Annotated in this window: 94 protein-coding genes and 4 pseudogenes (1 of these 98 cut by a window edge); 48 read left to right on the top strand and 50 right to left on the bottom strand. The window is 59.8% G+C overall.

Going from position 1 to position 104,152, the window contains the following annotated elements; translation table 11 throughout:
- Positions 1-433: 433 nt before the first annotated feature.
- The 4 genes from MEB48_RS12870 to MEB48_RS12855 all read right to left on the bottom strand — a co-directional run bounded on the left by MEB48_RS12870 (position 434) and on the right by MEB48_RS12855 (position 4,354).
- Entirely contained in the window at positions 434-1,051 is a 618-nt protein-coding gene (locus tag MEB48_RS12870) for a GGDEF domain-containing protein (protein WP_237884602.1), read from the bottom strand.
- A gap of 75 nt (positions 1,052-1,126) precedes the next feature.
- Positions 1,127-1,705 (bottom strand): hypothetical protein, encoded by a 579-nt coding sequence (locus MEB48_RS12865; protein WP_237884601.1) that lies wholly within the window; start codon positions 1,703-1,705, stop codon positions 1,127-1,129.
- 1 nt (position 1,706) lies between these two features.
- Positions 1,707-3,875 (bottom strand): xanthine dehydrogenase family protein molybdopterin-binding subunit, encoded by a 2,169-nt coding sequence (locus MEB48_RS12860; RefSeq protein WP_237884600.1) that lies wholly within the window; start codon positions 3,873-3,875, stop codon positions 1,707-1,709.
- 23 nt (positions 3,876-3,898) lie between these two features.
- Entirely contained in the window at positions 3,899-4,354 is a 456-nt protein-coding gene (locus MEB48_RS12855) for a (2Fe-2S)-binding protein (RefSeq protein ID WP_237884599.1), read from the bottom strand.
- Positions 4,355-4,734: 380 nt separating this feature from the next.
- Here MEB48_RS12855 and MEB48_RS12850 point away from each other — a divergent pair, with 380 nt between their 5' ends.
- Both MEB48_RS12850 and MEB48_RS12845 read left to right on the top strand, forming a co-directional pair.
- The gene (locus MEB48_RS12850) at positions 4,735-5,238 is read left to right on the top strand and encodes a VOC family protein (protein WP_237884598.1); all 504 of its coding nucleotides are present in this window, start codon (positions 4,735-4,737) and stop codon (positions 5,236-5,238) included.
- A gap of 34 nt (positions 5,239-5,272) precedes the next feature.
- On the top strand, positions 5,273-6,106 hold the full coding sequence (locus tag MEB48_RS12845) for a helix-turn-helix transcriptional regulator (protein WP_237884597.1): 834 nt from the start codon (positions 5,273-5,275) through the stop codon (positions 6,104-6,106).
- Positions 6,107-6,232: 126 nt separating this feature from the next.
- Here MEB48_RS12845 and MEB48_RS12840 read toward each other — a convergent pair whose 3' ends face one another.
- Positions 6,233-6,820: a LysE family translocator gene (locus MEB48_RS12840; protein ID WP_237884596.1), complete on the bottom strand. Its 588-nt coding sequence runs from the start codon at positions 6,818-6,820 to the stop codon at positions 6,233-6,235.
- A 237-nt stretch (positions 6,821-7,057) separates the two neighbouring features.
- Between MEB48_RS12840 and MEB48_RS12835 the strand changes: the two genes are divergently transcribed.
- Positions 7,058-7,270, top strand: coding sequence for a DUF1059 domain-containing protein (locus MEB48_RS12835; RefSeq protein WP_095054839.1), 213 nt, complete (start codon positions 7,058-7,060; stop codon positions 7,268-7,270).
- Positions 7,271-7,331: 61 nt separating this feature from the next.
- On the opposite strand, the gene MEB48_RS12830 is transcribed toward MEB48_RS12835, so the two are convergent.
- Positions 7,332-8,363, bottom strand: a complete 1,032-nt coding sequence (locus tag MEB48_RS12830; RefSeq protein WP_237884595.1) for an aldo/keto reductase — start codon at positions 8,361-8,363, stop codon at positions 7,332-7,334.
- A gap of 92 nt (positions 8,364-8,455) precedes the next feature.
- Here MEB48_RS12830 and MEB48_RS12825 point away from each other — a divergent pair, with 92 nt between their 5' ends.
- Both MEB48_RS12825 and MEB48_RS12820 read left to right on the top strand, forming a co-directional pair.
- On the top strand, positions 8,456-9,394 hold the full coding sequence (locus MEB48_RS12825) for a LysR family transcriptional regulator (protein WP_237884594.1): 939 nt from the start codon (positions 8,456-8,458) through the stop codon (positions 9,392-9,394).
- 103 nt (positions 9,395-9,497) lie between these two features.
- Positions 9,498-10,118: a LysE family translocator gene (locus MEB48_RS12820; protein WP_237884593.1), complete on the top strand. Its 621-nt coding sequence runs from the start codon at positions 9,498-9,500 to the stop codon at positions 10,116-10,118.
- A 3-nt stretch (positions 10,119-10,121) separates the two neighbouring features.
- On the opposite strand, the gene MEB48_RS12815 is transcribed toward MEB48_RS12820, so the two are convergent.
- Positions 10,122-10,535, bottom strand: a complete 414-nt coding sequence (locus MEB48_RS12815; RefSeq protein ID WP_237884592.1) for a VOC family protein — start codon at positions 10,533-10,535, stop codon at positions 10,122-10,124.
- A 127-nt stretch (positions 10,536-10,662) separates the two neighbouring features.
- Between MEB48_RS12815 and MEB48_RS12810 the strand changes: the two genes are divergently transcribed.
- The 4 genes from MEB48_RS12810 to MEB48_RS12795 all read left to right on the top strand — a co-directional run bounded on the left by MEB48_RS12810 (position 10,663) and on the right by MEB48_RS12795 (position 13,980).
- Positions 10,663-11,745 carry a bifunctional transcriptional activator/DNA repair enzyme AdaA gene (locus MEB48_RS12810; RefSeq protein WP_237884591.1) on the top strand — a complete coding sequence of 361 codons (1,083 nt, stop codon included), beginning with the start codon at positions 10,663-10,665 and terminating at the stop codon, positions 11,743-11,745.
- Between the two features lie 45 nt (positions 11,746-11,790).
- The gene (locus MEB48_RS12805; RefSeq protein ID WP_237884590.1) at positions 11,791-12,603 is read left to right on the top strand and encodes an isocitrate lyase/PEP mutase family protein; all 813 of its coding nucleotides are present in this window, start codon (positions 11,791-11,793) and stop codon (positions 12,601-12,603) included.
- Positions 12,604-12,677: 74 nt separating this feature from the next.
- Positions 12,678-13,295, top strand: a complete 618-nt coding sequence (locus MEB48_RS12800) for a DNA-3-methyladenine glycosylase family protein (RefSeq protein ID WP_237884589.1) — start codon at positions 12,678-12,680, stop codon at positions 13,293-13,295.
- Positions 13,296-13,491: 196 nt separating this feature from the next.
- The gene (locus MEB48_RS12795; protein ID WP_237884588.1) at positions 13,492-13,980 is read left to right on the top strand and encodes a GFA family protein; all 489 of its coding nucleotides are present in this window, start codon (positions 13,492-13,494) and stop codon (positions 13,978-13,980) included.
- On the opposite strand, the gene MEB48_RS12790 is transcribed toward MEB48_RS12795, so the two are convergent.
- Complete coding sequence (locus MEB48_RS12790; protein ID WP_237884587.1) at positions 13,977-14,585, bottom strand: tRNA-(ms[2]io[6]A)-hydroxylase; 609 nt, start codon at positions 14,583-14,585, stop codon at positions 13,977-13,979. The two genes, MEB48_RS12795 and MEB48_RS12790, sit on opposite strands and share 4 nt — an antisense overlap.
- Before the next feature lie 161 nt (positions 14,586-14,746).
- On the opposite strand from MEB48_RS12790, the gene MEB48_RS12785 reads away from it, so the two are divergent.
- Positions 14,747-15,610: a universal stress protein gene (locus tag MEB48_RS12785; protein ID WP_237884586.1), complete on the top strand. Its 864-nt coding sequence runs from the start codon at positions 14,747-14,749 to the stop codon at positions 15,608-15,610.
- Between the two features lie 119 nt (positions 15,611-15,729).
- Here MEB48_RS12785 and MEB48_RS12780 read toward each other — a convergent pair whose 3' ends face one another.
- Complete coding sequence (locus tag MEB48_RS12780; protein ID WP_052964219.1) at positions 15,730-16,200, bottom strand: DUF1289 domain-containing protein; 471 nt, start codon at positions 16,198-16,200, stop codon at positions 15,730-15,732.
- 406 nt (positions 16,201-16,606) lie between these two features.
- Between MEB48_RS12780 and acnB the strand changes: the two genes are divergently transcribed.
- Entirely contained in the window at positions 16,607-19,207 is a 2,601-nt protein-coding gene (acnB, locus tag MEB48_RS12775) for a bifunctional aconitate hydratase 2/2-methylisocitrate dehydratase (protein ID WP_237884606.1), read from the top strand.
- A 197-nt stretch (positions 19,208-19,404) separates the two neighbouring features.
- Here acnB and MEB48_RS12770 read toward each other — a convergent pair whose 3' ends face one another.
- Positions 19,405-20,685, bottom strand: a complete 1,281-nt coding sequence (locus MEB48_RS12770) for a serine/threonine transporter (protein ID WP_237884585.1) — start codon at positions 20,683-20,685, stop codon at positions 19,405-19,407.
- A 471-nt stretch (positions 20,686-21,156) separates the two neighbouring features.
- Here MEB48_RS12770 and MEB48_RS12765 point away from each other — a divergent pair, with 471 nt between their 5' ends.
- Positions 21,157-22,128 carry a 2-hydroxyacid dehydrogenase gene (locus MEB48_RS12765; RefSeq protein ID WP_237884584.1) on the top strand — a complete coding sequence of 324 codons (972 nt, stop codon included), beginning with the start codon at positions 21,157-21,159 and terminating at the stop codon, positions 22,126-22,128.
- On the opposite strand, the pseudogene MEB48_RS12760 reads toward MEB48_RS12765, so the two are convergent.
- Positions 22,125-22,232, bottom strand: a pseudogene (locus MEB48_RS12760) (hypothetical protein); the annotation flags it as partial. The gene MEB48_RS12765 and the pseudogene MEB48_RS12760 sit on opposite strands and share 4 nt — an antisense overlap.
- A 1,200-nt stretch (positions 22,233-23,432) precedes the next feature.
- Between MEB48_RS12760 and MEB48_RS12755 the strand changes: the two are divergent.
- Together MEB48_RS12755 and MEB48_RS12750 are read left to right on the top strand one after the other, a co-directional pair.
- Positions 23,433-24,500, top strand: a complete 1,068-nt coding sequence (locus MEB48_RS12755) for a phosphotransferase family protein (protein WP_237884583.1) — start codon at positions 23,433-23,435, stop codon at positions 24,498-24,500.
- A 26-nt stretch (positions 24,501-24,526) separates the two neighbouring features.
- Positions 24,527-25,294: an SDR family oxidoreductase gene (locus tag MEB48_RS12750; protein ID WP_030130434.1), complete on the top strand. Its 768-nt coding sequence runs from the start codon at positions 24,527-24,529 to the stop codon at positions 25,292-25,294.
- 153 nt (positions 25,295-25,447) lie between these two features.
- Here MEB48_RS12750 and MEB48_RS12745 read toward each other — a convergent pair whose 3' ends face one another.
- The gene (locus tag MEB48_RS12745) at positions 25,448-26,044 is read right to left on the bottom strand and encodes a hypothetical protein (protein WP_237884582.1); all 597 of its coding nucleotides are present in this window, start codon (positions 26,042-26,044) and stop codon (positions 25,448-25,450) included.
- The gene (locus MEB48_RS12740) at positions 26,044-26,478 is read right to left on the bottom strand and encodes a hypothetical protein (protein WP_237884581.1); all 435 of its coding nucleotides are present in this window, start codon (positions 26,476-26,478) and stop codon (positions 26,044-26,046) included. Before MEB48_RS12740 ends, MEB48_RS12745 begins: the two co-directional genes overlap by 1 nt.
- A gap of 228 nt (positions 26,479-26,706) precedes the next feature.
- On the opposite strand from MEB48_RS12740, the pseudogene MEB48_RS12735 reads away from it, so the two are divergent.
- Positions 26,707-27,090: pseudogene (locus tag MEB48_RS12735) on the top strand (Gfo/Idh/MocA family protein); the annotation flags it as partial.
- 489 nt (positions 27,091-27,579) lie between these two features.
- On the opposite strand, the gene MEB48_RS12730 reads toward MEB48_RS12735, so the two are convergent.
- The 6 genes and pseudogenes from MEB48_RS12730 to MEB48_RS12705 form a co-directional block, all read right to left on the bottom strand.
- Complete coding sequence (locus MEB48_RS12730) at positions 27,580-27,828, bottom strand: DUF1652 domain-containing protein (RefSeq protein ID WP_237884580.1); 249 nt, start codon at positions 27,826-27,828, stop codon at positions 27,580-27,582.
- A 199-nt stretch (positions 27,829-28,027) separates the two neighbouring features.
- Complete coding sequence (locus tag MEB48_RS12725) at positions 28,028-29,518, bottom strand: helix-turn-helix transcriptional regulator (protein WP_237884579.1); 1,491 nt, start codon at positions 29,516-29,518, stop codon at positions 28,028-28,030.
- Between the two features lie 142 nt (positions 29,519-29,660).
- Positions 29,661-30,215, bottom strand: coding sequence for a hypothetical protein (locus MEB48_RS12720; RefSeq protein ID WP_237884578.1), 555 nt, complete (start codon positions 30,213-30,215; stop codon positions 29,661-29,663).
- Between the two features lie 67 nt (positions 30,216-30,282).
- Positions 30,283-30,396 (bottom strand): annotated as a pseudogene (locus tag MEB48_RS12715) (D-glutamate cyclase family protein); the annotation flags it as partial.
- 297 nt (positions 30,397-30,693) lie between these two features.
- Positions 30,694-31,977 carry a Zn-dependent hydrolase gene (locus MEB48_RS12710; RefSeq protein WP_237884577.1) on the bottom strand — a complete coding sequence of 428 codons (1,284 nt, stop codon included), beginning with the start codon at positions 31,975-31,977 and terminating at the stop codon, positions 30,694-30,696.
- Between the two features lie 137 nt (positions 31,978-32,114).
- The gene (locus MEB48_RS12705; protein ID WP_237884576.1) at positions 32,115-33,599 is read right to left on the bottom strand and encodes an NCS1 family nucleobase:cation symporter-1; all 1,485 of its coding nucleotides are present in this window, start codon (positions 33,597-33,599) and stop codon (positions 32,115-32,117) included.
- Between the two features lie 620 nt (positions 33,600-34,219).
- On the opposite strand from MEB48_RS12705, the gene hydA reads away from it, so the two are divergent.
- The 3 genes from hydA (at position 34,220) to preA (ending at position 38,566) form a co-directional block, all read left to right on the top strand.
- A complete protein-coding gene (gene hydA / locus MEB48_RS12700) occupies positions 34,220-35,659 on the top strand; it encodes a dihydropyrimidinase (protein WP_237884575.1) in 1,440 nt (479 codons plus the stop codon).
- Positions 35,660-35,923: 264 nt separating this feature from the next.
- Positions 35,924-37,291 (top strand): NAD(P)-dependent oxidoreductase, encoded by a 1,368-nt coding sequence (locus MEB48_RS12695; protein WP_237884574.1) that lies wholly within the window; start codon positions 35,924-35,926, stop codon positions 37,289-37,291.
- Entirely contained in the window at positions 37,292-38,566 is a 1,275-nt protein-coding gene (gene preA, locus MEB48_RS12690) for an NAD-dependent dihydropyrimidine dehydrogenase subunit PreA (protein ID WP_237884573.1), read from the top strand. It begins immediately after the preceding gene.
- Positions 38,567-38,709: 143 nt separating this feature from the next.
- Here the strand turns inward: preA and MEB48_RS12685 are convergent, their stop codons facing one another.
- The 14 genes from MEB48_RS12685 to MEB48_RS29135 all read right to left on the bottom strand — a co-directional run bounded on the left by MEB48_RS12685 (position 38,710) and on the right by MEB48_RS29135 (position 53,402).
- The gene (locus MEB48_RS12685) at positions 38,710-39,330 is read right to left on the bottom strand and encodes a TetR/AcrR family transcriptional regulator (protein ID WP_030129353.1); all 621 of its coding nucleotides are present in this window, start codon (positions 39,328-39,330) and stop codon (positions 38,710-38,712) included.
- A 278-nt stretch (positions 39,331-39,608) separates the two neighbouring features.
- Positions 39,609-41,336 (bottom strand): PAS domain-containing hybrid sensor histidine kinase/response regulator, encoded by a 1,728-nt coding sequence (locus tag MEB48_RS12680; protein WP_237884572.1) that lies wholly within the window; start codon positions 41,334-41,336, stop codon positions 39,609-39,611.
- A complete protein-coding gene (gene ercA / locus MEB48_RS12675) occupies positions 41,320-42,483 on the bottom strand; it encodes an alcohol dehydrogenase-like regulatory protein ErcA (protein WP_237884571.1) in 1,164 nt (387 codons plus the stop codon). The genes MEB48_RS12680 and ercA overlap by 17 nt, the downstream gene beginning before the upstream one ends.
- A gap of 239 nt (positions 42,484-42,722) precedes the next feature.
- Positions 42,723-43,856 (bottom strand): pyrroloquinoline quinone biosynthesis protein PqqE, encoded by a 1,134-nt coding sequence (gene pqqE, locus MEB48_RS12670; protein WP_237884570.1) that lies wholly within the window; start codon positions 43,854-43,856, stop codon positions 42,723-42,725.
- Positions 43,853-44,605, bottom strand: coding sequence for a pyrroloquinoline-quinone synthase PqqC (gene pqqC / locus MEB48_RS12665; RefSeq protein WP_237884569.1), 753 nt, complete (start codon positions 44,603-44,605; stop codon positions 43,853-43,855). The genes pqqE and pqqC overlap by 4 nt, the downstream gene beginning before the upstream one ends.
- 142 nt (positions 44,606-44,747) lie before the next feature.
- Entirely contained in the window at positions 44,748-45,662 is a 915-nt protein-coding gene (gene pqqB / locus MEB48_RS12660; RefSeq protein ID WP_237884568.1) for a pyrroloquinoline quinone biosynthesis protein PqqB, read from the bottom strand.
- A gap of 54 nt (positions 45,663-45,716) precedes the next feature.
- Positions 45,717-45,788 (bottom strand): pyrroloquinoline quinone precursor peptide PqqA, encoded by a 72-nt coding sequence (gene pqqA / locus MEB48_RS12655; RefSeq protein WP_010455123.1) that lies wholly within the window; start codon positions 45,786-45,788, stop codon positions 45,717-45,719.
- Positions 45,789-46,105: 317 nt separating this feature from the next.
- Positions 46,106-47,626: an acetaldehyde dehydrogenase ExaC gene (gene exaC / locus MEB48_RS12650; RefSeq protein WP_237884567.1), complete on the bottom strand. Its 1,521-nt coding sequence runs from the start codon at positions 47,624-47,626 to the stop codon at positions 46,106-46,108.
- A gap of 272 nt (positions 47,627-47,898) precedes the next feature.
- Entirely contained in the window at positions 47,899-49,674 is a 1,776-nt protein-coding gene (locus MEB48_RS12645; protein WP_237884566.1) for a PQQ-dependent methanol/ethanol family dehydrogenase, read from the bottom strand.
- Between the two features lie 288 nt (positions 49,675-49,962).
- On the bottom strand, positions 49,963-50,901 hold the full coding sequence (locus MEB48_RS12640) for a quinoprotein relay system zinc metallohydrolase 1 (RefSeq protein WP_237884565.1): 939 nt from the start codon (positions 50,899-50,901) through the stop codon (positions 49,963-49,965).
- Positions 50,902-50,916: 15 nt separating this feature from the next.
- Positions 50,917-51,666, bottom strand: coding sequence for a quinoprotein dehydrogenase-associated SoxYZ-like carrier (locus tag MEB48_RS12635; protein ID WP_237884564.1), 750 nt, complete (start codon positions 51,664-51,666; stop codon positions 50,917-50,919).
- Complete coding sequence (locus tag MEB48_RS12630; RefSeq protein WP_237884563.1) at positions 51,663-52,541, bottom strand: substrate-binding periplasmic protein; 879 nt, start codon at positions 52,539-52,541, stop codon at positions 51,663-51,665. The genes MEB48_RS12635 and MEB48_RS12630 overlap by 4 nt, the downstream gene beginning before the upstream one ends.
- Positions 52,542-52,544: 3 nt before the next feature.
- A complete protein-coding gene (gene pedF / locus MEB48_RS12625; protein WP_048394661.1) occupies positions 52,545-53,006 on the bottom strand; it encodes a cytochrome c-550 PedF in 462 nt (153 codons plus the stop codon).
- 273 nt (positions 53,007-53,279) lie between these two features.
- Positions 53,280-53,402: a hypothetical protein gene (locus MEB48_RS29135; RefSeq protein ID WP_269137477.1), complete on the bottom strand. Its 123-nt coding sequence runs from the start codon at positions 53,400-53,402 to the stop codon at positions 53,280-53,282.
- Positions 53,403-53,561: 159 nt separating this feature from the next.
- Between MEB48_RS29135 and MEB48_RS12620 the strand changes: the two genes are divergently transcribed.
- From MEB48_RS12620 to MEB48_RS12595, 6 genes are all read left to right on the top strand, one after another.
- Positions 53,562-54,746: an ABC transporter substrate-binding protein gene (locus tag MEB48_RS12620; RefSeq protein ID WP_237884562.1), complete on the top strand. Its 1,185-nt coding sequence runs from the start codon at positions 53,562-53,564 to the stop codon at positions 54,744-54,746.
- Positions 54,747-54,783: 37 nt separating this feature from the next.
- A complete protein-coding gene (locus tag MEB48_RS12615) occupies positions 54,784-55,743 on the top strand; it encodes a YVTN family beta-propeller repeat protein (protein WP_237884561.1) in 960 nt (319 codons plus the stop codon).
- Positions 55,740-56,477, top strand: a complete 738-nt coding sequence (locus tag MEB48_RS12610; protein ID WP_237884560.1) for an ABC transporter ATP-binding protein — start codon at positions 55,740-55,742, stop codon at positions 56,475-56,477. Before MEB48_RS12615 ends, MEB48_RS12610 begins: the two co-directional genes overlap by 4 nt.
- Complete coding sequence (locus MEB48_RS12605; RefSeq protein ID WP_237884559.1) at positions 56,474-57,265, top strand: ABC transporter permease; 792 nt, start codon at positions 56,474-56,476, stop codon at positions 57,263-57,265. Before MEB48_RS12610 ends, MEB48_RS12605 begins: the two co-directional genes overlap by 4 nt.
- Before the next feature lie 257 nt (positions 57,266-57,522).
- Complete coding sequence (locus tag MEB48_RS12600) at positions 57,523-58,080, top strand: PQQ-dependent catabolism-associated CXXCW motif protein (protein ID WP_237884558.1); 558 nt, start codon at positions 57,523-57,525, stop codon at positions 58,078-58,080.
- A gap of 57 nt (positions 58,081-58,137) precedes the next feature.
- Positions 58,138-58,803 (top strand): response regulator transcription factor, encoded by a 666-nt coding sequence (locus MEB48_RS12595; protein WP_095055052.1) that lies wholly within the window; start codon positions 58,138-58,140, stop codon positions 58,801-58,803.
- Between the two features lie 115 nt (positions 58,804-58,918).
- Here MEB48_RS12595 and nahK read toward each other — a convergent pair whose 3' ends face one another.
- From nahK to MEB48_RS12575, 4 genes are all read right to left on the bottom strand, one after another.
- On the bottom strand, positions 58,919-61,552 hold the full coding sequence (gene nahK / locus MEB48_RS12590) for a hybrid sensor histidine kinase/response regulator NahK/ErcS' (protein ID WP_237884557.1): 2,634 nt from the start codon (positions 61,550-61,552) through the stop codon (positions 58,919-58,921).
- Positions 61,482-62,645 (bottom strand): nitric oxide-sensing protein NosP, encoded by a 1,164-nt coding sequence (gene nosP, locus MEB48_RS12585; RefSeq protein ID WP_237884604.1) that lies wholly within the window; start codon positions 62,643-62,645, stop codon positions 61,482-61,484. Before nosP ends, nahK begins: the two co-directional genes overlap by 71 nt.
- A gap of 255 nt (positions 62,646-62,900) precedes the next feature.
- Positions 62,901-64,085: a porin gene (locus MEB48_RS12580; protein WP_008005357.1), complete on the bottom strand. Its 1,185-nt coding sequence runs from the start codon at positions 64,083-64,085 to the stop codon at positions 62,901-62,903.
- 209 nt (positions 64,086-64,294) lie between these two features.
- Complete coding sequence (locus MEB48_RS12575) at positions 64,295-65,101, bottom strand: sulfite exporter TauE/SafE family protein (protein ID WP_237884556.1); 807 nt, start codon at positions 65,099-65,101, stop codon at positions 64,295-64,297.
- 159 nt (positions 65,102-65,260) lie between these two features.
- Between MEB48_RS12575 and MEB48_RS12570 the strand changes: the two genes are divergently transcribed.
- Positions 65,261-66,124 (top strand): MBL fold metallo-hydrolase, encoded by an 864-nt coding sequence (locus MEB48_RS12570; RefSeq protein WP_237884555.1) that lies wholly within the window; start codon positions 65,261-65,263, stop codon positions 66,122-66,124.
- A gap of 121 nt (positions 66,125-66,245) precedes the next feature.
- Here MEB48_RS12570 and bkdR read toward each other — a convergent pair whose 3' ends face one another.
- Positions 66,246-66,734, bottom strand: a complete 489-nt coding sequence (gene bkdR, locus MEB48_RS12565) for a Bkd operon transcriptional regulator BkdR (protein WP_017339472.1) — start codon at positions 66,732-66,734, stop codon at positions 66,246-66,248.
- A gap of 185 nt (positions 66,735-66,919) precedes the next feature.
- On the opposite strand from bkdR, the gene MEB48_RS12560 reads away from it, so the two are divergent.
- The 6 genes from MEB48_RS12560 to MEB48_RS12535 all read left to right on the top strand — a co-directional run bounded on the left by MEB48_RS12560 (position 66,920) and on the right by MEB48_RS12535 (position 73,616).
- Complete coding sequence (locus MEB48_RS12560) at positions 66,920-68,155, top strand: 3-methyl-2-oxobutanoate dehydrogenase (2-methylpropanoyl-transferring) subunit alpha (RefSeq protein ID WP_237884554.1); 1,236 nt, start codon at positions 66,920-66,922, stop codon at positions 68,153-68,155.
- A 1-nt stretch (position 68,156) separates the two neighbouring features.
- Positions 68,157-69,215 carry an alpha-ketoacid dehydrogenase subunit beta gene (locus MEB48_RS12555; RefSeq protein ID WP_237884553.1) on the top strand — a complete coding sequence of 353 codons (1,059 nt, stop codon included), beginning with the start codon at positions 68,157-68,159 and terminating at the stop codon, positions 69,213-69,215.
- Positions 69,216-70,490: a dihydrolipoamide acetyltransferase family protein gene (locus MEB48_RS12550; protein ID WP_237884552.1), complete on the top strand. Its 1,275-nt coding sequence runs from the start codon at positions 69,216-69,218 to the stop codon at positions 70,488-70,490. It abuts the gene before it with no gap.
- Positions 70,491-70,493: 3 nt separating this feature from the next.
- On the top strand, positions 70,494-71,876 hold the full coding sequence (lpdA, locus tag MEB48_RS12545; RefSeq protein WP_237884551.1) for a dihydrolipoyl dehydrogenase: 1,383 nt from the start codon (positions 70,494-70,496) through the stop codon (positions 71,874-71,876).
- Between the two features lie 244 nt (positions 71,877-72,120).
- A complete protein-coding gene (locus MEB48_RS12540) occupies positions 72,121-73,140 on the top strand; it encodes a branched-chain amino acid aminotransferase (RefSeq protein WP_237884550.1) in 1,020 nt (339 codons plus the stop codon).
- Between the two features lie 134 nt (positions 73,141-73,274).
- On the top strand, positions 73,275-73,616 hold the full coding sequence (locus MEB48_RS12535) for a hypothetical protein (RefSeq protein WP_237884549.1): 342 nt from the start codon (positions 73,275-73,277) through the stop codon (positions 73,614-73,616).
- On the opposite strand, the gene MEB48_RS12530 is transcribed toward MEB48_RS12535, so the two are convergent.
- Positions 73,606-74,532, bottom strand: a complete 927-nt coding sequence (locus MEB48_RS12530) for a LysR substrate-binding domain-containing protein (RefSeq protein ID WP_237884548.1) — start codon at positions 74,530-74,532, stop codon at positions 73,606-73,608. The two genes, MEB48_RS12535 and MEB48_RS12530, sit on opposite strands and share 11 nt — an antisense overlap.
- Positions 74,533-74,639: 107 nt before the next feature.
- Between MEB48_RS12530 and MEB48_RS12525 the strand changes: the two genes are divergently transcribed.
- Positions 74,640-75,248: a LysE family translocator gene (locus MEB48_RS12525; RefSeq protein WP_237884547.1), complete on the top strand. Its 609-nt coding sequence runs from the start codon at positions 74,640-74,642 to the stop codon at positions 75,246-75,248.
- On the opposite strand, the gene MEB48_RS12520 is transcribed toward MEB48_RS12525, so the two are convergent.
- A complete protein-coding gene (locus MEB48_RS12520) occupies positions 75,245-76,009 on the bottom strand; it encodes an ArsR/SmtB family transcription factor (RefSeq protein ID WP_237884546.1) in 765 nt (254 codons plus the stop codon). The two genes, MEB48_RS12525 and MEB48_RS12520, sit on opposite strands and share 4 nt — an antisense overlap.
- 79 nt (positions 76,010-76,088) lie before the next feature.
- Here MEB48_RS12520 and MEB48_RS12515 point away from each other — a divergent pair, with 79 nt between their 5' ends.
- Positions 76,089-77,195 carry a cytochrome P450 gene (locus tag MEB48_RS12515; RefSeq protein WP_237884545.1) on the top strand — a complete coding sequence of 369 codons (1,107 nt, stop codon included), beginning with the start codon at positions 76,089-76,091 and terminating at the stop codon, positions 77,193-77,195.
- A gap of 8 nt (positions 77,196-77,203) precedes the next feature.
- On the opposite strand, the gene dmeF is transcribed toward MEB48_RS12515, so the two are convergent.
- The gene (gene dmeF, locus MEB48_RS12510; RefSeq protein WP_237884544.1) at positions 77,204-78,133 is read right to left on the bottom strand and encodes a CDF family Co(II)/Ni(II) efflux transporter DmeF; all 930 of its coding nucleotides are present in this window, start codon (positions 78,131-78,133) and stop codon (positions 77,204-77,206) included.
- Between the two features lie 11 nt (positions 78,134-78,144).
- Positions 78,145-78,420, bottom strand: coding sequence for a metal/formaldehyde-sensitive transcriptional repressor (locus MEB48_RS12505; protein ID WP_019648873.1), 276 nt, complete (start codon positions 78,418-78,420; stop codon positions 78,145-78,147).
- A 108-nt stretch (positions 78,421-78,528) separates the two neighbouring features.
- Here MEB48_RS12505 and MEB48_RS12500 point away from each other — a divergent pair.
- Both MEB48_RS12500 and MEB48_RS12495 read left to right on the top strand, forming a co-directional pair.
- A pseudogene (locus MEB48_RS12500) lies at positions 78,529-78,803 on the top strand (S-type pyocin domain-containing protein); the annotation flags it as partial.
- A gap of 265 nt (positions 78,804-79,068) precedes the next feature.
- Positions 79,069-80,346 carry a sugar MFS transporter gene (locus MEB48_RS12495; protein ID WP_237884543.1) on the top strand — a complete coding sequence of 426 codons (1,278 nt, stop codon included), beginning with the start codon at positions 79,069-79,071 and terminating at the stop codon, positions 80,344-80,346.
- A gap of 210 nt (positions 80,347-80,556) precedes the next feature.
- Here the strand turns inward: MEB48_RS12495 and MEB48_RS12490 are convergent, their stop codons facing one another.
- The 4 genes from MEB48_RS12490 to MEB48_RS12475 form a co-directional block, all read right to left on the bottom strand.
- The gene (locus tag MEB48_RS12490; RefSeq protein ID WP_237884542.1) at positions 80,557-80,895 is read right to left on the bottom strand and encodes an FKBP-type peptidyl-prolyl cis-trans isomerase; all 339 of its coding nucleotides are present in this window, start codon (positions 80,893-80,895) and stop codon (positions 80,557-80,559) included.
- 106 nt (positions 80,896-81,001) lie between these two features.
- A complete protein-coding gene (locus tag MEB48_RS12485) occupies positions 81,002-82,255 on the bottom strand; it encodes an OprD family porin (RefSeq protein ID WP_237884541.1) in 1,254 nt (417 codons plus the stop codon).
- Between the two features lie 95 nt (positions 82,256-82,350).
- On the bottom strand, positions 82,351-83,655 hold the full coding sequence (locus MEB48_RS12480; RefSeq protein WP_237884540.1) for a CitMHS family transporter: 1,305 nt from the start codon (positions 83,653-83,655) through the stop codon (positions 82,351-82,353).
- A gap of 99 nt (positions 83,656-83,754) precedes the next feature.
- Positions 83,755-84,837, bottom strand: coding sequence for a 4-oxalomesaconate tautomerase (locus tag MEB48_RS12475; RefSeq protein ID WP_237884539.1), 1,083 nt, complete (start codon positions 84,835-84,837; stop codon positions 83,755-83,757).
- Between the two features lie 159 nt (positions 84,838-84,996).
- On the opposite strand from MEB48_RS12475, the gene MEB48_RS12470 reads away from it, so the two are divergent.
- The 3 genes from MEB48_RS12470 (at position 84,997) to MEB48_RS12460 (ending at position 89,054) form a co-directional block, all read left to right on the top strand.
- Complete coding sequence (locus MEB48_RS12470; protein ID WP_237884538.1) at positions 84,997-85,887, top strand: LysR family transcriptional regulator; 891 nt, start codon at positions 84,997-84,999, stop codon at positions 85,885-85,887.
- A 117-nt stretch (positions 85,888-86,004) separates the two neighbouring features.
- On the top strand, positions 86,005-87,813 hold the full coding sequence (locus tag MEB48_RS12465) for a monovalent cation:proton antiporter-2 (CPA2) family protein (RefSeq protein WP_237884537.1): 1,809 nt from the start codon (positions 86,005-86,007) through the stop codon (positions 87,811-87,813).
- 134 nt (positions 87,814-87,947) lie between these two features.
- Positions 87,948-89,054, top strand: a complete 1,107-nt coding sequence (locus tag MEB48_RS12460) for a DNA alkylation repair protein (protein WP_237884536.1) — start codon at positions 87,948-87,950, stop codon at positions 89,052-89,054.
- Here MEB48_RS12460 and MEB48_RS12455 read toward each other — a convergent pair.
- Positions 89,035-89,607, bottom strand: coding sequence for a cytochrome b (locus MEB48_RS12455; RefSeq protein WP_237884535.1), 573 nt, complete (start codon positions 89,605-89,607; stop codon positions 89,035-89,037). The genes MEB48_RS12460 and MEB48_RS12455 overlap by 20 nt on opposite strands.
- Positions 89,608-89,793: 186 nt before the next feature.
- Between MEB48_RS12455 and MEB48_RS12450 the strand changes: the two genes are divergently transcribed.
- Genes MEB48_RS12450 through MEB48_RS12420 form a run of 7 tightly spaced genes read left to right on the top strand, consistent with a single transcriptional unit; the run spans position 89,794 to position 96,139 of the window.
- Positions 89,794-90,471, top strand: a complete 678-nt coding sequence (locus MEB48_RS12450; protein ID WP_237884603.1) for a thermostable hemolysin — start codon at positions 89,794-89,796, stop codon at positions 90,469-90,471.
- Positions 90,461-91,942 carry an AMP-binding protein gene (locus tag MEB48_RS12445; protein ID WP_237884534.1) on the top strand — a complete coding sequence of 494 codons (1,482 nt, stop codon included), beginning with the start codon at positions 90,461-90,463 and terminating at the stop codon, positions 91,940-91,942. Before MEB48_RS12450 ends, MEB48_RS12445 begins: the two co-directional genes overlap by 11 nt.
- A complete protein-coding gene (locus MEB48_RS12440; protein WP_237884533.1) occupies positions 91,939-92,613 on the top strand; it encodes a TenA family transcriptional regulator in 675 nt (224 codons plus the stop codon). Before MEB48_RS12445 ends, MEB48_RS12440 begins: the two co-directional genes overlap by 4 nt.
- Complete coding sequence (locus MEB48_RS12435; RefSeq protein ID WP_237884532.1) at positions 92,600-93,409, top strand: SDR family oxidoreductase; 810 nt, start codon at positions 92,600-92,602, stop codon at positions 93,407-93,409. Before MEB48_RS12440 ends, MEB48_RS12435 begins: the two co-directional genes overlap by 14 nt.
- Positions 93,406-94,050 carry a tetratricopeptide repeat protein gene (locus MEB48_RS12430; RefSeq protein ID WP_237884531.1) on the top strand — a complete coding sequence of 215 codons (645 nt, stop codon included), beginning with the start codon at positions 93,406-93,408 and terminating at the stop codon, positions 94,048-94,050. Before MEB48_RS12435 ends, MEB48_RS12430 begins: the two co-directional genes overlap by 4 nt.
- Positions 94,051-94,061: 11 nt before the next feature.
- Positions 94,062-94,724, top strand: a complete 663-nt coding sequence (locus tag MEB48_RS12425; protein WP_237884530.1) for a response regulator — start codon at positions 94,062-94,064, stop codon at positions 94,722-94,724.
- Positions 94,721-96,139, top strand: a complete 1,419-nt coding sequence (locus tag MEB48_RS12420) for a sensor histidine kinase (protein WP_237884529.1) — start codon at positions 94,721-94,723, stop codon at positions 96,137-96,139. Before MEB48_RS12425 ends, MEB48_RS12420 begins: the two co-directional genes overlap by 4 nt.
- Before the next feature lie 133 nt (positions 96,140-96,272).
- On the opposite strand, the gene MEB48_RS12415 is transcribed toward MEB48_RS12420, so the two are convergent.
- Positions 96,273-96,629, bottom strand: a complete 357-nt coding sequence (locus MEB48_RS12415; protein WP_237884528.1) for a DUF6124 family protein — start codon at positions 96,627-96,629, stop codon at positions 96,273-96,275.
- Positions 96,630-97,076: 447 nt separating this feature from the next.
- A complete protein-coding gene (locus MEB48_RS12410) occupies positions 97,077-97,976 on the bottom strand; it encodes a LysR family transcriptional regulator (RefSeq protein WP_237884527.1) in 900 nt (299 codons plus the stop codon).
- A 135-nt stretch (positions 97,977-98,111) separates the two neighbouring features.
- On the opposite strand from MEB48_RS12410, the gene MEB48_RS12405 reads away from it, so the two are divergent.
- Together MEB48_RS12405 and MEB48_RS12400 are read left to right on the top strand one after the other, a co-directional pair.
- Positions 98,112-99,776 carry a GMC family oxidoreductase gene (locus tag MEB48_RS12405; protein ID WP_237884526.1) on the top strand — a complete coding sequence of 555 codons (1,665 nt, stop codon included), beginning with the start codon at positions 98,112-98,114 and terminating at the stop codon, positions 99,774-99,776.
- Positions 99,777-99,891: 115 nt separating this feature from the next.
- A complete protein-coding gene (locus tag MEB48_RS12400) occupies positions 99,892-101,514 on the top strand; it encodes an MFS transporter (RefSeq protein WP_237884525.1) in 1,623 nt (540 codons plus the stop codon).
- Between the two features lie 166 nt (positions 101,515-101,680).
- On the opposite strand, the gene MEB48_RS12395 is transcribed toward MEB48_RS12400, so the two are convergent.
- A complete protein-coding gene (locus tag MEB48_RS12395) occupies positions 101,681-102,043 on the bottom strand; it encodes a DUF427 domain-containing protein (protein WP_237884524.1) in 363 nt (120 codons plus the stop codon).
- A gap of 261 nt (positions 102,044-102,304) precedes the next feature.
- On the opposite strand from MEB48_RS12395, the gene MEB48_RS12390 reads away from it, so the two are divergent.
- On the top strand, positions 102,305-104,152 hold the 5' portion of the coding sequence (locus tag MEB48_RS12390; RefSeq protein WP_237884523.1) for a DNA topoisomerase III. 102 nt of this gene lie beyond the right edge of the window; 1,848 of the gene's 1,950 nt are visible here — the first part of the coding sequence; its start codon is at positions 102,305-102,307; its stop codon lies beyond the right edge, outside the window.

The following is a 104,152-nucleotide window of genomic DNA, read 5'->3' as shown; positions in this document are numbered from 1 at the left end:
TGCCTTCGGCTAACACTTCCCCTTGCCGGGTGTGTAGAGGACTTCCACCTCCAAGTCATCCAACTCATCACCATAATGAGCTGAACAGCGCCAGTCACGGCGCTACGCGCCATGCCTGGCGCACCATGAAGAAACCCGCCATTTCTGGCGGGTTTTTTTATGCTCGGAATTCAAGGCCAGACATAATCCCCTGTAGGAGCGGGCTTGCCCGCGAAGGCGGCGACACAGTCAACATGGGTGTCGCCAGATATACCGCTTTCGCGAGCAAGCTCGCTCCTACAGGGGGGCCGTGTCTGGCATTGGGACCAGGCACCGCGCAAACAACTGCTGAATCGGCTGTGTACGCTGGCTATAGCTTCCAGCTCATCCAGTTCCAGAGCCACCTGAGGCGCTCAAGAATATCGATCAGTTGTTCGCCAAATGATCCGCACTTTCAACAATGACGGGCGTCAAACTGTCGGTCGCGCATCGCCTTATCGACCAAGGCCAACAAACCTTCCGCTGTCAGGTGTAGCAGAGGATCAAACTCGATCTGCCCGACACTGAAGCGAATGTCATAGCCACGATGCACCGTGGCATTGCGCTCATCGAGAATTTCTTCGAGCCGTGCTCTGACCGCGCCAACCTCGACCGCGCTGGCGCCGGTCAACAAAGCGGCGAACTCATCACTGCCCAGCCGACCGATCACATCGCTTTCACGAAAGGCGATGCGCAGTACATCGGCAAAGGTTTTCAGGGCATTGTCACCTTCGGCGCGGCCATACAGTTGGTTGATGTGTTTGAAATAATCAAGGTCGAAAAACAGCAGCGTCGCGGGTTTGTCCAACTGTTGACAGGCCTCCAGCCCCAACCGGGCCAAAGCCTCGAAACCATGACGATTGGGGAGCAGCGTCAGTTCATCCATGCTCGCCATCTGCACGCCCATCAGTTCTTGCTCGGCCTTTTGCGCCAGGTCGCGCAATACGTCGCGATCCTGCACTGCGCTGTCGAGGACGTTCGGCGCAATATCTGCGCCAGCGCCGGGTTTGAACGGTTTGCCTGGGGTTAACATCACTCACTCCTTTGATTGGGTATGTACGTTAGAGTCGCTCACACCCGCTATGACTCCCTATAAACGCGCCGCTGGTCAGCTACCTGCCACCGGACACGGCCCTCCAGCGTCTGCCCAGCGTTTGAACTGGGTGACGAAGATATCGTGGGGCACCGGCACCGGCGTCCGTCCCTCACCCGGATTCCAGCCCCAAAGCACCAGCTTATCGTCGCTGACGTGCTTGATCAGCGCCGTAAAATCACGATCGCCATTACTGGAGCGATCCTTGATCATCGCGCACAGCTTGTCGGGAGGCAGACCGATCCAGGCCATTTTGTGCGCGGCCGGCGGCAGGCTCCAATGCGGCGCTCCAGGTGGAGAGTTGGGGCCATAACTGGCCGGTGGATTGCGTTCGGCATGGCAACTGGCACACGGCAAACCGGCAGCCCCTTTGCCATCCAGCCCACGCACCACATTCATCGCGTGAGAAATGCCCGCATCGAACTGCAACGGCGAATCGCCAGGGATATGACAGTTCTGACAACGCGGGCTCTGGAACACTTTCTGCACCGTGTCGAACGCTTTCACCGCCTCTTTATCATCAGCGAACAGGTCCGAGGCATAGCCACCGAGGCCGATCAGCATCACCGCGCCCAGAAACAGATGTCGTCTCATCTCACACCCCCGACAGTTGCAGCGGCAGTTCCCGCAGACGCTGCCCGGTCAGGGCAAACACCGCGTTCGCCACGGCTGGCGCCACGGGCGGTACACCGACCTCGCCGATGCCGCCGGGTTTGTCGCTGCTGGGGACGATATGCACCTCGACCACCGGCATCTCGTTCAGGCGCAGGACCTGATAGTCGTGATAATTGGATTGCTGCACCTGACCGTCCTTGAAGGTCAGCTTGCTGTGCAAGGTAAATCCGAGACCGAAGGTGATGCCCGATTCCATCTGCGCGGCGATGCCCTGCGGGTTGACCGCAATGCCGCAATCCACCGCACACACCACCCGATGCACGCGAATCGCCAGGTTGTCCTGCGACACCTCGGCCACCTGGGCGACGTAACTGCCGAAGGACTCATGCACCGCCACGCCCAAGGCATGGCCCTCGGGCAATGGTGCTTTCCAGTTGGCTTTCTCTACTGCCAGATTCAGCACACCCAGATGCCGCGGATGCGCCTTGAGCAAGGCGCGTCGGTACTCCACTGGATCCTTGCCGGCGGCGTCTGCCAATTCATCGATCAACGACTCCATGACGAATGCGGTGTGGGTGTGCCCCACCGAACGCAACCACAGCACGCTGATGCCGGTTTGCGGTGAATGCAGATCAACCTGATGATTGGCAAGGCCCTCAAGGTAAGGACTGTCGGCCACGCCTTCGACGGAGGTTTTGTCGATGCCATCCTTGACCATGGTCGCCGCGAACGACGTGCCCGTCAGAATCGACTGCCCGACCAGCACATGCTTCCAGGCCATCGGCATGCCGTCGGCCCCCAACCCGATGCGCGCCTGATGCAAAAACGCCGAGCGGTAGTAACCGCCGCGAATGTCATCCTCTCGGGCCCAGACGGTTTTCACCGGCCCACCCGCTGCCTTGGCGACGTACACGGCTTCGCTGACAAAATCCGAGGTCGGATTGGCTCGACGCCCGAAACCGCCACCGAGGAATTGGGTGTGGATCTCGACCTGTTCGGGTTTGAGCCCGGTGATCTTCCCCGCGATCATCTGATCCAGCGTCTGAAACTGCGTGCCGGTCCAGATTTCGCATTTGTCCTTGGATATTTTCACCGTGCAATTGAGCGGTTCCATCGGCGCGTGGGCCAGGTACGGCACGCTGTATTCGGCCTCAATCGTCTTCGCCGCTTTGCCCAGCGTCGCCGTCGCATCCCCGGCCTGACTGGCGGAAATGCCGGGGGTGGCAGCCAGTTTACGGAAGCTCTCCAAGAGTTTTTCACTATCAAGCCCGGCATTCGGCCCCAGATCCCATTCGACCTTCAGCGCATCACGCCCCAGCTTCGCCGCCCAATAATGATCGGCAATCACCGCGACACCCGTGGGCACCTGCACCACTTTGTGCACGCCCGGTACCGCCAGAGCCTCAGCGCCTTCAAAGGATTTGACGCTGCCACCGAACACCGGTGGGCGAGCGACCATCGCCGTCATGAGCCCGTCGAATTGCACGTCTATGCCGAACTTGGCCTGCCCGGTGATTTTCTCCGGAGTGTCGAGGCGCTTGGTGGGTTTGCCGATGACTTTCCAGTCCTTGGCTTCCTTGAACTTGATCGACGCTGGATCCGGCACCGGTAACTTGGCGGCGTCATCCGCCAGTTCACCGTAAGTGGCGCGTTTGTCGCCGGCAATGACCACGCCCGACTCAGTGCGAATCTGCGAAGGTGCCACGTCGAATCGCTTGGCCGCCGCCTCGATCAGCATCAAGCGCGCCGCCGCCCCGGCCTGGCGATAACGGTCGAACTCCATCCAGGTCGACGTCGAACCGCCGGTGATCTGCATCCCGCCAAACGCCGGCAGGCCATAATCGGCGGCCGAGGCCGGCGCATGTTCGACGCGGATTTTCGACCAGTCGGCGTCCAGCTCTTCGGCGATCAACATGGTCAGGCCGGTCCAGATGCCCTGGCCCATTTCCGAATGACCGAGCAGCACGGTGATGCTGTTGTCGTTGCCAATGCGTAAAAAGGCATTGGGCGCGAAGGCGTTTCCTTGATTCTCGGCCCCTTGGGCAAAGCGATGGGCGCCGGGGATGACAAACGCCACCACCAGACCGCCGCCCAACACTGCGCTGCCCTTGAGAAAGCCGCGACGAGAGACAGGGTTGATTCTGTTCATGGGTCAGCTCCCTTCGACGTGTATCAACCGATCTCGGCGGCGCGTTTAACCGCGGCACGGATTCTTGGGTAGGTGCCGCAGCGGCAAATATTGCCGGACAGCGCCTGGTCGATATCGCTGTCGGTGGGCTTGGGGATCTTCGCCAGCAACGCGGCCGCCGACATGATCTGCCCCGATTGGCAATAACCGCACTGAACCACGTCGAGTTCGGCCCAGGCTTTCTGGACCGGGTGCGAGCCATCGGCGGACAAGCCTTCGATAGTGAGAATTTTCTGCCCGTGGGCCACTGCCGTGGCGGGCGTAATGCAGGAGCGCAGCGGCGCGCCATCGACGTGAACGGTGCAAGCGCCGCATTGGGCCATGCCGCAACCGAATTTGGTACCCGTCAGGTGCGCGACATCGCGCAGCACCCAGAGCAACGGCATGTCCGCGGGGACATCCAGTTCCTGGTCTTTGCCATTAATGTTCAGGGTCAGCATGCGGTTTTCCTCAGACTCACGGTGTTCTGAAGGGGCGCCTCTGCCGCGACGCCATCATTATTGTGTAGGAACGAGCGGTGCGGCGATCCGACTTGCCCGCGAAGAACGATAACGCGGTGTGACAGCAATGACGCCTTCGCGAGCAAGCTTCGCTCCTACAAGGTCGGCGGTTACGCGCGCCTTGGGTTATCCCTACAGCTAAGCGCAATTTGACCCACAAGCCATGTTCATCGACCACCGGTCGCTGCCGACCCGCTCTACGTAGCAGCTGCCAGGTTGAGGGGGAATTCTCGCGACTTGTCGATCTATGGCACAAACGGACCATCACAGGCTGACTACGCTGATAATCCACAGTGATAAACCTGCAGAGGAGCATTGCCATGCATCGCGTTCAAAAACTCACGCCCTGCCTTTGGTTCGACGATCAGGCCGAGGAAGCCGCAAAGTTTTACTGCGCGATCTTCGATCATTCAAAAATCGCCGGCATTACCCATTACGGCAGGGCCGGTCAGGAAATCCATGGCCGGCCGGAAGGTTCGGTGATGACCGTCAGTTTCGAGCTCGATGGGCAGAGCTTCACGGGCCTTAACGGTGGCCCGGTTTTCAAGTTCAATGAGGCAATTTCGTTCCAGGTCAATTGCCACACTCAGGAAGAGGTCGACCACTTTTGGGGGCGCCTGTCTGCGGGCGGTCCCGCTGAGGCACAGCAATGCGGCTGGCTTAAAGACAAATTCGGCGTGTCGTGGCAGATCGTGCCAGTCGTTCTGATGGACATGATGAAAGACCCCGACACAGCCAAATCCCAGCGCGCCATGGCGGCAATGCTGCAGATGAAAAAACTCGACATCGCCACGCTGCAACGAGCCTTTGACGGCGAGAGCTAATACACTCCAACGCTGAACCGCCGAGGACCCCGAAATGAAGCCCACTGTCGCCAAAGATGCAGACAAGGCCCCGCGCTTCTGGCGCGACGACGCCCTGCCCTTCATCGAAGCCCGTTCCATCGCCGACGGTCGCGAGGTCTGCTACAGCCGGCATTCCCATGCGCACTTTTCCATCGGTGCGATTACCGCCGGGCGCAGCACTTATATCCACGAGCAATCGGAATTTCAGGTCAGCGCCGGCACCGTGGTGCTGATGAACCCCGGCGATGTGCATGCCTGCAATCCGATCGACGACCAGCCGTGGTCGTATTTGATGCTATACATCGAAACGCCGTGGCTGACCGATTTGCAGCATCAGCTCGGCTTCAGCCAGGACTCGGCGTTTCGCCGGTTTTCCATCACTCACAATCGTGACATCGAGCTGTTTGTCGGCCTGAAGAATTTGTACGAGGTCTTGGTCGATCCGCAACAAGACGTGCTGCACAAGCACAGCGCGGCGGTGGAGTTTTTTACCGAGGCGCAACAGCGGCTCAACCCCGTCGATCAACCGCTACGCGAGCCCAATTTCAAGCTGGAACGGGCCGCCGACTATATCTGCGACAATTGCACGCATCTGCTCAAACTCGAGGACATTTGCGAGGCGGCGCAACTGTCACCGTCCTACCTGATCCGCGCGTTCAAGCAGCATTACGGCATGACGCCTCATGCGTTTCTCGTCAACCGGCGCATCCAGTTCGCTCGGGAGCGACTGCGCAATGGCAAGTTGATCGCCGATGTGGCGCTGGAAGCCGGGTTTGCCGATCAAGCGCATTTTCAGCGCGTATTCAAACAGCATCTGGCGGCGACACCCGGGCAGTACCGCGGCTGACTCAAGCGACCCAAACGCCTGTGGGAACAGGCGAACCCTAATGCCAGTCAGTTAAGCGCAATCCATGTAGGAGCGAGCTTGCTCGCGAAAGCGGTCTATCTGGCGACATCAACCACCATTGCAAACCTACGGCAACAGCAAATACACCGCACTCACCGCCAGCAACAACGCCATGATCCGATTGAACAGCCGCATCCCCGCCGGATTGCTCAGATAACCGCGCAAAAACGTCCCGGCATACGCCCAACAACCCACCGACAAATAGCAAATCACCAGATACACCGCCGCAAACTGCCAAACCAGCCGCGCCTCACCGTCGGCGACAAACGCCCCCATCCCCGCCACACAGGCCAGCCAGGCTTTCGGGTTGAGCCATTGCATCACAGCGCCGTACAGCATCGACGGCGCCCGGCCTGACTCCTTGGCATCGAGATGACCGTTATCAGTGGCCAATCTGAAAGCCATGTACAGCAGAAAAGCCACCCCGGCCAATTGCACCACTCGAGTCATGAAGGGCCACAGTTTCAGCAGTTCTTGCAACCCCAGCCCCATCAGCACCAGCAGCAACACAAACCCCAGCGTTGCCCCGGCCACGTGCCGCTGACTGGCACGAAAGCCGAACTGAGCCCCGGAACTCAGCGCCACAATATTCACCGGTCCCGGGGTTATGGAGGCGACCAGCGCAAACGCGGCCATGGAAAGAATCAGACTCATCGCATACCTTCTTCAATTCAATTGAACCAGGCCTCAAGGTAAGGAACCGCCTGAACGCTGTATTGAAGAAAACACCCCTGTCCGGTGCCGCGAGGCAGTGGTGTTGGATGTCACGATGCACCTCACAGCGGGCCTATACTCTAAGAGTCGTGCCATCGTGTTTGGTGTATGGGATGGCACCTCGAGTGATCATTCACGCAGGCCCCGGCCTGCCTTCGTCGTAGGGAGGAGAAGATCATGGCGCGTAAATACATCGACTGCCGCGAGTTTCCAAGCGATTCCAAATGCTCGGTCGCACTGTCCGCAGACTCTGAAAACGAACTGCTCGAGGCCGCCGCACAGCATGCGGTCAGCGTTCACAAGCACACCGACTCACCGGAGTTGCGTGCTCAACTGAAGACGATGTTTCACGACGGCACACCGCCTGTTGAAGCACCGCGTCCCGGGTAGGCTGGGGCCATGTTTGGGCGATCTTTGATCTTGATTTCACCAGGACTGTCGACATTCAAGATCAAGAGATCGCTGCCTCGGTCTGAGCAACGGCGCCAGGGACATTTGTTCCCATGCCCAATGGCAGATAAGGTCGAATTTCGTCGATTTCCGCAACGCTAAGGCGCAACTCCGCAGCGGCGATCACCCCATCCACCTGTGTGGGACGGCGGGCACCGACAATGGCGCCGGTCACCACCGGCTTGCGAAGCACCCAAGCAATGGCCACCGCAGCAGCGCTCACACCGTGCCTTTCTCCAATACGTGCCATGACGTCAACCAATGCCAGATTTGCACTGAGCCGGGGCTCCTGGAAATCAGCACTTCGGGTTTTGCGCCAATCGTCTTCAGGCAGTCGCAAGATACGTTCGCGGGTCATGCCACCGGAAAGCAGCCCTGATTGAAGGGTGGAATAGGCGAGCACACCCATCCCGGCCCGCTCACAGAACGGCAGGACGTCGTTCTCGATATCTCGCATCAAGGCGGAGTATGGCGGCTGGAGCGAAACGATTTCTGTCACCGCTTGCGCCCGTGTGAGCTGAGCGACATCAAAATTCGAAACACCGATAGCACGAATCTTTCCTTGATCGCGCGCAGCTGCCAACGTCGAAAGTGCCATTTCAATACCCTCGCTGTTTGCATCGGCAGGAAAAGCAGGCCAGTGAATCTGATAGAGATCGATAGTCTCGACATGAAGCCGGCGCAAGCTTGCGTCGATCTCGGCGAGCAGGGATTGAGGGGCCAGCGAGTGGGTAATTTCCTTCGTTACAGGATCCCAGACCAAACTGCCTTTGGTAAACACCAAAGGACGTCGCGAGACCGGCACCCGACGCAGCAATTGCCCCACTAATTGCTCCGCATGGCCCAAGCCATAAACCGCAGCGGTATCAATCCAGTTCACACCGCGCTCGACGGCATATTCAAGTGCGGCCAGACTGTCCTTGTCATCCTGCGCTCCCCAGCTGTACTCCCAACCGGCACCGGCGATTGCCCATGTCCCGAGTCCAATAGGAGAAATCAGGAAATCCGACGTTCCAAGACGATTCTTTTGCATGGTGACCTCTCGACAAATGATGTGAGAAGTATCCGGGAGGTGGTTAGTGTCGATAAGATGGGTAATCGTATTTGTACTACTGAACTGTATTCATGAGTAATAATCCCGACCTCTCCGAACTAGATGCTTTCGCCGCCGTGGCCCGCCATCGCAGCTTTCGTAAGGCCGCCGACGAGCGTGGCGTATCGGCTTCTGCGTTGAGTCACGCGATGCGCACGCTGGAGGCGCGCCTGGGCATCAGGCTGCTACACCGAACCACGCGTAGCGTGACCCCGACCGAGGCCGGCCAGCAGCTATTGGCGACGCTGGTTCCGGCCCTGCATCAGGTTGCCGATGCACTGGCACAACTGACCTCGATGCAGGAAGTACCCGCAGGCAAACTTCGCCTGAACGTGGCGCGTCCGGCGGCTCGCATTGTGTTTGCGCAATTGCTCGCTACCTTCGTGGCCAGGTATCCACGTATTCAGTTGGACCTGGTCGCCGATGATGGTTTAACCGATATTGTGAGCGGCGGGTTTGACGCTGGCGTTCGTTTTGGTGAAAGCCTGGCCGGAGACATGATCGCAGTCCCTGTCGGCGCACCTCAATCGTTCGTAACCGTTGCGGCGGATGCCTATCTGAGCGCGAGGGGAATGGCGCACGCACCCCGCGACTTACTTGACCATACGTGCATTGCCAGGCGTTTCCCCAGTGGTAAATTTTACGCTTGGGAGTATCAGGCAGACGGGCAACCGATACGCTTGGCTGTCAATGGCCCGCTCATTCTGGAAGACGACGCGCTGATGATCCAGGCGGCCAAAGATGGCGCGGGTATCGCCTATGTCTACGAGGAACTGGCTCGCGACGATATACGGAACGGGCATCTCACAGAAATACTCGAGGAATGGAAAGCACCACCTGACCGATTCTTTCTTTACTACTCCAGCCGGCGTCACGTGCCACCGGCCTTGAAGGCGCTTATCGAATTCATCAGCGTTGGACAATATCGATCCGCAGAATTAGTCACTTCGCCTGTTGAAAAGCAGCCTTAACCAAGCCGGAACAAGTGTACGGCGATTTGCGTCCATCGCTGTATGGGCCGAGCCATTCGTCACTCATGATAAAAATACAGCTCTCGTTACTGGAGCCGTCGTCATGGACCTCGCCACCCTCTCCCTGTTTCTCCCGGCCTGCTTTGCTCTGAACATGGCCCCCGGCCCGAACAATCTGCTGTCGGTCAGCAACGCCACCCGTTATGGCTATCGCCGCGCCTGTGTGGCCGGCGTCGGTCGTTTGCTGGCGTTTGCCGGGATGATCGCCCTGGCCGCCGCCGGCTTGTCAGTGGTGCTGCAAACCTCGGAATGGCTGTTTTATGCGATCAAGATCGTCGGCGCCGCTTACTTGTTGTACCTGGCGTGGCAATTGTGGCACGCCAATCCTGAGGCCGAGCAGGTTGTGACCGGCGCGCCAATTGGCATTGTCGCTCTGGCGCGGCAGGAGTTTCTGGTGGCAGCGGGCAATCCCAAGGCTATTTTGCTGTTCACCGCATTCCTGCCGCAGTTCGTCGACCCGACTCGACCGATTGCCGCGCAATTCGTCGTGCTCGGCGCGTTATTCCTGATGCTGGAATGGATCGCCATCAGCGCCTACGCCTACATGGGCCTGCACATGCGCCGCTGGTTCGCCGAACCACGAGGCAAGCGGATTTTCAACCGTTGCTGCGCGGGATTGTTATCGGCGGCGGCTTCGGTGTTGTTGATGGCGAAACGGGCGTGACCTTCACCCTTGAGACGGCCCTTTCAGTTCGATCTGGTTGCCGTCCGGATCGAAGCAATAGATCGACAGCCCTTTACCTTCGGCGCCGAAACGCACGGCGGCTTTCTCGGGTGTCAGGCCGAAGGACTGCAAGTGCCTGACCAGCACGTCCTCGTCGAACGGTTCGATGCGCAGGCAGAAGTGATCGACGTTGCGCCGTTCGCGGCCAGCGGCAGCACCGCCCTTGCGGCCGAGTTCGCCCTGGATGTCGACGAGGTCGATCATCGAGGTGCCCGCACGCAAATGCACCAGGCCCAGATCGTCGCGGCGCTTGACCAGTTCGGCGCCTAATACCTCGCGGTAAAAAGTGATGTTTCGTTCGAGATCCTTGACGCGCAGGACAATGTGATCGATATGTTTAATCGTGAACGCTTGCATTGGGATGGATTCCTGAAAATATCGTTTTCAGCAGTACCAGTGACCCGATGACTGTAGCTCAGGGCCACAAAAATTCACTGTCGATTTTCCGGTGGAGGCGCCGGGCGACGCGGCCTATGCTCAGCCCATGAACCTACAAAACGCTGTACTTCCGCCCCATGCCGAGATGGTTCGCGCCATGCTCGAACGCGACACCGCCTACGAGGGGGTGTTCTTTACCGCGGTCAAAACCACTGGCATTTTTTGCCGCCCCGGCTGCACGGCGCGCAAACCGAAACCGGAAAACGTCGAGTTTTTCGCCCATGCCGATGAGGCGATGTCGGCAGGCTATCGCGCCTGCCTGCGTTGCAAGCCGCTGGACGCCGCAGCCATCGCGCCGGACTGGGTGCAACGGCTGCTCAAATCCGTCGACGCCGATCCCGACCTGCGCTGGACCGATGCCCAGTTGCTGGCCGAGGGCATCGAGCCGCTGAAACTGCGCCGCTGGTTCAAGCAGCATTTCGGCATGACCTTTCACGCCTGGCTGCGCAGCCGACGCCTGGGTATCGCCCTCGGTGGCATCAAACAGGGCGAATCCATCGACAACGCCGCGTTCGACTCCGGCTACGAATCCCTGAGCGGTTTTCGCGATGCGTTTCAAAAATCGTTCCATATCACGCCCGGCCGCGCCGCCCACAGCGAACCACTGCTGTTCACTCGATTGACCACGCCGTTGGGGCCGATGATCGCCATGGCCGAACAGCGTGGGCTGGTGCTGCTGGAGTTTCTCGACCGACCGGCACTGACCAAGGAAATCGAAGAACTGCAGAACCGTTATGGCTACGCCGTGGCCCCCGGTCACAACGGGCATTTGCAGCAGATCGAAGAAGAACTCGCGCAATACTTCGCAGGTAAACGAACCGGATTCAACGTGCCAATGCACCTGCCCGGCAGCGTTTTCGCCCGGCAGGTATGGTCCGAACTGATGAAGATCCCGTATGGCCAGACCACGACTTATGGCGCCATCGCCGCGCAACTGGACAAACCTGGCGCCAGTCGCGCCGTGGGCCTGGCCAATGGACAAAACCGCCTGGCGATTGTGCTGCCCTGTCATCGGGTGATCGGCGCGGACGGCTCATTGACCGGCTATGGTGGTGGACAACCGCGCAAGGCGTTTCTGCTCAGGCTGGAAAGCGCCGCGGTGCAAATCACCCAACAACTCGCATTTTGATCAATCCGCCGTTTCATTTCAGAAAGTCATAAGGAAGGACATTCGATGGACACACTCGACAACCAATTCCACCAATTGCACCAGAGCGGCCTGCTGATTCTGACCAACGTTGCCGATGCCACCGGGGCGCGACTGGTGGAACAGCTGGGCAGCAAGGCTATCGCCACCAGCAGCGCGGCGGTGGCTTGGGTTCATGGTTACCCGGATGGCAACACCTTGCCGCTTGAACGGCTGATTTCTACCGTCGAATCCATCGCCCGAGTCATCACGGTGCCCTTGACCGTGGACATTGAGGCGGGTTACTCCGATGACTTGGGGCGGGTCGCGCAAGTGATCGACGCAGTCATCGCCGCCGGTGCCGTGGGGATCAATATCGAGGACGGCGCTTCGCCGCCCGAGTTGCTGGCCCGCAAGATCGAAATCGCTCGCCAGGTCGCCAACCGCCGTGATGTGAAGTTGTTCATCAACGCTCGTACCGACGTGTACCTCAGAGGCCTGGTGCCAGCCGAAGATCGCGTGGCAGAGACACTTGAACGGGCCGCGTTGTATCAGGCAGCCGGGGCCGACGGGCTGTTCGCGGCGGGCGTCACGGCGGCGTATGAGATTGAAGCGCTGTGCCGTGGCACGACGCTGCCGGTGAACGTGCTAAGTTTCTCGGGCTTGCCTTCGCCTGAGGAACTGAAAACCCTCGGCGTACGCCGTTTGAGCGCCGGCTCGAGCATCGCCGAATTCCTCTACGGCGCCATGGCGTCGGTGGCGAAAAGCTTTCTGGAAACCGGAAAGCTCGATAGCAGCGACCTCAAGGCCTTCACTTATGGCCAAGTGAACGCCCTGCTGGCCCCCTCCGGCAAAATTTGACCGCAAGCAATGGAGTGCGGCGCTGCGGGGGGACGACTAATCTTCCCGCAGTCACCCGCACTTCAGGATGCTTCATGCCCGACACCTATCAACTGGCCAGCGAATTTCTCTCGGCCCTCGATACCGATTGGCAACGCCACATCAGCACCATCGGCCCCTGCCTGCATCAGCCCCACGCGGCTCGCGATCCTTATGAGTCACTGGTGCGGGCGATTGCCTATCAGCAACTGCATGCAAAGGCTGGCGATGCGATTGTCGGCCGATTGCTGGCGTTGTTTCCTGCGAGCACCTTCCCCAGACCCGAGCAGATTCTGGCGACAGACTTCGATCAAATGCGCAGTTGCGGGTTTTCCGCCAGCAAGATCGCGACTATCCAGGGTATCGCTCAGGCGGCTCTGGAAGGTGTGGTGCCGGACTACGCCACGGCATTGTCCATGGACGATGAAGCGTTGATCGAGCGGTTGGTGACCTTGCGCGGCGTGGGTCGCTGGACGGTTGAAATGCTGTTGATTTACAGCCTGGAGCGACCGGACATTTTGCCCGCCGATGACTTTGGCGTGCGCGAGGGTTATCGGCGGTTGAAGGGGTTGGAGTTACAGCCGACTCGTAAGCAGATGATTGAAATCGGGCTGGCCTGGCGGCCATATCGGACGGTGGCGGCGTGGTATTTGTGGCGGGTGCCTAACCGGTAGACCGCGTTATCGTTCATCGCGAGCAAGCCCGCTCCCACATTAGATCTTCAGTGAACACGGATTTTGTGTACGTCAACGATCAAGTGTGGGAGCGGGCTTGCTCGCGAAGAGGCCTGCACATCCAGCACAAATTCAACTGCCCAGGAACACTGACGGTCTAGTCTATCTTGAGTCATCCCCCCCGTCGGAGGTTCCCATGCAGCTCGAAGGCTCCTGCCATTGCGGCGCAGTGTCGTTCAGCCTGACCAGCGCCCACCCCTACCCTTATCAACGCTGCTATTGCTCGATCTGTCGCAAGACCCAGGGCGGTGGCGGTTATGCGATCAACATCGCTGGCGATGCCGAAAGCCTTAAGGTGCGCGGGCGCAAACACATCTCGATTTATCATGCGCGGCTCAAGGAGGAAGGTGACAAACGCGCCCGCCGCAGCACCGCCGAGCGGCATTTCTGTTCCCTTTGCGGCTCGGGATTATGGGTGTTCAGTCCTGAATGGCCGGCCCTTGTTCACCCATTCGCCTCGGTCATCGACACGGCGCTGCCGGTGCCACCCGAGTACACGCACGTGATGCTCGGTTCGAAAGCACCATGGGTGGAAGTCCAGACGCAGCCCGCTGATCGACAGTGCGATGTGTGGCCCGAAGAGTCTATCGCCCAGTGGCATGAGCGCCTGGGTTTGAGCCGTTAGGCCGCTACCGGCACGCCACTGTGAAAACGAAATTCCACATCCGGCGACTCGATCAGTTCCTGCTCCGCGTTACGAACCCTGTCGATCACCTGGGCAATGTCCTTGGCGTCACCGTACTGATAAGCCAGTTTCAGGTAACCCTGGAAATGCCGGGCCTCGCTTTTCAGCAGACCGAAGTAGAACTTGCCCAGTTCTTCATCCAGATGCGGCACCAATGCCTCGAAACGCTCGCAGCTGCGGGCTTCGATGAAGGCGCCGACCACCAAGGTATCCACCAGTTTCACCGGTTCGTGGCTGCGCACTACTTTGCGCAGGCCCGAGGCGTAGCGCCCGGCGGACAGCTGACGCAGCTCGATCTTGCGTTTTTTCATCAGGCGCATGACCTGTTCGTGGTGCACCAATTCTTCCCGGGCCAGACGCGACATCAGGTTGATCAGATCGACGTGGGAGTGGTATTTGGCAATCAGGCTCAACGCCGTGCTGGCCGCCTTGAATTCGCAGTTTTTGTGGTCGATCAGCAGGGTTTCCTGATCGGCCAGCGCGGCCTGGACCCAGCCATCGGGCGTGCGGCAGCCGAGGAATTCGTGGATTTCGGGAAGGATCATGGGGCTCACGGATAAAAGGTACAGAACGAAGGGCGCCGATTATACCGGCCTGCCGACAGACCACCAGCCGCGACCGTTGATATGCATCAAGTCGCCGAATACCGGCCAGCAACTATAGTTGTCCAACGCAGTGTTTTTTACCTTCCAGGGAGATTCCGATCATGCAAGCCATTCGCAGCATTCTGGTGGTCATCGAACCCGAACATTCGGAAAGCCTGGCGCTCAAACGGGCCAAATTGATCGCTGGCGTGACCCAGGCCCATCTGCACCTGCTGGTCTGCGATAAAAAGCACGACCACGCTGGCATGCTGAGTGTGCTCAAGGCAGCGCTGTTGGAGGACGGCTACAGCGTCACCACCGAACAGGCCTGGAACGAAAGCCTGCACGAAACCATCGTCGATGTTCAGCAAGCCGAAGGCTGTGGACTGGTGATCAAGCAGCATTTTCCCGACAGTGCGTTGAAAAAGGCCCTGTTGACCCCGGCGGACTGGAAACTGCTGCGCTCCTGCCCGACTCCGGTGCTGCTGGTAAAAACCGCCAAACCCTGGACCGGCGGCGTGATCCTGGCGGCCGTCGATGTCGGCAATATCGATGGGGAACACCGCACCTTGCATGCCAGCATCATTGATCATGGCTATGACATCGCCAGCCTGGCCAAAGCCCATTTACATGTGATCAGCGCCCATCCGTCGCCGATGCTCTCGGCGGCCGACCCGACGTTTCAGCTCAGCGAAACCATTGAGGCCCGCTATCGCGAGCAATGCAAAGCCTTTCAGGCCGAGTTCGACATTGACGACGACCACTTGCATATCGCGGAAGGTCCGGCGGATGTGTTGATTCCGTATACGGCCCATAAGCTGGGGGCCTCCGTGACAGTGATTGGCACTGTGGCGCGGACCGGGTTGTCAGGGGCGCTGATCGGTAATACGGCGGAAGTGGTGCTGGATGCGCTGGAAAGCGATGTGCTGGTGCTCAAGCCGGATACGATCATGGATCATCTGGAAGAGATCGTGACCCAGCATTGAGATGTGTGGTGTCAGGTAGATCGCCTTCGCGGGCAAGCCTCGCTCCTACGGGTCATGTGTCGATTGCACATGCGAAACAAATCCGTAGGAGCGAGGCTTGCCCGCGAAGCTTTTAAGATTTAACCGCCGAACGCGTCCTTGAGAAACCCCGGCGCAATGTAGCGTTGATAATGCGCCTCAGACAGCAGAAAAAATTCCCGATCAATGGCATCGCGCAGTTCCGGCAGGTTCCAGTCGCGAAACTCCGGCAGCAGCACCATCCCGTAGGCTTCCAGATTGTTGATGACCCGCGCGCCCCGAGCGATCAATTGGTATGCCCAGCAATATTCCGACTGATGGGGCACAAAGCGGATCTTGCGCTGCTCCAGCTGCAGACGCAGCAACGCGGGATCGAAAATTTCCAGTTTGCTGGCCATCACCTGTGACAACAGTTGCTCAAGACGCAGCCACACCGCACGTTTTTCTTCCTCGTTGTAACCATTCCAGTGAATTACTTCATGGTGGAAACGCTTGCAGCCACGGCACACCAGGTCACCGTAAACAGTGGAGCAGAGGCCGACGCAGGGAGTTTTGATGGTCTGATTGGGCATAGTAGGCAAAACACGGGAAAGCAGAACAGGTCGGCATGTTAGCCCTTTGTCTAACATTCATCACCCTTCAAAATTCTGAGGCTAACTTACCTTTAAATTTTTTTTGCCGTAGAATCAGCCAGCCTTTTAAGGCGCCAATGTCCGTTAGAAGCTGTTTTCAAAGCGTCACGAGCACAGTCGTTCCTTCAGAGCGGTGTTGGCGAAGGGTTTTTCAGCGGTGAAAAACCTGACGCCAACCCTCATCAGCTCCCCGTTCTGCAGGCGTAAAACTTTGAAAGCAGCTTCTGTAAGGAATTGCCGGTAATTCTGGCTAAGCGGCCCAAAACGCCACGCAGCGCATGAGTACGGTAATTTCGGGATGAGCGTCCCGGACACCCATTTGGGACCACTGATGAGGGTAATAACTGTGCTTGAAGCCTACCGCAAACATATCGAAGAGCGCGCAGCACTGGGTATCGTTCCCCAGCCGCTTAACGCCGAACAAACTGCAGGCCTGGTCGAGCTGCTGAAGAATCCCCCGGCTGGCGAAGAAGCTTTCCTCGTTGACCTGATCACCAATCGCGTTCCGCCTGGCGTGGACGAAGCTGCCTATGTCAAGGCCGGTTTCCTCTCTGCCCTCGCCAAAGGCGAAGCCAAATCCCCTCTGATCGACAAGAAACGTGCTGTTGAACTGCTCGGCACCATGCAGGGCGGCTACAACATCGTGACGCTGGTCAATCTGCTGGACGACGCCGAACTGGCACCAGTAGCCGCCGAAGAACTCAAGCACACCCTGCTGATGTTCGATGCCTTCCACGACGTCGCTGAACGCGCCAAGAACGGCAACGTTCACGCCAAAGGCGTGCTGCAATCCTGGGCCGACGGCGAGTGGTTCAAGAACCGCCCTGTGCTGGCCGACAAGATCAGCCTGCGCGTGTTCAAGGTGACTGGCGAAACCAACACCGACGACCTGTCCCCTGCTCCTGATGCCTGGTCCCGTCCGGACATCCCGCTGCACGCCCTGGCCATGCTGAAAATGGCTCGCGATGGCATCGTGCCGGATCAGCAAGGCGCCATCGGCCCGATGAAGCAGATCGAAGAAATGCGCGGTCAAGGCTTCCCGATCGCCTACGTCGGCGACGTGGTCGGTACTGGTTCGTCGCGTAAGTCGGCGACCAACTCGGTGCTGTGGTTCTTCGGCGACGACGTTCCTTACGTGCCGAACAAGCGTGCCGGCGGCTTCTGCTTCGGCAGCAAGATCGCTCCGATCTTCTACAACACCATGGAAGATGCCGGCGCACTGCCGATCGAGTTCGACGTTACCAACATGAACATGGGCGACGTGATCGACCTGTACCCGCATGCTGGCAAAGTCTGCAAGCACGGTACCGACGAAGTCCTGACCACCTTCGAAATGAAGACCCCGGTTCTGTTGGACGAAGTTCGCGCCGGCGGCCGTATTCCGCTGATCATCGGCCGTGGCCTGACCGAGAAGGCTCGCGCCGAACTGGGTCTGCCACCGTTCGACCTGTTCAAGAAACCGGATGCCCCGATCGAAAGCACCAAGGGTTTCACCCTGGCGCAGAAAATGGTCGGCAAGGCGTGCGGCGTAGCCGGTGTGCGTCCTGGCACCTACTGCGAACCGAAGATGACCACCGTCGGTTCTCAGGACACCACTGGTCCAATGACCCGTGACGAACTGAAAGACCTGGCGTGCCTGGGCTTCTCGGCCGATCTGGTGATGCAGTCGTTCTGCCACACCGCGGCTTATCCAAAGCCGATCGACGTGACCACCCACCACACCCTGCCTGACTTCATCATGACCCGCGGCGGCGTTTCCCTGCGTCCGGGCGATGGCATCATCCACAGCTGGCTGAACCGCATGCTGTTGCCGGACACCGTCGGCACCGGTGGTGACTCCCACACCCGTTTCCCGATGGGCATTTCGTTCCCGGCCGGTTCCGGTCTGGTCGCATTCGCCGCTGCCACCGGCGTCATGCCACTGGACATGCCGGAATCGATCCTGGTGCGTTTCAAAGGCAAGATGCAGCCGGGCGTCACCCTGCGTGACCTGGTTCACGCCATTCCTTACTTCGCGATTCAGGCTGGCTTGCTGACCGTCGAGAAGAAAGGCAAGAAAAACGCCTTCTCCGGCCGCATCCTGGAAATCGAAGGCCTGGATAACCTGAGCATCGAACAGGCTTTCGAGCTGTCCGACGCCTCGGCCGAACGTTCGGCTGCCGGTTGCACCATCAAGCTGTCGAAAGAGTCGATCACCGAGTACCTGCAATCGAACATCACCCTGCTGCGCTGGATGATCGGTGAAGGCTACGGCGATGTGCGCACCCTGGAACGTCGTGCTCAAGCGATGGAAGCCTGGATCGCCAACCCTGAGCTGATGGTTGCCGATGCTGACGCCGAATACGCCGAAGTCATCGAAATCGACCTGGCCGACATCAAAGAGCCTGTGCTCTGCGCGCCAAACGATCCGGACGACGCCCGTCTGCTGTCCAGCGTTGCTGGCGAGAAGATCGACGAAGTGTTCATCGGTTCGTGCATGACCAACATCGGTCACTTCCGCGCTGCCGGTAAACTGCTGGATCAGGTCAAGGGTCAGCTGCCAACCCGTCTGTGGCTGTCGCCACCGACCAAAATGGACGCTCACCAGCTGACCGAGGAAGGCTACTACGGTATCTACGGCAAGGCCGGCGCACGCATGGAAATGCCAGGCTGCTCGCTGTGCATGGGTAACCAGGCACGTGTAGAGCCGAACTCCACCGTGGTGTCGACATCGACCCGTAACTTCCCGAACCGTCTGGGTGACGGCGCGAACGTCTACCTGGCTTCGGCCGAGCTGGCGTCCGTTGCATCGATCCTGGGTCGCCTGCCGACCGTCGAGGAGTACATGGAGTACGCTGGCAAGATCGACAGCATGGCGGCCGATGTTTACCGCTACCTGTCCTTCGACCAGATCGCCGAGTTCCGTGAAGCTGCTGCGAACGCCAATATCCCGGTCGTTCAAGCCTAACGTTACAAAGCAATAAAAAACGCCGCCCATCGTGAGATGAGCGGCGTTTTTTTATGCCTGCAAGAAGACCGCATGATCGTTCTCACGCTCCGCGTGGGAATGCAGCCCGGGACGCTCTGCGTCCCTTTCGAGAGCTGGAACGCGGAGCGTCCCTTGAGGCATTCCCACGCGGAGCGTGGGAACGATCAGCATGGTGGTCAGGCTGTCAGGGAATAGATCAACGCCGAAATTGCCACCAGGCCTACCGCCGTCACGAAGACGTTAGAGGCTTGGCCACGAAAGCGCGCCATCGCCGGAACTTTGCGGATCGCGTACATCGGCATCAGGAACAGGATCGCCGCGATGATCGGGCCGCCGAGGGTTTCGATCATGCCGAGAATGCTCGGGTTCAGCGTGGCAACGATCCAGCAGACCACCAGCATGAACGCCGCAGTCATGCGGTCCAGCGTTTTCGGTGCCGGGCGCTTGCCGCTCTTGACGATCAGGCCCTTCAAGCCTTCACTGGCGCCGATGTAATGGCCCAGGAACGACTTGGAAATGGCCACGAAAGCAATCAACGGCGCCGCAAAGGCGATGGTCGGGTTGCTGAAGTGGTTGGCCAGGTACGACAGGATCGACAGGTTCTGCGCCTTGGCTTCGGCCAGTTGCGCCGGCGACAGGGTCAACACGCAGCTGAAGACGAAGAACAGCACCATCACCACCATCAAGATGTGGGCACGGGACAGGATCTGCGAGCTGCGCTCTTCGGCATGCGTGCCGTAGCGGCGCTTCTGGTCCACCGCGAACGCCGAGATGATCGGCGAATGGTTGAACGAGAACACCATCACCGGAATCGCCAGCCACAAGGTGTGCAACAGCGCCGACGACTCGGGCAGCGTGGCCGCGGTGCTGAGGATGCCGCCATTCCAGTGCGGAATCAGAAACACCGCCAAGAACAACAGCGCGACGATGAACGGATACACCATCAGGCTCATGGCCTTGACGATCACTTGCTCTCCGCAACGCACCACCGCCAGCAGGCCGAGAATCAGCACGAACGACAGCACGACGCGCGGTGGCGGCATGATGTGCAATTGATGCTCGAGAAAACTGCCCACGGTGTTGGTCAGGGCCACGCTGTAGATCAGCAGGATCGGGAAGATCGCAAAGAAATACAGCAACGTGATCAGCGCACCGGCCTTGATGCCGAAGTGTTCTTCCACCACTTCAGTGATGTCGGCGCCTTCGCGGCCGGACAACACAAAGCGCGTCAGGCCACGGTGTGCGTAAAACGTCATGGGAAATGCCAGCAATGCCAGGATCAGCAGCGGCCAGAAGCCGCCCAACCCCGCGTTGATCGGCAAAAACAGGGTGCCGGCCCCGATGGCCGTGCCAAACAGGCCCAGCATCCAGGTGGTGTCATGGCGATTCCAGCTTTCGAGGCTCGCTGGTGTCGCCGCTACATAGCGTTCGTCGACGCTATTGGCCTGATCATTCATCCGGTCGGATCTCCGCTTTCCGGTCATTTGCACCCGGTCAGGACGAGTCGGAAAAAACCGACAGGCAGCGCCCTGGCCGAAACAGGGGCGCGATTGTCCGGGATTAATCAACAGAAGCAAAGACTTAGCTGAGCAATGGTTGTGCGGATCAGATGCAGCTGGCGCCTGCGTTCTCCTGTAGGAGCGAGGCTTGCCCGCGAAGAACGATAACGCGGTACTCCTGATGGACCGAGGCGACTGGTTCGCGGGCAAGCCTCGCTCCTACTGCATTACTGTTGCGCAGCGTTGTCATCTCGGACAAATCCTCTCCATCTGCCTCGCTCTGATCTAGTGTTGTCACTAGAAGGATCGCAGGCTTCGCCAGCTCCGACACGGGGAGCCAAAAAACCTGGCCATTGCCAAACCGCTCTGGTGTCAGCAATCTGATACGACGTTCGAGCCCCGATATTCCGCTGCCCACAGGAGCCCAGCATGCCTGTCACCGTTCTGGTACTGGTTGAAACCATCAATGAATACCTGCCGATTCTCGAACATCAGGGGTTTCATCTGATCCTGGCCCCGACTCCAGCCGAGCGCGCCGCCGCCATTGCCCGACAGGGCGATCATATCGATGCGGTGCTGACGCGCGGTCCATTGGGCCTGTACGCCAATGAAATTGCCGCCCTGCCCAACCTCAAGATCATCTGCGTGATTGGCGCTGGCTATGAGCATGTCGACCTGCAAGCCGCCGCCGACCGTGGCATCACCGTCACCAATGGGGCCGGCGTCAATGCCTCTTCCGTCGCCGACCATGCCATGGCGTTGCTGCTGGCACTGGTGCGCGATATCCCTCGAGCCGATGCTGCCGTGCGTCGGGGCGAGTGGCCGAAAATCATGCGCCCGTCCCTGGCTGGCAAACGCCTGGGCATCCTCGGCCTTGGGGCCGTCGGCATCGCTATCGCCAAACGTGCGGCCAACGGCTTCGACATGAGCGTGAGTTACCACAACCGCCAGCATCGCAGCGATGTGCCCTATAGCTTCTGCTCGACGCCGACCGAACTGGCACGCCACTCGGATTTTCTGATCATTGCCGCACCCGGCGGGCTCGGAACCCAGCACTTGATCAACAGGCAGGTACTCGACGCTCTAGGGCCCAACGGATTCATAGTCAACATCGCGCGAGCCAGCGTGATCGTCACGGCAGACCTTATCAGCGCACTGGAGCAGCGACGGATCGCCGGTGCCGCGCTGGATGTCTTCGATAACGAACCCCAAGTGCCGGACGCGCTGAAGGGGTTGGCCAACGTGATTCTGACCCCGCATGTCGCCGGATTGTCCCCGGAGGCCACCCAAGGCACCGTGGAACTGGTCGGCAAAAACCTGACGGCGTTTTTTTCCGGTCAACCGGTACTGACCCCCATTGCTTTGCCATTGCCGTCGGCAGCCGCGGGGAACGCTCATTAAAGGACGCCCAACAGCGTCCAGAGTCGCTGGGATTCGGCATCGGCGCTGATCAGTTCTCCAAGCAGCTCGCTCAAGGGTTTGTTGCCCCACTCCACGCCCCGTTTGAATACTGCATTCACAGACGATCCCCTATGGGAGCGGGCTAGCCCGCGATGAGCATAGGTATCTACACATTTTTGGGGCTACAGAGATTCTGCCGAGGCTTGGTGCTTGGTGCTTGGTGTTGGGAGTACATATCCATTTCTGCGGTAACGGCCGCTTAGGGTTCCGCCCTGACGGCGGGTCACTTTCGAAAAGCGCGAAAGTAACCAAAGCGCTTTTGCCCCGCCATTCGGTGCCTCGCTTAGGCTCGGCATGCCCTCACTCCGGCATTGCTCCGGGGGCCCGCCGCCATCGGCCATCCATGGCCGGGGGCGGCTACCGCGGCATCCCTGCCGCGGTGCCCCCTGCGCAACGCCTGCGTTCGGCCTCTGGGAAAGGGGCAAGCAGATCAGGATCAAAAGCCAAAGCAACGGCAACGGCAACGGCAACGGCAACGGCAATATCTACAGCTTCGCGAGCAAGCCCGCTCCCACAGTTGACCGGGTACAGCCGGTGAAGATGGGTCGGCTGACAGGCCGCCATCGCAGCGATGCGGCGACCCGATAAGTCAGCTCCCACAAAAAATCAGCGCACATCCAGATTCAGCGCCCATCCGCTCTGCCTTTCACCACTCAACAGGCCGAGCGTTAGCTCGCCTGCAGCTGTTGATCTTGATGCACCGCTCCCTCGAGAGGCCGAGTGGAGGTTCTGCGCAGTGGGCAACCCGGCATGGATGCCGGGTTAGCCGCGCACGGCCATGGATGGCCGATCGCGGCGGGCCCACGGAGCAGGACCGGAGCGAGGGCATGCCGAGCCTAAGCGAGGCACCGAACGAAAGGGGCAAAAGCCCTTGGTTACTTGGGGCTTTTCCAAGTGACTCGCTGTAAAAGCGAAACCGCCAGCGGCCGTTACCGCAGAAACGGATATGTACACCATCAAACTCAGGAAGATGTGTAGATACCCATGCCGCGATGAGGCCGGCACATTCAACATCGATATCGCCTGAGACCCGCGAAACTGCATTGCAGGGTCGCGGTGGCGCACACTTGCGGATAGGCCAAGTCGAATCTCCTTTCTCCGCCAAGCCTGTTCGCGCACATCAGGAACGCTGATTATCCGGCAACACGCTAGCCTATAAGACCGTACCGCGCTTGTGGCGACCCCGGCGCACCATTAGATTAGCCAATGATGTCTGGCCTCCAAAATAAGCAGAAGGGATAAGCATGGCGCTTACTGACCAGTCCACCCGTATCCGCTCCGGCGAAGAACTCGATGCCAGCCTGATCGATCCGTACCTCAAGGCGCACATTCCGGGCCTGAGTGGCTTGCCTGTGATCAGCCAGTTTCCGGGCGGCGCATCGAACCTGACTTACCTGCTGGAATACCCCGAACAGGAATTCGTCCTGCGTCGGCCACCGTTCGGCCACAAGGCCAAGTCCGCTCACGACATGGGCCGCGAATTCCGCATCCTCAATCAGCTGCGGGACGGCTTCCCCTATTGCCCCAAAGCCTATGTGCACTGCACCGACGAATCGGTGATCGGCGCCGAGTTCTATGTGATGGAACGGGTCAAGGGCATCATCCTGCGCGCCGAACTGCCGCCGGAACTGGGCCTTGATTCAGCCAAGACCGAAGCCCTATGCAAAAGCTTCATCGATAAGTTCGTGGAACTGCACCAAGTCGACTACAAGGCCTATGGTCTGGGCGACCTTGGCAAACCCGAAGGTTATGTCGCGCGGCAAATCAAAGGCTGGAGCGAGCGCTACGAAAAAGCCCTGACCCCGGACGCGCCAAAGTGGGAAGCGGTGAAGGCCTGGCTCAACGACAAGATGCCGGCCGATCACCCGACGTCGAGCATCGTCCACAATGACTACCGCTTCGACAACGTGATCCTCGACCCCGAGAACCCGATGCAGATCATCGGCGTGCTGGACTGGGAGTTGACTACCCTCGGCGACCCGCTGATGGACCTGGGCAACACCCTCGCCTACTGGATCGAGGCCGACGACCCGGCGCCGGTGCAATTGATGCGCCGCCAGCCAAGTCATGCCCCCGGCATGCTGACCCGTCGTGAGTTCGTCGATTATTACGCCGAGCGCGCGGGCATCCAGATCGACAATTTCGACTTCTACTACACCTACGGCCTGTTCCGTCTGGCTGGCATCGTGCAGCAGATTTACTACCGCTTCTTCCATGGTCAGACCCAGGACAAACGCTTCGCGCAGTTCATTCACATGAACAAACTGCTGGAGCAGATGAGCCTGCAAGTCATCCAGAAATCCACCCTCTGATCGCGGCTCCATAACCAGGAAAAATCATGTCCAAGACTCAGTTATTCGACCTCGACGGCAAGATCGCTTTCGTCTCCGGCGCCAGCCGTGGCATCGGTGAAGCCATCGCCAAACTGCTGGCGCAACAAGGCGCCCACGTCATCGTTTCGAGCCGCAAACTCGATGGCTGCCAGCACGTCGCCGACGCAATCATCGCCGCTGGGGGCAAGGCCACCGCCATTGCCTGCCACATCGGCGAAATGGAGCAGATCACCCAAGTCTTCGCCGGCATCCGCGAACAATTCGGGCGCCTGGATATTCTGGTCAACAACGCGGCGACCAACCCGCAGTTCTGCAATGTACTGGACACCGACCTCAGCGCCTTCCAGAAAACCGTCGACGTGAATATTCGCGGCTATTTCTTCATGTCGGTGGAAGCCGGCAAACTGATGCGCGAACACGGTGGCGGCAGCATCATCAACGTTGCCTCGATCAACGGCATCTCGCCGGGGATCTTCCAGGGCATCTACTCGGTGACCAAGGCAGCGGTGATCAACATGACCAAAGTCTTTGCCAAGGAATGCGCGCAATTCGGCATCCGCTGCAACGCCCTGCTGCCAGGTCTGACCGACACCAAATTCGCTTCGGCACTGGTGAAAAACGACGCCATTCTAAAAACCGCGTTGCAGCAAATTCCGCTCAAGCGTGTGGCGGATCCAAGTGAAATGGCTGGTGCGGTGTTGTATCTGGCGAGTGATGCGTCGAGCTACACGACTGGGGTTTCGTTGAACGTGGATGGCGGATTTCTGTCCTGATCTGTTCTTCCAGATAAGAAAAGGCAGCCCCAAGGATACCCCAGGGCTGCCTTTTTGTTTGATCGGAGAACTTGAGTAAGACTCTTACCTCTTTCTGAAATGCATCGGGGGTCAGGAAATGGTCTGACAGATAGGGCTGGGCTGGAAACAACACTATTCAGCCCGCACAAACTCAACCGGCTTTCCAGTCAAATCCAGAACTCTAAAATAGCCCTTGATACTCTTTACGTTACGAATCGCCAGCTGAACATGCGTTTCATGCATAAAGTCCGTGCCTGGATAAAGACATTCCCCCTCCCAGAATGGTGAACGAACAGAATCGTACGCAGGTGCCTCTGTAAACTCTCGGAAGGTATGTAGGGCATCAATGACCTGACAATCCAAACGACGTAGGTAGGGATTATTTTGCTTGAGAGGTTGACCGCCTTCTTCTTTTGAGGCGGCTTCAAGCCAAAAGTAGGTCTGACGAATTTCACGCAACGCACTCTCAGTTGTGAAATCCAGACAACGACCCAAGTCAATCACTGCCCCGATCACAAATGGATTTTTGATAGAGCTCCGCTTTTGTGCATTAGTCGCAAAGCTCAGCGCGCGCTGTGGGTTGTTTTCCCAAAAATAGGCGCCACGACCAAGCCAGTCATAGTCATTAGTGCTATCGAGGAGCGTTGTTTCGCCAGCTAGTACATGCTCGCCAATTTCTCGCTCGCACCCATGGAAACCAAGAACAAACGAAGGAGAAATGCAATACATCAGCGAGTCTTGCCTTCCCCATTCACTCGTTTGAAAAACTCCCGAACCTTGTCCGGATCCTTGAGCATTTCAGTAACGTACTCATCAATACGCACTGAAGTGCAAGTGGCGGCAGATATCTTGGTGCCGTTGGAACCGACCATGACCCAGCCAGTCTCAGTCGATGTTTTGTGTCCTTCGCTATGCATACTGAGCATCACTCCTGATCCACTTTTTGCAACCGCTGCTGCGATAAGTCCGTATGTCTTCTCGGAATTTACAGTATTGGCACGACCACTAACGATTTTGCCGTTCGTTAGCCGGACGATGCCGCCATGCTGGAATCCTGCAGAATCGCGCACAGCCTTAGCTTCATGACGATCACCACCAATGAAAACATAGGTCGTTTTTTCGAGATCCTCCGACATAGCCACCTCTATTTGAGCTTGTTGCATTGCTCAAATTTGATTAGTTAATGGCCAATATAGTCTGCGGTGTACATCCCGTCATCAAAGCCCGCGATTTGTCGTTGATCTGCGCACATGGAAACGATAGAGGCCGATAGCAAGATGCACAAGCCAGCAAATTCCGGCGTAGATGTAGGCAACGTCGCAAGGCGTTGTAGCCATTCCTTGTGCTTTCTGACATTCACAACAAGAGAATATTTATTCCATTCAATTGCCTTGATTCAAAACGGAGCACTGGGGCAGATCATCAGTTTCCAGGGCGAATTCAGCGAAGACTTCATGGCCGACCCCATTTCACCCTGGCCCTGGCGCTGTGACGCAGATTACGCCGGCGGTGCCTTGGCGGACCTGGGCAGTCACTTGCTGGCCATGGCTCGTTATCTGATGGGCAATATCCAGGCTGTATGCGCAGACACCCAGACCGTACACGCGCAACGTCCAGTTACATTGGGTGGTCAGGAACGACGCGAGGTCGCGGTGGACGATCAGGTGAATGCACTGCTGCGCTTCGCCAATGACGCCCGGGGCACATTCAGCAGTAGCTGGCTCAAGCATGGCTACAAGAATCACCTGAGTTTCGAAATCAGTGGCACCCGCGGCATGGGCGATTCGCCTGGCGACCATGGAGTCGCGCTGGGCCGGAATCGAAGAAGTCTGAACCGGCCATATCCGCCAGTGGCACAAGGGCCACTGGCGGAGCACCGAAACGCCATTACGTCGCAGCCTTGTCAGGCCTACTGAGTCACGCAACGGGTCAGGGTCGTGGTCCGGGTCACCTGCCCTTCCGCCCTCATATCGCCCAGCACATCGGTGTTTTCGGAGGTCTGACAAGTACGAACCGGTGGCGGTGGCGGCTCAGCGGGTGGTGGTGGCGGCGGACTGGCGCAACCACCGAGAATCGCTGCACAGAATGCGAGCGACAGTGGCGAAAAAACGCGTTTCCCAAGAGTGTTCATAGGCTGACCCGCGATAAGTGATCGACACCTATGTGTGACAACAAAACATCCGCACAAAATCCATGGAGCGGTCCTGGAAAAATTACGTTCGTATCCTTTTTAACCCATAAACGCTGGCGCTTGCATACACCGCCTACAAAGCATTGGCCCGATGCAGGCCACTACTCTCAAGCTCATACCGCAACTCTTCAATCAACGCCGACACCGCTTCTGGTGTCCTGAGTTTCACCACGTTCAACCCACTGACCACCAGATCCACCTGCCCCGTCGCCGGGTGATAAAGCTTCACCGTCAACGAATTTTCCCCCGTGAGCACACATTCACAGGCCAGCGGCGAAAAACTCCGCTCCAGCTGCATACGCAATTGCGCCAGGTAAATCATCTCGATTCCCCTTGGCGACGACGCAAAATCGACCCCACGCTTGATTTGTTCGCACTCATCTGGCGGTTCCTTTAGCTGCATCGAAGAGGACGCGATAACGACCAGAAGCCATGTATCGCACCTCGACAGCCTAGAAAAACCAGTACCCGAGCAAAACACCAAATTGCACCACTCCATTTAGTGCATTTGCACCTTAACATCACCCCCGGGGCCGACTCTCGCTGGAGAACAGACCCCGCTCCCGAGCCCAGACAATCGCCTCACTGCGACTGTGCACGTCGAGTTTGGAATACACCGTCGAGACATGATTGCGTACAGTATTGGGCGCCAGTTTCAGGCGCGCGGCGATTTCCTTGTCGGCCAGGCCTTCACAGATCAGGCCGAGCACATCGCGCTCCCGGGCGGTCAGTTCGGTGAACGACACACTGGGTAACTTTGGCGAATTGACGTTCTTCACGTTGGCGAGTTTTTCGATCAGCGTGCGGCTGAACCAGGAGGCGTCTTTCATCACCTCTTCGATCGCCGACACCAGTTCCAGCTCGGTGCGTTTGCGCTCCGTGATGTCCATCAACACCAGCAGGTAACAAATACCCCCCTGAATGTTCACGGTGTCCGCCGAAACCGCGCAATCGATCAACGCGGCATCCTTCCTGCGCACTCTGACATCGACGCGATCCACGCGCCCGGTTTTCTCCAGGGCCGCAAACAGTCGCGTGCGAGCACCCGCGTCATCGATGAAATCGAGTTGCGCCACGGTCTTGCCGAGTACCTCTTCACCGGAGCACGCGAGGGTATCGAGAAAGGCTTCGTTGACGTCCATCACCACTTGATCGTCGGCGCGGCACACCAGGATTGGCACCGGGGTGAGGCGAAAAGCTTTGGCGAACCGTTCCTCGCTCTGGCGCAGGGCGATTTCGGCCTTGTGCCGCAGCTCCATATCGACGAAGGAAAACAACATGCAATCTTCGTCATTGAGCTCAAGCGGTTGCCCGGCAACGATCACCTGTTTGCTGGTTCCGTCGGGCAATTGCAGCTCGGCCTGCATCTGCGGAATGGTTGCTCCGTCACGCAAACGCTGCTTGGCCAGGTCCTTGTTTTCAGCGCGCTCCAGCACATCCAGCTCATAGGTCGAAACGCCTATCACCTGATCACGGGTATAACCGGTCATTTCCAGAAAGCCCTGATTGACTTTGATGTAGCGTAAATCGCTGAGGCGACAGATCACCGCCGGGGCCGGGTTGGCATTGAAGGTCTTTTCGAAACGCTGCTCGGCGCTGGCCCAGTCGGTGACGTCGTTCATGATCAGCACCAACGACTCCGGCTCGCCGGCGCGGTCGGCCAGCACCATGCTGCGCACGCTGTGGACCCAGGTGCGCTCGTCGTTTCCGACCGGCGTCAATTCAACCAGCACATCACTGAACATCTCGCCGCGGGCAACGCGGCTGATTGGATAATTCTGCGTCGCTACCGGGTGATTGTTGCGATAACGCAAGGCAAACCGCTTCGCGTACTCCCTGGCATTGGCGCCCAGCTCACCGATCCGACTGACACCATGCATGGCTAGCGCAGCGTCGTTGGCCCAGAGGATGGTCTGGTCAAGTTCCAGCAGAATCACCCCATCGGACAGACCAGCGATGATCTGCTGCAACTGTCGGCGATTGGTTTCAGTGGTCAGGACGTCCTGGCTCATTGGAACTCCACGATTGCGGCAGCACCTTTGTGCGCTGCCCCGTGAAGATTACGACCGCAAGGGGTTGGGATAGTGCAGATAGCGTTTAGGGGCCGCCGCCCAAGGCGCCTCCTCAACGTGACCAAGGGCATTTGCGACCGGACTAACCAGCCGGGCAGGTTGGAATAGTGGCCGTAACGTACTGGATCACCTCTTCAAGCGTGTCGATGTCTGGAGCATTGCTCGCCAACGCTTCCGGGCGGCACCATGGGTAATCCTGATGCGATACCCACTGCATGATGCAGTGCAGGTCAGTCGCTGGCAGCGTTTTCATGTGCTCGATAGTGATAGTGAGCCTCTCGACAAGTCCCGACTCGGCGCTGAACTGCCATTCATATAGACCGCAACCGACTCGGGCTTCGCCAGAGTTCTTGTCGGACATGCCGACCAGCCATTTGCACTGAAATGTTTTGGCCTCCGGTTCAGGTGGACGTCCCAGGCAGAACGTATACACGTTTTCGAAGGTCTGGCCGAACCGCCTGACCAACACATCGCCGATAGGGCCAAGGCCTTCAACGTGGGGTGGAAACGAGATGGATCCGGTGTGCACGACCATGTCCAGCAGTGCGTCTGGCGCAAAGGCCTGGCCCAACAAATGTGGGCGGTTGCCGTCCTTGGCTTGTATGTACTGTCGAATCGATTGCTGAGCAGTGTTCATTGTTTGTCCGTCGCATCCCTGCCAGTTGAGAACCGCCTCATCCGAGGTTCACATGACGTTTACACGTTTATAAAGCACTATTCCATAAATCCGTTACCAGCATGCAGCCGGGGGCATGGGTGATGCACAGCGGCGGACGTGAAGCCTGAACCACCGATTGAGGCGTTTCCGTGGGCAGCCATTCGTACGTTTGCCAGTAGGTTCAAGACGGTATCTACCGTGAATGACACCGAACCCTGTAGGGGCCGGCTTGCCGGCGAAGGCGTTTTCATCGGCGTTGCATGCCGTGAGGCCGTCTTCGCTGGCAAGCCAGCTCCTACAACAGACATCGTGAACGCCGCCGACCCCGTAGGAGCCCGGCTTGCCGGCGAAGGCGTTTTCATCGGCGCTGCATGCCGTGAGGCCGTCTTCGCTGGCAAGCCAGCTCCTACATAGGGCCAGGCATATGACCCGAAAGCAGCCTGTGATCTTTTGATCTTCAGGCCGCAAGTTCACCACTGGCAATCGCAGCCGAAGCCGCCAGCATCGCCCGCAACAACACCGCACACCCGGCAGCCAGATCATCCGGCGCGGCGTTTTCGATTTCGTTGTGGCTGATGCCGCCTTCGCAGGGCACGAAAATCATCCCGGCCGGGCCGAGTTCGGCGAGGAAGATCGCGTCGTGCCCTGCCCCGCTGACGATGTCCATGTGCGACAAACCCAACCCTTGGGCCGCACCACGTACCGCTTCGACGCAACCCTTGTCGAAATACAGCGGCGGGAAGTCGGCGGTGGGTGTCAGTTCGAAAGTCAGGCCGTGTTCCTCGCAAGTGGTTTCGATAACCTCGCGAACTTCGGCGATCATCGAGTCAAGACGCGCCAGCTCCAGATGACGGAAGTCCAGGGTCATGCGCACTTCGCCGGGAATCACGTTACGTGAGCCAGGATAGGCTTGCAGGCAGCCGACGGTGCCGCAGGCATGGGGTTGATGGCCGAGGGCAGCACGATTGACCGCGCCGACGATCACTGAGGCGCCGACCAGAGCGTCCTTGCGCAGGTGCATCGGCGTCGGGCCGGCGTGGGCTTCGACGCCGCGCAGTTTCAGGTCGAACCATTTCTGCCCGAGGGCGCCCATGACCACGCCGATAGTTTTGTGTTCGTCCTCAAGAATCGGGCCTTGTTCGATGTGGGCTTCAAAATAGGCGCCCACGGCGTGGCCGCTGACCGTGCGCGGCCCGGCATAGCCAATGGCGTTCAGGGCTTCGCCGACTGTCACGCCCTCGGCATCGACCTTGGCCAGGGTTTCTTCGAGGGTGAATTTTTCTGCAAACACGCCGGAGCCCATCATGCACGGGGCAAAGCGCGAACCTTCTTCGTTGGTCCAGACCACCACTTCCAGCGGCGCCTCGGTTTCCACGCCCAGGTCATTGAGGGTGCGCAGCACTTCGACCCCGGCCAGCACGCCGAAGCAACCGTCGAACTTGCCGCCGGTGGGTTGGGTGTCGATGTGGCTGCCGGTCATTACCGGCGGCAGGTTCGGATTGCGCCCCGGACGCCGGGCGAAGATGTTGCCGACGGCGTCGATGCTGACGGTGCAGCCGGCCTCCTCGCACCAGTTCACAAAAATGTCCCGGGCCTGGCGATCGAGATCGGTCAGGGCCAGCCGACAGACGCCGCCCTTGACCGTGGCGCCGAGTTTGGCCAGGTCCATGAGCGACTGCCACAGACGGTCGCGATTGATGTGCTGATGGGTGGACTGCAGAACGTCTATGGCAGCGCTCATGGTGATCTCCTCAGTTTTTCTTCTGATAGTTCCCACGCTCTGCGTGGGAATTCATCCATGGACGCTCTGCGTCCGCTTCTGGGACGCGGAGCGTCCCGGGCTACATTCCCACGCAGAGCGTGGGAACGATCAATTCCTCACACCGCCGATTTCACAGCAGTAGGGCTCGGCCGCATCACACTCAACCCGTAATAAATCAGCCCACCAAGGGCCGAGCCGGTGAACCAGCCGTAGTTGTAGAACCAACTGAACGCATCGCTGCCCAGCGACAGCAGCGTCAACGCCACCGGCACACCGAACGCGATAAAACCGAACCAGTTCCACGCCGGGTAAACGTCATCGCGGTAGAGACCGGCCAGGTCCAGTTGCTGTTTCTTGATCAGAAAATAGTCCACCACCATGATCCCGGCGATCGGGCCCAACAGGCTCGAATAGCCCAGCAACCAGTTGGAATACACCGTCTCCAGGCTTAAATCCGAGACGATCAGCCCGAGCTTTTTCAGCAGTTCATGGGCCATCAGCGCCAAGCCGACCAGCCCCGTGAGGATCACCGCTTTGGTGCGGTTGATGACCTTGGGCGCAACGTTCTGGAAGTCGTTGGTCGGCGAAACAATGTTGGCCGCGGTGTTGGTGGACAACGTGGCAATGATGATCAGCGCCATGGCCAGGGCAACCCAGACCGGGCTCTGGATATGGCCGATCAATGTGACCGGATCAGAGACAGTGACGCCCACCAGTTTTACCGAAGCGGCCGTCATCACCACACCAAGGGAGGCGAACAGGAACATGGTCAGGGGCAAGCCGATAATCTGCCCGACGATCTGATCCTTCTGGCTTTTCGCATAGCGGCTGAAGTCCGGAATGTTCAGCGACAAGGTGGCCCAGAACCCGACCATCGCAGTCAGCCCGGCGGCAAAGTAACTGACCACGCTGGCGCCTTCCGGACGCTTGGCCGGGATCGCCATCAATTCGCTCATCGACACGTTCGGCATCGCCCACACCAGCAGCCCCACGCCGACCAGAACCAGTAACGGTGCGGATAATGTTTCCAGCCATTTGATCGAGTCCGCGCCGCGAATCACCACCCACAGGTTCAAGGCCCAGAACACCATGAAGCCGATCACTTCACCGGTTCCGCCGAGGGCTTTCCAGTCATCGAACACCGAGCCGAGAAACAGGTGAATCGCCAGCCCGCCGAACAGGGTCTGGATGCCAAACCAGCCGCACGCCACCAGGGCGCGGATCAGGCACGGAATGTTGGAGCCGAGGATGCCGAAGGATGAGCGCAACAACACCGGAAACGGGATGCCGTATTTGGTGCCGGGGAAGGCATTCAGGGTCAGCGGGATCAGTACGATGATGTTGGCGAACAGAATCGCCAGCAGTGCTTCGCCCACGCTCAGGCCGAAATAGGCGGTGAGTACGCCGCCGAGGGTGTAAGTCGGCACGCAGATCGCCATGCCGACCCATAAGGCGGTGATGTGCCATTTATTCCAGGTTCGTTCATGCACCTTGGTCGGTGCCATGTCGTGGTTGTAACGGGGACTGTCGAGGACGTCGCTGCCGGCTTCGAGCTCAAACAAGCCGTCGCGCTCGGTCACTTGCGATCTGATCTGTTGCATGGCCGCTCCACTGTTCTTTTGATTATTTTTGCTCATCAGCGGCTGGCGCAAAGCACGCGAGCCGGACGATGGCCGGAGAAACTGACAACGTTCATGGACCGGCCAAGGTGCCAGCGGCGGCATCAATAAACGTGCCGGGTGCCCCGCTGGCGTATTGGGCAATGCCATAAAACCCTGCTAACCAACTGATGTTATTCAGTTTTATTTATAAAGCCATTGAGTCCCCGGTGAGTTGCCATGCCATTCAGGCCGATGTCAGGCAACTTGTCCGCACAGTCAGGACTCAATCTGGTGCGTTGATCTTTTTTTTAAGGTCGAGCATCAACCATAGACCATCCTCAAGCGGCTGATTTCATATAGAAAATCTTGACCATATTTCGAACCTGTCAAGTGCGTCAAAATGGTGAGAGCCCTCACCATTTTGGTGATTTTCAGTTTTTATCCTTATTTTTCAATACGTTAAGGCAGTAATAAGCTTATAAAAAATATTCTTGCTCAATCGGTAAACTGCAGCTAGCGTCTATTCTTGACAGCGCTGACAGGAATACACCGATTGGCGTCTGCTTCCTATAAAACATCTAGAACCGGCATCAGTCGGTCATGCCTGCGAGGAACTCGGAATGTCTCTGTTGATCCGTGGCGCCACCGTTATTACCCATGATGAAAGTTATCGCGCCGACGTCTATTGCGCCGACGGCGTGATCAAAGCCATCGGTGAAAACCTCGATGTTCCCGCCGATGCCGAAGTGCTCGACGGCAGCGGCCAATACCTGATGCCTGGCGGCATCGACCCGCACACTCATATGCAACTGCCCTTCATGGGCACGGTGGCCAGCGAAGACTTCTTCAGCGGCACCGCAGCGGGGCTGGCCGGCGGTACCACCTCGATCATCGACTTCGTGATTCCCAATCCGCAGCAATCGTTGATGGAGGCATTTCATCAATGGCGCGGCTGGGCGCAGAAGTCGGCGTCGGACTACGGTTTCCACGTCGCCATCACTTGGTGGAGCGAGCAGGTCCGCGAAGAAATGGCCGAGTTGGTCAGCCATCACGGGGTCAACAGTTTCAAGCATTTCATGGCCTACAAGAACGCGATCATGGCCGCCGACGACACACTCGTGGCGAGTTTCGAGCGTTGTCTGGAATTGGGCGCGGTGCCGACCGTGCACGCGGAAAACGGCGAGCTGGTCTATCACCTGCAACGCAAGTTGATGGCCCAAGGCATGACCGGGCCGGAAGCGCACCCGCTGTCGCGGCCTTCGCAGGTGGAAGGTGAAGCCGCTAGCCGGGCGATCCGCATTGCCGAAACCCTCGGCACGCCACTGTATCTGGTCCACGTCTCGACCAAGGAAGCCCTCGACGAAATCACCTACGCCCGCAGCAAGGGCCAACCGGTTTACGGCGAAGTGCTGGCCGGACACCTGCTACTGGACGACAGCGTCTACCAACACCCGGACTGGCAGACCGCCGCCGGTTACGTGATGAGCCCGCCCTTCCGTCCTCGCGGCCATCAGGAAGCCCTTTGGCATGGTCTGCAAGCGGGCAATCTGCACACCACCGCCACCGACCACTGCTGCTTCTGCGCCGAGCAAAAAGCCGCCGGTCGTGACGACTTCAGCAAGATCCCCAACGGCACTGCCGGTATCGAAGACCGCATGGCAGTGCTCTGGGATGAGGGGGTGAACACCGGGCGCTTGTCGATGCAGCACTTCGTTGCCCTCACCTCCACCAACACCGCGAAGATATTCAACCTCTATCCGCGCAAGGGTGCGATCCGTGTGGGCGCTGATGCGGATCTGGTGCTGTGGGATCCGGAAGGTACGCGGACGATTTCAGCCAAGACCCATCACCAGCAAGTCGACTTCAACATCTTCGAAGGCAAGACCGTGCGCGGCGTGCCGAGCCACACCGTCAGCCAGGGCCGAGTGGTGTGGGCCGACGGTGATTTGCGCGCCGAGCGTGGTGCCGGGCGGTATGTCGAACGGCCGGCGTATCCGGCGGTGTTTGATTTGCTGAGCAAGCGGGCTGAGCTGCATAGGCCGGTTGCTGTGAAACGCTGAGATCGAGGCCTTCGGCCTTCGCGAGCAAGCCCGCTCCCACAAGGGAACGCATTCCAAATGTGGGAGCGGGCTTGCTCGCGAAGGCGGCAGTCCTGACAACACAAAAAACCAATCCGATCGTTCCCACGCTCTGCGTGGGAATGCAGCCCGGGACGCTCTGCGTCCCATTGGAACGCGGAGCGTCCCTTGAGGCATTCCCACGCAGAGCGTGGGAACGATCAGCCCACCAGAGGCAGTACCTCAAATAACCGTGAGGCCAACACCGTGATCAAGACCTTGAACCACCTCCCGCATCCCCATGAGGACGCGGCCGCCCTCGCCGGCCATTTCACCGATCTGGCGCCGCCGCTCAACGACCGTCAGGCGCATCTGGAAGCCTCGCGCTGCCTGTACTGCTATGACGCGCCGTGCGTGAATGCCTGTCCGAGCGACATCGATATTCCGTCATTCATCCGCAATATCCATCAGGAAAACATTCAGGGCGCGGCTCAGAAAATCCTCTCGGCGAACATCCTCGGCGGCAGTTGCGCCCGGGTCTGTCCGACGGAGATCCTGTGCCAGCAAGCCTGCGTGCGCAACAACGCCCAGGAATGCGCGCCGGTGCTGATCGGCCTGTTGCAACGCTATGCCGTGGACAACGCGCACTTCAGCGAACACCCGTTCCAGCGCGCCGCCGCAACCGGCAAGCGCATCGCTGTGGTGGGTGCTGGCCCGGCCGGTTTGTCCTGCGCGCACCGCAGCGCCATGCACGGCCATGACGTGGTGATTTTCGAGGCGCGGGAAAAAGCTGGCGGCCTTAACGAATACGGGATCGCCAAGTACAAACTGGTGGACGATTACGCGCAGAAGGAGCTTGAATTCCTGATGGGGATTGGCGGGATCGAGATTCGCCACGGGCAGAAACTCGGCGACAACCTGACCCTCAGCGAACTGCATCAGCAATTCGACGCGGTGTTCCTCGGTCTCGGCCTGGCCGCCAGCAAACAGTTGGGACTGGCCCACGAGGATGCCCCCGGCCTGCTCGCCGCCACCGACTACATCCGCGAACTGCGCCAGGCTGATGACCTGACGCAACTGCCGCTGGCCGAACACTGCATTGTCCTCGGTGCCGGCAACACCGCCATCGACATGGCCGTGCAAATGGCTCGCCTCGGTGCCCGCGACGTGAATCTGGTGTACCGCCGCGGCGCCCCGGACATGGGCGCCACCGGTCACGAACAAGACATCGCCAAGGCCAATCAGGTGCGGCTGCTGACCTGGGCGCAACCGCAAGAAGTGCTGCTCGACGATAAGGGCAAGGTGCGCGGCATGCGCTTCGCTCGCACCCGGTTGGTAGACGGTCGCCTGCAAACCACTGGCGAAACCTTTGAACTGGCTGCTGACGCGATCTTCAAAGCCATCGGCCAGGCTTTCGATAACAGCGCCCTCGCCGATCCGCTGGCCCGTGAACTCAAGCGTCAGGGCGACCGCATCCTGGTCGACGAACAGCTGCGTACCAGCATTCCCGGCGTATATGCCGGCGGCGACTGCACCAGCCTCGATCAGGACCTCACCGTGCAAGCCGTGCAGCACGGCAAGCTGGCCGCCGAGGCCATCAACGCTCAACTCATGCTCAACGTGGAGGCTGCGTAAATGGCCGATCTCTCGATTGTTTTCGCCGGCATCAAAGCGCCCAATCCGTTCTGGCTGGCTTCCGCGCCGCCGACCGACAAAGCCTACAACGTGGTTCGCGCGTTCGAGGCCGGTTGGGGCGGCGTGGTCTGGAAAACCCTCGGTGAAGACCCAGCGGCGGTCAACGTATCGTCGCGTTACTCGGCGCACTTCGGGGCTAATCGGGAGGTGCTTGGTTTTAACAACATCGAGCTGATCACCGACCGCTCACTGGAAATCAACCTGAGGGAAATCACCCAGGTCAAAAAGGACTGGCCGGACCGCGCGCTGATCGTGTCGCTGATGGTGCCCTGTGTCGAAGAGTCGTGGAAAAACATCCTGCCGCTGGTGGAGGCCACCGGTGCCGATGGCATCGAACTGAACTTCGGCTGCCCCCACGGCATGCCGGAACGGGGCATGGGCGCGGCGGTCGGCCAGGTGCCGGAATACGTCGAACAGGTCACCCGCTGGTGCAAGACCTATTGCTCACTGCCGGTGATCGTCAAGCTCACGCCGAACATCACCGACATCCGCGTTGCCGCCCGTGCCGCGCACCGTGGTGGTGCCGATGCAGTGTCGTTGATCAACACCATCAACTCGATCACCAGCGTCAATCTGGAACGCATGGTCGCCAATCCTGCCGTCGGCAACCAAAGCACCCATGGCGGTTATTGCGGCTCGGCGGTGAAGCCGATTGCGTTGAACATGGTCGCCGAAATCGCCCGCGATCCGCAGACCCAAGGCCTGCCGATCTCGGGCATTGGCGGCATCGGCAGTTGGCGCGATGCGGCGGAATTCATTGCCTTGGGCAGCGGCTCGGTGCAAGTGTGCACGGCGGCGATGTTGCATGGTTTCCGGATTGTCGAGGAGATGAAGGACGGTTTGTCACGCTGGATGGACAGTCAGGGTTACGCCAGCGTGTCGGAATTTTCCGGGCGTGCGGTGGGCAATACCACGGACTGGAAGTACCTGGACATCAACTATCAGGTGATTGCGAAGATCGATCCGGAGGCGTGCATTGGCTGCGGTCGCTGCCACATCGCTTGTGAAGATACCTCGCACCAGGCGATTGCCAGCCTCAAACAGGCGGACGGGACGCATAAATATGAAGTGATCGATGATGAGTGCGTGGGCTGCAACCTGTGCCAGATCACCTGTCCGGTGCAGGATTGTATTGAGATGGTGCCGATGGATACGGGCAAGCCGTTTCTGGATTGGAATCATGATCCGAGGAATCCGTACCATGTCGCGGTTTGAGGGTTGCGTTGCTTGAACTGACACCTTCGCGAGCAAGCCCGCTCCCACAGTGGATCAACTTCGCGCACAAATCCTGTGTTCGCTAAAGATCTAATGTGGGAGCGGGCTTGCTCGCGAAGAGGCCAGCTGCAGCGCCGCAAACCTCAAGGCTCCAACCCGATCCCACGCAATATCACACTGGTCACCGTCTGCACCGCCCGCTCGAACTGCATGTCCGACAGCGGCTGATGATCATTCAGAATATTCACCTGGTGATCGAAGTCAGCGTAGTGCTGGGTCGAGGCCCAGATCATGTACAGCAAGCTGGAAGGCTCCACCGGTAGGATGCGTTTATCTTCCACCCACTGGCGAATTTTCGCTTCTTTCATCTTGGCCCAGTCGTACAGGCTGGCGTCCAGCTTCTCACCCAGTGTCGGCGCACCGTGGATGATTTCGTTGGCCCAGACTTTCGAGCCATACGGCCGACTGCGGGAATGGTTCATCTTGGCGCGGATGTAGCTGCTGAGCACCACTCGCGGATCGTCGAACATCTCGAAGCACAGGGCGTCCTGCTTCCAGACCTCCAGCAAACCCAGGAGCACCGCGCTGTATAGCTCGCTCTTGGTGCTGAAGTAGTAATGCAGGTTGGAACGCGGCAGTTGCACTTCGGCGGCGATGTCGGCCATGGCGGTGCTGCCAAAACCTTTTTCGGCGAAGACTTTTTCGGCCCCCAGCAGAATCTTGTCAACGTTACTGCGACGAATTTCGATCTTGTGATTGCCCATGAGGGCTCCCTGACAACAGCGTTGGTCAAGACTAGCATCCGCTCTGGATTGGGCGACAGGGAAAACGTACGGTGGTCTTGTGGCTTGATGGTTACTGCCTGGAACACATAACCCCTGTAGGAGCGAGGCTTGCCCGCGAAGAATGCACCGCGGTTTTTCAGGGATTACGCGTCATCGTTCTTCGCGGGCAAGCCTCGCTCCTACAGAAATTTCGCTTAACTGACTGGCATTGAGGCTTGCCCCCGTTCGCTGCGCAGCAGTCGCAGCCTGCACGATCGCTACGCCAACAGCTGAGTCAGCACCGCACGCAACTTGCCAGGCTTCACCGGTTTGTTCAGCAAGGGCGCGTCGAGTCGCTGCAATGAGCGCCGACACTGGTCAGTGCGGTCGGCGGTGATGATCACCGCCGCAATTGCCTGGCCAAAATGCTCGCGCAAATGCCGGACCACTTCACAGCCCACCACCCCGTGATCCAGGTGATAGTCCGCCAGAATCAGCTCCGGCGCCTGTCCCTGCAAAGCCACCAACGCGGTGGCCTCGTCGGTAGCGGTAACCACCTCGCAGCCCCACTGCCCGAGCAGCGCGCTCATGCTTTCAAGAATGCTGACTTCGTTGTCCAGCACCAACAGACGCCGGCCCGGCAACGGGTTGCCGGTAGTCGGCTGCGGCGCGACCTGACTGATCGGCAGTGGAATCTCATGGGAAATCGGCACTTCGATGCTGAACATCGAACCGCGCCCCGGCCGCGAATGAACCTGAATCCTGTAGTCGAGAATCTTCGCGATGCGTTCGACGATCGCCAGCCCCAGACCCACACCCTTGCGATCGGCGGCGCGGCCGACGTCCAGTTGGTTGAACTCGAGGAAGATCGAGTCAAGACGATCCGCAGGAATCCCGCGCCCGGTATCCCAGACTTCGATACGCAGCGCATCGCCCCGGCGTCGTGCCCCCAGCAGAATGCAGCCTGCATCGGTGTAACGGCAGGCATTGCTGAGGAAGTTGCGCAAAATCCGCGTCATCAGGCGCAAGTCGGTATGAAGGGCGTAATCGCCCATATGCACCCGCAGGTTCAACCCGGCTGCCGCAGCCACTGACTGAAACTCCGAGACCAGTGGCGCGAATAACTCGTCGAGGCGGTACAGGGCAATGTCCGGCTTCACTGCAGCCTGATCGAGGCGGGAAATATCCAGTAAATCGGTGAGCAAATCTTCAGCCCCTTCCAGCGCCTGATGCGTGCGCTCCACCAGCACTTGCTCGACGTCGGGCAGTTTGCGTTCGCGCAAGGTCGAGATCAGCAAACGCGCGGCGTTGAGCGGTTGCAGCAGGTCGTGACTGGCGGCGGCGAGGTATTTGTCCTTGCTGCGATTGGCCGCCTCGGCGGCATCACGGGCATCGCGCAAGGCTTCTGCGATCTGTTTGCGCTGGGCGATCTGCTGTTGCAGGTTGCGGTTGGCGTCCAGCAACTCATTGGTGCGCGCGGTGACCCGCTGCTCCAGTTCGTCATTGAGTTGTTGCAGGCGCTGCTGGGCCAGTTTTCGTTCGGTGATGTCGGCGACAAAACCCTCTACCAGGCCTTCCTGATCCGGTTTGAGCAGCAGGTTCATCAACACGTCGAGGACGCTGCCGTCCTTGCGCCGCAGCTGAGTTTCATAGCCCAGCAGGCTGCGCTCGCGCTGGAGGATTTCGCCGATGCTTTCCAGCTCCTGCGCCCCGCCGACGAACAGCGTGCCCGCCAAGTCCGTCAGGGAAAACAGCACCTCCTGCGGGTTTTGATAGCCGAGCATCCGCGCCAGCGCCGGGTTGGCGGCGCGCATGCCCTCCAGCAGGCTGGCCTGGAAGATCCCGTGTACCGCGTTTTCGAACAGCCATTTGTAGCGGTTGCGTTCAGCTTCCAGCTCATCCAGGCGCGCGGCCAGTTCCGGGTAATGACTCTTGCGCGCCGAGTGGTTGCCTAAGCCGAGCAACCCGGCCAGCGCCCGTTGTTGCTCGTCAGAGGGCTTCGCCATAGACGACCTCGACGTCGCGCTGACTGGATTCGCGCGGATTGGTAAGGATGCACGGGTCATCCATGGCGTGTTGCGACAGGAACGGAATGTCCGCCGTACTCACCCCGTGCAGGCCCAGGGTTTCGTGAAAGCCGATGGCGTGTTTGAGGGCGATCAGGTGTTCGACCAGCCGCGCGCAAATCTGCCGGTGATTGAGGCCACGGCAATCGATGCCGAAGGTCTCGGCGATCACCTTGAAGCGCTCCGGCGCCGAGCTGTAGTTGAACGCCACCACGTGTTCCACCAGCACCGCATTGCACAGGCCATGGGGCAGATCGAGGAAGCCGCCGAGGCTGTGGGACATCGCGTGTACCGCGCCAAGAATCGCGTTGGAAAACGCCAGCCCGGCCTGCATGCTGCCGAGCATGATTTTTTCCCGCAGGGCGATGTCGCTGGGGTTGGCGATCATTTGCACCAGATTGCCGTTGATCAGCCGCATCGCCTCCAGCGCATGGGGATCGGTGAGTGGCCCATGACCGGTGGAAACGAAAGCTTCGATGGCATGGACCAATGCGTCGATGCCGGTACAGGCTGACAGGAACGGGTCCATGCTCAAGGTGGTTTCCGGATCGATCAGCGACACGTCCGGCACCGCAGCCTTGCTGACGATGGAGAACTTCATGCGTTCTTGCTGATTGGAGATGATCACGAACTGCGACACATCGGCCGAAGTGCCGGCGGTGGTCGGGATCAGGATCAGCGGTGGGCTGGCGATGCGCAGGGTGTCCACGCCCTCGAATTCGAGGATGTTGCGCCCATGGGCGACGACAATACCGATGCCCTTGCCGCAATCCATCGGGCTGCCGCCGCCGATTGCCACGATCACATCGCAGTGATTCTCCCGGTACAGCTCGGCACCGAGCATGACCTCTTCAATCCGTGGGTTGGGTGAAACATCGCTATAGATGAAGTAATCAATGCCCTGGGCTTGCAGGCTGGCCTCGACATCGGCGACCCAACCGGCGGCAATCACACCGGGGTCGCTGACCACCAGCACTTTGCGGGCGCCGAAGGTCTTGGCGTAATTACCGACGTTGTGCCGACAGCCGGCACCGAAGATGATTTCAGGCGAAACGAATTTACGCAGCTGGCTGAGATTCTGGCTCATTGGAAAGCCTGTTTTTATTGTTTTGAAAGGTAAAGTCCACACTAACGCATCCGGCTGCGAATGCAATCAGACCAATGGATAGCGAGCCGCCCGGGGGTGCACTCCAATTTTGTATCCACTGGAGATCCACTGTGGGAGCGGGCTTGCTCGCGAAAGCGGTGTGTCAGTCAATAGATGTGTTGAATGTAATGCCGCTTTCGCGAGCAAGCCCGCTCCCACAAGGGATTTGTGTTCACAACTCATCCGCGATAGATCAGCCGCGAAGCCTTTTCATTGCGCAACGTCAGGTGCTCCATGCCCTGCCCCGGCGCGTCGGCTTCGTCCCGGGCCTTGAGAATAACGTCGTGGTGCGGCGATTTGCTGCACACCGGGTCGGCGTTGGCGGCATCACCGGTGAGCATGAACGCCTGGCAGCGGCAGCCGCCGAGGTCCTTGTGTTTTTCATCGCAGGAACGGCACGGCTCTTTCATCCAGTCATCGCCGCGAAAACGGTTGAAACCAAAGGAGTCGTTCCAGATGTGTTCGATGCTGTGCTCACGCACGTTGGGAAACTGCACCGGCAACTGGCGGGCGCTATGACAAGGCAAGGCCGTGCCGTCCGGGGTGATGTCGAGAAACAAGTTGGCCCAGCCGTTCATGCAGGTCTTGGGGCGCTCTTCGTAGTAATCCGGGGTGACGAAGATCAGCTTGCATGGGTGACCCTCGGCCTCCAGACGCTGGCGGTATTCATGGGTGATGCGCTCGGCGCGCTGCAATTGTTCGCGGGTCGGCAACAGGCCGACGCGGTTGAGTTCGGCCCAACCGTAGAACTGGCACGTCGCCAATTCGACGAAATCCGCCTCCAGCTCCAGGCACAGTTCGATGATCTGTGCGATCTGGTCGATGTTATGTCGATGGGTGACGAAGTTCAGCACCATCGGATAGCCCTGGGCTTTCACCGCCCGGGCCATGGCCAGTTTCTGGGCGAAGGCCTTGCGCGAGCCGGCGAGTAGATTGTTTACCTGTTCGTCGGCGGCCTGAAAACTGATCTGGATATGGTCCAGCCCGGCGACCTTGAAGTCACGGACCTTCTGTTCGGTCAGGCCGATGCCCGAGGTGATCAGGTTGGTGTAGTAACCCATGTCCCGCGCGGCCTTGATCAGCTCGGCAAGGTCTTGGCGCACCAACGGCTCGCCACCGGAAAAACCCAGTTGCGCAGCGCCCATCTCACGCGCCTCGCGGAACACCCGAATCCATTCTTCTGTGCTCAACTCCTCGCCCTGTTGGGCGAAATCCAGCGGGTTGGAGCAATACGGGCATTGCAGCGGGCAGCGATAGGTCAGCTCCGCCAGCAACCACAGCGGTGGGCCGGGTTGCTGTTCGATCCGGTTCACAGGGCGATCCCCCGATGCCAGACCCGCTCCGTGGTGACGGTGTGATACAGCGGGCGATCCAGCTCATAGGCCATGCTCATCGCGTCGAGCATGCTCCACAGAACATCGAGTTTGAATTGCAGAATTTCCAGCATGCGTTGCTGGCCTTCGACCGTGACGTAGTGCGCCAGGGTGATGCGCAAACCATGCTCGACATCGCGCCGCGCCTGGCTCAGGCGCGTACGGAAATAGTCATAACCGGCCGGGTCGATCCATGGGTAATGGGTGGGCCAGGCGTCGAGCCGGGACTGATGGATTTGTGGCGCGAACAGTTCGGTCAGCGAACTGCTGGCCGCTTCTTGCCAGCACGCGCGACGGGCGAAATTGACGTAGGCGTCCACGGCAAAACGTACGCCCGGCAGCACCAACTCTTGCGAGAGGATTTGTTCGCGATCCAGCCCCACTGCTTCGCCCAGGCGTAGCCACGCTTCGATCCCGCCTTCACTACCGGGGACGCCGTCGTGGTCGAGGATTCGTTGCAGCCATTCCCGGCGCACGTCGCGGTCCGGGCAATTGGCGAGGATGGCGGCATCCTTGAGCGGGATGTTCACTTGGTAATAGAAGCGATTGGCGACCCAGCCCTGAATCTGCTCGCGGGTGGCGCGCCCGGCATACATGGCTTGGTGGAAGGGGTGATGGATGTGGTAATAGGCACCCTTGGCGCGCAGGGCTGCTTCGAATTCGGCGGGGGTCATGGGAGTGTCAGTCATTGCGGTTCTCCGGATTTCGCGGTGTTTGGTCTGGCCCCTTCGCGAGCAAGCCCGCTCCCACATTGGATTGTTGGTGTACACAAAATTTATGTTCACACCGATCAACTGTGGGAGCGAGGCTTGCCCGCGAAGAGGCCATCCGCTACAGCTCAATACTCATGCCGTCATAAGCCACTTCAATCCCGCGCCGCTCCAGCAATGCGCGCTCGGCCGAGTCTTCATCGAGGATCGGATTGGTGTTGTTGATGTGGATCAGCACCTTACGCTGGCGATTGAACGCCTCCAGCACGTCGAGCATGCCGCCGGGGCCGCTTTGTGGCAGGTGGCCCATCTCGCTGCCCAGGCTCTGGCCGACTTCACACACACGCATTTCATCGTCGCGCCACAGCGTGCCGTCCAGCAGCAGGCAGTCGGCGCGCTGCATCCAGCTCAACACCTCGGCATCGACCTGCCCCAGCCCCGGCGCATAGAAAACCGATGCCCTACTGCGCAGGTCTTCGATGAACAGGCCAATGGTGTCGCCCGGTTGCGGGTTGCCACGGTTGGGTGAATACGGCGGTGCATTGCTGACCAACGGAATCGCGCGAAATTGCAGGTGTTTACAGGCAGCGATGCTGAACGGCTCGCGGTCCAGCCCGATGGGTTGCCACTGCAAGCCACCGTTCCAGTGCTTGAGCATGGTGAACAAGGGAAAGCCGCTGCTCAGGTCTTCGTGAACCCGCTCAGTGCACCAGACCGAATGCGGGCAGCCTTCGCGCAGGCTCAACAGGCCGGTGCAATGGTCGATCTGACTGTCCAGCAGGACGACACCGGCAATCGCCGTGTCACGCAAGCGTCGGGCCGGTTGCATCGCCGGGAAGCTTTCGAGTTGCGCGCGAATGTCCGGTGAAGCATTGCAGAGCACCCATTCCACACCGTCGTCGCTCAGGGCAATGGACGACTGCGTGCGGCGTTGTGCGCGCAGATTGCCGTTGCGCATAGCGGCGCATTGACGGCAGTTGCAGTTCCATTGCGGAAAACCGCCGCCAGCGGCGGAACCGAGAACGCGGATGTGCATGGAATGCCTCCAGAAGGCAGGCCCGGCCAACGCGACGGCTGACCGGGCAAACAATCAACGGTTGGCGAAATACATCGTCACTTCGAAGCCAATGCGCAGATCGGTAAACGCGGGTTTATTCCACATGGGTCAATCCTCTTCTTGTGCCGGTCAATTCCGGTAAGACCATTAATGCACGGAGGGCGAAGGGACCGAATGCTACTTTCGAAGGAGGTTGTGGGGTGCGTTGGTAGGGGGTGTTGCGCGGTCTTCAAGTACACGGAGAACTAATGTGGGAGCGGGCTTGCTCGCGAAAGCGGAATGTCAGTCAACATTGATGTTGACTGTGATGACGCCTTCGCGGGCAAGCCTCGCTCCTACAGGTTATGTGTTGGCCGTGAAACTCGCGCAACCCCGTAGGAGCGGGCTTGCCCGCGAAGGCCATCACCCGATTTCAAGTCGAATCAGAAGAACCCTAACGGATTGATGTCGTAGCTCACCAGCAGATTTTTGGTCTGTTGGTAATGGTCGAGCATCATCTTGTGGTTCTCACGGCCGACACCGGACTTCTTGTAGCCACCGAACGCGGCGTGGGCCGGGTACAGGTGGTAGCAATTGGTCCAGACGCGCCCCGCCTTGATCGCCCGGCCCATGCGATAGGCGCGGTTGATGTCGCGGGTCCACAGGCCGGCGCCGAGGCCGAACTCGCTGTCGTTGGCAATCGCCAGGGCTTCGGCTTCGTCCTTGAAGGTGGTGATGCCCACCACCGGGCCGAAGATTTCTTCCTGGAACACACGCATTTTGTTGTGGCCCTTGAGCAGGGTCGGCTGGATGTAATAGCCGCTCGACAAGTCGCCCTCAAGACGCTCGGCGGCGCCGCCGGTGAGCAGTTGCGCGCCCTCCTCCTGAGCGATTTTCAGGTACGAGAGAATCTTGTCATATTGCTGCTCGGACGCCTGGGCGCCGACCATGGTTTCGGTGTCCAGCGGGTTGCCGCGCTTGATCTTGACGATCTTCTTCATCACCTCGGCCATGAACGGCTCGTAGATCGACTCTTGCACCAGCGCCCGGGACGGACAGGTGCAGACTTCGCCCTGGTTGAAGAACGCCAGCACCAGGCCTTCGGCGGCTTTCTCGATGAACTGCGGCTCGGCGTTCATGATGTCTTCGAAGAAAATGTTCGGCGACTTGCCGCCCAGTTCAACGGTGCTCGGAATGATGTTCTCGGCGGCGCAATGCATGATGTGCGCGCCGATTGGGGTGGAACCGGTGAAGGCGATCTTGGCGATGCGCTTGCTGGTGGCCAGCGCCTCACCGGCTTCGCGACCGAAACCCTGGACGATGTTCAGCACGCCAGCCGGCAGCAAGTCGGCGATCAGCTCGGCGAAGACCATGATCGACAGCGGCGTTTGCTCGGCGGGTTTGAGCACGATGCAGTTGCCGGCCGCCAGGGCCGGGGCGAGTTTCCACGCAGCCATCAGCAGCGGGAAGTTCCACGGAATGATCTGCCCGACCACGCCCAATGGTTCGTGGAAATGATAGGCGGTGGTCAGTTCGTTGATCTCGGCGGCGCCGCCTTCCTGAGCGCGGATGCAACCGGCGAAATAACGGAAGTGGTCGGCAGCCAACGGCACGTCGGCGTTAAGGGTTTCGCGCACGGCCTTGCCGTTGTCCCAGGTTTCGGTGACGGCGAGGATTTCCAGGTTCTGTTCGATGCGGTCGGCGATTTTCAGCAGCACCCGCGAGCGATCCTGCGCCGAGGTTTTGCCCCAGGCATCGGCGGCGGCATGGGCTGCGTCGAGAGCTTTTTCGATGTCGGCGGCGCTGGAGCGCGGGAACTCGGCGATCACTTCACCGGTGACCGGGGAGGTGTTGGTGAAGTACTCGCCGTTGATTGGGGCAACGAATTCGCCGCCGATGAAATTGCCGTAGCGCGGTTTGAAGGAAACGACGGCGCCAGGTGTTCCGGGTTGTGCGTAGATCATGATGGGCCTCTGTCTGGGTCGATGCCTGTCAGGCCAACAGGCGATGAACCGATAGTAGAGAGCCCCGCCTGCCAGACGAATGCGCCGTTGGCAGGGGGATTCTCGTTATTTGGTAGTAGGAGCTGGCTTGCCAGCGAAGGCGTCTTCATCTGATCGTTCCCACGCTCTGCGTGGGAATGCCTCAACGGACGCTCCGCGTTCGGCTCTGAAGGGGACGCAGAGCGTCCCGGGCTGCATTCCCACGCGGAGCGTGGGAACGATCAGTGCGGCGATCAGTGTTTGGCTACCAGATCTTTAGGCAACTTGAACGTCCAGAGCATGCCGCCCTGGTTGAAGTCCTTGACGCGCTTGGCCACTTCGCCGCCCCACAGCGGTACCGCACCGCCCCAGCCGGAGAGCACCGAGACGTATTGTTCGCCGTCCATTTCCCAGGTGATGGGCGAACCCAGCACGCCGGAACCCGTCTGGAACTCCCAGACTTTCTCGCCAGTCTTGGCATTGAATGCTTGCAGGAAACCTTCCGGCGTACCAGTGAACACCAGGTTGCCCTTGGTGGTCAGCACTCCGCCCCACAGTGGCGCGAAGTTCTTGTGGCGCCAGACTTCCTTGCCGGTTTTCGGGTCGATGGCGCGCAGCACACCGATGTAGTCTTCATTCAACGGTTTGATGGTGAAACCGGCACCGAGGAACGCCGCGCCTTTCTTGTAGGCGATGCCTTCGTTCCAGATGTCCATGCCCCACTCGTTGGACGGCACATAGAACAGGCCGGTGTCGCGGTTGTAGGCCATCGGCATCCAGTTTTTCGCCCCCAGGAACGCTGGCGCGACGAACACCGAACTGCCTTTGGCCTCGGAGCCCGGCGCACCCGGACGGCCGGCGTCGTTGTAGATCGGCCGACCGTTTTTATCCAGGCCGCTGGCCCAGGTGATCTTGTCCACGAACGGGAAGCCACGGATGAATTTGCCGTTGGTGCGATCGAGCACGTAGAAGAAACCGTTACGGTCCGCGGTGGCCGCCGCTTTGATTTCTTTGCCGCCTTCGTTGTAGTTGAACGACACCAGTTCATTCACGCCGTCATAGTCCCAACCGTCGTGGGGCGTGCTCTGGAAGTGCCATTTGATCGTGCCGTCATCCGGGTTCAGCGCCAGGCGCGACGACGAGTAAAGGTTGTCGCCAGGGCGCAGGTGCGAGTTCCACGGTGCCGGGTTGCCGGTGCCGAACAGCAGCAGATTGGTTTCCGGGTCGTAGTAGCCGCCCAGCCAAGGCGCCGCGCCGCCGGTTTTCCACAGATCGCCCGGCCAGGTCTTGCCCGCTTCGCCGCCGGAAATGCCGTTTTCTACCGCTTTGCCGTCCTTGTAGACATAGCCCATGTGGCCTTCGACGGTCGGCCGGGTCCACAGCAGGCTGCCATTTTTCGGGTCGTAGGCTTCGATCTTGCCCACTACGCCGAACTCGCCACCGGCCACACCGGTGATCAATTTGCCGTTGATGACCAACGGTGCCGCGCTGATGGAATAGCCTTCCTTGTGGTCGGCGACTTTCTTGCTCCAGACGACTTTGCCGGTGTCTTTGTTCAAGGCCACGAGCTTGGCGTCGAGGGTGCCGAAAATCACCAGATCGCCGTACAGCGCGACACCACGGTTGATCACGTCGCAGCACGGACGGATGTCATCGGGCAGGCGCGCGTCGTATTGCCAGAGCTTGCGGCCGGTGCGCGCATCCACCGCGAATACGCGCGAGTAGGAACCGGTCATGTACATCACGCCGTCCTTGATCATCGGCTGCGCTTGCTGACCGCGCTGCTTTTCCCCGCCGAACGAAAAGGCCCAGACCGGTCGCAGATCCTTCACGTTGTCGACATTGAGGGTGTCCAGCGGGCTGTAGCGCTGACCCTGGACGCCAAGGCCATTGGTGACGACCTGCTCCGGGTTCTTCGGGTCCTGGAGGATGTCTTGATCGGAGACTGCGGCCAATGCCTGGCCAGATAACAGCATGGCACTGAGCAGCATGCTCAAGACGAAGGGTTGGCGACGTGCGGGTTGGGTCATGACGGCTGCCTCTGCGGTTTTTGTTATACCCGGGAAATTTTCCCGGTCTGGTGCAGATTCTTGGGCGCCGCCGCCCTTGCAACAATTACCCGCAGTGCGGAGATTGCTAGTTCCTTAGTACCGGGTCGGAGGAGATGGGAGTTTGATGATCGTTCCCACGCTCCGCGTTGATCGTTCCCACGCTCTGCGTGGGAATGCCTCAACGGACGCTCCGCGTTCGGCTCTGGATGGGACGCGGAGCGTCCTGGGCTGCATTCCCACGCGGGAGCGTGGGAACGATCATCACAGTCAGTTACTCTTGCCCGAATCCACCCGCCTCATCTGCCCCCGTTCGTAACGCGGGTATAAATGGCTGACGCTACGAATCAGCTCATAGCGGCTCAAGCTGATCCCCGCGAAACGTTCGGGGATGGGGCTGCGGATCATCTCGGCCATGTCGCTGCCATAAGCGGCGCCATCGCGCATCAGCTGGTCCAGCCAGGTCAGGTAATCGCGCATCTGCTCGAACGGTTGTGTATCCGTGGCCACCGGCCCATGGCCGGGGACGATCAGCGTCCACGGTAAATCTTGTAAAGCCGCGATGTCCGCCAGCCATACTGACAACCCCGGACTGTTGGGGGTGGTCAGGGCGCGTTGATAAAACACCAGATCCCCGGCAAACAGCACGCCGGTTTTCTGGTCGAGAATAGCCAGATCCGCGCCGGTGTGCCCACCCAGACTCAGCAGGCGCAAATCGTGGTTCCCAAAACTTTGCACGCCGGGCATCAGCGCTTGCGTCGGCAACACCACCTCGGTGCCACGCATCCAGTCACCTACCAGCCGATACATGTTCTCGGCCATGGCATCACCCTGTTGCCGCAACAGCTCGGTGGTGCCGGCCAGCGCACCGATCGGCACGTCGGTGAAAGCCTGATTGCCCAGCACATGATCGGGATGGTGATGGGTCAGCAGCACCTGAATCACCGGTTTATCGGTGGTCGCCGCAATCGCTTTGCGCAGGGCTTCGCCATAGCGTTTCGACGGCCCGGTGTCGATTACCACCACGCCCTGTTCGGTGACGATGAACGCAGTGTTGACGATGTTGCCGCCGTTGCTCTTGGCGAAATTGTCGGTGCTGCCTTCCAGCAGCCAGGTGTCTTCGGCGATCTGCCGGGGCTTGAGTGCGTAATCAGGATCGGCCACGGCCGGCAGGCTCAGACTGATGAACAACAGCAGCATCCAGCGCATCACACGCTCCTTGAGTCAGGGAATGGCCGCATCGAATTGGTTGCCGCTGTTGTCGCGCAGCATCAGGCGCGTCCGCCCTGCTCCTTCGATATCGAAGGCCAGATTGGGGTTTTCGCTGACCGCCGGGAACAACTCCAGACGCGCCAGCAATTGATCGTTTTGATCGCGCAGTTCGGCATGATTAATGAAAAATTCCGGAATGCCGCTGACCATGCCGTTGTCCATCGGGTGCGCCACCTGCAAACGCACGCGACTGAATTCACCACGGGGATAACGGCCACCCAGCACTTCGCCGATGTGTTCTTCCCAACCTGGCTGAGTACGCACCACGCTCGGTGCCGTACAGCCGCCGCCTGCCGCATCGATCAGGGTCGAGCCGACATGCCACAGCCCGTCGCGGGTCAGTACCGCCGCACGCAATGGCGTGGCCTGTTCAACGCGGATGCGGATCGACAGCCACGGCAGCACACCGTTCAAGGGTTCGAAGTCGACGATTTTCGGCAGCGGATTGAGTTCGGCCCAGGCGAGGATTCGTACCACTTCGCCCTTGAACGCCCGGGCGTCGATTTCCAGCGGCACTTGTCGAGCGTCTTCGGCAAATGGCGGTGCGAGCAACTTGACCCGCTCGTCGAACACGAACGGTGCGTCGCCCAACATCTGCTTGTGATAGAACCCCCACATCACCGACGGAACCGGATCGACATCCGCCGCGTTCGCCGCCAAAGGCAACCAGCAGGCCAACAGACAACTCGCTCGCCAGTTCACTGTTGATACATCTCGGGCACGTCATACCGCAGGCCGTAACGGGCATAAATGGCTTTCACCGAGCCCTCTCGAATCAGCGCTTCCAGCGCTTCTTCCACTGCGTAGGCCAGTTGCCGGTTGCTTTCATGCACCGCCATGCCGATCTCCCAAAGCTGCTTGCCCATATTCGGGTAGGCGTTTTCCGCCAGCGCGACTTGCGGGTCGGCGGCCTGATGGACTTGCCAGTCGATCTCGCCGCGCATGGCCATCACCGCGTCGACTTCACCGGCCTTCATCGCGGCAAACGCCTGGGGCACGCCTGGGTAATGGTGGGTCTTGGCGGCGAGCATGCCGTTGAACACCGAGGTCAGGTAAAACGATGGCACGCTGTCGACTTCAACGCCGATCGGGTGTTGCTGAAATACCGCGACGCTGGCCACTGAGTCCAGACGACGACGGTCATAAGCCACTTGCCATTGTTCGGTCTGATACGGCCCGAACATCACCACATGGCCGTTCTCCAGCTCACCCAGTTCATTGCGTTTCTGTGAGTAATCGCGATCGTAGGGCACGCGCATCATCAGGTCGGCCAGTTGCTGATTGTGCAACTGACTGGCCCGCCAGATGTAATCGCGCAAGTCGTCGTCGAGCTTTTCCCCGGCGGGTGCCCAAATCAGTTTCAGGCGTACGCCCATGGCCTTGGCCAGGGCCTGGGCGAGTTCGACATCGACCCCGCGAGCCTCGCCAGCGTCTTCAAAGCTGTAGGGCGCGAAGTCCTTGTACACCGCGACTTTCAGCTCGGCGGCGGCGATCATTTCGTCATAGGTACGGACCTGCGCCTGCGTTGTCTGGCAACACAGCCACACAGCACTGATCAACACCGCGAGAAGGCGCATGGGTCACTCCTCGACGTGCACGCTGTCCAGGTAGGTGCGCACCGCCCACAAGGCTTCCTGACTCAGGTAGTCGGCCATCTTCGGCATGTACACCCGGCCATCACGCACGGCGCCATGGCGCACGCGCTCGACGAACCATTCATCACCGGCCTCGCCGACGTCGAGCATGCGCAAGTCCGGGGCGATGCCGCCGGATTTGGCTTCCAGGCCATGACAGGCCGCGCAGTTCTGGTTGTAGGCCGAAGAGCCGATTTGCACGGCTTTATCGCGTTCCGGGGAGGAACGGTAAGGGTTCGCCGCCGCCCAACCATCGGCATCGACCTGCACACCGGCATCCTTGATCGGGGTCAGTCCCTGGGTTTCGACGGCTTGGGGTACCACGTTGCCGTGGGCCCAGACGGAACCTGCGTTGATGAAACCGGCCAGCAGTCCGGCAACGAGCAAGGCGTTGCGTTTTGTTGTCATTGTTCTGCCCTCAAGATTGCACGCAAAACCTCTTTGAAGAGGCTATGGCACCCATCTTAGGAACGGCTTTGCACCAACCCCATGCTGCTTTGGTGGTCGCGACCTACTCCCTTGGTAGTAGGGCTTGTGGCCGTAAGGGAAGCGGGTGCAACACTGATCGTTCCCACGCTCTGCGTGGGAATGCAGCCCGGGACGCTCTGCGTCCCTTCCAGAGCCGAACGCGGAGCGTCCGTTGAAGCATTCCCACGCAGAGCGTGGGAACGATCGTCGCGCCTAGCGCCCCGGTGTCATGGGCAAAACCAGCAACGGCGCGGGACGCGGGCCGTGGAGTTTGTCGACGCCGATCAAGCTCAAAATCAGCAAAAACGGCAGGAGCAGTGCTTTGAGAATTCGCATGGTCAATCTCCCCCTTGAGTGATGGCCGTTGTTGCCCATGCTAAAACCGCGCCGTCCGGGGTGAGTTACTACCTTGGTACTGGCCCATCGGTACTTTCTGCATATTTCCCCGCCCGCCCAGGGTTCCTATGCTGACCCTACCTGTGATGGAGTGCCTTTATGCGCCAGCTCGCCCCTTATGCCTTGATCTATTTGCTGGCGATTGCCTGCGCCGCCGGGGTGGCGACCCAGGTTCAGGCGGCGGACGCGCCGTTGCAGGTGCGGATCGGCTACCTCGGTTATCGCCCCGATCCAGGTCCGTTGCTGTCGAACGTCATTCCCGAACCGACCGACGCCGGCCTGCGCGGCGCCGAACTGGCGATCACCGACAGCAACAGTACCGGGCGCTTTCTCAATCACAGTTACAGCCTGGTCAGCGCCAACGTCGACAATCCGCAGGCGCTGATCGAAGCGGCCAAAGCCCAACACGAACAAGGCCTGCGCCTGTTTGTGGTGAATGCACCCGCGCAGACCCTGCGCCGGCTCAGCGCCGCGCTACCCGACAGCCTGCTGTTCAATGCCGGCAGCCCGGATGACAGCCTGCGCAGCACCGACTGCTTGCCAAACGTGCTGCACAGTCTGCCAAGCCGCGCGATGCTGGCCGATGCGTTGGCGCAATTTCTGGTGCTGCGCAAATGGCAACGGGCGCTGCTGATCGTCGGCCCGACCGCGGACGATCAAGCCTATGCCGCCGCCCTGCGTCGCGCGGCCAAACGCTTCGGCCTGCAACTGGTGGCGGAAAAAGCCTGGAGCTTCGATAACGATCAGCGCCGCAGCGCCCAGGCCGACATGCCGCTGTTCACCCAGACCGCCGAGTACGACGTGGTGCTGGTGGCCGATGAACGCGGCGACTTCGGCGAATACGTGCCCTACCAGACCTGGTATCCACGGCCGGTCGCCGGCACCCAGGGCCTGACCCCGGTGGGCTGGCACAAGACCGTGGAAACCTACGGTGCCGCGCAGTTGCAGAAACGCTTCGAAGCCCTGGCCGGGCGCTGGATGAACGACCGGGATTTCGCCGCGTGGATGGCCGTACGCAGCATCGCCAGTGCGGTGGGCAAACTGCGTCAGGCCGATGCCATGGCGATTCGTCAGTTGGAAATCAGCGATCAATTGCCGCTGGACGGTTTCAAGGGTCGCAAGCTCAGTTATCGGCCGTGGAACGGTCAGCTGCGCCAGCCGATCCCCATCGTGCAACCCCGGGCATTGGTCAGCACCTCGCCGCAAGACGGTTTCCTGCACCCCGTCAACGAAATGGACAGCCTGGGTTACGACAAAGCCGAGGTCAGCTGCCGCTTTCTCTGATCCTTTTTTTCACGACAACAACAATAAGGAATCTGCCATGCGCCGCACCCTGCTTTCATGCGCTCTACTACTCGCCGCCGGGCATGCGGCGGCCAGCACCGCCTGGGTTTCCAACGAAAAGGACAATAGCCTGAGCCTGATCGACATGCAGACCCTGCAAGTCACCGACACCCTGCCCGTCGGCCAGCGCCCGCGTGGCCTGTTGCTGTCCCACGACAATAAGCTGCTGTACATCTGCGCCAGCGATTCGGACCGGGTCCAGGTGATGGACGTCGCCACGCGCAAGATCATCAAGGAACTGCCCTCGGGCAAAGACCCCGAGCAATTCGCCCTGCACCCCAACAATCGTTGGCTGTACGTCTCCAACGAGGACGATGCGCTGGTGACGGTGATCGACACCGAAACTTCCAAGGTGCTTGGGCAAATCAGCGTCGGCGTCGAGCCTGAAGGCATGGCCGTCAGCCCTGACGGAAAGTGGGCGGTGAACACCAGTGAAACCACCAACATGCTGCACTGGATCGACACCAGTACCCAGACCCTGGCTGACAACACGCTGGTCGATCAGCGACCGCGTTTCGTCGAATTCAATCCCGATGGCTCGCAGCTCTGGGCCTCGGCGGAAATCGGCGGCACGTTGACGATTCTCGACGTCGCCAGCCGCAAGATCCTCAAGACCCTGACCTTCCAGATCAAAGGCGTGCACCCGGACAAAGTCCAGCCGGTGGGGATCAAACTCAGCGCCGACGGCAAGTACGGTTTCGTCGCCCTCGGCCCGGCCAACCATGTGGCGGTGATCGACGCCAAGACCTTCGAGATTGTTGATTACCTGCTGGTGGGCCGACGGGTCTGGCAGATGTCGTTTACCCCGGACCAACGGCAATTACTGGCTACCAATGGCGTCAGTGGCGATGTGTCGGTGATCGATGTCGACAGCCTCAAGGTCACTAAATCGGTGAAGGTCGGGCGCTATCCGTGGGGCGTGGTGGTGACGCCATGAACGCCCTTGAAGTCAGCGACCTGAGTTTCGCTTACGGCCAGCGCGAGGCCTTGCGGCAGGTGAGTTTCAACCTGGCAGCGGGACGTTTTGCAGCGCTGCTGGGACCGAACGGCGCGGGCAAATCGACGCTGATCGCCCTGCTCACCCGCCTTTATGACGTGCAGCGCGGTGATATTCGGGTCGGCGGCTGCTCCTTGCGCACCTCGGCACGTCCGGCGCTAAAGCAGTTGGGTGTGATGTTTCAGCAAAGCACCCTGGATCTGGACCTCAGCGTCGAGCAAAACTTGCGTTACCACGCCGCGCTGCATGGCTTGTCCCGACGCCAGACTGGCCTTCGGGTCGACGCCGAACTGGCGCGCCAAGCGCTGACCGAGCGCCGTGGCGAACGGGTGCGTGAACTCAATGGCGGCCATCGTCGGCGGGTGGAAATCGCTCGTGCGTTGTTGCATGAGCCAAGTCTGTTGCTGCTCGACGAGGCGAGCGTAGGCCTCGATCCGGCCAGTCGCCTGGCGCTCAACCAACACATCCGCAGCCTGTGTCGCGAGCACACCATCAGCGTACTCTGGACCACTCATTTGCTGGATGAAGTACAGCCCAGCGACGACTTGCTGATCCTGCATCAAGGCCGCTTGGTGGCCAGCGGACAGGCAGACGCGCTGAGCCTGGAACATGGCGGCGACCTCGGTTCGGCCTTCGCTCGCCTGACCACCTCTTCAGGAGCCGTCGTCACATGAATGCTTACTGGCAATGCTTCAGCGGTATCGTCCTGCGCGAATGGCTGCGCTTTGTGTTGCAGCGCACGCGGTTTCTCAGCGCGCTGGTGCGGCCGTTGTTGTGGCTGCTGGTGTTCGCTGCCGGTTTTCGCGCCGCACTCGGCATCGCCATCATCGCGCCCTACGACACTTACATCCCCTATGAGGTTTACATCATCCCGGGCCTGGCCTGCATGATTCTGTTGTTCAACGGTATGCAAGGTTCGCTGTCGATGGTCTACGACCGGGAGATGGGCAGCATGCGCGTGCTGCTGACCAGCCCCCTGCCCCGGACCTTCCTGCTGTGCAGCAAATTGCTGGCGACGTCGCTGATTTCGCTGTTGCAGGTGTATGCCTTTCTGGCGATTGCCTGGGTTTACGGCGTGCAACCGCCGGCCATGGGTTTGTTGCTGGCCTTGCCGGCGTTGTTGCTGGTGGCGTTGATGCTCAGCGCGCTGGGCCTGTTGCTGTCCAACGCCATCCGCCAGCTGGAGAACTTTGCCGGGGTGATGAACTTCGTGATCTTCCCGCTGTTTTTTCTGTCGTCAGCGCTGTATCCACTGTGGAAAATGCGCGAGTCCAGCGAGTGGTTGTATTGGCTGTGCGCCTTGAGCCCGTTCACCCATGCGGTGGAACTGGTGCGGTTTGCGCTGTATGAACGCTTCAACCCGTTGGCGCTGGCGGTGTGCATGGGGCTGACGCTGGTGTTCGCCTTGCTGGCGGTACTTACCTTCAACCCGCAGCATGCGGCCTTGCGCAAAACCAACTGACAACACATTTCCCTGTGGGAGCGGGCTTGCTCGCGAAGAGGCCAGTACATTCAACATCTCTGTCGACTGACACACCGCTTTCGCGAGCAAGCCCGCTCCCACATTGGATCTTCATTGAACACAGCATTGGTGTACGACGCGGGTCCCATAAAACTAGACAAATTACTACTTTAGTACTGGTTTCCCTGTCTATCGTCGCATTCACAACGCATCGCCACTGGCATGTAATGGGTTCATAACTATAAGGACTGAACCCCATGCCACGTGCACGACGTGTTCTGCTGTGCCCTTCTCTCGCTGCGCTGTCGCTGAGCCTGTTGCTGGGCGCCGTGCACGCCGAAACATCGCTGTTTTCCGCCGAGGGTTATCGCATCGGCCTGTACCGCAGCCCGACCCCGACTCAGCTCCAGGGGGCGAGTATCATCGACACGCCCACCCTGCAAAACCTGCTCAAACAGACGCCGCAGCCACTGCTGATCGATGTCTACCGCCGGCAATGGCTGCAAGGCCGTTTCATCGAAGACCAGCCCCACGAAAACCTGCCCGGCAGCCATTGGCTGGCCAATACCGGCGACGGTGACCTGACGCCCCCATGGCAGGAATATTTCGCTCGCCATCTGCAACAATTGACGGCGGGCGATCTGACTCGACCGTTGGTCTTTTACTGCCGCTCCGATTGCTGGTTGAGCTGGAACGCGGTAAAACGCGCGGCCACCATGGGCTATAAAACACTGTATTGGTACCGCGATGGTCTGGATGCGTGGCAAGCGGCGAACCTGCCCTTGACGCCAGCCCGACCCGAGCCCTTTCCCTGACTCGAAAGCTTGCGTGTTGTTGCCACACCCGGATCAAAAATAATGAGGTGAAAGGCCATGTACAAAATTCTGATTGCCGACGATCACCCGCTGTTTCGCGAAGCCATTCACAATGTCATCAGCGACGGTTTCCCCGGCAGTGAGGTCATGGAGACCGCCGACCTCGACAGTGCCCTGGCCCTGACTCAGGAACACGACGACCTGGACCTGATCCTGCTCGATCTGAACATGCCCGGCATGCATGGCCTCAATGGCCTGATCAACCTGCGCAACGAGGCGCCGACCATTCCAGTGGTGATCGTCTCGGCCGAACAGGACAAACAAATCGTGCTGCAAGCCATCACCTATGGCGCGGTGGGGTTCATCACCAAGTCCTCGCCTCGGGTACAGATGACCGAGGCCATCCAGCAGATTCTCAATGGCAATGTGTACCTGCCGCCGGACATCATCCGCACGCAAAAAAGCAGCACTCATCGCCGGATGAATGACACCCCGAGCTTTCCGCCGGAGCTGCTCCAGGCACTGACTCGCAAGCAGTTGCTGGTACTTGAGCGCATGACCAAAGGCGAATCGAACAAACAGATCGCCTACACCCTGGAAATCGCCGAAACCACGGTCAAGGCTCACGTCTCGGCGATATTGCGCAAGCTCAATGTGCACAATCGGGTGCAGGCGATCTTGAGTGCCGGGGATATTGATTTCGGGTCGTATTTGCGGCGTTGATGATCGTTCCCACGCTCTGCGTGGGAATGCCTCAACGGACGCTCCGCGTTCGGCTCTGGAAGGGACGCAGAGCGTCCCGGGCTGCATTCCCACGCGGAGCGTGGGAACGATCAGCTCAAGGCCTGCCGAGCAAATGACTCATCGCCGTCTTGAGCTTCATCGGCCGCACCGGTTTGTGCATCAGGGTGTGGCCCAGTTCGCGGATCTGCTGTTTGAGTTCGTTGCTGTAGTTGGCGGTGATCATCATCGCCGGGATCGCCGAGGCGCGACGGGCGTTAATGCGGGCCACGGCGTCGACACCATTCTTCTCGTCATCCAAGTGATAGTCAGCGATCAGCAGGTCGGCTTCGGCGTGGTAATTATCCACTTGCCGCGCCAGGTCCTCCTCCGACAGCGCCGTGACCACCCGGCAGCCCCACCCTTCAAGCAAAGTGCGCATCCCCGCGCAAATGGCTGCGTCGTTGTCCAGCACCCACACCCGTGCACCGCGCAGGCGCTCGAGCATCGGTTCACTCATCAGCAGGCTCGGCAACGCCTTCGGCGCCGTGGCACTCAACGGCACTTCGACGGAAAACATCGAGCCTTTGCCCGGCCATGAACGCACGTGAATCCGATGGCCGAGAATGCGCGCGATTTTCTCGACGATTGCCAGACCCAGCCCCAAGCCGCGATCCTGATCCGGGCGCTGCACGTCACCGCGTTTGAATTCCTGAAAAATCTCCTCCAGACGGTTTTCGGCAATGCCCATGCCGCTGTCCCAGACTTCGATCGTCAGCCGCTGGTGATGACGCCGGCAGCCGAGCACCACGCGCCCGTTGTAGGTGTAGCGAATGGCATTGCTCAGCAGATTACGCAGAATCCGCGCGAGCAATTGAATATCGCTGCGCACCAGCGCCGAACACGGAATGAAATGCAGCTCGAGGCCTTCGCTGCGGGCCACTTGGGTGTATTCGGCGGCGAGGTTTTCCAGTAATTCGCTCAACGCAAATGGCGCAATGTCGGCCTTGATCACCCCGGCATCGAGCTTGGAAATGTCCACCAGGGTGCCCAGCAGGTTTTCCACGTCTTCCAGAGAATTGCTGACGTTGCGCACCAGAATCTCGTTGGCCACCGGCTCCCGGCGTTCCAGCAACGCGCTGGTAAACAGCCGCGCGGCATTCAACGGTTGCAGCAGGTCGTGACTGACGGCGGCGAGAAATTTGGTCTTCGACAGGTTGGCCTGCTCGGCCTCGAGCTTGGCCTCGCGCAAACGTGACTCCACCCGGCGGCGCTCGTCGATTTCGCGCAGCAATTGGTCATTGAGGGTGGTCAGTTCGGTGGTGCGCTCACGCACTCGCAACTCAAGGTTCTGATAGGCCTGATGCAGCGCCTCGGCGGTGCGGCGGCGCTCGGTGATGTCGCGGATCAACACGAAAATCCCCACCACTTCCCCGGTGGCCAGGCGATTGGGCACATAGGAGCGCAGCATGTAGCGCTCCTGATTGTTGATGTTGGTTTCGGCAAACTCGAACGTCACGCTCTCGCCGGCCAGCGCCCGCTCCACGTAGGCTTCGAGGCGCTGATAATGCTGTTCGCTATGCACTTCGCGCAGGCTCTGCCCGAGCATCACGCCCCGGGGCCAGCAGTACCATTCTTCGTAGACTTTGTTAGTAAATTCATAGACCAGATCGGCGTTCAGGTAGGCGATCAGCGCCGGCACATGGTCGGTGATCAGGCGAATCCAGCGCTCGCTTTCACTGAGGGCTTCGGCGTGCTGATAGCGTTCGGTGATGTCGGTGAAGGTGTTGACGAAACCGCCGGTGGGCAACGGATGGGTGCGGATTTCCAGCACCCGGCCATCATAGAGGCGCTGCTCGCATTCCTGCACGTGCCGCCCGTTTGCATCGCGACTGGCCGGGGTCAGCAGGTTCAGTTCGCTGTCGGCAATCACTTCGGCGAACGGCCGATGGGCCGCCACCGGGGCCAGGCCGCTGAGCTCCAGGAAGCGCCGGTTCCACAGTTCCAGAATGCCCTCGGCGTTGACCATCGCCACGCCTTGGGACAGGTTATCGACCGCCCGCTGCAACAAATGCGACTTCTGCGCCACGGCCTGCTCGCGGCGCAGGGTTTCGCTGAGTTTGACGTCGGTAATGTCAGTGAACAGGAACACCCGCCCGCCTTCCTGAGTCGGCCGTTCGCTGACTTGCAACCAGCGTCCGTTATGCAGGCGATAGAGCAGGTTTTCATCGGCATGCCCGCGGGGTTCTTCGCTGAACAGTCCGGTGGAGGTCATCAACCGCTTGACCTCGTGCAGGCGCATGCCCGCATTGATCCGCACCCGGCTGTTGCCCCAAAACGCCTTGAAGCGGCTGTTGAACAGTACGATCCGCTGCTCGGCATCGAACAGCACAAAGGCGTCGGAAATGCTTTCGATGGCGTCGATCAAGTGTTGATGGGCAGTTTCGGCCCGCAGCCGTGCTTCGCTGAGCAAATGATTGCCGGCCTTGAGTTCGGCCATGGCCTGGTTCAGGGCGTCGGTGCGCTCACGCACCTGCTCGGCCAGCACCACCGAATGCTGGAACGCCGCATACGGGTCGTTGCCCCGGGTGATGCCGGACTCGATGCGCTCGATCAGCGCGCCATTGATGCGCTGCAGTTTGTGATTTTCGTGGCGCAGGCTGGCGATCTGCGCCTGAAGGTCAGCGCTGTCCAGGGACGCGGCCTCGGGCAATGGCAACCCCGGTGAAGGTCTGGTTGATGTGCATGCCATTGAACTGTTCTCCATAGGTGTTGAAACCCATCACCCGTTGCTCCCGCAAGAACGCGCCGATCTGCTCGAGATTGCCGCCGTCTTCCAGTTCCAGACGCCTGAGAAAACAGTCGCAGCCGATGGTCAGCAACAGGTCCCCGAGACGCTCCTGCAAACCGTCAAACAGCCTTTGCAAGTTCGGCAGCATGGGGCCGGGGGTCATGACGGTGAGGACGATGCCGTTTTCCACCGCACAGTAAAAACTCAGGCTCAGGTCCGGATGAACCTGCTGGATCGCCCGCACGTAATACTGATCGTTGATTCGCACCGCCAACGGATGCGCGGCAAAGATTCGATAATCGAGGTCGGCCACCGCCACGCCGATGTGCCGGGCGTATTCCTCGGCGGCCGGTTCGGCGTTGAGTTCGAACACCCGCCGCGAGGCGCTGTCGGCCGCGGTGACCACCAGTTTCTCGGCCCTGGGCAGGATGTGATGGGTGGTGAAGACTTCGAAGTCCAGCCAGGTATTGACCAGTACCACCACCGCCGCGCCGCTGTGAAACTCGCCGCCGAAATACACGTGGGTGTGGGTCAGGTAGTTGTCGTCGCCGGCCGAACCGCCGAAATGCGGGATGTCGCCCAACGCCGCGCTCAAGGCCGCAAGCACCATTTCTTCACGGCTGGATAAGCCATCGAGCAGGGTCAGGGCAAAGCTGTTGCCCTTGATCGGCGCCAAGGTGTTGCTGCGACAGCCACTGACCAGGCGCTCGACCATTTGCTGGGCATCGATCAGGCTGAAATGCTCCATCTCATCGATCAGTTCGGTGGAGATGGAAAAGTGCCGATGATCGAAGCCCACCGCCGTCACGCAGCTGCGGCCATAACCTTGGGGGGTGATTTCCCCGGCGCTGGTGCAGCCCACCAGACGAATGCCGCCGAAGCTCTGTTGCAACGCCTGCCCCAGCGCCTGCAAGTCGTACTCGGCGGAACAGAAGAACAGCACGAAGCCCAAATGCGGGTGCAAGAGTTGTCGCGCCAGATCCTGGGCCGCTTGCTGGGCATCGGTGGCCTGGGACATGGCACTGACTACACCGTCGTTCTGAACCTGCTGCATCATTGCCCCCGCCGGTGCGCCTGTATGAGGTTCGAGTGTACGAAGCCTGCGGGTGGGGACGAATGCTACTTGGGTAGTGGGTGGGTGGTTCGATGGGATGAGAGGACGACAATATCTACAGAACACCACAAATCCCCTGTGGGAGCGGGCTTGCTCGCGAAAGCGCAGTGTCAGGCAACATCATTGTTGACTGGAAGGCCGCTTTCGCGAGCAAGCCCGCTCCCACATTGGATCTGCGTTGTGCCAATTACTGCGTTACCAGGTCAACACCGCCCCCACCGCAAACGTATCGGTGTCTTCATTCTGGGCGCTGGTGTCGTGGCCGTTGATTTCGAACTGGTTGTACTCGGCCACCAACTTCAGGTTGTCGTTGACGTCATGGAACAGCGCAATGCCGCGAGTCTCGTAATCGGCGCCGCTGCCGACCACGCCGTTGCCGTCGTCCTCGGTCTTGCCGTAAGACAGTGCCAAGCGGTTCTTGCCGAGTTTGTAGGAACCCTGCAACAGGTAACCGTCGCTGTCGACATTGCGCAGGGTCGGTTCGCCGGCGTTGTTGGTGAAGAACGGGTTGATGCCCTTGGCCTGGAAGCCGGAGCCGGTCAGTGACAGCCCGCCCATCTTCGCCTGCACGCCGTAGCCGACGCCTTTGGAGGTGACGGACTCGACGCTGGAGTCGGTGTTGTCCGAAGTCTGGTAGCTGCCGTTGAGCCAGCTGTAAATCTTCGCCCCGCCGACGTCGAACTGATAGGTGATCTCGCTCTCGGTGCGCGGGTTCTCCTGATACGCCTTGCCCGTCGCGCTGCTGTCGTTGGTGTCGACCGGGTCCATGATCCCCACCGCCACCCGCAAACCGTCCATCACCGGGGTGCGATAGGTGATCTGCGACGTCGGGAACGGGTACGGATAACCGCTGCCGATGTTGCCGAACGACACCCCACCGCCGTCCACCAGGCCCAACGTATCGCTGACCTGACCATAACCGGCGAGCAATTCGTCGAGCAGGATGTTGGAGCGGGCGAACAGGCCGAAGTCCTTGCCAATCAGCACCTCGCCCCACTCTGGATTGGCCACCGTGCCGTAGAACTGCCGCACGTCGATGGCGGTGTCGGTGCCGTTGGTTTCGCTGTCGTTGATGGTTACCCAGAACGAGGCCCGCGCGCCGAGCTTGAGGTCATCGACCTGCTTGCCCATGTTGAAGCCCAGGTAGTTGGGCAAAAATCCCATCTTCACCCGCGCCTGGCGCCGGTCGTACTGCTCACCGGCCCGGTCCACGTCGCTGTTCACATAGAATGCATTGATATAGCCATCCGTGGAGAACGTCGTCTGGTCCTTGTCGTACAGCATGATCTCGGCCTCGGCCATTGAGCTCAGGCCAAGGGAGGACAGGCTGGCAATGAAGGCCGGCAAAAAACGATGCTTGAAATTCTTATTGTTGTGCATGGCGCGCTCCGCAACGGGGGACTTAATGTCGGAGGCGATTATCGAAAGCTGACCGGCGGCGTCATACGCTGCCTTCGGGGTGGTTGTCAGGTGCTTTGGATTGGCGGGTAGCGCGCAGCAAATTCGGTGTAAGACCGCCCGTCAGCCAGGCCCGGAACTTAGGGTGTAAGCCTGTGGACCGGAGTGACGGCCACAGGAATCGGTGTCGACTAGGCGAGCGCTCTAAACAGCATGTAAACAGCGATCACCACGCAGACGCTGGCAAAGCCGATCTGCAACCCTCGGGCCGGCACCCGTGCGCAGAGTTTTCGACCGAGAATCATCCCGACGATGCTGGCGACAATGAACGACACGCCCAAACCATCGATCCGCACCCCAGCGTGAAAAGCGCCGACCACGCCGATCACCGAGATCAGGCTGATCACCATCAACGAGGTGGCAACGATTCCGCGCATCTGCACATCGGTCAGTTGCTTGAACGCCGGGACAATCAGAAAGCCGCCACCCACGCCGAGCAGCCCGGAGACAACGCCAGTCACCGCGCCGAGTGCGGCCAAGGTTGCGGTGCATTTGGCGGTCCAGGAAAAGCGCCCGGTCTGCTGATCGAGCATGCAGTTCTTCTGGCCCCAGTTGGCATGGCCGTGGTCGCTGGGGCCAGCGTCGTGTTTTTCCCGGCACAGCATCCGCCAGGCCACCATGACCATCAGCAGACTGAACAGGATCATCAGAACTTTTTCCGGTAACTGATGGGCGAAATAGATACCCACCGGCGAAAACACCGCGCCCAGCAGTGCAATCAACAACGCCGCGCGATAGCGCACCAGACCATGGCGCAAACCGTCTATCGCACCGATTGCCGCCGCGCTGCCCACCGCGAACAAGGCGACGGGCGCTGCTTGGGTCATGGTCAACCCCAACCCGAGCACCAGGGCCGGCACCGCAAGAATGCCGCCACCGGCACCGGTCAAGCCGAGTACCAGTCCCATGACCAAGCCAAAAAAACTTGCCAACAACATAGAACACTCGTGATCCAGAAAAGCCGGGAACGCCCGGTATCGATTGAGTGACAGGATAGAGGCCGCACAGTTTTTTTCATCAATTGAATTGATGCTGGACTGGTCAACCCAGGGAAAATGAAACTAACCTCAAGACTTATCCAAGAAGAAACGCCCACCATGCCCGCCTTGATTGAAGCCTTCCTCGACCCCGCATCATCGACCTACAGCTACGTAGTCTACGAGCACAATGGTGGACACTGCGCCATTGTCGATCCGGTGCTGGATTACGACCCTGCCGCCGGGCGTACCGCAACCATCCAGGCTGACAAGATCATCGCCTTCGTGCGCGAACACCAGCTGCAGGTGCAATGGCTGCTGGAAACCCACGCCCATGCCGATCACCTGTCGGCCGCGCCTTATCTGCGTCGGGAACTGGGGGGCAAGATCGCGATTGGCCAGTCGATCAGCAAGGTCCAGGGTGTGTTCAAGACCCTGTTCAATCTGGAGTCGGAATTTCCAGTCGATGGTTCACAGTTCGACCACCTGTTCGCGCCGGACGAGTCATTCCGGATCGGCAACCTCAAGGCCACAGCCCTGCACGTTCCCGGGCATACCCCGGCGGACATGGCCTACTTGATCGACAGTGATGTAATTCTGGTGGGCGATACCTTGTTCATGCCGGACGTCGGCACCGCGCGCTGCGACTTCCCCGGCGGCAACGCCAACCAGATGTTTGCCTCGATCCAGAAACTGCTGGCCTTTCCCGCCAGCGTGCGGCTTTACGTCTGCCACGATTACCCGCCCACGGGTCGCGCTCCGCAATGCCAGAGCACGGTGGGTGAGCAGCGCAAAAGCAATATTCATATTCATGATGGGATCGACGAAGCCACCTTCGTCGCCATGCGCACCCGACGCGATGCCGGGTTGGGCATGCCGACGTTGTTGTTACCGGCGATTCAGGTGAATGTGCGGGCGGGGAATCTGCCGCCGGCGGAAGAGAATGGCGTCACCTATTTGAAGATCCCCCTGAATCAACTCTGACCCACGCCATCGATCGTTCCCATGCTCCGCGTGGGAATGCCGCCAGGGACGCTCCGCGTTCCGCTTCCGGATGTGACGCAGAGCGTCACGGGATGCATTCCCACGCAGAGCGTGGGAACGATCAATTAGCCAGGGTCAACCCATTCGCCGGCAACGGCAGCGCCGTCTTATAGCGCACCTGCTTGAGCGCAAAGCTCGAACGAATGTTCGCCACCCCCGGCACCTTGGTCAGAAAGTCCATCATGAAGCGTTCCAGCGACTGAATGGTCGGCACCAGTACGCGGATCAGATAGTCCGGATCGCCGGCCATCAAATAGCACTCCATCACTTCCGGGCGATCCGAGATCGCTTCTTCGAAATGCTGCAACGCCTCCTCCACCTGTTTTTCCAGGCTGACGTGAATGAACACATTCACATGCAGCCCCAGCAAGTCGGCATCCAGCAGCGTCACCTGCTCACGAATCAGCCCTAATTCTTCCATCGCCTTGACCCGGTTGAAGCATGGCGTCGGCGACAGGTTCACCGAGCGCGCGAGGTCGGCGTTGGTGATGCGCGCGTTCTCTTGAAGGCTGTTGAGAATGCCGATATCGGTACGGTCAAGTTTGCGCATGAGATAAAAACACCTGTTTTTTATGTTTATGCAGAATTTCTATCCTTAAATAACCTTAAGCGCAATAAAACACAGAGAAATATTCTTCTTGGCCCGACCTATCATTGTTGTAGGACAAGAATTCTTTTACCGAAGAATGACTGCCAGCTCACTACAAGAAATTCACAAGATCGAGCGTAGAAGCCATGAACCAAGCGTACGAACCGCTGCGCCTGCACGTTCCCGAACCTTCGGGCCGCCCCGGCTGCAAAACCGACTTCTCCTACCTGCATCTGACCGACGCAGGCTTGGTGCGCAAACCCCCAATCGACGTTGAACCGGCCGACACGGCTGATCTGGCCAAGGGCCTGATTCGCGTGCTCGACGACCAGGGCAATGCCCTCGGTCCATGGGCCGAAGGCGTGCCAGTCGAAATCCTGCGTAAAGGCATGCGCGCCATGCTCAAGACGCGGATTTTCGACAACCGCATGGTGGTCGCCCAGCGTCAGAAAAAAATGTCGTTCTACATGCAAAGCCTTGGCGAAGAAGCCATCGGCAGCGCCCAGGCCCTGGCCTTGAACATCGACGACATGTGCTTCCCCACCTACCGTCAACAAAGCATCCTGATGGCCCGCGACGTGCCGCTGGTGGACCTGATCTGCCAACTGCTGTCCAACGAGCGCGATCCGCTCAAGGGCCGGCAGTTGCCGATCATGTACTCGGTCAAGGACGCTGGTTTCTTCACCATCTCCGGCAACCTCGCCACTCAATTCGTCCAGGGCGTGGGCTGGGGCATGGCCTCGGCGATCAAGGGCGACACCAAAATCGCCTCGGCCTGGATCGGTGACGGCGCTACCGCTGAATCGGATTTCCATACCGCCCTCACCTTCGCCCACGTCTACCGTGCGCCGGTGATCCTCAACGTGGTCAACAACCAGTGGGCGATCTCGACGTTCCAGGCGATTGCCGGTGGTGAAGCCACTACCTTCGCCGGTCGTGGCGTCGGTTGCGGCATCGCCTCCCTGCGGGTCGATGGCAACGATTTTGTCGCGGTCTACGCCGCCTCCGCCTGGGCCGCCGAACGCGCACGCCGCAACCTCGGTCCGACCATGATCGAATGGGTCACCTACCGCGCCGGCCCGCACTCGACATCCGACGATCCGTCCAAATACCGTCCTGCCGACGACTGGAGCCACTTCCCGTTGGGCGACCCGATTGCGCGCCTCAAGCAGCACCTGATCAAGATCGGTCAGTGGTCCGAAGAAGAACACACCGCTGTCAGCGCCGAACTGGAAGCCGAAGTGATCGCCGCGCAGAAACAAGCCGAGCAGTACGGCACTCTCGCCGGCGGCCAGATTCCGAGCGCCGCGACCATGTTCGAAGACGTCTACAAAGAGATGCCGGAGCATTTGAAGCGCCAGCGTCAGGAGTTGGGGATCTGACATGAACGATCACAACAACAAAATCGAGTTGGAAACCGCCATGACCACGACCACCATGACCATGATCCAGGCCCTGCGCTCGGCCATGGATGTGATGCTTGAGCGTGACGACAACGTCGTGGTGTTCGGCCAGGACGTGGGCTACTTCGGCGGTGTGTTCCGTTGCACCGAAGGTCTTCAGAGCAAGTACGGCACCTCCCGTGTGTTCGATGCGCCGATCTCCGAAAGCGGCATTGTCGGCGTTGCCGTCGGCATGGGCGCTTACGGTTTGCGCCCGGTGGCCGAGATCCAGTTCGCCGATTATGTTTACCCGGCGTCGGACCAGATCATTTCCGAAGCCGCTCGCCTGCGCTACCGCTCGGCCGGCGAGTTCACCGCGCCGATGACCCTGCGCATGCCATGCGGCGGCGGCATCTACGGCGGCCAGACCCACAGCCAGAGCATCGAGGCGATGTTCACTCAGGTCTGCGGTTTGCGCACGGTCATGCCGTCCAACCCTTACGACGCCAAAGGCTTGCTGATCGCCTCCATCGAAAACGATGACCCGGTGATCTTCCTCGAGCCAAAACGCCTGTACAACGGCCCGTTCGACGGCCATCACGACCGCCCGGTAACCCCGTGGTCGAAACACCCCGCCGCGCAAGTACCGGACGGTTACTACACCGTGCCACTGGACGTCGCCGCTATCACCCGTCCGGGCAAGGACGTGACCGTGCTCACTTACGGCACCACGGTTTATGTGTCGCAAGTGGCGGCTGAAGAAACCGGTATCGACGCCGAAGTCATCGACCTGCGCAGCCTGTGGCCGCTGGACCTGGAAACCATCGTCAAATCGGTGAAGAAAACCGGACGCTGCGTGGTGGTTCACGAAGCCACCCGCACGTGCGGTTTCGGCGCTGAGCTGGTGTCGCTGGTGCAGGAACATTGCTTCCATCACCTGGAAGCGCCGATCGAACGCGTTACCGGTTGGGATACCCCTTACCCGCACGCGCAAGAGTGGGCGTATTTCCCTGGTCCGTCCCGTGTGGGCGCGGCTTTGAAACGGGTCATGGAGGTCTGAATGGGTACGCACGTTATTAAAATGCCGGACATTGGCGAAGGCATTGCAGAAGTTGAATTGTCCCAGTGGCACGTCAAGGTCGGCGACATGGTCGTCGAAGATCAGGTGCTGGCCGATGTGATGACCGACAAGGCGATGGTCGACATCCCTTCGCCGGTGCATGGCAAGGTGCTTGCGCTGGGCGGACAGCCAGGTGAAGTCATGGCGGTCGGCAGTGTGCTGATCAGCATTGAAGTCGAAGGCGCGGGCAACGTTAAAGAGTCGACCCAGCCTGTTGTTGCCGTGAAAGAAGCGCCGGTTGTGGCACCGAAAGTTGAAGCCGTCATTGAAAGCAAACCGGTGGCGGCCCCGCGTCCGGCTGCGGTATGCCAAGGCCCGATGGTGGCGCGTGAAGCCGATGAGCGTCCGCTGGCTTCTCCGGCCGTGCGCAAGCATGCGCTGGACCTCGGCATTCAACTGCGTCTGGTGCGAGGCACCGGCCCTGCCGGTCGCGTGCTGCACGAAGACCTCGAAGCCTGGCTGGCCCAAGGTCAGTCGAACGCCTCGGCACCTGCCACCGCCGCTTACGCCCAGCGCAACGACGAAGAGCAAATCCCGGTGATCGGCATGCGTCGCAAGATCGCCCAGCGCATGCAAGACGCCACCCAGCGCGCTGCTCACTTCAGCTACGTCGAAGAAATCGACGTCACTGCCGTTGAAGAACTGCGCGCGCATCTGAACGAAAAACACGGCGCGACCCGCGGCAAGCTGACCTTGTTGCCGTTCCTGGTCCGCGCGCTGGTCGTGGCGCTGCGCGACTTCCCGCAGATCAACGCCCGTTACGACGACGAAGCGCAAGTCATCACCCGTCTTGGCGCCGTGCATGTGGGCGTCGCCACGCAAGCCGACATCGGTTTGATGGTGCCGGTGGTGCGTCACGCCGAAGCCCGCAGCCTGTGGGACAGCGCCGCGGAAATCTCCCGTCTGGCAACTGCTGCACGCACTGGCAAGGCCAGCCGCGATGAACTGTCCGGCTCGACCATCACCCTGACCAGCCTCGGCGCCCTGGGCGGCATTGTCAGCACCCCGGTGCTGAACCTGCCGGAAGTGGCGATTGTCGGCGTGAACAAAATCGTCGAACGGCCGATGGTCGTCAAAGGCCAGATCGTGATTCGCAAGATGATGAACCTCTCCAGCTCCTTCGATCACCGCGTGGTCGATGGCATGGACGCGGCGCAATTCATCCAGGCCGTTCGTGGCTTGCTCGAACAACCCGCCACCCTGTTTGTGGAGTAAGTCATGCAGACCCTCAATACCACGCTGCTGATCATCGGCGGCGGCCCTGGCGGTTATGTGACGGCGATCCGTGCCGGTCAGTTGGGCATTTCGACCATTCTGGTGGAAGGCGAATCGTTGGGCGGCACGTGCCTGAACATCGGCTGCATTCCATCCAAGGCGTTGATTCACGTCGCCGAACAATTCCACCAGACGCAACACCACAGCCAACACTCGGCACTGGGTATCAGCGTGTCGGCGCCGACACTGGATATCGGCAAGAGCGTCGAGTGGAAGGACGGCATCGTTGATCGCCTGACCACCGGCGTTTCGGCGCTGTTGAAGAAGCACAAAGTCCAGGTCATTCAAGGCTGGGCCAAGGTCATTGACGGTAAAACCGTCGAAGTCGGCGACACGCGCATTCAGTGCGAGCACCTGGTGCTGGCCACCGGCTCGAAAAGTGTGAACCTGCCGATGCTGCCGATTGGCGGGCCGATCATCTCCTCCACCGAAGCCCTGGCGCCGAAAAGCGTGCCGAAACGGCTGGTCGTGGTAGGTGGCGGTTACATCGGTCTGGAACTGGGGATCGCCTATCGCAAACTCGGCGCCGAGGTCAGTGTGGTCGAGGCGCAGGATCGCATCCTGCCAGCCTACGATGCCGAACTGACCCATCCGGTACACGAAGCGCTCAAGCAACTCGGCGTGAAGCTTTACTTGAAGCACAGTGTTGAAAGCTTTGATTTACAAGGAAATACGCTGCAAGTTCGGGATCCAAACGGTGACACCCTGAACCTTGCGACCGATCAGGTGTTGGTGGCCGTCGGTCGCAAACCTAATACCCAAGGCTGGAACCTCGAAGCCTTGAACCTGGAGATGAACGGTTCAGCGATCAAGATCGACAACCGTTGCCAGACCAGCATGCGTAATGTCTACGCCATCGGCGATTTGAGCGGCGAACCGATGCTCGCCCACCGGGCCATGGCTCAGGGCGAGATGGTGGCCGAGCTGATCAGCGGTAAACATCGCGAATTCAATCCGACCGCCATCGCCGCCGTGTGCTTTACCGACCCGGAACTGGTGGTGGTCGGCAAGACCCCGGACGAGGCCAAGGCTGCGGGGCTGGACTGCATCGTTTCGAGTTTCCCGTTCGCCGCCAATGGCCGGGCGATGACGCTGGAGTCCAAAAGCGGCTTCGTGCGGGTTGTGGCGCGCCGTGACAATCATGTGATTGTTGGCTGGCAAGCCGTCGGCGTGGGCGTATCGGAGTTGTCGACGGCGTTCGGTCAAAGCCTGGAAATGGGTGCTCGACTGGAAGACATCGCCGGGACCATTCATGCGCATCCGACGCTGGGCGAGGCGGTGCAGGAAGCGGCGTTGCGTGCCCTTGGACACGCGTTGCACCTATAAACCGGACCTGACTGATCGTTCCCACGCTTTGCGTGGGAATGCAGCCCGGGACGCTCCGCGTCCCCGAAGCAGACGCAGAGCGTCTATTGAGGCATTCCCACGCAGAGCGTGGGAACGATCAGTGGCGAGAGAGATCGCATCCCGGGCTGCGAAACGGGCCCGGAATGAAGTATTGTTGTCCCCATCCAGAAAAATGTCAGAAGCCTTGAACCGTTTCGACGGTTATTAAGTGATAGAGGGTGTCATGGGTAACGAAAGCATCAATTGGGACAAGCTGGGTTTTGACTACATCAAGACAGACAAGCGCTATCTGTCGCACTGGCGTAATGGCGAGTGGGACAAAGGCACCCTGACCGAAGACAACGTGCTGCACATCAGCGAAGGCTCCACTGCCCTTCACTATGGCCAGCAGTGCTTCGAAGGCCTGAAGGCCTACCGTTGCAAGGACGGTTCGATCAACCTGTTCCGCCCGGACCAGAACGCCGCACGCATGCAACGCAGCTGCGCTCGCCTGCTGATGCCCCAGGTGTCCACCGAACAGTTCATCGAAGCGTGCAAGGACGTGGTGCGCGCCAACGAGCGTTTCATCCCGCCTTATGGCACTGGCGGCGCGCTGTACCTGCGTCCGTTCGTGATCGGCGTGGGTGACAACATTGGCGTGCGTACCGCGCCCGAGTTCATCTTCTCGATCTTCTGCATCCCGGTCGGCGCCTACTTCAAGGGCGGCCTGACCCCGCACAACTTCCTGATCTCCAGCTACGACCGCGCGGCCCCACAAGGCACCGGCGCGGCCAAGGTCGGTGGCAACTACGCCGCCAGCCTGATGCCGGGCTCCCAGGCCAAGAAGGCGCACTTCGCCGACGCCATCTACCTGGATCCACTGACTCACACGAAAATCGAAGAAGTCGGCTCGGCCAACTTCTTCGGGATCACCCACGACAACAAATTCGTCACGCCGAATTCACCTTCGGTATTGCCGGGTATCACTCGTCTGTCGTTGATCGAACTGGCCAAAACCCGTCTGGGCCTGGAAGTGGTCGAAGGTGATGTGCTCATCGACAAGCTGTCCGACTTCAAGGAAGCCGGTGCCTGCGGTACTGCTGCGGTAATCACGCCGATCGGCGGCATCAGCTACAACGACAAGCTGCATGTATTCCACAGCGAAACCGAAGTCGGTCCGATCACCCAGAAGCTCTACAAAGAGCTGACCGGTGTACAGACCGGCGATGTCGAAGCGCCAGCGGGCTGGATCGTCAAGGTTTGATTTGACGCGACTGTCCGTTTGAACATCAAAGTCCGGCCATCACCTTGAAGGCCGGGCTTTTTTTCGTCCGTATTTCGTGGGAAACGCCTCTAGACTTGCCCCACATAACAGCTGTTAACAGGTGCCAACAAACCATGGGCAAATTCTGGCGAAAGTATCTGGCCTTGCTGGACACCGATTTCACCACGCAAGTGTTCGACAACATCAAGAACCTGCTGGTGTGCGCCCTGCTGTTTGCGGCGGGCAGCAACGCATTGCACAGCGATCATTCCCTGTTTCTGGGATTGCTCGCTTCAAGCCTGACGGGTTGGGGGTTGATTGCAGTGTCAGCCATATTGATGTTGCTCAGTGTCAGTGATGGCCTGCGTCGACTGTCCAGGTTGCCGTATCACACAGCGTTTCAAATCATCCTGTTTCTGATTTATCTGGTTCTGGCCTTGCGAGTGGTGGAAATAGTCTGGGCTTTCAGGGCGTAGCGGTCACAGGACGAGGTGTTTGCCCATGCAATTCATCCTGAGCAATACGGGCAAACAACCACTCCACAAATACCCGTGTCTGCGCCGTCACGTCCGGTGCTACACCGTAGTAATAACGCGGTAACGGCACACGCAACTCGGGCAACGGGCAGATCAGTTGGCCGCTTGAAAGATGGGTGCCCAGCAGAGAGGTCGGGCATAAGGCAATACCCTCTCCCATCACCGCGGCCTGAAGCACCAGGTGCATGTGATCGAACTGCCGGGTGACCTGAGTGGCTGACTGGCTTTGACCAAAATGCATGGCCCAATGGTGCCAGTCTTCGCGACGCGCCTTGGCGGTCAGTAATGTGTGCCGGCTCAGCGAAGCGAGGTCTTCAAGGGTCAGGCGTTCGATCAGCGACGGCGCCGCGACCAGTAACAGTTCATCTTCGAAAAGCGCTCGCGCCTCAATCGCCGGCGCCCAATCGTCACGCCCACGACGAATGACGATATCGAACCCGTCGCGTGCCTGATCGGGGGCCTGGGTTTGAGTGATCACCTGCGGCTTGATGTCCGGGTGCTGCGCCATGAAATCCGCCAGCCGGGGCGTCAGCCAAAGCTCGGCAAAGGACGGCCGGACATTGATCTTCACCGTAGGCAGCGAGGCATGTTGCTTGAGCGCAGCGGCGGCGTCGGCGATCTGCGCCAGCCCGGCACTGACCTGCTCATAAAAGCGCTGGCCGGCCGGCGTCAGCACCGATTGACGGATACGCCGCTCGAACAGCAGCACGCCCAGGTATTCCTCAAGCAATTTGATGTGCCGGCTGACGGCACTGTGGCTGACATGCAACTCGTCTGCCGCCAGGCTGAAGCTCTGATGACGAGCCGCAACGGCGAAGGCGCGAACAGCATTTAGCGGCGGTAGTTGATTTTTCATGCGTCTAATTTAGTCACCTATGCGCTGTAATTAAAGCGTTTGTCACGCCCTCGTCGTCACGCCAATCTGTCAGCACGCAGCCAGAGCGTCACCTGACGGAGCAAGACATGAACAGCTATGGACTCTTTTTACTTTTCGCCACTCTGACCATTTTGAGCCCGGGGCCTGGGGTGGTCCTGACCCTCTCCAACGCGATACGCCACGGTTGGGCAGGAGCCGTGCCGGGCATTCTGGGGATCGCGTCGGGGGCATTTGTCGTCGCCGCCATCAGCGCCACCAGTGTGGGCCTGATACTCAGCACCTCCGCGAACGCATTCACCGCGTTGAAGTACGCCGGAGCTGCTTATTTGCTCTACCTGGGCTACAAAAGCTGGCGCTCGGATCGTTTCAGTACGCTGCTTGAAACGCGCCCCTCAAGCCCTGGCTATCGCTTCCTTGAAGCAGCGTCGATGCAGCTTTTGAACCCCAAGGCGGTGTTTTTCTTTCTGGCGGTGTTCCCGCAATTCATCGACACCTCGGCGCACTTCTACACCCAGTTCATCAAACTGGTCGCCTCCTATGGCGTACTGGTGATCCTGGTGCATGGCGGCTATGCCTTGCTCGCCCATGCCGCCAAAGACTGGTTGTCGAGCCCGAAGGGTTCCTGGCTGGCCGCCAAAGTTTCGGGCGTGACCTTCACAGGCTTTGGTGTGCTCATGGCCACGTCCAGTCGCTAAGCCACAGGGCTGGCCATCGCGCCGCGCCTGCTCTCGATCGACGCGGGTTGTGCTGCCGTCACCTGAACCGGCAGCTCAACGGCGAAGCGGCTACTGAGTTCCTTGCGCCCCAACGCCGTCAACGCCAGCGCCCGACTGTCCAGATCCTGTGTCACCCATTTGCGTTTGATCGCCGTTTGCAGCAACGCCGCGCCCATCGCGCCACCCAGATGCGGCCGACGCATGCTCCAATCCAGACATGGGCAGGCGAAGCGACGGCGCAAAGTGCTGAGATCCTTGATGTCGATACCCAAGCCTTCGAACAACGCTTCACCGCTGTCGCTCAGTCGATAAACCTGTTCGTCGGTGTCCAGCAACCACCCTGCCTCGATCATCCGGTCATGCAGCAATACTGCCAACGTGCCGGCCATGTGGTCGTAGCAGGTGCGAGCGAATTGCAGGCGATCGGGGGTGCGCGGGTTGAACGTCGGCGCGGCGTTCTGGCCAATCACCATCAGCGCTTCCAGAGCCTGGGCCACGCGTTTGTCGGCGAGGCTGTAATAGCGGTGACGGCCCTGAACGTGTAAACGCACCAGCGCCAGTTCCTTGAGCTTGGCCAAGTGAGCGCTGGCAGTGGAAGCGCTGACTTCGGCAACCGCCGCCAGCTCGGTGCTGGTGCGGGCGTGGCCGTCCATCAGCGAGCAGAGGATTTTCGTCCGGGCCGGCTCGGCAATCGCTGCCGCCACTTGAGAGACGCCGATGTCATGTTGTTCTGCGTTCATATTTCGCTCCCGGACGAATCGTCGTCCTTTCGAGCTGGAGATAGTAGCAACACTTTCCCGACCGACAAGGCTGCGACCCATGGACCCGATCATCGCTGCGACTCACGCCGACCCTTATCCCTACTACGCGCAATTGCGCGCCGAGGGTGGGCTGGTTTTTCATCAAGGACTGAATCTGTGGGTGGCCAGCAGCGCCCGAGCCGTTGCCGCCGTGTTGGCGCATTCGGATTGTCATGTGCGGCCGTCCCATGAACCGGTGCCCCCGTTGATTGCTCAAGGCATGGCCGGCAAGGTGTTCGGTCAGTTGATGCGAATGAACGAGGGCGAACGGCAGCGTTGCCCAAGGATGGCGATTGAACCGGGGCTGACGCTGATTGACGTGAACGAGGTCAAAGCGTTGGTCGGCGCCCGGTTAATCACCCCGGGTGCCGACGGGTTATACACGGCGATGTTTCGCGGGCCGGTCTGCGTGGTGGCAGCACTGCTGGGGTTTTCCCCGGCTCAGGGCCGGGCCATCAGCGAACTGACCGCCGACTTCGTCGCCTGCCTGTCACCTCTCAGCGATCAAGCGCAACTCAGGGCCGCACATGCCGCGACGGAACAGCTGAAGGGTTATTTCATAGAATTGCTGGACGACTCGAGTAATCGAAGCGCCCTGCTCGCGGGTATCCGGCAACGCTTCGCGGCAAAATCGACCGACGTAGAAATCTTGATCGCCAATCTGACTGGATTGTGCTCCCAGACCTACGAAGCTACAGCCGGGTTGATCGGCAATGCGCTATTGGCATTGATTCGAAATCCACAGTTGGATGCGGCTCAAGTTGATGACTTGATCGCTGAAGTCCAGCGCTTCGACGCTTCGGTGCAGAACACCCGTCGCTTCGTCGCCGCGCCGTGTGAAATCGACGGCGCAAGCCTGAACCACGGCGACGTCATCCTGTTGCTGCTGGCCTCGGCCAATCGCGATCCGCAGCTCAACGACAACCCCGACACGTTCCTGCTCGAGCGCCCGAATCGCCGCAGCTTCACTTTCGGCGCCGGTCGTCATCAATGTCCGGGCCAGGTGCTGGCCCTGCACATCGCCAGCGCCACATTGACAGAGATTCTTGCGAGGAAACCGGCGCTGGACCGGTTGACCTGGCACTACCGCCCTTCCCTGAACGGCCGTATTCCGCTCTTTGCCTGAAAAACAACTCAAGCGTGGCGATGTTCGATCGTTAGATGAGACAACTCATGAACCGGTGCCAGACGTTCGCGAATCGCGTCGGCGCTGACATTCGCCGCAGCCACGACGCTGACAATCGCCGCCCGCGCCTGGGGGCCGACTTGCCAGACGTGAAGGTCACTGATGCGAACATCGTCCGTCGATTCGAGCAGTTCACGAATTTCGGCGGCGACGTGCTCATCGGTGGTGTCGAGCAGCACGGCGGCACTGTCGCGCATCAAGCCATAAGCCCATCGCGCGATCACGATGGCGCCGACGATGCCCATCACCGGGTCCAGCCAGACCCAACCCAGATAGCGCCCGGCCAACAACGCCGCGATGGCCAGTACCGAGGTCAACGCGTCGGCCAGCACATGGAGATACGCTGAACGCAGGTTGTTGTCGTGATGGTGAGCGTGGGCATGACTGTGATCGTGATGATCATGGCCGTGATGTCCATGATTGCCCGCCAGTAGAAACGCACTGACGATATTCACCGCCAGCCCCACCACCGCAATCACCGTCGCCTCGGTGAAAGCCACGGTGGTCGGTTGAAACAGCCGCACAATGGATTCGCCAGCGATGCCGATCGACACCAGGCCGAGCACCACCGCTGAAGCAAAACCCGCGAGATCCCCGACCTTGCCGGTACCAAAGCTGAAGCGTGAATTGTTGGCATGTCGTCGAGCAAAACCGTAAGCCGCCGCGGCAATGCCCAAGGCTCCGGCGTGGGTCGCCATATGAAAACCATCTGCCAGCAGGGCCATGGAACCGGTGATGTAACCGGCGGCAATTTCGCCAATCATCATCACGAAGGTCAGCGCCACGACCCACAACGTGCGGCGCGCATTGTCATCGTGGGCAGCGCCCAAAAACAGATGGTCGTGGGTAAAACGTGAAGCCTGAGGTGTCAGTGTCATGGGACGGGCCTCTATTTCGAGTAACGGCGGATGGCTTGCAACAAGTCTTCAACGCCTTCGGCTCGGGCTTCATCGCTAAGCCCGGGACGCGCTACATGCTCACGGGCGTGGGCATCGATGAATTGGTCCATCAGCCCATTGACCGCACCGCGGATCGCCGCGACCAGATGCAAGGTTTTGGCGCATTCGGCGTCAGACTCCAACGCCCGCTCAACCGCCTGGACCTGGCCGGCAATGCGCCGGACGCGGTTGAGCAGGTCATCTTTGTGTTCGTGGATGTGTGACATACGTATACCCCCTACCCCTATATGGCGTGCATGGTTACCGATGCAATTGGAGTTGGCAAGTCAGGTGGACCGAGTCATCGTTCATCGCGGGTCAATCCAGCTCCATGGGTTGTCCGGTTCAAAAGTCAGGGTTCTCAGCAGGTGGCTGACTTTGGTGATGGGATAACTCTGATATGGACCCCAGCGGTTGACCCATCCAGCACCTCAGGGATTCCCCGCTAGAGGCCGCACCACAAGCACCTCGGATCTGGACTTATCCGCCTACCGCACAGACAGATAACATCATCGTCAACCCGATCTACCCCCCTGAGTACAAGGACTTCATTCTTGTATTTCCAGCCGACTCGGGCATTAAACCTCGCTATATCGTCTTGACCCTGAAGCCTTTTAAGCGGGTCTTTCCATATACCCCCCAAGAGATCCAGCGGCTTGCCAAACGAAAAGTCAGGCACTAAGGTAGCGCCCTCTAGCGACTGGCCCCGGATTTTGGGCGAGCGGTAACGGCTACAGACAAAAAATCAGATGGCAGCGCACCCTCCTTTGGCGAGTACTTCACCGCACAAAGATAGCGCTGTCTCACTATCAAGCTGCCTAAGCTCGATAGAGTTTTCCTTGAAAGTAACAATCACAAGAAAGAGGAAGTCCGTGATGACGAACGCTAGTGCTAGCGCGACTGTCACCAACAGTTTGGCAACACCCCACACCCAACGGATGAGCACCTACGTGTTCGCGCTGTTTTTCATCCTCGGCAGCATCACCAGCCTTAACGATGTCCTGGTGCCAAAACTCAAGCACCTCTTCAGCCTCAGCTATACCGAGGCCATGCTTGTGCAGTCGTCATTCTTTTTTGCCTATTTCATTTTCGCCATACCCGCAGGCCTGCTCATTTCGCGAATCGGCTACATGAGAGCGGCCGTCCTCGGGTTGCTGCTGATGGCTGGTGGATGCCTGCTCTTCATTCCTGCCGCACAGTCCGCATTGTTTCCAGCCTTCCTCGGCGCCCTCTTTGTGCTTGCGATTGGCGTGACAACCGTTCAGGTCGTTGCGAACCCGCTGCTTTCACTACTCGGAACTGCCGCAATGGCCCCCAGCCGCCTCACCCTCGGCCATGCGTTCAATTCGCTGGGAACCACGGTCGCACCCTACCTGGGTGCCATACTGATCCTGGGCTCCCTCAATGCGGTAGATACCTCCGCATTGTCGCCAGCAGAACTGACGTCCTTCCTGTCGCAGGAAGCCAGCGTGATCAGCAACACCTATGCAAGCATTACGCTCTTCATCTGCATCGTCGCCTTGATCGTCTGGCTGAAAAGAAATGAGCTGCAACCGTCAACAAGACCTGAACGTCTCAATCCACTCGCTGCGCTCGACCTTCTAAAGCAGCCGCGCTTTGCACTCGGTACCGTTTGCATATTTCTCTATGTCGGCGCCGAAGTCACGATTGGCAGCCTCATCACCGACTACCTCATGCTGCCGACAACCCTGGCCCTTCCCGCCGAAGCCGCAGGCAAGCATGTTGCTTTCTATTGGGGTGGCGCCCTGGTTGGCCGCTTTATCGGCTCGGCGCTGATGCGCACTTTCGCGCCCGGGAAACTGCTGGCCTTTGCCGCCACGGCAGTCATTGTGCTGTTGACGATCTCTGCCACCACACAAGGCGTTGTTTCCGGATGGTCGCTGCTGGCCGTCGGGCTGTTCAACTCCATCATGTTTCCGACGATCTTTACCCTTGCGACCGCAGGGCTCGGTCATCGCGCGGCGGAAGGTTCGGGCCTGTTCTGTTGCGCCATTGTTGGCGGGGCATTTATTCCGCCATTGACAGGGTATGCGGCCGACCTCTCGACGCTCGCGATGGCATTGAGCGTGCCAGCGACCTGTTATGCCGGCATCGCAATCTACGGTTGGTATGCCCGCGCTCCGAAGCACTAGCATTTCCTGGCGCGCGGCTAGATTCAACCGCTTGTTCGCCGTGCCAGGATCGAGCCCCAGCTCGCCTTGAGACCAGTCCCGGTAACGAGATAGGACGCTCAGACAGTTAGCGGGGCTCTCTTCATCCCTAGACCTCAGGGGGCACACAGCGCTCTCAGCGCTCTCTCTTCACAGAGACAGCGGGTTTTGTCGTTTCAGCTCATACAGCCATCAATCATCCCGCGTCAGCACTTCCAGCAATTCAATCTCGAAAATCAGATTCGAGTTCGGCGTAATCGCGCCCATCGTCCGCTCGCCATAAGCCAGATGCGCCGGCACCAGCAGCTTGCGTTTGCCGCCAACCTGCATGCCCATGATTCCCTGATCCCAGCCCTTGATCACTCGCCCCGTGCCAATCACGCACTGAAAAGGTTTACCCCGACTCCAGGAAGAATCGAATTCAGTGCCGTCTTCCAGCCACCCGCGATATTGGGTAGTGATCAGCGCGCCTTTGACAGCGGCTTTGCCGTCGCACACTTCAAGGTCGATGATCTGCAATTCATCATTCATTACATTCACTCTTCTGCGCGCTTGCCCGAACAGGGCTTCATGGGCGCCGTTTTCCCAGAAATGCAGGCGATTGGCAACTTATTCAGATAGACCTCGCTCGGCGCCCTTACCAGAGGGCAATGTCGTAGGTGAAATAGATACGATTGCTGTCACGTCCACGCGCGAAGTCCGAACGGTAGACATAGTTGCGCAGCTTCACGCCAAGCCCCTTGAACGTGCCGCTCTGGACCACGTAGGCCAATTCCATGTCGCGTTCGGACTCTTTGACGTTGGTGTCGGACTTGCCATCGTTGCCTTTGAGATAACGGGTCATGAATGTCAGCCCCGGCACGCCCATCGAAGCAAAGTCGTAAGCGTAACTGAGCATCCAGGTCTTCTCGTCCTCCTCGATGAACTTGCCGATCCCAACGTTGCTGAACGAATACACCGTCGCACCACTGATGTATGGCAACCCGGCGTCACCGCTGAGTTGTTGGTAACCGCCACCCAAGGTGTGCCCCGCCACCGCGTAGGACAACTGGCCGCTGAGCATGTCGTTATCGATTTTCGAGGCGTAGGCACGGCCCGCGTCCTTGCTGTTGAAGTAGCGCAAGTCACCGGTCAACACCCCGGGACCCAACGGCAGATCGTGCTGGATGCCGGCAAAATTCTGCCGATAGAAGTCTTCCAGCTCACCGTAGAAGTAACTCACCCGCGTCTTCTTGCCGAGTTTGTAGTCACCGCCGGCGTAGGTGAAATCGCCACCTTTGTCACCTGAATAACCGTCAGGAACGATCGACACGCTGTCGGTGGAATCGCGCAGTTTGAATCGGTCCAGATGGCCGCCGGTCAGGGTCAGGTTCTCGATGTCGGTACTGGTGACTTGCCCCCCCTCGTAGGTTTGCGGCAGCAAGCGCGCATCGTTGTAGATCAGTACCGGATTTTTGGGCAGCAAAGTGCCGTACTTGAGGGTGGTCTTGGCCAGTTTGACCTTGGCAGCCGCCCCGGCACTGGCAAACTCATCGGCGGCGCGGCCGTCATCGTGCACCGGCAGCAGACCGGTGCCACTGCGACCACGCCCGGAATCCAGTTTGATCCCCAGCAAGCCCAGTGCATCAACCCCGAAACCCACTGTACCAGGGGTGAAACCCGACTGAAAATCCAGCAGGAAGCCCTGGGCCCACTCAGTGCGCTCACTTTTGGCGGTTCTGGCCGAACGCGCACTCAAGCCATGCTCATCGCGAAAGTTTTCGTTGATATAGACGTTACGCAGTTGCAACTTCAACTTGCTGTCGTCGATGAAATCACTCGCACTGGCAGTGGCCATTGGCAACACAGCCAGAAGAGGAAGAAGAGCCCCGCGAGTCAGAAAGTGGGTCATGTCGAACTACTCATTTTATTGTTTTATGGATGCACGTGGCCGCGCGTCCTTCATCGGGCGCGTGGAGTTCTGTCAAGTGGTGAGTCAGGGATGAATCAGGCGAACAGCGTCAAGGCCCCGGTCAGCAGGGCTAAAGCTGTGACCACCAGGGAAGTGAGCACCGCCCATTTGAAGGTGGCGCGCTGAAAGTCGCCCAGATCGCGATCGACCATCCCCACCAGCAACAGGGTCGAGGCCACCAATGGGCTCATCAAGTGCACCGGCTGGCCAAGAATCGACGCCCGGGCGATTTCTACCGGATCGATCCCGTAGGCCGCCGCCGCGTTAGCGAGGATTGGCACCACGCCGAAGTAATAGGCATCGTTGGACAGCACGAAGGTCAACGGCATGCTGGTGATCGCCACCACCAGCGGGAACAGGTGCCCCCAGGACGGTGGAATCCAGTCGACCAGGGTTTGCGCCAGAGCGTCGACCATTTTGGTTCCGGAGAAAATCCCGGCGAAAATACCGGCCGCGAACACCAGCAAGACTACCGTCATGGCGTTGCCGGAGTGCGCGAGGATGCGCTCTTTCTGAATGTTCAGTTGCGGGTAGTTGATCATCAGTGCCAGCACGAAGCCAATCAGAAACAGGATTGCCGAGTGCATGAGCCCCATCACCAGCGCGACCATCACCGCCGTCACCAGCAACAGGTTGACGTAGGCCAGTTTCGGGCGTTTGTGCGGCGTGTCCTCAAGAATCGCCTTGATATAGCAATCACTCCCGCCGCTTTGCAGCTGGACGTTGCCAATGCGTTTACGCTCGGCGCGCCCCAGCAGGAACGCGGTGAATACCACCCACGCCGCGCCGCCGATCATGGTCGGCAACAACGGAACAAAGTACGCCCCGGCATCCAGCCCCAATGCGGCAATCGCCCGGGTCGCCGGGCCGCCCCAAGGGGTCATGCCGCTCATGATGCTCAACGACAGCATGGAAACGGTCGCCAGAATCATCGGGTTCATCCCAATGCGCTTGTACAACGGCAGCATTGCCGCGCAGGTGATCATGTAAGTGGTGGTGCCGTCGCCGTCCAGGGCGACAGTCAGCGATAGCAGCGCAGTACCGACCGCAATTTTCATCGGGTCGCCATTGACCCGTTTGAGAATCTTGCGGATCAGCGGATCGAACAGTCCTGAGTCGATCATCAAACCGAAAAACAGAATCGCGAACAGCAGCAATGCTGCGGACGGTGCGACCATCTTCAGGCCGTCGAGCATCATTTTGCCGGTGGTCCCGCCAAAGCCGCCGATGATCGCAAAGACAATCGGAACAATGGTCAATGCAACGATGGGTGATAGACGCTTGGTCATGATCAGGAACGTGAACACAACCACCATGGCCAAGCCGAGTAAGGCAAGCATAAGGCAACTCTCTTGTTGTTATGGAAGACGTTGCCGACGCGCCAGGCGTACGACCCCGAGCTTGTTCTGATGCAAAACTGCGGTGACTACGTGGGAAGACTACCCGGCGAACCGTTGGGAAGCCGGGGCATACACAAAGCCGGAAAACAGCCTTCGGGCGGTACGAACAACAGAGGCGCGAATTGTCTCACCGTTCTTCCCGGTGTAGGACAAGACGACATCGATGCCGCCGCTCGGATGCTCGATTCGCACCTGTTGCAGACGCGGCCCGCCGGTATTGCCGAGCATCTGCGCGACCACACTGCCTTCGCTGACACACGCCGTGGCCAGACCGATGGAACCGGTAATGGCCAGCGCACGATGGCAGTTGTGCGGCATGAAGTAGCGAACCTGAATCGTGCCGCCGGCCTTGGCCTTCGATACCAGCACCGGCTTGGGGATGACCTTGTCGCTGACATCGCCCAGGCCCATGGCCATGCCGGCCTGTAGCCGCAGGGCTTCGAGGCGCTGCAGAAAGTCTTTGTCGGCATCCAGTTCGGCCGGCGTTTCGTCGCCGCGTTTGCCCAGGTGACGCGCCTCGAGAATCATCATTGGCATGGCCATGTCGATGCAGGTCACTGGAATGTCGTCGAACCGGTCTTCGGTGTTGCCCGTTGGAAACAGCTTGCCGGTCTTGCTGCCAGCGGCATCGAGGAATGTCAGCTGAACCGGTGCCGCGCTGCCAGGCACGCCATCGATGGCTGTGTCGCCTTCATAGCTGACCTTGCCGTCTGGCGTCTGCACATCAGAGGTGACGAAGGTGCCGGTGTTGAGATTGCGAATCCGCACGCGGGTCAGCTCACCGGTTGCCTTGACCAGACCCTGCTCGATGGCAAACGGCCCGACCGCGCAGAGCATGTTGCCGCAATTGGGGGCGGTGTCCACCCGACGCTGAGACACCATGACCTGGACGAACAGGTAATCAACATCGGCATCGGGATGCAACGAAGGGCTGACGATGGCGACCTTGCTGGTTTGCGGGCTGCCACCGCCGATGCCGTCGATCTCCAGTTCGTGACCGGAGCCCATCACCGAGAGCAACAGCTCATCACGTTCTTGAATCGAAACCGGCAGATCCCAAGCGAGAAATACCGGACCCTTTGAGGTACCACCGCGCATCAGCACACAAGGAATTCGTTGCATGACTACTAACTCTTGTTGATCAATCGAGGTAATTGATGTCTTGGAAACAAGAGTGACAGGGAAGTAATTGTGTTTCCAATGCAAAGATCGGAGCAATTATTGCGTTTCACAAAAGAAAGTTTTACCGTAACTCAGCGCCCTCCTCCGACGAGACAGAACATGGAATATGAACTTCAGGACATCCGATCTTTCGTGAAAATCGCCGAACTGGGGAGTTTTCACGAGGCTGCCGACGCACTGCATCTGTCACAACCGGCCTTGAGCCGGCGGATAAAAAAACTTGAGGAGGGTTTGGGGACGACCTTGCTCGACCGAACCACGCGCAAGGTCAGCCTGACCAGTGTCGGCCGTGATTTCCTGCCCAAGGCTCGCCGATTGCTGGATGACTTCGACGACTCGATCCTGAATATCCGTGAGTTGGCTGAGCGGCAAATCGGTCAGGTGACCCTGGCCTGCATTCCAACCGCTGCGTTTTACTTCCTGCCGTCGGTGATTCGTCTTTATAACGAACGCTACCCGAAAATCCGCATCCGTTTGCTCGACCTCAGCGCCAATGAAGGGCTCGAAGCGGTGCTGCGAGGGGAAGCCGACTTCGGCATCAACATGATGAGCGGCCAGCACCCGGACATTGAATTCGTTTCACTGGTCAACGAGCCCTTTGTCCTGGCCTGCCGCCGTGACCATGAACTGGCCGGGCGGACGTCTGTGACCTGGTCAGAATTGAGCGACTACCGGTTGATCGGGGTCGGGCGCCTGAGCGGCAACCGCATGATCCTGGATCACGCCTTGTCAGGCCTGAGCTGGCGTCCGCAGTGGTTTTATGAGGTACAGCATTTGTCCACCTCGCTGGGCATGGTCGAAGCCGGTCTGGGAGTTTCCGCCATGCCGAGCCTCGCGATGCCGACGGCGGATCATCCGACGCTGGTGAGCATTCCGCTCACCGATCCTGTGGTGAACCGGACACTCGGCCTGGTGTACCGTCGGGGCGCATCGTTATCGCCGGCGGCGGAGAAATTCGTTTCGATCCTGCTCGAACAATGGCCCCACTGAGCCGTGAGCTCGATCAGCAACCTCCTTGCTGACTGAAAGGACGCCAGCCTTTATCCTGACGTCCCGCTGAAAGTCGGGCGAGCGCCGCTCTCGCCTGCCACACCCTGGAGTTTCGCCATGCCCCACGAAGGCAACCTGTTGCAAGCCGCTGTCGTCTTTTTATTCGCGGCGGTGCTCACCGTGCCCTTGGCCAAGCGCCTGCAGCTGGGGGCGGTGCTCGGCTATCTGTTTGCCGGGGTGATCATCGGGCCGTCAGTGCTGGGCTTGATCGGTAATCCGCAAAGCGTCAGCCACATCTCCGAACTCGGGGTGGTGTTGCTGCTGTTCATCATTGGCCTTGAGTTGTCGCCGCGACGCTTGTGGGTGATGCGCAAATCGGTGTTCGGCGTGGGCCTGGCGCAGGTGCTGCTGACCGGCTCGGTGATTGGTGTGCTGGCGTTGTTCGTGTTCGGCCAATCCCTGAACAGTGCCATCGTGTTGGGTCTGGGCCTGGCGTTGTCGTCCACTGCATTTGGTTTGCAAAGCCTGGCCGAGCGCAAGGAACTGACCAGCCCCCATGGGCGGCTGGCGTTCGCGATTTTGCTGTTTCAGGACATCGCCGCAATCCCATTGATCGCAATGGTGCCGCTGCTGGCCGGCGGCGATCACACCACCAGCGCCGCCGAAGATTTGAACCATGGCTTGCGGGTGCTCGGCAGTATCGCAGTGGTAGTGATCGGCGGGCGTTATCTGTTGCGCCCGGTGTTTCGCGTGGTGGCCAAGACCGGTCTGCCGGAGGTGTCCACGGCCACCGCGTTGCTGGTGGTGATCGGCACGGCGTGGCTGATGGACCTGGTCGGCGTGTCCATGGCACTCGGCGCATTCCTCGCCGGTTTGCTGCTGGCGGATTCCGAATACCGTCACGAACTGGAAGCGCAGATCGAGCCGTTCAAGGGGCTGCTGCTGGGGCTGTTTTTCATCAGCGTCGGCATGGGCGCCAATTTGAGTTTGCTGCTCAGCGCGCCAATTGCGGTGCTGGGGCTGACCGTGCTGTTGATCGCGATCAAGCTGCCGCTGCTGTTTGTGGTCGGTCGACTGGCCGGGGGCTTGGGCAAGGTCAATGCGATTCGCTTGGGGATTGTGCTGGCGGCCGGTGGTGAATTCGCCTTTGTGGTGTTCAAGATCGGCCGGGATCAGGGCTTGTTCGAGCCGCGCTTGTACGACTTGCTGGTGCTGACCATCACCCTGTCGATGGCGCTGACACCGCTGTTGCTGCTGGTCTGCGCACGACTGGTCAAACCCAAGGTTCAACCGGTGGAGGTGCCGCAGAAGTTCCGCGAAATCGACACTGACACGCCGCGCGTAGTGATCGCCGGCATGGGCCGAATGGGGCAAATCGTGGCGCGGATTCTGCGGGCGCAGAACATCAAGTTTGTCGCCCTCGACACGTCGGTGGAAACCATCGAACTGTCGCGTAGCTTCGGCGGCGTGCCGGTATTTTATGGCGACCCGATGCGCCCGGAAATCCTCAGCGCGGCCAAGGTCGAGCAAGCGGAGTTTTTCGTGATTGCCACCGATGATCCGGAGACCAACATCAAGACGGCCGAGGTGGTGCACAAGCTCTATCCGCACATAAAAATCATCGCTCGCGCCCGTAACCGTCAGCATGTGCACCGGCTGGTGGATGTCGGGGCTCAGGCGGTGCGGGAAACCTATTACTCCAGCCTGGAAATGACCCGGCAAACGCTGGTTGGACTAGGGCTGACGCAGGCCCAGGCGGATGCGCGGATCAAGCGTTTTACCCATCACGATGAACAAGTGCTGGAAGCCCAGCATGCGGTGTATGACGATGCGGCCAAAGTGATGCAGACCGCTCAGGAATCGCGGGCGGAATTGGCAAAATTGTTTGAGTCGGATCAGTTGGAAGAGGAAGCGGGTAAGGTTTGAACCGGATCGTTCCCACGCTCTGCGTGGGAATGCCGTCATGGACGCTCTGCGTCCGCCCCTGAAATGTGACGCAGAGCGTCACGGGATGCATTCCCACGCAGAGCGTGGGAACGATCACTGGCAAGGAACCCACGATGGCAGACCAGACCTCTCCCGCTCTGAAAGAAATCTTCAACGCCGAACGCCTCGCGCACATCGCCACCGAGATAACGGCGGTCTATCCAGGTTTCGATGCCAAGGCCTTTCTGACACTGGCTAAAACCGATCTGGCGGAGTTGTCAGTCATGCAACGCATGGCCCGCGTCAGCGAATGCCTGCATGCGGTATTGCCACTCGGTTATGAAGAATCCCTCGACGTCTTGCGCGCCCTCGCCCCGCGCCTGAACAGCGCCTTCGTCAGCATGTTTTTGCCGCATTACGTCGCGACCTACGGCGCTCACAGGTTCGACCTGTCGATGGATGCGCTCAAATATTTCACGGCCTTCGGCTCATCGGAGTTCGCGATTCGGCACTTTCTGCGCAGCGATATCGAACGCTCGTTGGCGCTGATGCACGACTGGTCGCAGGATGAAAATGAACACGTCCGACGCCTCGCCAGCGAAGGCAGCCGACCGCGCCTGCCATGGTCGTTCCGCCTGGAACAGGTCCAGGCCGACCCGACACTGGCGGCTGCTATCCTCGACAACCTCAAGGCCGACGATAGCCTCTACGTGCGCAAATCCGTGGCCAACCACCTCAACGACATCACCAAGGATCATCCCGAGTGGGTGCTGGCGTTGATCGAGGGTTGGCCGCTGGACAACAAGCATACGGCGTGGATCGCCAGACACGCCCTGCGCAGTTTGATCAAACAAGGTAACAAGCGGGCGCTGGCAATCATTGGTGCGGGCGGCAAGCCCGAGGTTGAAATCATTGACGTGAAGGTCGAACCGGCGGTGATTCGCCTGGGTGAGAAAATCACCCTGTCTTTCAGAGTGAAGTCCACGGTCCCGGACAGTCAGCGATTGGTGATCGATTACGCTATCGATTATGTCAAAGCCAACGGCAGCACCTCGGCAAAGGTGTTCAAACTTAAAGCCCTCACACTGTCCGACAATGCCAGCGAAGCCATCAGCCGCAGTCAGCACATCAAGGAACTGACCACCCGCAGGCACTATGCCGGCCAGCACGTGGTGCACATTCTGGTAAATGGCGAACGCTTGGCCAGCACCCAATTCCGGATTATCGCTGACGCTCATTGACACCCACACCAGAGCCCCCCGGCAGCATGCGCGTGAGCGTGTTGTCGCGGACCCAGTAGTGATGGAACAACCCCGCCGCTGCATGCAAACCAATCAACCAATAGCCGGTGCTGCCGAGCCATTCATGCCAATGCTTGAGTTGCTTGGCCAGATCGGGATCCACCGCAACCGGCGCCGGCAAGAAAAAGCCGAAATACGGCATCGGCTTGCCCCCGGCGGCCAGCATCAGCCAAGCCAATAACGGCGTAGCGATCATCAGCCCATACAGCGCCAGGTGCATGAGGTGCGAGACACCAGTCTGCCAGGTGGGCGGGGCCGGAGTAATCGGTGGTCGGGGCGTGAGGCGCCCGAGCAAGCGAACCCAGACCAGCGCAAAAATGCTCAACCCGAATACGCCGTGCAGCCCTAGAAACAGGCCCCTCAAGGCATGCCCACGGGGCAGCAATCCTTTGATCTCGATGCAGCCATAAACGCCGATGAACAGCGCCAGCATCAGCCAATGCAAGGTGATCGAGAGTTTTCCATACCTGTGTACTGCTGAATCTCGGGTCATACAGAGCCTCGTGAAGATCAGTGGCGGCTGCCGACTCATTTCGTACAGCCTGGATCCGGTTTCGTCGAACCGACCGGCGCCACCTTGCCCGTGCAGTCTTAAGACAATCTGAAGGTCACCTTCAGACTCCGTTAAGAATTGCCTTTGATACTCCTCCCGAACTTACTCAGGGAGGCGTTCTTGCCCATGCCCGATTTCGACTGGAACATCCCTCTGCCCCTGCACTTCGGTCAAGCCGAAACCCCGCAGATGAGTCTGGCCAGAGCCTTGCCGGACGATCCCCCGCGTCCGGTTTTCGAAGCCTTTATCCAGCAGCGTTTTCGAAAGGCCCACGGCGCCGATATCCGTCATTTCATGCCGCAGCTGTTCGGCATGAGCGATGCGTCAGGCGCGCTGAGTGCGGTGGCTGGCGTACGACTGGCCAGTGCCGAACCCTTGTTTCTGGAGCGTTATCTGGACGAGGCGATTGATCCGCTGATCAGCGACACCGCCGGCCAACCCGTGGACCGGGCCGGTATTGTCGAGGTCGGGAACCTCGCCGCCAGCGATACCGGCAGCGCGCGCCTGAGCATCATCGCCATCACCTACCTGTTGGCCATGGGCGGGCTGGAATGGGTGGCGTTCACCGGCAACATCGGACTGGTGAACAGTTTTCATCGCCTGGGCTTGAAGCCGGTGACGCTCTGCGCCGCCGACCCTGCGCGGCTGGGCGACGACCGTCACCTCTGGGGCAGTTATTACGAGAGTCAGCCATGGGTGCATGTCGGCAACATCCGCGCCGGTTTCATCCATTTGCGTAATATCGGTCTGTTCAATCGCCTGGGGTTGCCGATCTCCCTTGAGGAGTCCAGCCATGTCGCCTGAAATGGAGCGGTTCAAGCAGACCCTGCGCAGTCATGCCGAGCGCAAGACCAACGTCATCGCGTTGTGGGGCGATCAGTTGAAACTGGACTACGCCACGCTGTACGCCGAGGTCATGTATCGCCAACAGCGTCTGCGCGATGAGCACGTCAAAGTGGTCGCGCTGGCCCTGGACAACGGCACCGAGGCGATGCTCTGGGACCTGGCCGTACTGTTCGAAGGCCTGACCTGTCTGACGCTGCCGCCCTTCTTCAGCCCGACACAACGCAGTCATTGCCTGGAACAGAGCCAGGCCGAACTGCTGATTGCCGAACCGGAGCTGGAAGCCGAACGGCAGGCGGCCGGCTACGAGAAGACCGGCGAATTCTGGCGTCGCACCTTCAGCGGCCCGAACCGGATACCCGAAGGCACCGCCAAACTGACCTTCACCTCAGGCACCACCGGCACACCCAAAGGCGTGTGCCTGAGCGCCGAGAGCCTTTTGCGGGTGGCCCGTGGACTGGATCAGGCAAGCAAACCCACCGATCCACGGCATCACCTGACGCTGCTGCCCCTAGCGATTCTGCTGGAAAACCTCGGCTGTTATGCCGCGCTGTATGCCGGCGCGACCTTGAGCGTACCGAGCCAGAAAACCCTGGGCATTCAGGGTGCCAGCGCTGTCGATGTGCCGCGGCTGCTGGGTTGTCTGGCCACCCGAAAACCGGAAAGTCTGATCCTGGTGCCGCAGTTGCTGCTGATGCTGGTCGACGCCGCCGAGCAAAAAGCGTTCAACCCTCAGTCGTTGCGCTTTGCTGCGGTCGGTGGCGCACGGGTTTCCGAAGAGTTATTGCATCGCGCTCAGCGCATCGGCATTCCGGTTTACGAGGGTTACGGGTTGTCGGAATGCTCGTCGGTGGTATGCCTCAATCGCCCGGGCGCGCACCGCCCGGGTAGCGTTGGCCGGCCTCTGCCCCATGTTGAAATTCGCCTCGCCGATGACGGCGAAGTACTGGTCAAGGGCTCGCCCCTGCTCGGCTATCTGGGGCAAGCCCCGTTCCGCGATGATTGGTGGCCGACCGGCGATCTCGGCGAGTTCGACCCGGAAGGTTTTCTCTACCTCAACGGGCGCAAGAAGCATCAGTTCGTCACCAGTTTCGGCCGCAACGTCAATCCGGAATGGGTCGAGGCCGAGCTCACTCAGCGTCGTCATATCGCTCAGGCGTTCGTCTACGGCGAAGCGATGCCAACCAACCACGCCCTGCTCTGGCCCCATCGGCCTGACTGCACCGATGAAGAGCTCGCTGCCGCCGTGGCCCAGGCCAACGAGGCTTTGCCCGATTACGCCCAGGTTCATCACTGGACCCGTCTCGATCAACCGTTCACCGCCGCCAACGGCTTGCTGACTGCCAACGGCCGACCGCGCCGCGACGCCATCGTCGAACGTTACCGGGCGCAGCTCACTGACTTCGTTTCTTCCGAGGAATCCGCATCATGAGTTTTTTCGACACCCTGCAAGAAGCCACCCAGCAGGAACGCCACGAGTTGTTCAACCTGCCGATCATCCGCGATGCCCTTGAGGGCAAGGTCAGCCTGGACAGCTACCGCGCTTTTCTCGTCCAGGCCTACTACCACGTGCGCCATACCGTGCCGTTGATGATGGCGTGCGGCGCACGTCTGCCGCAGCGGCTGGAATGGCTGCGTCAAGCGGTGTGCGAATACATCGACGAGGAATACGGCCACGAACAATGGGTGCTCGACGACATCGCGGCCTGTGGCGGCGACAGAGAGGCGGTGCGTGACGGTCGTCCCTCGCTGCCGATCGAGTTGATGGTCAGCTTCCTCTATGACCTGATTGCACGGGACAACCCGGTCGGCCTGTTCGGCATGGTCAACGTGCTCGAAGGCACCAGCATTGCCCTGGCCACCCACGCGGCCGGCAGCATCCGCGAGCGTTTGGCGCTGCCGGAAACCGCCTTCAGCTACCTGAGTTCCCACGGCTCGCTGGATATCGAACACATGCAGACCTACCGCCAGCTGATGAACACACTCGAAGACCCGGCGGATCAAGCCGCGGTGATTCATGCCTCGAAGGTCGTTTACAAGCTCTATACCGACATGTTCCGCGGCCTGCCCCGCGATGGGGAGAATCTGCATGCAGCTGCATGAAGCCCGTGTGGTTTTGACCGGAGCCAGCGGCGGTATCGGCCTGGCTATCGCCAGCGCCCTGTGTGCCAGTGGCGCGCGGGTGTTGGCCGTGTCCCGGCACCGGGAGGCGCTGGAACCCTTGCTCGAACGCTACCCGCTGCACCTGTGTTGGGTCGGCGCTGACCTGACTGTCCCCGGCGACCGACACAAAGTGCTGGCCGCGGCCGAAGCCATCGGTGGCATCAACCTGCTGGTCAACGCCGCGGGGGTCAATCACTTCGCCATGCTCGAACAGCTCGATGACAGCGAGATCAATGCGATGCTGGCGGTGAACATCAGCGCGCCGATCTGCCTGACCAGGCTTTTGCTGCCGCTGCTCAAGCAAGCCGAAAGCGCCATGGTGGTGAACGTCGGCTCGACCTACGGCTCCATCGGCTACCCCGGTTATGCCAGCTATTGCGCCACCAAGTTTGCCCTGCGCGGTTTCTCCGAAGCCCTGCGCCGGGAGCTGGCCGACACCCGGATCAGCGTGCTTTACGTTGCTCCCCGGGCGACCCACACCAGCATGAACAGCCCGGCGGCCCAGGCGCTGAACGATGCGCTCAAAGCCAATGTGGACGATCCGCAAACCGTCGCCTCGGCGGTCATCCACGCCATTGCCGGTGACCGGCGCGATTTGTACCTGGGCTGGCCGGAACGTTTTTTCGTTCGCCTGAACAGTCTGTTGCCGCATCTGGTGGACCGTGGCTTGCGCAAGCAGTTGCCGCTGATCCGTCGCCTGAGTCAGAAGCCCGATAACGAGAGTCTCAAACCATGAAAAAAATCGTCACTTGCCTGCTGTTCGGGGTGTTGAGCCAAAGTGCCTGGGCGCTGGACGCCGCCGATCAGCAGCGCCTCAATGGCATTCAGCAAAGCTGGGCGCACATTCAATACGAATTGCCTGCCGAACAGCGCACCGCCGCCTTTGAAAAACTCGCGACCCAGGCCTCGACGTTCACCCGGGAACGCCAATCCCTTGCCGAAGCGTGGATCTGGTCCGGTATTGTCACCAGCAGCTGGGCCGGAGCCCAAGGTGGCCTCGGTGCCCTGAGCAAGGTCAAGGCCGCCAAAGTCGATCTGGAAAAAGCTCTGACCATTGACCCCAAGGCCCTGCAAGGCTCCGCCTACACCAGCCTCGCGGCGCTGTATGATCGCGTGCCCGGCTGGCCCCTCGGTTTCGGCGATGCCGACAAGGCCGAACAACTGTTAACGCAGGCCTTGCAGCTGAATCCGGCCGGCATCGACAGTCTGTATTTCTGGGGCGATCACCTTTACCGTCAAAAGCGCTATGGTGAAGCCAGGGAAGCACTGCAAAAAGCCCTGCTAGCAGCGCCCCGCCCTGGCCGGGAAAGCGCCGACGTCGGGCGACGCAAAGAGATCCAGGCGTTACTGGTGGACGTGAACAAGAAACTCAACTGACAGGAGTCCGCGTGCGTTTATTACTGATCGAGGATGACGTGGCCCTTGGCGAGGGCATTCATCAGGCCTTGGGCCGTGAGGGTTACACCGTCGATTGGCTGCAGGACGGCAGCAGTGCCTTGCATTCGCTGCTCAGCGAGAAGTTTGACCTGGCCGTGCTCGACCTCGGTCTGCCGCGCATGGACGGTTTGCAAGTGCTGCGTCGCCTGCGTGAAAGCGGCTCCAACCTGCCGGTACTGATCCTCACCGCCCGGGATGCCACCGAAGACCGCATCGCCGGGCTGGATGCCGGGGCCGACGATTACCTGATCAAACCCTTCGACCTGGATGAACTCAAGGCTCGCCTGCGGGCCTTGTTGCGACGCAGCGCCGGGCGCGCCCAAGTGTTGATCGAACACGCCGGCATCAGCCTGAACCCCGGCACCCAGCAAGTCAGCTATCAAGGCGAGCCGGTGGCGCTGACGCCCAAGGAATATCAACTGCTCCACGAACTGCTCTCGCCGCCGGGCCGGGTCATGACTCGCGACCACCTGATGCAACTGCTTTACGGCTGGAACGAAGAAGCCGAAAGCAACACTCTGGAAGTGCATATCCATCACCTGCGCAAGAAGTTCTCCACCGACCTGATCCGCACCATTCGCGGTGTCGGGTACCTGGTGGAGGAGCGTCGATGACTTCGATCCGGCGTCGCACCCTGACGCTGATCATTGGCCTGTTGCTGACTGGCCTGGCGATCATCAGCGTGCTCAATCTGCATGACAGTAATCACGAAATTGCCGAAGTCTACGACGCCCAACTGGCCCAGAACGCCCGGCTGCTGCAGGGTGTGATGCGCATGCCGCTGGCCAGCAATGAACACGCCGAACTGTATCAAGCGTTCAACAAGGCCTTGAGTGAAGCGGTGCCGAGAGTCGATGGTCATCCCTATGAAAGCAAAATTGCCTTTCAGGTATGGAATCGCAAGGACGAGGTGCTGGTGCACACCGCCAGTGCGCCCTCCTTCACGGTGCCACCGACAAAATCCGGTTTCAGCGATGTGGTGGATCTGCACAACCGCCATTGGCGGGTGTTCATGCTCGAAGACAAACAGAATGACCTGCGCATCTGGGTCGGTGAACGGGACGACGTGCGTACGGACCTGGTAGACCGGATCGTGCGACATACCCTGTGGCCCAATGTGCTGGGCAGCCTGATACTGGCGGCCATGGTCTGGCTGGCGATTGGCTGGGGGCTCAAACCCTTGGCCAATATGGCGGAAACGTTGCGGGCACGGCACAGCGGTTCTCTGGAGCCGTTGCAACTGACCCCGTTGCCCAGCGAACTGGAACCGATGCAAGCAGCGCTCAACCGCATGCTGGCGCAAATTCAAGAAGTGCTTGGCCGCGAGCGGCGCTTCATCGCCGACGCTGCCCACGAACTGCGTACGCCGCTGGCCGTGCTGCGGGTGCATGCGCAAAACCTGCAGGAAGCCGGCACGGAACAGGAACGTCGTGAGTCCCTGGCGTTTCTGATTGCCGGGGTCGACCGGACCAGCCGTCTGGTCAATCAGTTGCTGACCATGGCCCGCCTCGAACCAAAATCCGTGGCACCGGTGCTGCACAGCATCGACCTGAGCGAAACCGTGCGCGCCACTCTGGCCCAACTCACGCGCTGGTTATTGAGCAGAAATCTGGAACTGGCCTTCGACGTCGATGACCAGCCTTTTGAAGTCCTCGCCGACGCCGCCGACATCGACATCGCCCTGAACAATCTGGTCACCAACGCCGCGAATTTTTCGCCGGAGCATGGCGTCATCACCGTGCAATTGAGCCGGGACGACGGGTTCTACAACTTGAGCGTCCAGGACCAGGGGCCGGGCATCGACGAAGCAGATCGCGCGCGGTTGTTCGAACGTTTTTACAGCCGTGGAAATACCGGAGGCGCGGGGTTGGGGCTGACCATCGTCAGCACCATTGCGACGCGGCTGGGTGGACGGATTACACTGGTCAACCCACCCGAAGGCGGGCTGCGGGCGACCTTGTCGATTCCCGATGGTCAGAATCACAGCACTGTGCAACGGACCACCCGCGAGCTGCCGCCCAATGGCTGAATGACTTCATCTGTACGCCGACACAATCCCTGTAGGAGCGAGGCTTGCCCGCGAAGAACGATAACGCGGTGTGTCAGGCCTGACGCCTTCGCGGGCAAGCCTCGCTCCTACAAAGGGAATAGAGCTCACACTTCTAAGGCGTATTAATGTGATCCAGCACCCGGTTCGCAGTGATCTCCGCCACCATGATGCTGTTTGAAATACCGAGCAGTGCGTAGCGCGACTCACCCTCTAGATGATCCACCAACTGATGGACCATCACATCGATCGAGGCCAGCGTCTCGACCAAAAAAACCGCCAGGGTTTCGGTAGTCGCCTCGGGGTCCACGGCAAACAGCTTGCTGGGTTTACGCGCGGTGGCTTTGATATCGGCATTCGATGGAAAGTGGAAGTCGAGGGCGCGTTCGGCGGCCTCGTTGAGTTTTTTTGAATCGGGTTCGTACGGGGATATCGGATCGGTGTCCGGCGGATTGGGCGTAGGTTTGATCATGGTGAAACTCCTGATTGTTCATTAGGAGCTACCCGCATCACTTGCAGATGATGGGTGGCAGCTATGTGCGGGTCTGCAAGACCGGGAAACCAGGAACCCGGCAGATCCGAAGATCTCCCGCACAAAGCCGCCATTTCGCGGACATAAACGAGCGTCCTGTGGCAGGGGCTATGCGACTGGTATTCCGGCGGGCTTGCAGACCCGATCACTGATGAGCAGTGACGGAAATCAAGTTACCGACGAGCCCCAAGACGCACAAGCCGGCGGATTCTGTCTTACGTGTACGCGTTGGCGCAAGGCGCCGTAGCCTTTGGATGGTAACGACAAGCTTCATTTAAACGATCACGATTTTTCTTGTTTAAATGGGCTCCGTAGGAGCGAGGCTTGCCCGCGAAGAACGATAACGCGGTGTGTCAGGCCTGACGCCTTCGCGGGCAAGCCTCGCTCCTACAAGAAGGGAATGGAGCCTTGCAGCAGATCCTGCTCGCGCTCACACAACTCCACCACGTAATCCCACAACACCCGCAGCCGCACCGATTTATGCAGCTCGCGCCGCGTACTGATCCAATAACTGCGCTGGATGCTTTCATCCGGCAGCAACGGCACCAAGTCCGGATCGGCGCTAGCCATGTAGCACGGCAGCACGGCGATTCCCAGGCCCGAGCGCGCCGCCTGTTGCTGGGCGATGACGCTGGTGCTGTGAAAGACCACTTGAGGGTTGCGGCAGAAGCTGTTGAGGAACATTAGTTCCTGGCTGAACAGCAAGTCGTCGACGTAGCCGATCCATGCATGCCGACCGAGGTCTTCGCGACTGCGCAGGGGTGGCGAGCGGTCCAGATAGGCCTGACTGGCGTAGAGCGCCAGTCGGTAATCGGTGAGTTTGCGGGTGACCAGCATGTCGGCGGCCGGGCGTTCCAGATGAATGCTGATCTCCGCTTCACGGTTGAGGATGCTGACGAAACGCGGCACTGCGACCAGTTCCACTTCCAGTCCTGGATAGCGATCGAATAACCCGTTCATGCGGCTGGCGAGGAACATGATGCCCAGCCCTTCCGTCACCCCGACGCGGATCTTGCCCAGCGGCGCGGATGACTGGGTGATTTCCTCCTGAGCCAGCAGCGCGACGTTTTCCATGGCTTCGGCGTGTTTGAGCAGCGCTTCGCCGGCCGGGGTCAATTCGTAGCCTTGGGCATGCTGGACGAACAGCGCGGTGCCGAGGCTTTTTTCGATGGCTTCGATGTGCCGGGCCACAGTGGCGTGGGTGGTGTTCAAACGGCGAGCGGCGGTGAGCAAGCGGCCGCTGCGCTGCAATTCGAGAAAAAACCGCAGGTCATTCCAGTCGAACATGAACCCTCCTTGTCGTTATGCCGTATGAATGACGCTGTTTAAAAACGCACAGCAGCTGCGTAAAAACTAACATTCTTTTAACGAAAGCTAACAACTAGGATGACCGACAACAAGAACAACAATACGAGGTCAGGGATGCAGACTTCCCTTGATGAATACGACTACATCGTGGTCGGTGCCGGGCCGGCCGGTTGTTTGCTGGCCAATCGATTATCAGCCAACCCGCAACATCGAGTACTGCTGCTCGAAGCCGGTGGCCGCGATAACTACCCGTGGATTCACATCCCCGTCGGTTACCTGTTCTGCATCGGCAACCCGCGCACCGACTGGTGCTTCAAGACCGAAACCCAACCGGGCCTGCAAGGCCGCACCCTGAGCTACCCGCGCGGCAAGGTGCTCGGCGGCTGTTCCTCGATCAACGGCATGATCTACATGCGCGGCCAGGCTGGCGATTACGACGGTTGGGCGGCCGAGGGCAATGCCGGCTGGAGCTGGCAAGACGTGCTGCCACTGTTCAAACACAGCGAAAACCATTTTGCCGGCGACTCGCAATTTCATGGCGCTGCCGGCGAATGGCGGATCGAGCGTCAGCGGCTGTCGTGGCCAATTCTCGATGCCTTCCGCGCGGCGGCCGAGCAAACCGGCATCGCGAGCATTGATGACTTCAATCAGGGTGACAACGAAGGCTGCGGCTATTTCCAGGTCAATCAGAAAGCCGGAATCCGCTGGAACGCGGCCAAGGCGTTTCTCAAACCGATCCGCCAGCGCGCCAATCTGACGGTGCTGACCGACGTCGAAGTGGACCGAGTGCTGCTGGAAAACGGCCGTGCCTCAGCAGTCAGCGCAGGCTGGCAAGGCCAGGCGAAAATCTTCAAGGCGCGTAAGGAAATCGTCCTGTGTGCCGGTTCCGTCGGTTCACCGGGCATCCTCCAACGTTCCGGTATCGGCCCTCGCCCACTCCTGCAAAAACTGGGCATCGGCGTTGCCCATGAACTGCCCGGCGTGGGTGGCAATCTGCAGGATCATCTGCAACTGCGGCTGATCTACAAACTGGAAAACGCCCGCACCCTGAATCAGATCGCCGGCACGCTGTGGGGCAAGATGGGCATGGGACTGCGTTATCTGTATGACCGCAGCGGCCCGCTGTCCATGGCGCCGAGCCAACTCGGCGCCTTCGCCCGTTCGGGGCCGGAGCAGACCTCGGCGAACCTCGAATATCACGTGCAACCGTTGTCGCTGGAGCGTTTCGGCGAGCCGCTGCACGCCTTCCCCGCCTTCACTGCGTCGGTCTGCGATCTGCGCCCGCAAAGCCGTGGCCGGATAGACATTCGCTCCGCCGACCCGCGGGAAGCGCCGCTGATTCAACCCAATTACCTGAGTCATCCAGAAGACTTGCGAGTGGCAGCCGATGCCATCCGCCTGACCCGCCGCATCGTCTCCGCGCCCGCCTTGCAAGCGTTCAAACCGGTCGAGTACCTGCCCGGCGACAGCTTGCAGAGTGAAGAGCAATTGCATGAAGCCGCCGCGCGGATCGGCACGACGATTTTCCACCCAGTGGGCACCTGCCGGATGGGCAATGATGCGGACGCGGTGGTCGACGCCGAGTTGCGCGTCCACGGCATTCCCGGCCTGCGCATCGCCGATGCTGCGATCATGCCGCGCATCACCTCGGGCAACACCTGCTCGCCGACGCTGATGATCGCCGAGAAAGCCGCGCAATTGATCCTCAACCCTTCGCCTATAGACCTCTCCCCTGTGGGAGCGGGCTTGCTCGCGAAGGCGGCATTACATTCAACATAGAGGTCGACTGACCCACCGCTTTCGCGAGCAAGCCCGCTCCCACAAGGGATCGCCGCTGCAAGGACTACGCAACACCAGTGGAACAACAAAAACAATCACTGTGAGGGATACCGATATGTCAGAACATGTTCAGCCCCTGGAAGCTGTCCGCAGCGTCGGCACCAGTCAGGAAACCCAGAAAGTCATCTTCGCTTCGTCCCTCGGGACGGTGTTCGAGTGGTACGACTTTTTCCTCTACGGCGCCCTCGCGGCGGTCATCAGCAAACAGTTCTTCGCCGGGGTCAACGACACCACGGCGTTCATCTTCGCACTGATGGCCTTCGCCGCCGGCTTCATCGTGCGGCCATTCGGTGCGCTGGTGTTCGGACGCTTGGGGGACATGATCGGGCGTAAATACACGTTCCTCGCGACCATCGTCCTCATGGGCGTGGCGACCTTCTGCGTCGGCTTGCTGCCGACTTACGCGAGCATCGGCATCGCCGCGCCGATCATCCTTGTGGTGCTGCGCATGCTCCAGGGTCTGGCGCTGGGCGGTGAGTATGGCGGCGCTGCCACTTACGTCGCGGAACACGCGCCGATGGGCAAACGCGGTTTCCATACCAGCTGGATTCAGTCCACCGCCACCCTCGGCTTGCTGCTGTCGCTGCTGGTGGTGCTCGGCTGTCGCTACTTCACCGGCGACCAGTTCGAAGTCTGGGGCTGGCGCATTCCGTTTCTGTTTTCGATCGTGCTGCTGGGCATCTCGACCTGGATTCGCTTGAGCCTGCATGAGTCGCCTGCGTTCGTGAAAATGAAAGAAGAAGGCAAACTCTGCAAGTCGCCGCTGCGCGATTCCTTCGGCAAATGGGACAACCTGAAAGTGGTGCTGATCGCACTGTTCAGCATCAACGCCGGGCAAGCGGTGACCTTCTACGCGGCGCAGTTCTATGTGCTGTTCTTCCTCACCCAATTCCTGAAAATGGACCCGGCCCTGGCCAACAGCCTGCTGATCGTCAGCGTGATCATCGGCGCACCGTTCTTCATCTTTTTTGGCTGGCTGTCGGACAAGGTCGGGCGCAAACCGGTGCTGATGATTGGCCTGTTGCTGGCCACCGCGCTGTACTTCCCGATCTTCAAGACCCTGGCCCACTACGCCAATCCGGCCATCGACCTGGCCAGTCGCCAGGCACCGATCACCGTGCTGGCCGACCCGGCCACCTGCACCTTCCAGTTCGATCCGGTGGGCAAGGCTAAATTTGATAGCCCGTGCGACAAGGTCAAAACCTTTCTGGTCAAACAGGGCCTGCCCTACAACAGCGAAGCGGCCCCGGCCGGCAGCGCTGTGCAGGTCAGCATCGGCGAGGTGAGAATCGATGGCTACGATGAAGCGGCCCTGCGCGGCGCAGTGACCCTGGCCGGGTATCCGTCACAAGCCGATACCCAGCAGATCAACAAACCGATGATCGTGGTGCTGATCGTCGCGCTGATCATCATCTCCGCCATGTGCTACGGCCCGCTGGCGGCGCTGATGGTCGAATTGTTCCCGACGCGCATCCGCTACACCTCGATGTCCCTGCCCTACCACATCGGCAATGGCTGGTTTGGTGGTTTCCTGCCGACGGTATCGTTTGCCCTGGTGGTGTACACCGGGGATATTTTCTACGGGCTGTGGTATCCGGTGGTGATTACCGGGGTGAGCCTGGTGGTGGGGATGATGTGTTTGCGTGAGACGAAGAATGTGGATCTGGACAAGAACTGACGGCATGAACCTCTAGCAGAGGTTTACCTGTGGGAGCGGGCTTGCTCGCGAAGAGGGAGTGTCAGTTGACATTGATGTTGCCTGGCACACCGCCTTCGCGAGCAAGCCCGCTCCCACATGGGATTGCGTTCGGGCAACAGTCCCCTCACCTCGATGGTTCTGCACCTCAGGTATCAAGCACCTCAAACGTCACTTCTTCAGGATAAAACGCCACATGCCCGCGAATCTGTGCGACTGACACCTTCGGATGCTCATAACTCCATACCGCATTGGCACCTTCATGCCCGGGGATTTGCAGGCTGAAATAGCTGGCATCGCCCTTGTACGGGCAATAGCTGGTGTGGTCGGTGCGGGCGAAATATTGTTCGGCGATGTCCTCCCGCGGGATGTAGTACACCGGAGGATAATTGGCCTCATGCATGACCAGCGTCCGAGTGGACGACGCCACTTGAATGCCATGGAACTTCACCACCACGCAGCCGGGTTGAGGGGTGATGGCGATGGGATTACCGGGAGCCGGGGCTTTCATGGGGTAGGTTCCTCCATTGCTGTTACGTTGTATCCGTGCCCCATCAGGTATACCCCATCTTTCGGCATCCCGAGCACTTCGCAGCCGAACGGAGCTTGCTTCAGTTACACATGCCAAACCTGGCCAAATTGTTTGTGGTGGACTGACCGCTGTCATCAACCGCAACAGCTTAAGCTGTACATCCATACAGATAAAGATTGCTCCATCGCTCATCAACCGCCATTCTGTGCACCCCTCGAACACTGATCGACGATGGTGGTTATGCGGCTGTACCTCTGTGAAAAACCTTCCCAGGCCAAAGACATCGCGGCCGTGCTCGGCGCCAAGCGCCGGGGCGATGGCTGCTGGCTGGGAACGGACGTCACGGTGACCTGGTGCATCGGCCATCTGCTGGAAACCGCACCGCCGGATGCCTATGACGCGCGTTACAAGCGTTGGGTGCTGGCGGATCTGCCGATCATTCCCGAAAAATGGAAGATGACTGTCAAACCGCGCACGGCCAGCCAGTACAAGGCGGTCAAACGCTTGCTCGGCGAGGCCAGTGAACTGGTGATTGCCACCGACGCCGACCGTGAGGGCGAGATGATCGCCCGGGAACTGGTGGAGCATTGTCGTTATCGCGGGCCGATCCGGCGATTGTGGCTGTCGGCACTGGACGATGCGTCGATCCGCAAGGCACTGGCGGCGCTCAAGCCCGGAGCTGAGACGTTCAGCCTTTATCATTCGGCATTGGGGCGCTCCCGGGCCGATTGGTTGATCGGGATGAACATGAGTCGGCTGTTCACCCTGCTGGGGCGTCAGTCCGGCTATCAGGGGGTGTTGCCGGTCGGCCGGGTGCAGACGCCGACCTTGCGCCTGGTGGTGGATCGCGACCGCAGCATTGCCGATTTCGTCCCGGTGGCTTATTGGGCGATCGATGTGCAACTGCTGCACGACGGCACCGCGTTCACCGCCCAATGGCGTGCGGCCTCCGACGTTTGCGACGATCAGGATCGCTGCCTGAATCAGGCGCTGGCTCAGAAAGCGGCTGCGGCCATTGGCGGTGCGGCGAGCGCCCAGGTGATCAAACTGCGCACCGAGCGCATGCGCGAAGTCGCGCCTTTGCCGTTCGACTTGGGCACGTTGCAGGAAGTCTGCTCGAAAAAGCTCGGGCTCGGTGCTCAGGAAACCCTCGATATCGCCCAAGCGCTGTACGAAACCCATAAAGTCATCACCTACCCACGCAGCGACTGCGGCTACCTGCCGCTGAGTCAGCACAGCGAAGCCCCAAGTATTCTGGCGGCGCTTCGGCAAGCCGATCCGGCCCTGAACGCCTTGCACGATCACCTGGAGCCCCAGCGCCGCTCACGGGCCTGGAATGATGCCAAGGTCAGCGCTCACCACGGCATCATCCCCACGGCGGCGGCGAAAAACATCGACCGACTGGCAGGCAAACAACGGGCGGTCTACACCCTGATTCGTGCGCGTTACCTGGCCCAGTTCCTGCCTAACCATGAATACGACCGGACCCAGGCCGACTTCGACTGTGCCGGCGAAGCCTTGCGCGCCGTGGGCAAGCAGATCGTCGAACCTGGCTGGAAACGCGCCCTGCCTGAAGCTCTCGCTCCGGCGAAGGGACGCGAAGCACCGGCACCGCAAACACTACCGATATTGGCCGAAGGGCGTGACTGCGCGGTGGCCGATGTTAAGCTCAAGGACCTCTGGACCCAGCCGCCCAAGCCGTTCACCGAAGGCGATCTGATCAAGGCGATGAAGAACGTCGCCAAACTGGTGGAAGATCCGCTGCTCAAGCAAAAACTCAAGGACACCACCGGCATCGGCACCGAAGCGACGCGAGCCTCGATCATCCAGGGCCTGCTGGACCGCGGTTATCTGATCAAGAACGGCAAGGCCCTGGCCGCGACGCCGGCGGCTTTCAGCCTGATCGACGCCGTGCCGCGCGCCATTGCCGATCCCGGAACCACGGCGATCTGGGAGCAGGCCCTGGACATGGTGCAGAGCGGTGAAATGAGCCTGGAAGAGTTCGTCACCAAACAGGCCGCGTGGATGAGCAAGCAGGTGGCACGTTGCGCCGGCCTCAACCTGACCATCAGCGGGCCGGCAAGCCCG

The organism is Pseudomonas sp. PGPR40 (genome assembly GCF_022014505.1).
Lineage (GTDB): Bacteria > Pseudomonadota > Gammaproteobacteria > Pseudomonadales > Pseudomonadaceae > Aquipseudomonas.
The sequence above is the reverse complement of the archived record's forward strand: the minus strand, read 5'-3'. Positions and strand labels throughout refer to the sequence as shown.

Coding starts and splice junctions, on each gene's coding strand:
- MEB48_RS12605 (WP_237884559.1), top strand. CDS start 56,474: ATGAATGCTTACTGGCAATGCTTCAGCGGTATCGTCCTGCGCGAATGG.
- nosP (WP_237884604.1), bottom strand. CDS start 62,645: ATGCAGCAGGTTCAGAACGACGGTGTAGTCAGTGCCATGTCCCAGGCC.
- MEB48_RS12460 (WP_237884536.1), top strand. CDS start 87,948: ATGGCAGACCAGACCTCTCCCGCTCTGAAAGAAATCTTCAACGCCGAA.
- MEB48_RS12535 (WP_237884549.1), top strand. CDS start 73,275: ATGGGCAAATTCTGGCGAAAGTATCTGGCCTTGCTGGACACCGATTTC.
- MEB48_RS12395 (WP_237884524.1), bottom strand. CDS start 102,043: ATGAAAGCCCCGGCTCCCGGTAATCCCATCGCCATCACCCCTCAACCC.
- MEB48_RS12800 (WP_237884589.1), top strand. CDS start 12,678: ATGCCCGACACCTATCAACTGGCCAGCGAATTTCTCTCGGCCCTCGAT.
- MEB48_RS12780 (WP_052964219.1), bottom strand. CDS start 16,200: ATGCCCAATCAGACCATCAAAACTCCCTGCGTCGGCCTCTGCTCCACT.
- MEB48_RS12770 (WP_237884585.1), bottom strand. CDS start 20,685: ATGAATGATCAGGCCAATAGCGTCGACGAACGCTATGTAGCGGCGACA.
- pqqC (WP_237884569.1), bottom strand. CDS start 44,605: ATGACTGACACTCCCATGACCCCCGCCGAATTCGAAGCAGCCCTGCGC.
- MEB48_RS12555 (WP_237884553.1), top strand. CDS start 68,157: ATGAACGATCACAACAACAAAATCGAGTTGGAAACCGCCATGACCACG.
- MEB48_RS12490 (WP_237884542.1), bottom strand. CDS start 80,895: ATGAATGATGAATTGCAGATCATCGACCTTGAAGTGTGCGACGGCAAA.
- MEB48_RS12680 (WP_237884572.1), bottom strand. CDS start 41,336: ATGGCGAAGCCCTCTGACGAGCAACAACGGGCGCTGGCCGGGTTGCTC.
- MEB48_RS12785 (WP_237884586.1), top strand. CDS start 14,747: ATGCAAGCCATTCGCAGCATTCTGGTGGTCATCGAACCCGAACATTCG.
- MEB48_RS12435 (WP_237884532.1), top strand. CDS start 92,600: ATGCAGCTGCATGAAGCCCGTGTGGTTTTGACCGGAGCCAGCGGCGGT.
- MEB48_RS12805 (WP_237884590.1), top strand. CDS start 11,791: ATGGACACACTCGACAACCAATTCCACCAATTGCACCAGAGCGGCCTG.
- MEB48_RS12870 (WP_237884602.1), bottom strand. CDS start 1,051: ATGTTAACCCCAGGCAAACCGTTCAAACCCGGCGCTGGCGCAGATATT.
- MEB48_RS12405 (WP_237884526.1), top strand. CDS start 98,112: ATGCAGACTTCCCTTGATGAATACGACTACATCGTGGTCGGTGCCGGG.
- MEB48_RS12850 (WP_237884598.1), top strand. CDS start 4,735: ATGCATCGCGTTCAAAAACTCACGCCCTGCCTTTGGTTCGACGATCAG.
- MEB48_RS12455 (WP_237884535.1), bottom strand. CDS start 89,607: ATGACCCGAGATTCAGCAGTACACAGGTATGGAAAACTCTCGATCACC.
- MEB48_RS12610 (WP_237884560.1), top strand. CDS start 55,740: ATGAACGCCCTTGAAGTCAGCGACCTGAGTTTCGCTTACGGCCAGCGC.
- MEB48_RS12450 (WP_237884603.1), top strand. CDS start 89,794: ATGCCCGATTTCGACTGGAACATCCCTCTGCCCCTGCACTTCGGTCAA.
- MEB48_RS12430 (WP_237884531.1), top strand. CDS start 93,406: ATGAAAAAAATCGTCACTTGCCTGCTGTTCGGGGTGTTGAGCCAAAGT.
- MEB48_RS12725 (WP_237884579.1), bottom strand. CDS start 29,518: ATGAGCCAGGACGTCCTGACCACTGAAACCAATCGCCGACAGTTGCAG.
- MEB48_RS12720 (WP_237884578.1), bottom strand. CDS start 30,215: ATGAACACTGCTCAGCAATCGATTCGACAGTACATACAAGCCAAGGAC.
- pqqB (WP_237884568.1), bottom strand. CDS start 45,662: ATGCACATCCGCGTTCTCGGTTCCGCCGCTGGCGGCGGTTTTCCGCAA.
- MEB48_RS12860 (WP_237884600.1), bottom strand. CDS start 3,875: ATGAACAGAATCAACCCTGTCTCTCGTCGCGGCTTTCTCAAGGGCAGC.
- MEB48_RS12570 (WP_237884555.1), top strand. CDS start 65,261: ATGCCCGCCTTGATTGAAGCCTTCCTCGACCCCGCATCATCGACCTAC.
- MEB48_RS12790 (WP_237884587.1), bottom strand. CDS start 14,585: ATGATCCTTCCCGAAATCCACGAATTCCTCGGCTGCCGCACGCCCGAT.
- hydA (WP_237884575.1), top strand. CDS start 34,220: ATGTCTCTGTTGATCCGTGGCGCCACCGTTATTACCCATGATGAAAGT.
- ercA (WP_237884571.1), bottom strand. CDS start 42,483: ATGAGCCAGAATCTCAGCCAGCTGCGTAAATTCGTTTCGCCTGAAATC.
- MEB48_RS12465 (WP_237884537.1), top strand. CDS start 86,005: ATGCCCCACGAAGGCAACCTGTTGCAAGCCGCTGTCGTCTTTTTATTC.
- MEB48_RS12495 (WP_237884543.1), top strand. CDS start 79,069: ATGACGAACGCTAGTGCTAGCGCGACTGTCACCAACAGTTTGGCAACA.
- MEB48_RS12480 (WP_237884540.1), bottom strand. CDS start 83,655: ATGCTTGCCTTACTCGGCTTGGCCATGGTGGTTGTGTTCACGTTCCTG.
- MEB48_RS12640 (WP_237884565.1), bottom strand. CDS start 50,901: ATGCGCTGGATGCTGCTGTTGTTCATCAGTCTGAGCCTGCCGGCCGTG.
- MEB48_RS12420 (WP_237884529.1), top strand. CDS start 94,721: ATGACTTCGATCCGGCGTCGCACCCTGACGCTGATCATTGGCCTGTTG.
- MEB48_RS12560 (WP_237884554.1), top strand. CDS start 66,920: ATGAACCAAGCGTACGAACCGCTGCGCCTGCACGTTCCCGAACCTTCG.
- MEB48_RS12685 (WP_030129353.1), bottom strand. CDS start 39,330: ATGGGCAATCACAAGATCGAAATTCGTCGCAGTAACGTTGACAAGATT.
- MEB48_RS12865 (WP_237884601.1), bottom strand. CDS start 1,705: ATGAGACGACATCTGTTTCTGGGCGCGGTGATGCTGATCGGCCTCGGT.
- MEB48_RS12730 (WP_237884580.1), bottom strand. CDS start 27,828: ATGATTTACCTGGCGCAATTGCGTATGCAGCTGGAGCGGAGTTTTTCG.
- exaC (WP_237884567.1), bottom strand. CDS start 47,626: ATGATCTACGCACAACCCGGAACACCTGGCGCCGTCGTTTCCTTCAAA.
- lpdA (WP_237884551.1), top strand. CDS start 70,494: ATGCAGACCCTCAATACCACGCTGCTGATCATCGGCGGCGGCCCTGGC.
- MEB48_RS29135 (WP_269137477.1), bottom strand. CDS start 53,402: ATGCGAATTCTCAAAGCACTGCTCCTGCCGTTTTTGCTGATTTTGAGC.
- MEB48_RS12840 (WP_237884596.1), bottom strand. CDS start 6,820: ATGAGTCTGATTCTTTCCATGGCCGCGTTTGCGCTGGTCGCCTCCATA.
- MEB48_RS12440 (WP_237884533.1), top strand. CDS start 91,939: ATGAGTTTTTTCGACACCCTGCAAGAAGCCACCCAGCAGGAACGCCAC.
- MEB48_RS12515 (WP_237884545.1), top strand. CDS start 76,089: ATGGACCCGATCATCGCTGCGACTCACGCCGACCCTTATCCCTACTAC.
- MEB48_RS12815 (WP_237884592.1), bottom strand. CDS start 10,535: ATGCAAGCGTTCACGATTAAACATATCGATCACATTGTCCTGCGCGTC.
- MEB48_RS12740 (WP_237884581.1), bottom strand. CDS start 26,478: ATGCAACAAGCTCAAATAGAGGTGGCTATGTCGGAGGATCTCGAAAAA.
- MEB48_RS12750 (WP_030130434.1), top strand. CDS start 24,527: ATGTCCAAGACTCAGTTATTCGACCTCGACGGCAAGATCGCTTTCGTC.
- MEB48_RS12745 (WP_237884582.1), bottom strand. CDS start 26,044: ATGTATTGCATTTCTCCTTCGTTTGTTCTTGGTTTCCATGGGTGCGAG.
- MEB48_RS12705 (WP_237884576.1), bottom strand. CDS start 33,599: ATGCAACAGATCAGATCGCAAGTGACCGAGCGCGACGGCTTGTTTGAG.
- MEB48_RS12525 (WP_237884547.1), top strand. CDS start 74,640: ATGAACAGCTATGGACTCTTTTTACTTTTCGCCACTCTGACCATTTTG.
- MEB48_RS12855 (WP_237884599.1), bottom strand. CDS start 4,354: ATGCTGACCCTGAACATTAATGGCAAAGACCAGGAACTGGATGTCCCC.
- MEB48_RS12830 (WP_237884595.1), bottom strand. CDS start 8,363: ATGCAAAAGAATCGTCTTGGAACGTCGGATTTCCTGATTTCTCCTATT.
- MEB48_RS12595 (WP_095055052.1), top strand. CDS start 58,138: ATGTACAAAATTCTGATTGCCGACGATCACCCGCTGTTTCGCGAAGCC.
- MEB48_RS12505 (WP_019648873.1), bottom strand. CDS start 78,420: ATGTCACACATCCACGAACACAAAGATGACCTGCTCAACCGCGTCCGG.
- MEB48_RS12400 (WP_237884525.1), top strand. CDS start 99,892: ATGTCAGAACATGTTCAGCCCCTGGAAGCTGTCCGCAGCGTCGGCACC.
- MEB48_RS12485 (WP_237884541.1), bottom strand. CDS start 82,255: ATGACCCACTTTCTGACTCGCGGGGCTCTTCTTCCTCTTCTGGCTGTG.
- MEB48_RS12520 (WP_237884546.1), bottom strand. CDS start 76,009: ATGAACGCAGAACAACATGACATCGGCGTCTCTCAAGTGGCGGCAGCG.
- dmeF (WP_237884544.1), bottom strand. CDS start 78,133: ATGACACTGACACCTCAGGCTTCACGTTTTACCCACGACCATCTGTTT.
- MEB48_RS12615 (WP_237884561.1), top strand. CDS start 54,784: ATGCGCCGCACCCTGCTTTCATGCGCTCTACTACTCGCCGCCGGGCAT.
- MEB48_RS12845 (WP_237884597.1), top strand. CDS start 5,273: ATGAAGCCCACTGTCGCCAAAGATGCAGACAAGGCCCCGCGCTTCTGG.
- MEB48_RS12550 (WP_237884552.1), top strand. CDS start 69,216: ATGGGTACGCACGTTATTAAAATGCCGGACATTGGCGAAGGCATTGCA.
- MEB48_RS12825 (WP_237884594.1), top strand. CDS start 8,456: ATGAGTAATAATCCCGACCTCTCCGAACTAGATGCTTTCGCCGCCGTG.
- MEB48_RS12810 (WP_237884591.1), top strand. CDS start 10,663: ATGAACCTACAAAACGCTGTACTTCCGCCCCATGCCGAGATGGTTCGC.
- MEB48_RS12835 (WP_095054839.1), top strand. CDS start 7,058: ATGGCGCGTAAATACATCGACTGCCGCGAGTTTCCAAGCGATTCCAAA.
- MEB48_RS12820 (WP_237884593.1), top strand. CDS start 9,498: ATGGACCTCGCCACCCTCTCCCTGTTTCTCCCGGCCTGCTTTGCTCTG.
- MEB48_RS12600 (WP_237884558.1), top strand. CDS start 57,523: ATGCCACGTGCACGACGTGTTCTGCTGTGCCCTTCTCTCGCTGCGCTG.
- MEB48_RS12540 (WP_237884550.1), top strand. CDS start 72,121: ATGGGTAACGAAAGCATCAATTGGGACAAGCTGGGTTTTGACTACATC.
- MEB48_RS12415 (WP_237884528.1), bottom strand. CDS start 96,629: ATGATCAAACCTACGCCCAATCCGCCGGACACCGATCCGATATCCCCG.
- MEB48_RS12530 (WP_237884548.1), bottom strand. CDS start 74,532: ATGAAAAATCAACTACCGCCGCTAAATGCTGTTCGCGCCTTCGCCGTT.
- MEB48_RS12710 (WP_237884577.1), bottom strand. CDS start 31,977: ATGAGCGCTGCCATAGACGTTCTGCAGTCCACCCATCAGCACATCAAT.
- MEB48_RS12795 (WP_237884588.1), top strand. CDS start 13,492: ATGCAGCTCGAAGGCTCCTGCCATTGCGGCGCAGTGTCGTTCAGCCTG.
- bkdR (WP_017339472.1), bottom strand. CDS start 66,734: ATGCGCAAACTTGACCGTACCGATATCGGCATTCTCAACAGCCTTCAA.
- MEB48_RS12755 (WP_237884583.1), top strand. CDS start 23,433: ATGGCGCTTACTGACCAGTCCACCCGTATCCGCTCCGGCGAAGAACTC.
- MEB48_RS12765 (WP_237884584.1), top strand. CDS start 21,157: ATGCCTGTCACCGTTCTGGTACTGGTTGAAACCATCAATGAATACCTG.
- MEB48_RS12575 (WP_237884556.1), bottom strand. CDS start 65,101: ATGTTGTTGGCAAGTTTTTTTGGCTTGGTCATGGGACTGGTACTCGGC.
- MEB48_RS12410 (WP_237884527.1), bottom strand. CDS start 97,976: ATGTTCGACTGGAATGACCTGCGGTTTTTTCTCGAATTGCAGCGCAGC.
- MEB48_RS12645 (WP_237884566.1), bottom strand. CDS start 49,674: ATGACCCAACCCGCACGTCGCCAACCCTTCGTCTTGAGCATGCTGCTC.
- preA (WP_237884573.1), top strand. CDS start 37,292: ATGGCCGATCTCTCGATTGTTTTCGCCGGCATCAAAGCGCCCAATCCG.
- MEB48_RS12445 (WP_237884534.1), top strand. CDS start 90,461: ATGTCGCCTGAAATGGAGCGGTTCAAGCAGACCCTGCGCAGTCATGCC.
- MEB48_RS12580 (WP_008005357.1), bottom strand. CDS start 64,085: ATGCACAACAATAAGAATTTCAAGCATCGTTTTTTGCCGGCCTTCATT.
- nahK (WP_237884557.1), bottom strand. CDS start 61,552: ATGGCATGCACATCAACCAGACCTTCACCGGGGTTGCCATTGCCCGAG.
- MEB48_RS12470 (WP_237884538.1), top strand. CDS start 84,997: ATGGAATATGAACTTCAGGACATCCGATCTTTCGTGAAAATCGCCGAA.
- MEB48_RS12620 (WP_237884562.1), top strand. CDS start 53,562: ATGCGCCAGCTCGCCCCTTATGCCTTGATCTATTTGCTGGCGATTGCC.
- pedF (WP_048394661.1), bottom strand. CDS start 53,006: ATGACAACAAAACGCAACGCCTTGCTCGTTGCCGGACTGCTGGCCGGT.
- MEB48_RS12630 (WP_237884563.1), bottom strand. CDS start 52,541: ATGCGCCTTCTCGCGGTGTTGATCAGTGCTGTGTGGCTGTGTTGCCAG.
- MEB48_RS12475 (WP_237884539.1), bottom strand. CDS start 84,837: ATGCAACGAATTCCTTGTGTGCTGATGCGCGGTGGTACCTCAAAGGGT.